Source organism: Winslowiella sp. 2C04 (genome assembly GCF_050037805.1).
Classification (GTDB): Bacteria; Pseudomonadota; Gammaproteobacteria; order Enterobacterales; family Enterobacteriaceae; genus Erwinia; species Erwinia toletana_A.
The window spans coordinates 1-115,343 of the sequence record NZ_CP188300.1; the positions used below are offsets into that span (position 1 = coordinate 1).

The following is a 115,343-nucleotide window of genomic DNA, read 5'->3' on the forward strand; positions in this document are numbered from 1 at the left end:
TCCCTATAATGCGCCTCCACTGACACGGAACAACGACTTAACGGTCGCCGCATCAGGAAGAGAAAAGTAAAAAAATACTTGACTCTTCAAGAGGAAAGCGTAATATACGTGACCTCGCAACAGCAACTTAAAATGCTGATTGCACTGCTCTTTAACAATTTATCAGACAATCTGTGTGGGCACTCGCAGGGTTGATATCGCAAACCATCTTCGGATGGAAAAAATTTGAAATATCAAGTCTCAAGAGTGACTACTATATTCATTACGAATAACAGTTTTAATTCTTTGAGCATCAAGCTTTTTAATTGAAGAGTTTGATCATGGCTCAGATTGAACGCTGGCGGCAGGCCTAACACATGCAAGTCGAACGGTAGCACAGGGGAGCTTGCTCCCTGGGTGACGAGTGGCGGACGGGTGAGTAATGTCTGGGGATCTGCCCGATGGAGGGGGATAACTACTGGAAACGGTAGCTAATACCGCATAACGTCGCAAGACCAAAGTGGGGGACCTTCGGGCCTCACACCATCGGATGAACCCAGATGGGATTAGCTAGTAGGTGGGGTAACGGCTCACCTAGGCGACGATCCCTAGCTGGTCTGAGAGGATGACCAGCCACACTGGAACTGAGACACGGTCCAGACTCCTACGGGAGGCAGCAGTGGGGAATATTGCACAATGGGCGCAAGCCTGATGCAGCCATGCCGCGTGTATGAAGAAGGCCTTCGGGTTGTAAAGTACTTTCAGCGGGGAGGAAGGGATGAGGGTTAATAACCTTCGTCATTGACGTTACCCGCAGAAGAAGCACCGGCTAACTCCGTGCCAGCAGCCGCGGTAATACGGAGGGTGCAAGCGTTAATCGGAATTACTGGGCGTAAAGCGCACGCAGGCGGTTTGTTAAGTCAGATGTGAAATCCCCGGGCTCAACCTGGGAACTGCATTTGAAACTGGCAAGCTTGAGTCTCGTAGAGGGGGGTAGAATTCCAGGTGTAGCGGTGAAATGCGTAGAGATCTGGAGGAATACCGGTGGCGAAGGCGGCCCCCTGGACGAAGACTGACGCTCAGGTGCGAAAGCGTGGGGAGCAAACAGGATTAGATACCCTGGTAGTCCACGCCGTAAACGATGTCGACTTGGAGGTTGTGCCCTTGAGGCGTGGCTTCCGGAGCTAACGCGTTAAGTCGACCGCCTGGGGAGTACGGCCGCAAGGTTAAAACTCAAATGAATTGACGGGGGCCCGCACAAGCGGTGGAGCATGTGGTTTAATTCGATGCAACGCGAAGAACCTTACCTGGCCTTGACATCCACGGAATTCGGCAGAGATGCCTTAGTGCCTTCGGGAACCGTGAGACAGGTGCTGCATGGCTGTCGTCAGCTCGTGTTGTGAAATGTTGGGTTAAGTCCCGCAACGAGCGCAACCCTTATCCTTTGTTGCCAGCGAGTCATGTCGGGAACTCAAAGGAGACTGCCGGTGATAAACCGGAGGAAGGTGGGGATGACGTCAAGTCATCATGGCCCTTACGGCCAGGGCTACACACGTGCTACAATGGCGCATACAAAGAGAAGCGACCTCGCGAGAGCAAGCGGACCTCATAAAGTGCATCGTAGTCCGGATCGGAGTCTGCAACTCGACTCCGTGAAGTCGGAATCGCTAGTAATCGTAGATCAGAATGCTACGGTGAATACGTTCCCGGGCCTTGTACACACCGCCCGTCACACCATGGGAGTGGGTTGCAAAAGAAGTAGGTAGCTTAACCTTCGGGAGGGCGCTTACCACTTTGTGATTCATGACTGGGGTGAAGTCGTAACAAGGTAACCGTAGGGGAACCTGCGGTTGGATCACCTCCTTACCTATGTGAAGATACCCGCGTAGTGCCCACACAGATTGTCTGATGAAAAAGTAACGAGCAGAAAAAACCTCTACAGGCTTGTAGCTCAGGTGGTTAGAGCGCACCCCTGATAAGGGTGAGGTCGGTGGTTCAAGTCCACTCAGGCCTACCAAATTCCTTCTCATGCTGCGTTATGCAGTCGGTCGTTTACCGAAGTAAACTTCCCTCCCGCACGCCTTGCCTGAGAACGAATTAGCATTTCTTCAAAAGAGAGATGTGACTCCTGGTGAGTGGTAGTAGATGGTCTCTGCAGTAACTGTATGGGGCTATAGCTCAGCTGGGAGAGCGCCTGCCTTGCACGCAGGAGGTCAGCGGTTCGATCCCGCTTAGCTCCACCATACTGTTTACTCAAAAAATACTTCAGAGCAAACCGGCAACGGTGTGCTGCGAAGTATTATGCTCTTTAACAATCCGGAACAAGCTGAAAATTGAAACGACGCGTCGTCTCATTTCTCCGTAATAAGAAATGAATCGCGATGTGTTCGAGTCTCTCAAATGCTTGCAACCGCAGTGGAAACACTTGTGGGTTGTGAGGTTAAGCGACTAAGCGTACACGGTGGATGCCCTGGCAGTCAGAGGCGATGAAGGGCGTGCTAATCTGCGATAAGCGACGGTAAGCCGATATGAGGCGCTACAACCGTCGATACCCGAATGGGGAAACCCAATGCAATCCGTTGCATTATCATTAAGTGAATACATAGCTTAATGAGGCGAACCTGGGGAACTGAAACATCTAAGTACCCAGAGGAAAAGAAATCAACCGAGATTCCCCCAGTAGCGGCGAGCGAACGGGGAACAGCCCAGAACCTGAATCAGTTTGTGCAGCAGTGGAAGCCTCTGGAAAGTGGCGCGATACAGGGTGATAGCCCCGTACACGAAGCTGCACTTGTTGTGAGTTCGATGAGTAGGGCGGGACACGTGACATCCTGTCTGAATATGGGGGGACCATCCTCCAAGGCTAAATACTCCTGACTGACCGATAGTGAACCAGTACCGTGAGGGAAAGGCGAAAAGAACCCCGGCGAGGGGAGTGAAACAGAACCTGAAACCGTGTACGTACAAGCAGTGGGAGCCTTGATTTATCAGGGTGACTGCGTACCTTTTGTATAATGGGTCAGCGACTTATATTCTGTAGCAAGGTTAACCGTATAGGGGAGCCGCAGGGAAACCGAGTCTTAACTGGGCGTTAAGTTGCAGGGTATAGACCCGAAACCCGGTGATCTAGCCATGGGCAGGTTGAAGGTTGGGTAACACTAACTGGAGGACCGAACCGACTAATGTTGAAAAATTAGCGGATGACTTGTGGCTGGGGGTGAAAGGCCAATCAAACCGGGAGATAGCTGGTTCTCCCCGAAAGCTATTTAGGTAGCGCCTCGTGAACTCATCTCCGGGGGTAGAGCACTGTTTCGGCTAGGGGGCCATCCCGGCTTACCAACCCGATGCAAACTGCGAATACCGGAGAATGTTATCACGGGAGACACACGGCGGGTGCTAACGTCCGTCGTGAAGAGGGAAACAACCCAGACCGCCAGCTAAGGTCCCAAAGTCATGGTTAAGTGGGAAACGATGTGGGAAGGCACAGACAGCCAGGATGTTGGCTTAGAAGCAGCCATCATTTAAAGAAAGCGTAATAGCTCACTGGTCGAGTCGGCCTGCGCGGAAGATGTAACGGGGCTAAACCATGCACCGAAGCTGCGGCAGCGACACTATGTGTTGTTGGGTAGGGGAGCGTTCTGTAAGCCGTCGAAGGTGGACTGTGAGGTCTGCTGGAGGTATCAGAAGTGCGAATGCTGACATAAGTAACGATAAAGCGGGTGAAAAGCCCGCTCGCCGGAAGACCAAGGGTTCCTGTCCAACGTTAATCGGGGCAGGGTGAGTCGACCCCTAAGGCGAGGCTGAAAAGCGTAGTCGATGGGAAACAGGTTAATATTCCTGTACTTGGTGTTACTGCGAAGGGGGGACGGAGAAGGCTAGGTTATCCGGGCGACGGTTGTCCCGGTTTAAGCGTGTAGGCTTGCATTCCAGGCAAATCCGGAATGCTCTAAGGCTGAGGCGTGATGACGAGCCACCACGGTGGTGAAGTAACTGATGCCATGCTTCCAGGAAAAGCCTCTAAGCTCCAGGTAACACGAAATCGTACCCCAAACCGACACAGGTGGTCAGGTAGAGAATACCAAGGCGCTTGAGAGAACTCGGGTGAAGGAACTAGGCAAAATGGTGCCGTAACTTCGGGAGAAGGCACGCTGGCGCGTAGGTGAAGGGACTTGCTCCCGGAGCTGAAGCCAGTCGAAGATACCAGCTGGCTGCAACTGTTTATTAAAAACACAGCACTGTGCAAACACGAAAGTGGACGTATACGGTGTGACGCCTGCCCGGTGCCGGAAGGTTAATTGATGGGGTTATCCGCAAGGAGAAGCTCTTGATCGAAGCCCCGGTAAACGGCGGCCGTAACTATAACGGTCCTAAGGTAGCGAAATTCCTTGTCGGGTAAGTTCCGACCTGCACGAATGGCGTAATGATGGCCAGGCTGTCTCCACCCGAGACTCAGTGAAATTGAACTCGCTGTGAAGATGCAGTGTACCCGCGGCAAGACGGAAAGACCCCGTGAACCTTTACTACAGCTTGACACTGAACATTGAGCCTTGATGTGTAGGATAGGTGGGAGGCTTTGAAGCGTGGACGCCAGTCTGCGTGGAGCCAACCTTGAAATACCACCCTTTAATGTTTGATGTTCTAACCTGGCGCCGTAATCCGGCGTGGGGACAGTGTCTGGTGGGTAGTTTGACTGGGGCGGTCTCCTCCTAAAGAGTAACGGAGGAGCACGAAGGTCAGCTAATCACGGTCGGACATCGTGAGGTTAGTGCAATGGCATAAGCTGGCTTGACTGCGAGAGTGACGGCTCGAGCAGGTGCGAAAGCAGGTCATAGTGATCCGGTGGTTCTGAATGGAAGGGCCATCGCTCAACGGATAAAAGGTACTCCGGGGATAACAGGCTGATACCGCCCAAGAGTTCATATCGACGGCGGTGTTTGGCACCTCGATGTCGGCTCATCACATCCTGGGGCTGAAGTAGGTCCCAAGGGTACGGCTGTTCGCCGTTTAAAGTGGTACGCGAGCTGGGTTTAGAACGTCGTGAGACAGTTCGGTCCCTATCTGCCGTGGGCGCTGGAGAATTGAGAGGGGCTGCTCCTAGTACGAGAGGACCGGAGTGGACGCATCACTGGTGTTCGGGTTGTCATGCCAATGGCATTGCCCGGTAGCTAAATGCGGAAAAGATAAGCGCTGAAAGCATCTAAGCGCGAAACTTGCCTCGAGATGAATTCTCCCTGACTCCTTGAGGGTCCTGAAGGGACGTTGAAGACTACGACGTTGATAGGCCGGGTGTGTAAGCGCAGCGATGCGTTGAGCTAACCGGTACTAATGACCCGTGAGGCTTAACCTTACAACGCCAGAAGTGTTTTGGTGGTTGTGTGTGAGAGAACCATCAATTTCAGCTTGTTCATACGGATTAAAGAATTTGCAGAAACGAAAGATTTTGTGCTGGTTAAGCGCAAAAGATTCGTTTCACGCACAAAGAATTTGCCTGGCGGCTTTAGCGCGGTGGTCCCACCTGACCCCATGCCGAACTCAGAAGTGAAACGCCGTAGCGCCGATGGTAGTGTGGGGTCTCCCCATGCGAGAGTAGGGAACTGCCAGGCATCAAATTAGTACCATTTCCCGTAACGCGGAAGTGAGAGAAACACCTGAAGTCAGACGATAAGTCTGGAATCAGTACAGAATCGGTGGAGCGGTAGTTCAGTTGGTTAGAATACCTGCCTGTCACGCAGGGGGTCGCGGGTTCGAGCCCCGTCCGTTCCGCCACCCTTTTAGGGGCGTAGTTCAATTGGTAGAGCACCGGTCTCCAAAACCGGGTGTTGGGAGTTCGAGTCTCTCCGCCCCTGCCATAAAAAATAATCCTTTGCTTCGGCAAAGGATTTTTTTTGTCTGCAATTTGCCATGCAAGCTCACCTCTTACTCACCTCTTACTTCTTTTCGCTGCAAATAACAGCAATCAACTGGGCCAGCCATGGCCAACCCTGATTTTCTCTGCTCGCTTTTTAAACTTATGGCTTATTTAATGACCGGAAATTTTAACAGCTGACGGATATGAGACTGTTGATCGCTGTTCTGCAACCAGACTCCATACAAAGGGCGTACCACAACTGGTGTGTCTGGAATGACCAGCAGATCGGGATAAAAACTGTGCCAAACGTCTGGCAAAAATGCGCAGGCTCCGGTTGTATGCAGCAATTGTCGGGTTAAATGTGCTGAGGTGGTAGTGAGAACCGGCACGTCATCGGCCCCAGCCAGATAGCTCCCATGCTGATGAAAATCCGCACCCCATTCCAGCTTAATGTAATCATACTTTTCTCGTTTTTCGCTCTGTCGTGAGCGGAATAGCGTCAAAGAAATATGACCAATTTGCTGGCTGGTCAGCTCATCCATTTTCGGTGCTTCAGTGGTGATAAGCAGATCAAGCTGACGCTCATGTAGTTGCTTCACCAACAGATGACGCTGAGCGATTCGCGCTTCAAGATGCAGGTTCTGTTGATTCTCATACAGCGATTGTAGCCACGGTGTCAGATAGGCTTCCCACAATGAAGCGCTGGCACCTATCGACAGCTCGTGATGCTGCTGAGTGTGCGATACCTCCTTTTTTGCCATCATCCAGGTACTCATCAGACTCTCGGCGTAGGGCAGTAAACGCTCTCCGGCTGAGGTCAGACGAATATTATTGCGATGGCGGGTAAAGAGATTCACCCCTAACTGATTTTCCAACTGTCTGATACGGAAACTGACCGCAGACTGCGTGAGATAAAGTGCTTCAGCCGCACGCCCAAAGTGGCGAGTTCTGCTCACCTCAAGAAAGGTTTTAAGTAATTCCGTATCCACAGTTATCTCCCAAAAATCATTTGTCGTAATGATTTAAATGTTTTGTTTTACACTCTGTCAAGCCTATCTAATACTCCGCGCCATAAATAGCACGGCCATATAAAGAGTTAGGAGCGTGTAAAATGGCGGAAAGCTTCGCAACAACTAATCGTTTTTTTGATAACAAACATTATCCACGAGGATTCTCTCGTCACGGTGATTTCACCATCAAGGAAGCGCAACTTCTTGAACGTCACGGTTATGCGTTCAATGAGCTGGATCTGGCAAAGCGCGAACCGGTTACGGAAGAAGAGCGTCTGTTTATCGAAGTGTGTCGTGGTGTTCGTGAACCGCAAACGGAAGCGGAACGCGTCTGGTCAAAGTATATGACACGCATCAAGCGTCCGAAACGCTTTCATACCCTTTCAGGCGGTAAACCGCAGATGGAAGGTGTTGAAGACTACTCTGACAGCGACGATTAAAATAAATGGGGCCAAAAGCCCCATTTTTCATTCCAGACTTTTATGTAAATGGATCAGTAAGCGGTCGATAGCGCGATAGCTAAGAGCTTCATGCAGATGCGCACGCTGTATCTCTTCCTCACCCGCCAGGTCAGCAATAGTGCGTGCAACTTTAACAATACGTTGCCATGCTCTGACTGAAAGCCCCAGTTTTATCAGTACCGACTCCAGCCATTCAGCGTCCTGCTGAGAAATTACACACCATTGCTGTATCTCACTATTGCTTAGCATGGCATTGCTTTTCCCTGCGCGAGACAGCTGTCGCTCCCGGACTGTTAACACTCGCTGTCTGACCGTCTCTGTAGACTCACTACAACACCGTTCGCGGCTGCTTAACATTCCCGAAGGCAGTAATGGTACTTCCAGCGACAGATCAAATCGGTCAAGAAATGGACCTGACAAGCGACTGAGATAGCGCAAAGTTTGCTGCGGTGAACTGCGGCTGTGCATGCCCTGATAATGGCCGGAAGGGCTGGGATTCATGGCGGCAACCAGCTGAAAACGTGCCGGGTAGGTCACTTTAGCGCGTGCGCGTGAAATCGAAATCTCCCCGGACTCGATAGGTTCTCTTAATGCATCCAACGCCCGTCGCTCAAACTCCGGCAGCTCATCAAGAAACAATACGCCATTGTGGGCAAGAGAAATTTCTCCCGGACGCGGCAGCGAACCGCCACCGACCAGCGCATACATTGAGGAGCTGTGATGAGGCGCCCGGAACGGCCGCTGACGCCATTGTTTATGCATCGTGCCGCTACCAACCAGGCTGGCAATTGCCGCACACTCCAGCGCTTCGTGGTCGCTTAATGGCGGCATCAATCCAACCAGTCGGGTCGCCAGCATAGTTTTGCCAGTGCCGGGCGGGCCAATAAGCAGCAGATTGTGGCCTCCTGCCGCCGTAATTTCTAAAGCGCGCCTGGCCTGATGCTGACCGATGATTTCATTGAGATCGTGCGGATTTTCAGCTTCAGCCAACGCATCGGCAACGGCCACCGCCAGGCTGCTCTGACCATGCAAAAAACTACACACCTCCAGCAGATGGCTGGCAACTAAACTTTCGCCATGCTGGATTAAACCGACATCCTGTTGATTATCCCGCGACAGAATCAGCTGGCGACCACTATGCAGCGCAGCGATCGACGCAGGAATAGCGCCCTGTACGCCTCGTAGTGCGCCGCTAAGTGCTAACTCTCCCAGGAATTCATAGTCAGGCAACTTATCGTCAGGGATTTGCTCTGAGGCGGCAAGAATAGCGATGGCTATCGGCAGGTCATAGCGGCCACCCTCTTTTGGCAGGTCGGCGGGTGCCAGGTTGACGGTGATGCGTTTAGCTGGAAAGGTAAATCCACTGTTAATAATCGCACTTCTGACGCGATCGCGTGCTTCTTTTACCGTGGTTTCGGGTAAACCGACCAAAGATAGCGCGGGCAGACCGTTACTTAGATGTACTTCGACAGAAACCAGCGGTGCTTCAACACCCAGCGCCGCACGCGTTGAGACAATCGCAATCGCCATAATCACTCCTTGTGAGCGAACAGTGTGTCCGGAGAATCTCGCAGTGGCGAGGGCTAAAACAGAATGATGTGTGGTGTGTCGAAAATGATCGTCGACGGTTACAGATGGCTGAATAAATTCTGGCGACGCTTCGCAAAGCTGGCTGAAGTTTTTATCACGCCAGCGGTGTGATGAACTTTTTTCAGGGTTCAGTTTATTTACGTTATAACAATCGCTTAACTCAGTTATCTAACACTCGGCGCAAAAATTTCCGCCGAAAAAAGTTGTCATTCACTGGGTAACTGTGATAACTCTGTAGGCATTACTTCGAACAAGCGAAAAATAGAAACTAAAATGAAAGCCCTTCTACGAGTGATTAGCCTAGTCGTGATTAGCGTGGTGGTGATTATTATCACACCTTGCGGGGCTTCGCTTGGAGAAAGAAAGGCTTAAAAATCAAGTCTGAATTCACAAAAAACCCCCGCACCGAAAGGTCCGGGGGTTTTTTTTCGACCAGACGCAATGTCAGAGAATGCGAGAGGAATAAAGAATGAACAGTAGCATAAAATGCTGTTGTTCCCAGCGAGAGGCGGGGGAATAACTATGAATGGTGCTCAGTGGGTGGTTCAGGCGTTGCGTGCGCAAGGTGTAGAAACAGTATTCGGCTATCCGGGTGGCGCGATCATGCCGGTGTACGATGCACTCTATGATGGCGGCGTCGAGCACCTACTGTGTCGTCATGAGCAAGGTGCCGCGATGGCAGCAATTGGCTATGCACGCTCAACCGGTAAAGTGGGCGTCTGTATCGCCACTTCCGGTCCGGGCGCGACGAACCTGATTACCGGACTGGCAGATGCGATGATGGACTCCGTGCCGGTAGTTGCCATCACCGGCCAGGTATCGTCGGCTTTTATCGGTACCGATGCGTTTCAGGAGATCGATGTATTAGGCCTGTCACTGTCATGCACCAAACATAGTTTCCTGGTTGAGTCACTCGACGATCTGCCTTCAGTAATGGCAGAAGCTTTTGCCATTGCTCAGTCTGGCCGTCCTGGCCCGGTACTGGTCGATATTCCTAAAGATATTCAGCTGGCCAATGGCGAATTTACGCCATATCTGCTGCCAGTGGAGGAACCGCTGGCGCATCCGGTCAACGAGTTGCAGCAAGCGCGTGCAATGCTGGCTCAGGCGAAAAAGCCGGTGCTGTATGTGGGTGGCGGCGTGGGTATGGCGCAAGCGGTGCCGGCGCTGCGCGCCTTTGCTAAAGAGACCGGGATCCCGACCGTTGCCACGCTGAAGGGGCTTGGCGCACCGGATGCAAACGATGCCTGCTACCTGGGCATGCTGGGGATGCACGGTACCAAAGCGGCTAACTTCGCGGTTCAGGAGTGTGACTTACTGATTGCGATCGGCGCACGTTTTGACGACCGCGTTACCGGTAAGCTGGATACTTTCGCGCCACACGCCAGTGTGATCCATATGGATATCGACCCGGCAGAACTGAACAAGCTGCGTCGTGCGCATGTCGCATTGCAGGGTGATTTTAATCAGCTGCTGCCAGAGATGTACCAACCATTAGAGATAGCTGCCTGGCGCGAACATGTGATGGCGCTGAAGGCTGAGCACGGCTGGCGTTACGATCATCCGGGTGAGGCAATCTATGCGCCGCTTTTTTTACAGCAGCTGTCGGCCCGCAAGCCGGACAGTGCGGTGGTGACTACCGATGTTGGTCAGCACCAGATGTGGAGCGCTCAGCATATGAGTTTTAGCGCCCCGGAGAACTTCATTACTTCCAGTGGGTTGGGTACGATGGGTTTTGGCCTGCCTGCCGCGGTCGGTGCACAGGTGGCTCGCCCGGATGACACGGTTATCTGCGTATCCGGCGACGGTTCATTTATGATGAATGTGCAGGAGCTGGGCACCATCAAGCGTAAACAGCTGCCGGTAAAAATCGTCCTGCTGGATAATCAACGTTTAGGCATGGTTCGACAGTGGCAGCAGCTGTTCTTCTCTGAGCGCTACAGTGAAACCAATCTCTCTGACAACCCCGACTTCCTGATGCTGGCCCGTGCCTTTGATATTCCAGGCCAGCGCATTACCCGAAAAGACCAGGTCGACGCTGCATTAGATGCTCTGCTGAATAGCGAAGGGCCTTACATGCTGCATGTTTCAATCGATGAGCATGAAAACGTCTGGCCACTGGTACCGCCTGGTGCCAGCAACGCAAATATGATGGAGAAAATCTCATGAATCAGCATCAATTGTCTATCGAAGCGCGTTTCCGACCTGAAATATTGGAGCGTATTTTACGCGTTGTTCGCCATCGTGGATTCCAGGTTTGTTCTATGAACATGGCTTCGTCGAGCAATGTGAGCAATATTAATATTGAAATGACCGTTGCCAGCCAGCGCTCCATCGATTTACTGTCAGTGCAGCTGAGTAAATTAATGGACGTTGCCTGCGTTCAGATTCAACAACAGACAACACAACAAATCCGCGCGTAGTCGCGAAAGGAAATAAGAATGACGACGAAGAAAGCAGACTTTATCTGGTTCAATGGCGAGATGGTTAAATGGGAAGACGCTAAGGTCAGCGTAATGTCCCACGCACTGCACTACGGCACCTCAGTATTCGAAGGCGTCCGTTGCTACGACTCGCACAAAGGCCCGGTAGTTTTCCGCCATCGTGAACATATGCAGCGCCTGCATGATTCTGCCAAAATTTATCGTTTCCCGGTCAGCCAGAGCGTCGATGAGCTGATGGAAGCGTGCCGCGAAGTTCTGCGCAAAAACAACCTGAAAAGTGCTTACATTCGTCCGCTGGTATTTGTTGGTGATGTTGGTCTGGGCGTTAACCCGCCAGACGGTTATAACACTGATGTGATCATCGCTGCCTTCCCTTGGGGTGCCTACCTCGGTGCTGAAGCGCTGGAGCAGGGCATCGACGCCATGGTTTCTTCCTGGAATCGCGTCGCACCAAACACTCTGCCAACCGCAGCGAAAGCCGGTGGTAACTACCTCTCTTCACTGCTGGTTGGCAGCGAAGCGCGTCGTCACGGTTATCAGGAAGGTATTGCACTGGATACTCAGGGCTACATCTCTGAAGGTGCAGGCGAAAACCTGTTTGAAGTGAAAGATGGCATCCTGTTTACGCCGCCGTTTACCTCTTCAGCACTGCCAGGCATTACCCGTGATGCCATCATCAAATTAGCCAAAGATATGGGTATCGAAGTGCGTGAACAGGTCCTGTCGCGTGAATCCCTGTATCTGGCAGACGAAGTCTTTATGTCCGGTACCGCAGCGGAAATCACCCCGGTGCGCAGCGTTGACGGCATCAAGGTCGGCGAGGGCAAATGTGGTCCTGTCACCAAGCGTATTCAACAAGCATTCTTCGGCCTGTTTACCGGTGAAACGGAAGACAAATGGGGCTGGCTGGATCAGGTAAACCCATAAGTATAACGATTCGGCGAGCGGATTATTGTCCGCTCGCAACTTATTCAGACTGGAGTAAATAGAGCATGCCTAAGTACCGTTCCGCCACCACCACCCACGGCCGTAATATGGCGGGTGCCCGTGCCTTGTGGCGCGCTACCGGAATGACTGATGATGATTTTGGTAAGCCGATCATCGCGGTTGTTAACTCATTCACCCAATTCGTACCCGGCCATGTGCACCTGCGCGATCTGGGCAAGCTGGTCGCCGAGCAGATTGAAGCGTCTGGTGGTGTGGCAAAAGAGTTCAACACCATTGCAGTCGATGACGGAATCGCCATGGGTCATGGTGGCATGCTGTATTCACTGCCGTCTCGTGAGTTGATTGCTGACTCAGTGGAATATATGGTTAATGCCCACTGCGCCGATGCAATGGTGTGTATTTCCAACTGCGACAAAATCACCCCAGGAATGTTGATGGCCGCGCTGCGTCTGAACATTCCTGTCATCTTTGTCTCCGGCGGTCCGATGGAAGCCGGTAAGACCAAGCTGTCCGATAAAATCATCAAGCTGGATCTGGTTGACGCCATGATTCAGGGCGCAAACCCGAACGTCAGCGACGCTGACAGCGATCAGATTGAACGTTCTGCCTGTCCAACCTGTGGTTCCTGTTCCGGCATGTTTACCGCTAACTCAATGAACTGTCTGACCGAGGCGCTGGGTCTGTCGCAGCCGGGTAATGGTTCACTGCTGGCGACTCACGCCGACCGTAAACAGCTGTTCCTTAATGCCGGTAAACGTATCGTTGATCTGGCAAAACGCTACTACGAACAGGACGACGAAAGTGCCTTGCCACGTAGCATCGCCAGTAAAGCGGCATTCGAGAACGCGATGACGCTGGATATTGCCATGGGCGGTTCTACCAATACCGTACTGCATCTGCTGGCTGCTGCGCAGGAAGGCGAGATTGAGTTCGATATGAGTGATATCGATCGCCTGTCTCGCCTGGTGCCGCATCTGTGTAAAGTGGCGCCAAGCACGCCGAAATACCATATGGAAGATGTCCATCGCGCCGGTGGCGTGCTCGGTATTCTCGGTGAGTTGGATCGCGCCGGACTGATGAATAACGACGTGCGTAACGTGCTGGGTCTGAACCTGAAACAGACGCTGGAACAGTACGACATTATGCTGACTAAAGACGAAGCGGTGAAGAAGATGTTCCGCGCCGGTCCGGCAGGCATCCGCACCACGCAGGCATTCTCGCAGGATTGCCGTTGGGACACGCTGGATGACGATCGTCAGGAAGGCTGTATCCGTTCGCGTGAATTTGCTTTCAGTCAGGATGGCGGCTTAGCGGTGCTGTACGGCAACATCGCGCAGGACGGCTGCATCGTGAAAACCGCAGGCGTCGAGAAAGAGAGCCATGTTTTCCGCGGCCCGGCGAAAGTTTATGAGTCACAGGATGACGCGGTTGAAGCGATTCTCGGTGGCAAGGTGGTTGCAGGCGACGTGGTGGTGATTCGCTACGAAGGGCCAAAAGGCGGGCCGGGCATGCAGGAAATGCTCTATCCGACCACTTATCTGAAATCGATGGGCCTCGGCAAAAGCTGTGCGCTGATCACCGACGGCCGTTTCTCCGGCGGTACTTCCGGTCTCTCTATCGGTCATGCCTCACCGGAAGCCGCAGCGGGCGGTGTAATTGCGTTGGTGAAAGACGGTGACATCATCGATATCGATATCCCGAATCGCGGCATTAAGCTGGATGTGCCGGATAACGAACTGCACGCGCGTCGTGAAGAAGAAGAGGCACGCGGTGCCGAAGCTTACACGCCGCACGGTCGTGTACGTCAGGTCTCTCTTGCACTGCGTGCTTACGCGTTGCTGGCGACCAGTGCCGACAAAGGCGCGATCCGCGATAAGAGCAAGCTGGGAGGCTAAAAATGGCAGAGTCTCAACCGCTATCCGACGCACCCTGTGGTGCTGAGTATCTGCGCGCAGTGTTGCGCGCGCCGGTATACGAAGTGGCGCAGGTAACACCGCTGCAGAAAATGGAAAAAATTTCTTTGCGTCTGGGTAATACCATTTTGGTAAAACGCGAAGATCGTCAGCCGGTTCACAGCTTTAAGCTGCGCGGCGCTTACGCGATGATCGCCAGCCTGACGGAAGAGCAGAAAGCGCGCGGCGTAGTGACGGCGTCGGCAGGCAACCACGCGCAGGGCGTGGCGCTGTCGGCCACTAAGCTGGGCATTAAATCGCTGATCGTCATGCCAGTGGCGACGGCAGACATCAAGGTCGATGCGGTGCGGGCGTTTGGCGGTGAGGCTTTTCTGTTCGGCGCTAATTTCGATGAAGCGAAAGCCAAAGCGATTGAACTGTCGGAAGCTCAGGGTTACACCTTTGTTCCACCGTTCGATCATCCGGCGGTGATTGCGGGCCAGGGAACGCTGGCAATGGAGCTGTTGCAGCAGGATGCGCACCTTGATCGGATATTTGTTCCGGTTGGCGGAGGTGGCCTGGCGGCCGGTGTGGCAGTGCTGATTAAACAGCTGATGCCGCAAATCAAAGTGATTGCGGTGGAAGCGGAAGATTCAGCCTGCCTGAAAGCCGCGCTGGAGGCCGGTGAACCGGTCGACCTGCCGCGCGTCGGGCTGTTTGCTGAAGGCGTAGCAGTCAAACGTATTGGTAACGAAACCTTCCGCCTGTGTCAGGAGTATCTCGACGACATCATCACCGTTGACAGTGACGCGATCTGCGCGGCAATGAAAGACCTGTTTGAAGATGTGCGCGCGGTGGCGGAGCCTTCTGGCGCGCTGGCGCTGGCCGGGATGAAGAAATATATCCAGCAGCACGACATCAAAGGCGAACGGCTGGCGCATGTGCTGTCGGGGGCCAACGTGAACTTCCACGGGCTGCGCTATGTATCAGAGCGCTGCGAACTGGGGGAACAGCGTGAAGCGCTGTTGGCGGTCACGATTCCTGAACAGCAAGGCAGCTTCCTGAAGTTTTGCCAGCTGTTGGGTGGCAGAGCGGTCACCGAGTTCAACTATCGTTATGCTGATGCTGATAACGCCTGCATTTTTGTTGGCGTGCGCTTAACCCGAGGCATTGAAGAGCGCGGTGAAATCATCGCTCTGCTCAGCGACGGCGGCTACAAGGTGGTGGATCTGTCTGACGATGAAATGGCGAAGCTGCATGTGCGCTATATGGTCGGCGGACGCCCGTCAAAACCGCTTCGCGAAAGGCTGTTCAGCTTTGAGTTCCCGGAATCACCGGGCGCACTGCTGCGTTTTCTGCAGACGCTGGGTACCCACTGGAACATTTCGCTGTTCCATTACCGCAGTCACGGCACCGACTACGGTCGGGTACTGGCCGGTTTTGAGCTGGGAGAAAACGAACCGGAATTTGAACAGCATCTCACCGCGCTGGGCTATGACTGCCACGATGAGACGCGGAATCCGGCGTTCAGCTTCTTCCTGGCCGGAAAATAACGCGGGAGTTGTGAACGGCTCTCCTAAAGCAGACTCCAGAATGCATCGATAAGCGGCTCATTGAGCCGCTTTTTTTGTACGCAAACGCCCAGTTCGAACGGTGCAACTGATTCGATATTCTCCAGCACCAGCACGCGATTACGTACCGGTTCAGGGCTGTTCTCCAGCACCACGTCCGGCAGCAACGCAATACCGCAGCCCAGTGCCACCATCGACACAATCGCCTCATGCCCGGATACCGTGGCGTAAATCAGCGGATTGGCAATGCGTTGGCGGCGGAACCATAAGTCGATACGCCGACGCGCCGGGCCTTGTTCCGGCAGGATAAATGGAATCTGCGACCAGTCAGGCTCCTCCTGAGTCGCCTGACTGCGCACCGGACAAGACAGCGCCGGCGCGATTAATACCAGCGGAATATAGCCGAGCGGCGTAAAGTCGATACTCCCCGGTAAGGTTTCCGGGCGTCCGGCAATGGCCAGATCCGCTTCGGCAGACTGGACCTTCTCCACTGCATCGGCGGCGTCACCGGTTGTCAGCTTAATTTCAACCAGTGGATGTTCAGCACGGAAGCGGTCAAGAATCGGTGGCAAATGGCTGTAGGCGGCGGTAACCGAGCAAAACAGCCGCATTTCACCGCTAAGCGACGGGCCGTTCTGACCGATAGCGTGGCGCAGTTGCTGATATTGCAACAAAGTATGCTGGGCGAACTGGCGCAGGCGTTCACCGGCATCGGTCAGCGTAACAGTACGGTTATCACGTAAAAACAGCGCCTGGCCAAGATCCTCTTCCAGACGCTGAATCTGGCGCGACAGCGTTGAAGGGCTGACGTGCATGGCGCGCGCCGAGCGGCCAAAATGGCGACTTTCCGCCAGATGCAGGAAGAGTTTCAGGTCACGTAAATCCATGCGATGTGGGCCTCGTTTTTGCGTTGCAGTTCTTGCAATGTCACGTTGTTAATATATCAATTTAAGCAATGCATTTCCTGTCATATGATGGGGACAATTAACGGTGAGGCAAATAACCGCCACGCCACCAGAATAAATGATAAACACAACCTCATACGGAGTACCCATGGCTAACTATTTCAATACTTTGAACCTGCGCAACCAGTTAGCGCAATTAGGTAAATGTCGCTTTATGACGCGTGATGAATTTGCTGATGAAGCAAGCTACCTGAAAGGTAAAAAAGTCGTCATCGTTGGTTGTGGTGCTCAGGGCCTGAACCAGGGTCTGAACATGCGCGATTCTGGTCTGGATGTGGCTTACGCACTGCGCGCAGAAGCGATTGCAGAGAAACGCGCATCATGGCGGAAAGCGACCGAAAACGGTTTCAAAGTAGGAACTTACGAAGATCTGATCCCACAGGCCGACCTGGTGGTTAACCTGACTCCGGACAAGCAGCACTCGGCGGTGGTTCAGGCGGTTCAGCCACTGATGAAAGATGGCGCAGCACTAGGCTATTCTCACGGCTTTAACATCGTTGAAGTGGGTGAGCAGGTTCGCAAAGACATCACCGTAGTGATGGTTGCGCCAAAATGTCCGGGCACCGAAGTGCGTGAAGAGTACAAACGTGGTTTCGGCGTCCCTACGCTGATCGCGGTTCACCCGGAAAACGATCCTAAAGGCGAAGGCATGGCGATTGCTAAAGCTTGGGCTGCGGCCACCGGCGGCCACCGTGCCGGCGTTCTGGAGTCTTCTTTCGTTGCTGAAGTGAAATCTGACCTGATGGGCGAGCAGACCATCCTGTGCGGCATGCTGCAGGCCGGTTCACTGCTGTGCTTCGACAAGCTGGTAGCAGAGGGCACAGACCCGGCTTACGCAGAAAAACTGATTCAGTTTGGCTGGGAAACCGTGACCGAAGCGCTGAAGCAGGGCGGTATCACCCTGATGATGGATCGCCTGTCTAACCCGGCGAAACTGCGTGCTTTCGCACTGTCTGAGCAGCTGAAAGAGATTATGGCGCCGCTGTTCCAGAAACATATGGATGACATCATTTCCGGTGAATTCTCCTCCGGCATGATGGCAGACTGGGCCAACGACGATAAGAAACTGCTGGGCTGGCGTGAAGAGACCGGTAAAACGGCATTTGAAACCGCTCCACAGTTCGACGGTAAGATTGCTGAGCAGGACTACTTCGATCAGGGCGTGCTGATGATTGCGATGGTCAAAGCGGGTGTTGAACTGGCATTCGAAACCATGGTTGATGCGGGCATCATTGAAGAGTCTGCTTACTATGAATCACTGCATGAACTGCCGCTGATTGCCAACACCATTGCACGTAAGCGTCTGTATGAAATGAACGTGGTTATCTCTGATACCGCAGAATATGGTAACTACCTGTTCTCTTATGCAGCAGTGCCACTGCTGAAAGAGTTTATGACCACATTGCAGGCTGGCGATCTGGGCAAAGCAGTGGCTACCACGACAGTGGATAACGCACAGCTGCGTGATGTTAACGAAGCGATTCGCAATCATCCAATCGAATCAGTTGGCCGCAAACTGCGTGGCTATATGACCGATATGAAACGTATTGCGGTAGCGGGCTAAATCAGGGCGGCGTAAACGCCGCCTTTACAAGGCGCCCTCGGGCGCCTTTTTTAATTGCGGTACAACACTTTAATGATGTGGTAACCGAACTGCGTGTGCAGGGGACCGTAAGGTTCCAGCAGCGGGCAGGAGAACACCACTTTATCAAAAGCAGGAACCATCGCCCCTTGCTTGAACTCACCTAAATGTCCGCCTTTTTTGCCTGACGGGCAGGTGGAGTGCTTCTTCGCCAGCTTCTCGAAGTCGCCGCCATTTTTCAGTTGCTCCAGAATATCCAGAGCCTGTTTCTCTTCCTTAACAAGGATATGCAATGCTGCCGCGGTTTTTGCCATTATCGTACCTTGAGTCTTAGGGTTTCCGCTCGCTATACTACCACGCTATTATTTCTTCCCTCCGCAATTTCATTGAGTGACTTCCCCTATGCGTCTGAATCCTGGCCAACAACAAGCGGTAGAATTTGTCACCGGACCTTGTCTGGTGCTGGCGGGAGCGGGTTCCGGCAAGACGCGGGTGATAACCAATAAGATTGCCCATCTGATCCGTGAATGCGGTTACCAGGCGCGCCATATTGCGGCGGTGACTTTTACCAATAAAGCCTCGCGCGAAATGAAAGAGCGTGTGGCGCAAACCCTTGGCCGCAAAGAAGCGCGCGGGCTGATGATTTCCACATTCCATACGCTGGGGCTGGAAATTATTAAACGCGAGTATGCGGCGCTGGGAATGAAATCCAACTTCTCGCTGTTTGACGATCAGGATCAGCTGGCGCTGTTAAAAGATCTGACGGAAGAGTGGCTGGAGAATGATAAAAATCTGCTGCAACAGCTGATTTCGACCATCTCCAACTGGAAAAACGATCTGATCGATCCTCCACGCGCTGCGGCGCAGGTCAGCGGTGAGCGAGATAAAATCTTTGCGCATTGTTATGCGTTATACGATCGTCACCTGAAGTCCTGCAACGTGCTGGATTTTGACGATCTGATTTTGCTGCCGACCTTGCTGCTGCAACGTAATGAAGAGGTGCGTGAGCGCTGGCAACAGCGTATTCGCTACCTGCTGGTGGATGAATATCAGGATACCAACACCAGCCAGTACGAACTGGTCAAGCTGCTGGTGGGATCGCGCGCGCGTTTTACCGTCGTGGGCGACGACGACCAGTCGATTTACTCCTGGCGCGGTGCGCGGCCGCAAAATCTGGTATTGCTGAAAGAAGATTTCCCGGCATTGCAGGTGATCAAGCTGGAGCAGAACTATCGTTCCTCCGAGCGTATTCTGAAAGCGGCTAATATCCTGATTGCTAACAATCCGCACGTGTTTGAAAAGCGACTGTTTTCCGAACTGGGCTACGGTGCAGAGTTGAAAGTGGTGACGGCCAACCATGAAGAGCATGAGGCGGAGCGTGTCACCGGCGAGCTGATCGCCCATCACTTTATTAATAAAACGCAGTATAAAGATTACGCCATTCTTTATCGCGGCAATCACCAGTCGCGGGTATTTGAAAAAATGCTGATGCAGAACCGGATCCCTTATCGTATCTCGGGCGGCACCTCATTTTTCTCGCGTCCGGAAATTAAGGACCTGCTGGCCTATCTGCGCATTCTTACTAATGCTGATGACGACAGTGCTTTTCTGCGCATTGTGAACACGCCACGGCGCGAAATTGGCCCGGCGACGCTGCAGAAGCTGGGAGAGTGGGCGATGCAGCGCAACAAGAGCCTGTTTACCGCCAGCTTTGATATGGGGCTTAGCCAGACGTTAACCGGGCGGGGTCTTGAATCCTTGCAGCGTTTCACCGGCTGGTTACAGGAAATTGCCCGTCTGGCAGAGCGTGAGCCGATTGAGGCGGTGCGGGATTTGATTCGCGGTATCGACTATGAAAGCTGGCTATTTGAAACCTCGGCCAGTCCTAAAGCGGCTGAAATGCGCATGAAAAACGTCAATACCCTGTTCCAGTGGATGTCGGAAATGCTGGAAGGCAGCGATATAGACGAGCCGATGAGTTTAACTCAGGTGGTGACGCGCTTTACGCTGCGCGACATGATGGAGCGTGGCGAAAGCGATGAAGAGCTTGATCAGGTTCAGCTGATGACATTGCACGCCTCTAAAGGCCTGGAGTTCCCGTACGTTTATCTGGTTGGTATGGAAGAGGGGCTGCTGCCGCATCAGAGCAGTATTGATGAAGATAACGTCGAGGAAGAGCGCCGTCTGGCCTATGTTGGTATCACCCGCGCGCAGAAAGAGCTGACCTTTACTTTGTGCCGCGAGCGCCGTCAGTATGGCGAAATGGTGCGGCCAGAGCCGAGCCGTTTTCTGCTGGAACTGCCGCAGGACGATCTGAAATGGGAAAGCGAACGTAAAGTGGTCAGCGCGCAAGAACGCATGCAAACTGGCCAGAGTCGGGTAGCCAATTTACGTGCGATGATAGATAAGGCGAAAGGCGGCTAGTCTCAGGAAATCGTTAGCGGCCAGTGAACATAACTCTGCCAGTGACTTTCCTGCTCGAGCAATTCAGCGCGTAAGGGATGCGCCTCCAGCCAGCCAGCGGGTAAAGTCAGATGCAAAGTGTCATCATCAGCCTGCAATCGTACCGCTGGCAGGGCATCATCACGACGTCGGCTGGCAAAAATAATCGCCAGTCGCAACAATCGGCACATACGCTCTGCCATACGCGGCGGTACGGCATTTTGTTGGCTTAATAGCGCCAGATCGATGCTGTTTCCCTGATTTTGTAGCAAAGTTGCCAGCAGTTTTTTCTGAGCGGGAGTATAGCCGGGCAGGTCAAGATGACGAACTAAATAGGCAGCATGTTGCGGTGCCTGTTTGAAATCGACGCTGAGGCCAATTTCGTGGATCAGGCTGGCACTTTCCAGCAGTTCCCGACATCGATCATCCAGCTTCCACTGCTGGTTCACCTGGCGGGAAAAAGTTTGCGCCAGCTGACGCACGCGCTCTGCCTGCTCGGCATCAATGGCAAAACGGCGCTGAACATTTTGCAGCGTGCGGCTGCGGATATCGCGGTCAACAGGCAGATGCAGCATGCCATACACCAGGCCTTCGCGCAGTGCGCCGCCTGCCAGCAACATGCTTTCAATATTCAGCTCCTGAAAAATGGCGATCAGAATCGATAAGCCACTCGGAAAAACCAGCGCACGTTCCAGCGTAAGCCCTTCAATTTCAAGCTCTTCCAGTTTACCGCACTGAATAGCGCGCTGTTTTAGCTGCTGCAGTTTACTGAGAGTGATGCGCTCGTCCATTCCCTGCGCCACCATAATCTCCTGCAATGCCTGAACGGTGCCGGAAGCACCGACACAGACTTGCCAGCCGTGGCTTCGCAAGGTATCGGTTATGGGTTGAATCATGGCACGTGCTGCTTGTTCGGCCTGCTCAAAGTTCGCCTTGCCCAAATGGCGATCGGTGAAGTAGCGTTCCAGCCAGGTGACACAACCCATCGATAAACTGAACAGCGAGGTCGCTTGTGAACCACTGCCGGTGACCAGTTCGGTACTACCACCGCCAATATCCACCACTAAACGCCGATCGGAACCACCGGTAGTGTGAGCAACACCCTGATAAATCAGGCGCGCCTCTTCTTCGCCGGTGATAACGTTAATCGGGCAACCGAGAATTTCCCCGGCGGTATGCAGAAAGGCATCCGCGTTGGCTGCCAGACGCAGCGTGGCGGTTGCCACCACGCGAATCTGCTCTGGCGGAATGTCCTGCAACTGCTCGGAGAACAGTTTCAGACACTGCCAGCCGCGCGCCATCGCTTCATCCGACAGATGATTTTTCGGGTCGAGGCCCGCAGCGAGACGCACTTTACGCTTTATACGCGCAACGGTCTGGATATTGCCCGCCACCTCGCGCACCACTAACATATGAAAGCTGTTCGACCCGAGGTCTATTGCAGCATAGAGTGACGAGGTGCTTAGCATGGCTGACTTAACTCGAACGTTTACGGTTATTGTTGCGCGGCGCACTACCACGACGATTGTTGTTGTTACCACCCCGGCGCGGACCATTGCCTGAGCGATTACGCGTTAAGCGCTTCGGCGGTGGCAAATCGGTCATCAGCGCATCGCTGTTGTATTTACTGACCGGAATGCTGTGGCCGATATACTCTTCGATTGCCGGCAGGTTGAGTGCGTACTCTTCACAAGCGAGGCTAATCGAGTGACCGCTGGCGCCAGCACGACCGGTACGGCCGATGCGGTGCACGTAGTCTTCGCGATCGTCGGGCAAGTCGTAGTTAAACACGTGAGTCACGGCAGGGATATGCAAACCACGCGCGGCAACGTCGGTTGCGACCAGAATGTCTACATCACCTTTGGTGAAATCTTCAAGAATACGCAGGCGTTTTTTCTGCGCCACATCGCCGGTCAGCAAACCAACGCGATGCCCGTCAGCAGCCAGGTGGCCCCAGACGTCTTCACAGCGGTGTTTGGTGTTGGCAAACACGATCGCGCGATCTGGCCACTCTTCTTCCAGCAGCGTCTGTAATAAACGCATCTTCTCTTCGTTAGAAGGGTAGAACAGCTCTTCCTGAATGCGGTGGCCGGTTTTCTGCTCTGGCTCGACTTCAATGTACTCTGCGTTGTTCATATGTTCGAAAGCAAGCTCACGAACGCGCCAGGAGAGCGTGGCGGAGAACAGCATATTAAGACGCTGATTGGTGGCCGGCATACGGCGGAATAACCAGCGGATGTCTTTAATAAAACCAAGATCGAACATGCGATCGGCTTCATCGAGTACCACGACCTGAATGGCGCCGAGGTTGATATGGTTCTGCTTGGCATAGTCGATCAGACGACCAGTGGTGCCAATCAGCACGTCCACACCGCTTTCCAGCACTTTAAGCTGTTTATCGTAACCATCACCGCCGTAAGCCAGTCCTAATTTCAGGCCGGTAGACTTAGTCAGAGGTTCTGCATCAGCATGGATTTGCACGGCCAGTTCACGCGTTGGAGCCATGATTAGCGCGCGCGGTTGATTCACCTGGCGACCTTCAGCAGCCGGGTGAGAAAGAAGATGATGGAACGTTGACGTCAGAAACGCCATCGTTTTGCCGGTACCGGTTTGCGCCTGACCTGCTACATCACGCCCTTCGAGCGTGAAAGGTAATGCGAGCGCCTGGATAGGCGTGCAGTTATGAAACCCTTTACTTTCAAGGGCTTCAATCACCTGAGGGTGCAGGGCGAAGTCGGAAAACTTCTGTTCGGTTAAGTGTGTTTTGCTCATAGTGTGGTAGAATATCAGCTTACTATTGCTTTACGAAAGCGTATCCGGTGAAATAAAGTCAACCTAAGTTGGCAGATTTTACGCCAACCAGCCAGGCATAATCTTGTGGAGTAAGACATGAGCAGCGATAAAATTGTTCACCTGACCGATGACAGCTTCGAAACCGACGTCCTGAAAGCCGAAGGTTTAACGCTGGTTGATTTCTGGGCAGAGTGGTGTGGCCCATGCAAAATGATTGCACCGATTCTGGATGAAGTCGCTGACGAGTACGAAGGTAAGCTGACTATCGCGAAGCTGAATATCGATGAAAACCCAGGCACTGCGCCTAAGTACGGTATTCGCGGCATCCCGACACTGTTGTTGTTCAAAAACGGTGAAGTGGCAGCAACTAAAGTTGGCGCACTGTCTAAAGGCCAACTGAAAGAGTTCCTGAACGCAAATCTGGGCTAAACCCTGGTCGGCTCTGGCGGTCTTCTTAATTTTACGCAGACCGCTAGACGCCCGGCTTTAAGCGTGCTAACTTACTTTTACTGCATTGCAAACTTACTTACCTGTAGTTTGAATCTTAGATTTTCCCTTGTTGAATACTGTATTTCGCACCGAAATTTTCAGGCATTCAGCAATCTGACGGCTAGCATCAATAATTTCCGGCATCGCGTTCCAACCGTCTCCTCGTTTTCAGATCAGCATTTTCCTGCAAATGATCGCCGAGCGGACAACGGAAACAGTGCCATATAACAGGCATGGACGATATTGCCATACCATTCACGACAATCATTTCGAGATTTACCCCGAGTTTAAGAACCCACCATTATGAATCTTACCGAATTAAAAAATACGCCGGTTTCTGATCTGATAACTCTCGGCGAAAATATGGGGCTGGAAAACCTGGCCCGCATGCGCAAACAGGACATCATTTTCGCCATCCTTAAGCAGCATGCAAAAAGCGGCGAAGATATCTTCGGCGATGGCGTATTGGAGATATTGCAGGACGGATTTGGTTTCCTCCGTTCTGGAGACAGCTCCTACCTCGCCGGTCCCGATGATATCTACGTTTCTCCCAGCCAAATCCGCCGTTTTAACCTCCGCACTGGTGATACCATTTCAGGCAAAATTCGTCCGCCAAAAGAGGGCGAGCGTTACTTTGCACTGCTGAAAGTTAATGAGGTTAACTACGACAAACCAGAAAACGCGCGTAGCAAAATTCTGTTTGAGAACTTAACGCCGCTGCACGCTAACTCTCGTCTGCGTATGGAGCGTGGTAATGGTTCTACCGAAGATTTAACCGCACGTGTACTCGACCTGGCTTCGCCAATCGGTCGTGGCCAGCGTGGTTTGATCGTCGCACCGCCTAAAGCGGGTAAAACCATGCTGCTGCAGAACATCGCGCAGAGCATTGCCTACAATCACCCTGATTGTGTGCTGATGGTATTGCTGATCGACGAACGTCCGGAAGAAGTGACCGAAATGCAGCGTCTGGTTAAGGGTGAAGTGATTGCTTCCACCTTTGATGAGCCGGCTTCACGTCACGTGCAGGTTGCCGAGATGGTTATCGAGAAAGCCAAGCGTCTGGTTGAACACAAGAAAGATGTGATCATCCTGCTTGACTCCATTACCCGTCTGGCGCGTGCTTATAACACCGTTGTACCGGCTTCCGGTAAAGTGTTAACCGGTGGTGTGGATGCTAACGCCCTGCATCGTCCGAAGCGTTTCTTCGGTGCTGCGCGTAACGTGGAAGAGGGCGGAAGCCTGACCATCATCGCGACCGCACTGGTTGATACCGGTTCGAAGATGGATGAAGTGATTTACGAAGAGTTTAAAGGCACCGGTAACATGGAGCTGCATCTCGCCCGTAAAATTGCTGAAAAACGCGTCTTCCCGGCTATCGACTATAATCGCTCCGGTACCCGTAAAGAAGAGCTGCTGACTTCCCAGGAAGAGCTGCAGAAAATGTGGATCCTGCGTAAGATTATTCACCCGATGGGTGAGATCGATGCGATGGAGTTCCTCATCAATAAGTTGGCGATGACGAAAACCAACGACGAATTCTTCGATATGATGAAGCGCTCCTGAAAAACAGAAAAATCCCGCAAATCGCCACGCTCAGACGTGGCGTTTTTCGTTTATGGGCTATACGATATGTGTGCCAGTCTGATTAGTCAGGCAGCAGCGTATTAGATTCAATCGTAATTTGAATGACTATTAGCCCTTATTCTTTTGCGCTTTCTTTCAGTATTCGCTGATGGATTGTTCACGGGAATAGCGGTTAACTATTCAAATGGGCACCGGGCCCGCATATAAAATGATGGTAAGGATGGCGTTAAAGTATTTGCCCTTCGCCATTGCAGGATTTCAGAATCGGGTATGATTTTTGCATACATAATGCAGGTCGACCTGAGATTCTTTGCTGAGAGCTGTTAATGTGAATTTACTCACGATGAGTACTGAGCTTGCTTCAATATTTTTGTTTTCACTGGTATTTCTGTTTTTTGCGCGAAAAGTAGCTAAAAAAATTGGACTGGTGGACAAGCCAAACTACCGCAAGCGCCATCAGGGTGTGATCCCACTTGTTGGTGGTATCTCAGTCTACGCAGGGATTTGCTTTACCTTTTCAATCACCAATTATTACGTTCCGCATGCCTGGCTCTATCTGAGCTGCGCTGGCGTGTTGGTGCTGATCGGTGCGCTGGACGATCGCTATGATATTAGCGTGAAGCTGCGCGCCTCGGTACAGGCGCTGATTGCGGTTGTGATGATGTATTACGGTAATCTTTACCTGCTAAGCCTTGGCCATATCTTTGGCTCCTGGGAGCTGGTCGTCGGGCCATTTGGTTATGTGCTGACGCTGTTTGCCGTATGGGCGGCGATTAACGCCTTTAACATGGTAGACGGCATTGACGGTCTGCTTGGCGGCCTGTCGTGCGTCACCTTTGCCGCTATCGGCATCATCCTGTTTATCGACGGGCAGCTCAGTCTGGCAATGTGGTGCTTCGCGATGATTGCTGCCATCGTACCCTATATCATGCTTAATCTCGGCACCTTCGGCAGACGCTATAAAGTGTTTATGGGTGACGCAGGCAGTACGCTGATTGGTTTCACCATTATCTGGATTTTACTGGAAACAACTCAGGGCGAGACACACCCGATTACTCCGGTGACCGCACTGTGGCTGATCGCCATTCCCTTGATGGACATGATTGCCATCATGTACCGCCGGCTGCGTAAGGGGATGAGTCCATTCTCTGCCGATCGCCAGCATATTCATCATCTGATCATGCGTGCGGGTTTTACCTCTCGTCAGGCTTTTGTTCTGATCACGCTGGCAGCCGCGCTGTTGGCCGGCATTGGCGTGATGGGCGAGTATCTCAAATTTATTCCTGAATGGGTGATGTTGGCACTCTTCTTGCTTGCATTTGCGTTGTATGGCTACTGCATTAAGCGCGCCTGGAGAGTGGCTCGTTTTATCAAACGTATGAAGCGCAGAATGCGCAACTCGAGTGCCAATAAGAAAATTTCCTGAATAAACCAGGTAAAGGACGCCATGAAAACAGAACCTGAAAATATGTCACGCTCGGCCACTGTGGATAATGAGTTAGATATTCGCGGTCTTTGCTGCACGTTATGGCGAGGAAAACCATGGATTATCGGTCTGGCGTTACTGTTTATCGCTGTCGCCTTTATCTATTCACTGTTAGTGAAGCAAGAGTGGAGCACTACCGCGATTACTGACCGCCCGACGGTCAATATGCTGGGTGGTTACTACTCCCAGCAACAGTTTCTGCGTAATCTTGATGCGCGTACCAGTTCGATGGCGGTTGCGCCGCAACCGACGGTGATGGATGACGCCTATCAGGAATTCGTGATGCAGTTGTCAGCTTATGACACGCGCCGCGACTTCTGGCTGCAGACCGATTATTACCAGCATCGTAAAAGTGGTAACAACAAAAATGATGCGGCTTTGCTGGATGAAATGGTCAACAATATTCAGTTTACTGCCGCCGATGCGACGAAAAATATTAGTGATAGCGTCAAGCTGGTGGCTGAAACTGCGGCAGATGCCAACAACCTGCTGCGTCAGTATGTCGCCTTCGCCAGCCAGCGTTCAGCGCGCCATCTTAATGAAGAGCTGAGTGGGGCCTGGGCGGCGCGAACTATTCAGTTAAAAGCGCAGGTGAAACGTCAGGAAGCGGTGGCAAAGGCGATTTACGATCGCCAGGTTAATGCGGTGCAGCAGGGGCTGAAAATTGCCCAGCAGCAAGGAATTAATCAGACCAAAACCGATACCCCTTCTGAGCAACTACCCGATTCCGAACTGTTCCTGCTGGGACGTCCAATGTTGCAGGCGCGTTTAGAAAATCTTGAGGCCAGCGGCCCAAGCTACGATCTGGATTACGATCAAAACCGGGCGATGCTGTCGACGCTGGATGTGGGCCCAACGCTGGATGCCAAATTCCAGACGTATCGCTATCTGCGGACGCCTGAAGAGCCTGTTAAGCGCGACAGTCCGCGTCGCCTGTTCTTAATGATTATGTGGGGTGCAGTGGGTGCGCTAATTGGCGCAGGCGTTGCGCTGGTACGTCGACCACGCGCTTAATTGCGCGCTTACCTGATTCCGTACTAACGGCAGACGAATTAAGAGAGCTACAGTGAAAGTATTGACTGTTTTCGGCACGCGCCCGGAAGCCATTAAAATGGCGCCGCTGGTCCATGCTTTATCTCAGGATCCGCAAATTGACTCGCGTCTCTGCGTCACCGCCCAGCATCGGGAGATGCTGGACCAGGTGTTGCGCTTGTTTTCGCTGACGCCGGATTACGATCTGAATATTATGCGTCCCGAGCAGGGGCTGACCGAAATTACCTGCCGTATTCTGGAAGGATTAAAGTCAGTTTTTGCTGATTTTAAACCTGATGTGGTGCTGGTACATGGTGATACCACTACCACCATGGCGGCCAGCCTCGCCGCTTTCTATCACCGTATTCCTGTCGGTCATGTCGAAGCCGGTCTGCGTACTGGCGATCTCTGGTCACCCTGGCCAGAAGAGGGCAACCGCAAACTTACCGGACATTTAGCCAGCTTACATTTCACACCAACTGAGAACTCCCGGCAGAACTTGCTGCGCGAAAACGTGCCCGGAGAACGTGTTTTTGTTACCGGCAATACGGTAATCGACGCGCTGTTCTGGGTGCGTGACCAGGTGCTGAAAGATAACTCGTTCCGTGAAAAGCTGGCCAGCCGCTATCCGTTTTTATCGGCCGACAAGAAGATGATTCTGGTTACTGGCCATCGCCGCGAGAGCTTCGGTGAGGGTTTTGAGCGTATCTGCCACGCGCTGGCGGAAATCGCCCGTTTGCATCCGGACGTGCAGATTGTCTATCCGGTTCATCTTAATCCCAACGTCAGTGAACCGGTCAATCGTATCCTGAAGGATATCGACAATATCGCGCTTATAGAGCCGCAGGAGTATCTGCCCTTTGTCTGGCTGATGCACCGTTCATGGCTGATTCTTACCGACTCCGGTGGCATTCAGGAAGAAGCGCCATCGCTGGGCAAGCCGGTGCTGGTAATGCGTGAAACGACGGAGCGACCTGAAGCGGTTGAGGCCGGAACGGTTCGCCTGGTCGGCACCGATGTGGAGCGGATTGTGTCAGAAGTAAACCGCCTGCTGACCGATGAAGATGAATATCATGCAATGAGTCGCGCACACAATCCCTACGGTGATGGTCATGCCTGCGAGCGCATCGTGCAGGCTCTGAAAAATAATCGAGTAACCCTATGAGTTTTGACACCATTTCAGTTATTGGTCTGGGCTATATTGGCCTGCCAACCGCCGCAGCCTTTGCCTCCCACCAGAAAAAAGTTATCGGCATTGATATTAATCAGCGTGCAGTGGATACCATAAATCGCGGCGAAATCCATATTGTCGAGCCAGATCTTGACCGCGTGGTGAAAAGTGCAGTGGAAGGGGGTTATTTGCAGGCGGCAGTTGAGCCGAGAGCCGCCGATGCCTTTTTGATCGCGGTGCCTACGCCATTTAAGGGCGATCATCAGCCGGATATGCGTTACGTGCAGGCTGCGGCGCTGTCGCTGGCGGAGGTGCTGAAAAAGGGCGACCTGGTGATTCTCGAATCCACCTCGCCGGTCGGTGCCACCGAGCAAATGGCTGAGTGGCTGGCGGAAGCCCGCCCCGATCTGACCTTTCCGCAGCAGGCTGGCGAGCAGGCCGATATCAACATCGCTTACTGTCCGGAGCGCGTATTGCCGGGTCAGGTGATGGTAGAACTGATCAAAAACGATCGGGTAATCGGTGGCATGTCGCCGGTCTGCTCGGCGCGTGCCAGCGAACTGTATAACATCTTTCTTGAAGGGGAGTGCGTCATCACCAATGCGCGCACCGCCGAGATGTGTAAGCTGACAGAAAATAGCTTCCGCGACGTTAACATTGCTTTTGCCAATGAATTATCACTGATTTGTGCCGATCAGGGGATTAACGTCTGGGAACTGATTGCGCTGGCGAACCGCCATCCGCGCGTCAATATTTTACAGCCTGGGCCGGGCGTCGGGGGTCACTGCATCGCGGTTGATCCGTGGTTTATCGTGGCACAAAACCCGACGCAGGCGCGGCTGATTCGTACCGCTCGTGAAGTCAACGATGCGAAACCGCATTGGGTGCTGGATCAGGTGAAGCGCACGGTGGCTGATTGCCTGGCACACTGCGACAAGCGTGCCAGTGAGCTGAAAGTGGCCTGTTTTGGTCTGGCCTTCAAACCGAATATCGACGATCTGCGTGAAAGCCCGGCGATGACCGTCGCCCATCTGATAGCCGGCTGGAATGCCGGTGAAACCTGGGTGGTGGAGCCGAATGTAGAAAGTATTCCGGACAACCTGGCAAATGAAGCAACGCTGGTATCGGTAGAGACCGCGTTGCAGCAGGCTGATGTACTGGTGATGCTGGTCGACCATCAACAATTTAAAGCGATTGATAGCGCGCAGATTAGCCAGCAGTGGATTGTTGATACTAAAGGGGTCTGGCGTTGAAACGCATCCTTGTTACCGGCGGTGCCGGATTTATCGGTTCAGCCGTGGTGAGGCATATTCTCACTGCAACCGATGATAGCGTGGTGGTCGTCGATAAACTCAGCTATGCCGGTAACCTGGCTTCACTGGCTCCGGTTGCTGATGATCCGCGTTTTGCCTTCGAACAGCTTGATATATGCGACCGCGCGGCGCTGGATCGGGTTATGGCTCAGTATCAGCCGGATGCGATTATGCACCTGGCTGCTGAAAGCCATGTAGACCGTTCAATTGATGGCCCGGTGGCCTTTATTGAAACCAATATTATCGGTACCTACCAACTGTTAGAAGCGGCGCGCCACTACTGGTCGGCCCTGGACGCGGAAAAAAAAGACGCGTTTGTCTTCCATCATATCTCGACCGATGAAGTGTTTGGCGATCTGCACGATGGCGACGCGCTGTTTACTGAAAGCACACCTTACGCGCCAAGCAGTCCCTATTCCGCCAGCAAAGCCAGCAGCGACCATTTGGTTCGTGCCTGGCTGCGCACTTACGGTTTGCCGGTGGTGATCACCAACTGCTCGAATAATTACGGGCCGTATCACTTCCCGGAAAAATTGATTCCACTGATGATCATCAACGCGCTGGCGGGTAAAGCGCTGCCGGTGTATGGCAACGGCGGACAAATTCGTGACTGGCTGTATGTTGAAGATCATGCGCGGGCGCTCTATCTGGTCGTCACGCAGGGCCGGGTTGGCGAGACCTACAATATCGGTGGGCATAATGAACGCCGTAATATTGAAGTGGTTGAAACACTGTGCGCGCTGCTGGAAGAGCTGGCACCGGAAAAACCGGCGGGCATCAGTCATTACCGTGATTTGATCACCTTTGTTACCGACCGTCCGGGCCATGATTTACGCTATGCGATTGACGCCAGCAAAATCGATCGCGAACTGGGCTGGCGACCTCAGGAAACATTCGAAAGCGGGATGCGTAAAACCGTCAGCTGGTTTTTAACTAACGAAAGCTGGTGGCAAAACATTTTGAATGGCAGTTACAAGCTCGAACGGCTTGGCTTGTCCCGGTAGACGCAACAGTGAGGAGCTGGCGATGAAAGGTATCATTCTGGCAGGCGGTTCGGGTACGCGTCTGCATCCCATCACCCGGGGAATCTCGAAGCAGCTGTTGCCGGTCTATGATAAGCCGATGATTTATTACCCGCTGTCCGTGCTGATGCTGGCGGGGATTCGCGAAATCATGATTATCACCACGCCGCAGGATAAGGCGCAGTATCAGAATCTGCTGGGTAACGGCGACGAGTTTGGTATTCATCTGCACTATGCCGAACAGCCGAATCCTGATGGTCTGGCACAGGCATTTATTATTGGTGAAGAGTTTATCGGCGACGACGCTTGCTGTCTGGTGCTCGGCGATAATATCTATTTCGGGCAGGGGTTTAGTCCGAAACTGCGCAATGTTGCAGCGCGTACCCAGGGCGCGACGGTATTTGGTTATCAGGTGATGGATCCGGAACGATTTGGCGTGGTTGAATTCGATGACAACTTCCGCGCGTTGTCGCTGGAAGAGAAGCCGAAACAGCCGAAATCCAACTGGGCCGTGACCGGGCTCTATTTCTATGACAATCAGGTCGTGGAGTTTGCCAAACAGGTCAAACCATCCGAACGTGGCGAGCTGGAAATCACCTCAATCAATCAGATGTACCTTGAGCGTGGTGAGCTGACGGTTGAGCTGCTGGGACGGGGCTTTGCCTGGCTGGATACCGGCACCCACGACAGCCTGATTGAAGCCAGCACCTTTGTGCAGACGGTGGAAAAACGTCAGGGCTTTAAAATTGCCTGTCTGGAAGAAATTGGCTGGCGTAATGGCTGGCTGGATGATGAGGGCGTGCGGCGTGCCGCACAGGCGCTGGTGAAAACCGGTTATGGCAAATATCTGTTGGATCTGCTTCATGCCCGTCCTCGCCAGTATTAAACCCCTTGAGTGGGAAAACAACTTTTTCGCCCTGAACAGTGGCCTGCTGGATCTGAGCGGCACGCAGCTGCTCGGCCCTGAACAGCTGTCCGCTTTTGATGTAGTGCAGGCCAAACTTTATAGCCATCAGACGGCAGAAATTGATGCCCTGAGCGCGCTGGGCTTTCAGTTAGTCGAAGGCGAAGTCGATTTAGCGCTGACCATTAGCGGTGCTCAACGACAAGCTGGCATTCGTATTGCACGCCCCGAACATATTGCTCAGCTGCGTGATGTTGCCAGCGAGGCATTCTCACAGAGCCGTTTTCGTGCGCCCTGGTATCAACCGGGTGACAGCGGGCGCTTTTATGCGCAGTGGATTGAGAATGCGGTACGCGGTAGCTTTGACCACCAGTGTCTGCTGGCAGTTGATGAGGCGGGGTCAATCGAAGGGTTTGTTTCACTGCGTGAGCTTGGCGACGCTGAAGCGCGTATCGGCCTGCTGGCCAGCCTGCCACCAGCGCGTGGTAAAGGTGTTGGCAAGCGGCTGGTACAGGCGGCAGCGGACTGGTGTCAGGCTCGTCGACTGACGCGTTTGCGCGTGGCGACTCAACTCAGCAATCTCGCCGCACTGCGGCTCTATCTTGCCAGCGGTGCCAGCGTTGAGAGCACCGCTTACTGGCTATACAGGTAACCCCATGATTCCATTTAATGCGCCACCGATAGTCGGAACCGAAATCGAATATATGCAGTCAGCCATGACCAGCGGCAAACTGTGCGGCGATGGCGGCTTTACCCGCCGCTGTCAGCAGTGGATGGAGCAGCATTTCGGCAGCAAAAAAGTGTTGCTGACGCCCTCCTGTACCGCTTCGCTGGAGATGGCCGCGATATTAATTAATATCCAGCCCGGCGATGAAGTGATTATGCCGAGCTACACCTTTGTTTCGACTGCCAATGCCTTTGTGCTGCGCGGTGCCACCATCGTGTTTGTCGATGTGCGCCCGGACACCATGAATATCGATGAGACGCTGATTGAAGCAGCTATCACCGAAAAAACACGGGCTATCGTTCCGGTGCATTACGCTGGCGTGGCCTGTGAAATGGACGCGATTATGGCGCTGGCGGAACGCTATAAGCTGTTTGTGATTGAGGATGCCGCGCAGGGCGTGATGTCGACTTACAAAGGTAAAGCGCTTGGCAGCATCGGCCATATTGGTTGCTTTAGCTTCCATGAGACCAAAAATTACACTGCTGGCGGTGAAGGTGGCGCGACGCTGATTAATGATGCCGCGTTGGTTGAGCGCGCTGAAATTATTCGTGAAAAAGGTACGAACCGCAGCCAGTTCTTCCGCGGTCAGGTGGATAAGTACACCTGGCGCGATATCGGTTCGAGCTATCTGATGTCGGACTTACAGGCCGCCTGGCTGTGGGCGCAACTGGAAGCGGCGACGCAGATTAACCAACAGCGCCTCAGCCTGTGGCAGCGCTACTACGATGCGCTGCAGCCGCTGGCTGACAGCGGACGCATTACGCTACCTGCCGTTCCGGCTGACTGCCAGCAAAACGCCCATATGTTTTACATTAAACTGCGCGACCAGCAGCAGCGTCAGGCGTTAATTGACTGGCTGAAAGAAGCGGAAATCCTGGCGGTGTTTCACTATATTCCGCTGCATTCGTCACCGGCGGGCAAGCGCTTTGGTCGTTTTGCTGGCGAAGATCGTTTTACGACGGTGGAAAGTGAGCGCCTGTTGCGCCTGCCGCTGTTTTACAATTTGTCTGACAATAACCAGCATACGGTTATTAACTCGCTGCTGAGCTTCTTTTCCTGATATGTCACTGGCCAAAGCCTCAGTGTGGACCGCAGCGTCGACACTGGTAAAAATCGCTGCCGGATTGCTGGTGATAAAACTGCTGGCGGTATCGTACGGGCCGAGCGGCGTCGGGCAGGCGGGTAACTTCCGTCAGCTGATCACGGTACTGGGGGTGCTGGCGGGTGCTGGCATCTTTAACGGCATTACCAAATACGTTGCCGAATATCAGCAGCAACCTGAGCAGCTGCGGGCGGTAACCGGTACTGCATCGACCATGGTGCTGGGCTTCTCGACGCTGCTGGCGGTTGTTTTTCTGCTGGCGGCAAAACCGATCAGTATCGGTCTGTTTGGCCATGCGGATTATCAGCAGGTGATTCGGATTGTGGCGTTCCTGCAAATGGGCATTGCCTGGGCCAACCTGTCGCTGGCGATCATGAAAGGTTTTCGCGATGCGCGCGGCAACGCGCTGGCGTTGATTCTTGGCAGTCTGATTGGTGTGGTGGCCTATTACGCCTGCTACAGGGTTGGCGGCTATAGCGGTGCGCTGGTCGGGCTGGCACTGGTTCCGGCGCTGGTGGTGGTGCCTGCGGCGCTGCTGCTGGCAAAACGCGATCATCTGCCGATGCGCTATCTGCTACCACAATGGCACGGTGAACTGGCGCGTAATCTCGGTAAATTCACCCTGATGGCGCTTATCACCTCGGTAACCTTACCGGTGGCCTGGGTGATGATGCGTAACCTGCTGGCGGCGCACTACAGCTGGGAAGAGGTGGGGTTATGGCAGGGGGTGACCAGCATTTCTGATGCCTATCTGCAATTTATTACCGCTACTTTTAGCGTCTGGCTGTTGCCAACGCTGTCACGGCTGACAAATAAAGCGGAAATTTCAGCGGAAATTATTCGTGCGCTGCGCTTTGTTATTCCGGCGGTGGCGGCGGTCAGTTTCTGCGTCTGGCTGTTGCGTGATTTTGCCATCTGGCTGCTGTTTTCCAGTGAGTTTAGCGGCATGCGCGATCTGTTTGCCTGGCAGTTGCCTGGTGATGTGCTGAAAGTCGCTTCTTATGTCTTCGGCTATCTGGTTATCGCCAAAGCGTCACTGCGTTTCTACATTTTAACTGAAATCAGCCAGTTTATTTTACTCACGGCATTTTCACGTTTATTGATTCCGCTACAGGGTGCAACCGGGGCGGCGCAAGCCTATCTGGCAACCTATGTGGTTTATTTTGCGCTGTGTTGCAGTGCTTTCATCATTTATCGTCGACGAGTATGACTAAACTGATTCACGTATTGGGATCGGATATTCCCCATCACAACCTTACAGTGCTGCGCTTCTTTAATGATGTTTTAAGCGTCAGGCAGCCGAGCGCCGATGCTCGTCACTTTATGGTGGTTGCCCGTGACAGCAGTGCGTTCGCTGAGTTTAGCGCACTGAATATCGAGCTGTTTGCCAGTAAAAAAATGCTGGCTCAGGCGGTTATCCAGCGGGCGCAGCAGCGGCAGACGCGCTTTTTCCTGCACGGTCAGTTTAATCCGCAGCTGTGGCTGGCGATATTGCGTGGGAAAATAACCTCGTCGCAGGTGTACTGGCATGTCTGGGGCGCTGACCTGTATGAAGAGTCATCCAGCCTGAAGTTCCGGCTGTTTTATCTGATGCGCCGCTGGGCGCAGGGCAGGGTCGGTCATCTGTTTGCCACCCGCGGCGACATTAACCATTATCATCAGCGCCATCCCGATACGCCTTCATCGTTGCTCTACTTCCCGACGCGTATGCAGGCTCAGGCACCGCAAAACGATGAAACCGGGCGGCCTTTTACCGTGCTGGTAGGCAACTCGGGCGATGCCAGTAATCGCCATATTGAGGCGTTACAGGCACTGCATCAGCAGTTTGGTGACAGAATAAAAGTGGTGGTGCCGCTGGGCTATCCAGCGAATAATCAGCAGTACATCGACCGCGTGCGTCAGGCGGCAGAGGCGCTGTTCAGCGCTGATAACTTGCAACTGTTAACCGATAAGCTGGAGTTTAACGACTATTTACAGCTGATTGCCCGCTGCGATCTCGGTTACTTTATATTCCGCCGACAGCAGGGAATTGGGACGTTGTGTTTATTGATTCAGGCCAACGTGCCTTTTGTGCTGAGCCGTGAAAATCCGTTCTGGCAGGACTTAACCGAGCAGCAAGTACCGGTGTTGTTCAGCGGAGATCTGCTGGATGAGAGAATGGTAAAAGAAGCGCGCCGACAGTTAAGCCTGCTGGATAAGCCCCGTATCGCCTTTTTCGATCCGGAGTTTATTGCCGGCTGGCAACAGGCGTTAACCCTGGCTGAAGGGGAAGCCGTATGAACCTGATGCAGTTTAGTGGTTTGCTGGTGGTGTATTTGCTGTCGGTCGGATTTATTCTCACGCTGACTTTTCGTGAGTTTCGCCGCGTACGCTTCAACTTTAACGTCTTCTTCTCGCTGCTATTTTTACTGACCTTTTACTTTGGTTTTCCGCTGACCTGCATTCTGGTGTTCCAGTTTGACGTCAACGTGGTGCCGGCAGAAAACTTGCTGCAGGCGATGCTGGCGGCCAGCTGCTTCTATGGCATCTATTACGTCAGCTATAAAACCCGTTTGCGCGCGGCAGATCGTCCACCACGGCGGCCGGTGTTCAGCATGAATCGTGTTGAAACCCATCTCACCTGGATGCTGCTGGCGCTGGTCGCACTGGGCACCGTTGCGGTGTTCTTTATGCACAACGGTTTCCTGCTGTTCAGGCTGCATGCTTACAGTCAGATCTTCTCCAGTGACGTTTCCGGTGTGGCGCTGAAGCGCTTTTTCTACTTCTTTATCCCGGCGATGCTGGTGGTCTACTTCCTGCGGCAAGACTCGCGCGCCTGGCTGTTTTTCCTCGTCAGCACCGTGGCATTTGGCTTGCTGACCTATGTGATAGTTGGTGGCACGCGTGCCAATATCATCATCGCCTTTGCTCTGTTCCTGTTTATCGGCATTATTCGCGGCTGGATTACGCTGTGGATGCTGGTGGTCGCCGGGATGATGGGAATTGTCGGTATGTTCTGGCTGGCGCTGCGTCGCTATAACCTCGACGTCAGCGGCGCTGAAGCGTTTTATACCTTCCTCTATCTGACTCGCGATACATTTTCGCCGTGGGAAAATCTTGGCCTGCTGCTGCAAAACTACGACAAGATTGATTTCCAGGGGCTGGCGCCGATTGTGCGCGACTTTTACGTGTTTATACCCAGCTGGCTATGGCCCGATCGTCCGGGCATTGTGCTGAACAGTGCCAATTACTTTACCTGGGAAGTGCTGAACAACCATTCCGGGCTGGCGATTTCACCCACGCTGCTTGGCTCGTTGGTGGTGATGGGCGGCGCGGCATTTATCCCGCTCGGCGCGGTGGCGGTCGGTATGATTATCAAATGGTTCGACTGGTTGTACGAACTGGGCAAGGCGGACAGTAATCGCTACAAGGCGGCTATCCTGCAAAGCTTCTGTTTTGGCGCAGTGTTTAACATGATCGTACTGGCCCGTGAAGGTGTTGATGCCTTTGCCTCACGCGTGGTGTTTTTCTGCATTATTTTCGGTGCCTGCGTGGTATTAGCGAAACTGCTTTACTGGTTATTTGATCGTGCAGGATTGATTCGTCAGCGCTTTATGCGTGCTGCGGCTCATCCGGTAATACAACAATAAATTCTCTTCCGGCGCAGTCGCCGGTTTGAAGTAAGGGAAATGTAATGGACGTCACCTCTGCTGCGCCGCAGTATCAAATTCGCGGTTTGTCGCTGTATGGTTTTCGCGATATGACGCAATGCCTGGATTTTCTCTATGGCGATGATCGGCTTAAAACCGGTACGCTGGTTGCTATCAATGCAGAGAAGGTGCTGACTGCGGAAAGCGATGCCGACATGCACAAGCTGATTGATGACGCAGAATATAAATACGCCGATGGCATCAGTATTGTTCGTTCTATCCGCAAAAAGTATCCCCAGGCGCAGGTCACGCGCGTTCCCGGCGCAAATCTATGGGAAGCGCTGATGGAACGCGCCGGACGTGAAGCAACACCGGTATTTCTGATTGGCGGCAAGCCGGAAATTTTGGCGCAAACTGAAGAGAAGTTACGTCGCCAGTGGAACGTCAATATTGTTGGCAGTCAGGATGGATACTTTGCCCCGTCCGACCGCGAGGCGCTGTTTCAGCGTATTCGCGACAGTGGCGCAAAAATTGTCACCGTCGCCATGGGGTCGCCAAAGCAGGAAATACTGATGCGCGATTGCAAAGCGTTTTGGCCTGAGGCGTTGTATATGGGGGTGGGGGGCACCTACGACGTGTTTACCGGTCACGTGAAGCGTGCGCCGCAGGTTTGGCAGAATCTGGGCTTAGAGTGGCTGTATCGCCTGATTCTGCAGCCGAGCAGATTACGTCGTCAGCTCAGACTGCTGAAATATCTCAACTATCATTATCGTGGTCAGCTGTGATTTTTTCATCTGCCTGGCTGAATCACGCTTAATTAACCGGCAAAAAGCGTTAAAAACGGCTGTTGTTTCGACGGAATGCACAAAGCGTAAGCAAACGCGTTTTTTTTGTGAAAAAGCACTGGACAGTATCGGCTCACATCCGTAGTATGCACATCCGCAACGGCGCTACGCGCCCGTAGCTCAGCTGGATAGAGCGCTGCCCTCCGGAGGCAGAGGTCTCAGGTTCGAATCCTGTCGGGCGCGCCATTTACTTTGTGCGCAAGAGCTGCGGTGGTATTATTATCGCGTTTCCGGTAGTTAAGTAGTACAGGCAGTAAGATGTGGTGGCTATAGCTCAGTTGGTAGAGCCCTGGATTGTGATTCCAGTTGTCGTGGGTTCGAGTCCCATTAGCCACCCCAGATTTTGTAAGGTATGCGAAGGTGGCGGAATTGGTAGACGCGCTAGCTTCAGGTGTTAGTGTCTTAACGGACGTGAGGGTTCAAGTCCCTCTCTTCGCACCACACAAAATCTTTGAGTTGTGAGCAGTACATTTCGGCGAGTAGCGCAGCTTGGTAGCGCAACTGGTTTGGGACCAGTGGGTCGGAGGTTCGAATCCTCTCTCGCCGACCATATTTCGAAACCCCGCTTTTAGCGGGGTTTTTTGCGTCTGGCGTTCGTCCGGCGCTTCCCACCGGGAATATTCCTGGCCCTGCGATAAAAAACCTTTTTTGTCTCAATTCGGAGACGTTTAACTTACTGTTTATTCATGTTTTTTTTACTTTTCACTCTCGATGTCGTTATTTGGCGACAGGAATCCGCTCTGTTGTAGCGATTTAGCAACAGCTGCAGAGGATGTTTTGGCAGCATAAAAATTATTTATACGATTAAAATTAGTCAGTTATTAAGTAATTTTCAATTCTGGCACGGAATGTGCAATACTGACGATGTAGATGCTCATTCCACCTCTTATGTTTGCTTATGCTTCATAAACCTGGGAATGACGCGGAGCCATTTTACGGTGCCAGTTGTCCAGCCAGCCAATATCGTGTTTCACCTTATTGGATTCACAGGACATCACGTTGAGTCTGGTACCAATCGGTTGTCTTACCGATCTGATATTTACACCTGCCATTTTGGCAGGTGTTTTTTTTTGCCTGAAACCGGGGTAGTGGGATAAAAAAAGGGGCGGCGAAAAACGCCGCCCCTCAGGGTCTGCTATCGAAACGGCGGTATTAACGCCGTTTACGCGCTTAAGGATTATTCTTCAACGTCAGCAGTAGCCCGTCACGTCGCATCTCTGCCGCTTCTTCCGGCTTGTGCTGGCGATCAAGGCTGTCAGCCAGCCATGCATAATCAAAAGCATCAGGACGCTGTTTCAGCGCTTCACGGAACGCTTCACTGGCCTGTTGCCACTCACCATGCTTCATTAGTAGCTGTCCCAGCGTGCTGTGCAGCAAAGGCGTTGCACCGTGTTGTTTGATCTGCTGGCGCAGCGCTTTTTCCAGCTGCTCCGGATTGCCGGTTTTCAGACGCGGCATCAACAGCACCAGACGCTCGTCATACTGGCGTTTCAGTCCTTCCAGTACAATGGCCTGCGCAGTGTCATGATCGTCGCACTCGATCAGATGATCTGCCATTGCCACCTGCAATGCCGTTTCATGGCGGGTTTTACGGCTCTGGTTTTGCCACCAGCTCTTCAGGCCTTCACTGCCCTGATCGGCCATCGCCTGATTCATCAAACCTAACCACGCCTGCTGTTGCAGCGCGCTGCGGTGCGCTTCATCATTGACCTGCGCTTTCTCCATCGGATGAAGAATATCCAGCAAAGAGCCCCATGCGCCGGTGCGCAGATAAGCCTGTTCCGCCAGGCGCAGCACTTCCGGATGGCGTGGAGCCACTTCCAGCAGACGATCGATGCCGTGACGCGCCGCATGATCTTCATTTCGTGCCAGCTGAATACGCACACGGGTGATCTCAACCGGCAGCTGATCGCCTGCCGCCAGTTCCGATGCGCGCTCCAGATGCTGATTGGCTCGCATTTCATCACCGCGTTGCTGGGCCGCTTCCGCCGCCAGCAGATAGTTCACCACCGGTTGCTCGGCATGGTCAGCATTACGTGACAGCAGTTTTTCAACCTGTTTGTAATCGCCTTCCGCCAGCTTCAGCAGCGCAGCCTGTGTCTGTTTGTGCGCCCGGTTGCGTTTGCGACCGAGGAACCAGCCACGCGTTTTGGCACCGGTGCGGAAGATGCGGCGCAACAGCCATTCCACCGCGAGGATCACCAGCAGCGCGAGGATCAGGATGATCGCCAGCCCGGTCACGCTGGTTTCAATATTCCAGTTATCGGTCTGAATCAGTACGTATCCCTGATGACCTGCGATCATCGGGCCAATTACCACACCGGCAATCAGCAGAAGAAAAAGCAAAAGTACTTTAAGCATGCTTATTCTCCCTGCTGCTGCTGCTGCTGCTGATCGCCTGACGGCTGCGCCAGCAGATTGCGCACTCGCGTTTGCATCAGTTTATCCAGCATCGGTTGGCTCTCCAGCGTGTCCGGCACGTCCATTGCAATCGTCTGCTGGCTTAATTCGTCCAGCTGGTTCAGGAAGGCTTTGGTACTGGCATCGTTGGTGTCATACCAGGCGCGAACCCAGGCTGAGACGGTATCAATCGACTGTTTGTAGATCTCATTCTGATGGCGCGGCACGGCCTGTGCGGCAATCAGCAGGCGCGAGCGAATATTTTCACGCAGATAGACCTCCTGATTTGGTGCCAGCAGCGGCTCCGCCGTATTATCCCGGCGGCGGACGGTAATAAAATCATCCATAAATTTGTGCCAGCTTTTCACCAGATTCTGACGCCACTCACGCAGCGACGACGATAGCTCGCCGCCATCGGCATCCATAGGTGAGTCGTCGTTATCGTTATCCGCCAGACGTAAATCATCCACGCTGTTCGACAGCTGGTTAAGCTTCAGAATGATACCGTCGTAATCCACCTGGCTGACCGCCGACAGGTTGCTGATATCCTGAGTCAGCGCGCGACGCACTTCGATCAGGCTCGGATCATTCATATCGGCCAGGCTGGCGTCGGCACTTTTCAGCAGCGCAGCGGCGGTGGTGACATCCTGATCGCTCCACAGTTTGCGGCCTGCCAGTTTCACCAGGTAGTCCGCCTGCGCCAGCAGCCAGGTACGCGCATCGTTGCCGGAAATCGTGGTGACTTTTTCCTGTAGCTCATCCAGCTGCTTATCGCTGGTGGCTTGCCGATCGCGTGCGGCCTGCAATTCGCCAGTTTGCATCTTGAGCTGCTCGCTCAGCTGCTGCTTGTCATTATTCGCCTGCTGTTGCAGTGCGGCCAGTTGATCGGCCAGTGCCTGATTGGCCTCCGTCTGGGCCTGAGCCTGGTGTTTAGCATTAATATAAAGCCCAGTGCCCAGGGCAAGCGCGATAACAATCGCCACGGCACCCAACGCCGTACCGCTGTTTTTTGGCTTGCGCGGCGGTTTTGCTTCCGGTGACGTGGTTGCTTCTACCGCTGGGGTGGTCTCTTCAACCATGGCGGAGGAATCTTTTTGTTCCGTCATTGTGGCACATCCCATTTTAAAGTTTATTGTAACGAGCGCAGCAGCGCGTCGTTATCGGCCCCATCGGCTACCGTAATATCCTGCCAGCCAAACTCCCTGGCCAGGGTAGCCAAACGTTCACTGACGACCACCAGTCGACAGCGTAATAACCATTCCTGACGATCGATATCGGGGAACAGTGAATAGAGTTGTTGCAGCATTTCGCCACTGGTCACAACCAGCGTATCAATGCCGCGATCGCGCCAGCGTCGGCCTTCATTCAGGCCATCGTAAACTTTGGCACAGCGCTGATAGCATTCGCAGAACGTCACTTCTGCACCGCGCTCTGTTAGCGTTTCAGCTAACAGCTCACGCCCGCCATTGCCGCGTAAAATTAACGCCCGCTTGCCAGCAACCTGCATTAAAGCCGGCAGCTGAATCAGCACTTCACTGGTTTCACGCTGATGGGGATACTCCACCGGCAAGCCGCTGACGGTATGCATCAGCAGTGCAGTAGTGCGACCTATAGCATAATAGTCCAGGCTGGCAGGCCATGTTAATTCGTGCTGACTGATTATTGGCTGAGCATAGTGAATCGCATGCTGAGACAAAATAAACAGCAGGTCACCAGCTGACAGTTGGCTCAGCAGCTGTGGCAGCCGGTCGAGATCGCGGCCAGGCGTAAATTCAATCAGTGGCAGGCTCCAGGCAACCTGTCCCAGCGCGCGCAGGCGGCTGACCAGCTCTTCGGCAGCAGGTGATGGACGGGTTACCAGAATCGTCATACCGGCGGATTTCCCTGATAAACTTCAGCTAAAATATCGCGTGCGCCGTTATCCAGCAGCTCTTCAGCCAGTGAGATACCCATTTTTTCGGCATCCGCTCGCGGGCCACGACGCTCACCGCGAATCATCTGTTTGCCATCCGGCGAACCGACCAGCCCACGCAGCCACAGATCGTCGCCTTCCAGTACCGCGTAGCTGCCAATTGGCACCTGACAGCCACCTTCCAGTCGGGTATTCATGGCGCGTTCAGCTTTGACGCGTACCGAGGTATCGTCATCATTCAGCGCTGCCAGCAGGGTGATGGTCTGCCGATCGTCAAGACGGCACTCAATTCCGACCGCGCCCTGACCGACGGCTGGCAGTGACTCTTCTGCCGGCATGGCATGGCGAATCCGATCGGTTAATGCCAGGCGCTTAAGTCCGGCCACCGCGAGAATAATCGCGTCATAGTCGCCCGCATCCAGTTTAGACAGGCGGGTACCGACGTTGCCGCGCAGCGAGCGGATCACCAGATCCGGGCGACGCGCGCTAAGCTGACACTGACGACGCAGGCTGGAAGTGCCGACAATCGCGCCCTGCGGCAGCGCATCAACCGAGTCATAATGATTTGAGACAAAAGCATCCAGCGGATCGTCACGCTCACAAATGCTGACCAGCCCCAGCCCTTCCGGGAAGTCGACCGGCACATCTTTCATCGAGTGCACCGCAATATCGGCACGGCCTTCCAGCATCGCCAGCTCAAGTTCTTTTACGAATAATCCTTTACCACCTACTTTAGCAAGTGGCGTATCCAGTATCACATCGCCGCGGGTGACCATGGGGACCAGCTCAACGCTAAGCCCCGGATGGCAAGCCATCAGGCGCTGCTGAACATAATGTGCCTGCCATAAAGCGAGCGGACTTTGCCTGGTGGCAATTCTTAAAATTTTGTCTAACATGCTTCTTACCGTTTTGATCGTTCATTGATTATCCTATCATTGATACGGGAATGCTGTCAGTTTCAACGGTTTTTAACCGTGGGGCAGGGATGAGCTAAAGATGAGTAAGGTTGATTGACTGTAAAACGTGCTAAACTGTGTGTAGCGCAACTTTCTTTACGGTCAATCTGCCAGGTGTTAGATTGATCACGTTTCCAGCAATTATTCGCCCGAATACTTCTAAATCAAGCGGCGGATGCCGGAAACTGGGTTTGTTTAAAACACTGGGACAATCAGGCGAGACGTCTTGTACCTCTACATTGAGACACTGAAACAGAGACTGGATGCCATCAATCAGCTGCGCGTCGATCGTGCACTGGCTGCCATGGGCCCTGCTTTCCAGCAGGTATACAGTCTGCTGCCAACCTTATTACATTATCATCACCCGTTGATGCCGGGTTACCTTGAAGGTAACGTTCCACATGGCATCAGCTTTTTCACGCCTGATGAAAGCCAGTTAAGCTATCTTAATGATTTAGAAGGTAAATCTGGCACTGCTGCCGCATTACCCGTGAAAGGTGAACGACCAATAACCGGTGTTTACTCAATGGGCAGCACCTCGTCGGTGGGCCAGAACTTCACTTCCGATCTTGATATCTGGGTGTGTCACCAGTCGTGGCTCGATAATGAAGAGCGCCTGCGCCTGCAAAAAAAATGCACTCTGCTGCAAAAGTGGTGTGCATCGATGGGTGTCGAAGTCAGCTTCTTCCTGATTGATGAAAACCGTTTTCGCCATAACGAAAGTGGCAATCTTGGCGGTGAGGATTGCGGCTCGACTCAGCATATCTTATTGCTGGATGAATTTTATCGTACTGCGGTACGCATGGCCGGTAAGCGTATTCTGTGGAATATGGTGCCGGGCGAAGAAGAAGAGCATTACGATGACTATGTCATGTCGCTCTATTCGAAGGGCGTACTGACGCCAAATGAATGGCTGGATCTTGGTGGTCTCGGCACGCTGTCGGCGGAAGAGTACTTTGGTGCCAGCCTGTGGCAGTTATACAAAAGTATCGATTCGCCCTACAAAGCGGTATTAAAAACCCTGCTGCTGGAAGCCTATTCCTGGGAATACCCGGACACCAAACTGCTGGCGATGGACATTAAGCAGCGCTTGCACGATGGCGAAATCGTCTCGTTTGGCCTCGATCCTTATTGCATGATGCTGGAACGCGTCACCCACTACCTCACCAGTATTGACGACCATGCGCGTCTCGATCTGGTGCGACGCTGTTTCTATCTGAAGGTGTGTGAAAAGCTGTCGCAAGAGGGCGCTAATGTAGGCTGGCGTCGTGAAATTCTCAGCCAGCTGGTAAAAGAGTGGGGTTGGGACAATGCGCGTCTGGCAGTGCTCGACAGCCGTGCCGACTGGAAAATCGAGCGGGTACGTGAGGCCCATAACGAACTGCTGGATGCGATGATGCAGAGCTATCGCAATCTGATTCGTTTCGCCCGCCGTAACAACTTAAGCGTCAGCGCCAGCCCGCAGGATATCGGCGTGCTGACCCGTAAGCTGTATGCCGCTTTCGAAGCATTGCCGGGTAAAGTGACGCTGGTTAACCCGCAGATCTCGCCGGATCTCTCCGAGTCGCATCTGACCTTTATCCATGTGCCGAATGGCCGCGCCAATCGCGCTGGCTGGTATCTGTATAATCAGTCGCCGGATATGGGATCGATTATCAGCCATCAACCGCTGGAATATAACCGCTATCTGAATAAGCTGGTGGCCTGGGCGTGGTTTAATGGTTTGCTGACCGAGAAAACGCGTCTGCATATTAAAGGCAATGAGACCTGCGATTTGGCGCGTTTGCAGGAGCTGGTGGCCGATGTGTCACACCACTTCCCGCTGCGTTTGCCGTCACCAACGCCAAAAGCACTCTACAGCCCGTGTGAAATCCGTCATCTGGCGATTATCGTTAACCTGGAGTACGACCCGACTGCGGCCTTCCGCAATCAGGTTGTGCACTTCGATTTCCGTAAGCTGGATGTATTCAGCTTTGGTCAACAGCAGCAGTGTTTAGTCGGCAGTATCGATTTGCTGTACCGCAACTCGTGGAATGAAGTGCGTACCCTGCACTTTAATGGCGAGCAGGCGATGATTGAAGCGCTGAAAACCATTCTCGGTAAAATGCATCAGGACGCGGCACCGCCGGATGCAGTAGAAGTGTTCTGCTACAGCCAGCATCTGCGTGGTTTAATCCGCACCCGCGTGCAGCAGCTGGTTTCGGAATGCATTGAACTGCGCCTGTCCAGTACCCGTCAGGAACCGGGGCGTTTTAAAGCGCTGCGTGTTGCCGGCCAAACCTGGGGCCTGTTCTTTGAGCGTCTTGGCGTATCGGTGCAGAAACTGGAAAATGCCGTCGAGTTTTACGGCGCGATTTCCAACAACAAACTGCATGGCTTGTCGATCAAGGTAGAAACCGATCAGACACGTCTGCCAGCGGTAGTGAATGGCTATGCCAGCGAAGGGATTATTCAGTTCTTCTTTGAAGACACCCACGACGACCACGGCTTCAATATCTACATTCTTGATGAAAGTAATCGCATTGAGATCTATCACCACTGTGAAGGCAGCAAAGAGGAGCTGGTGCGCGATGTCAGCCGCTTCTACTCGTCGTCACACGACCGCTTTACCTACGGCTCAAGTTTTATCAACTTTAACCTGCCGCAGTTCTATACCATCATTAAAGCTGACGATCGTCTGCAGGTGATTCCATTCAGAAGCCAGACCCTGACGCAGTTATGCGCTACCGCCCCGGACAATGACCACACCGATTACGCTGAGCGTATGCAGATGCATTGATCGGCTATCGCCCATCGTGCTTTCCTGTTTTTGTTAACTGGCTGAACCACACGGCAGGCTGGTATCTGCTAATCTTCTGACGAAATTGCGACCGCGACGGCAACATCGAATCGCCAATTCCTATTGCTTTTCGGAGTTCACCTGCGATGATAAGCAACCAGTAAGCATCAATCATGAGCAGAATGATAATGAACAAAACGATATGCCAGCTGGCGATGGCGCTGGCGTTAGCGAGCCTGGTTGGCTGTGGCTTAAAAGGCCCGCTGTACTTCCCACCGAAGGAGCAGCCAAAGCAGGATCAGCAAGCAACGCAGCAGCCTGCGCAGCAGAGCACGCAGAATTCAGCGGTTACTCCGCCGGATGGTCGCGATCAGAATCCAACCACTACTCAGCCGAGTATGTAACTGACTCTATAACCTATGGCGCATCCGGCGGAGCAGAAAATGCAGTTCTCCAAAATGCACGGTCTTGGCAATGACTTTATGGTCGTTGATGCCGTCACGCAAAACGTCTATTTCTCACCAGAGCTGATTCGCCGTCTGGCGGATCGTCATCTGGGGATCGGCTTCGATCAGCTATTGATCGTTGAACCGCCGTACGATCCCGATCTGGATTTTCATTACCGCATTTTCAATGCTGACGGCAGCGAAGTGGCCCAGTGTGGCAACGGTGCGCGCTGCTTCGCGCGCTTTGTGCGCCTGAAAGGGTTAACCAATAAAAACGATATCAATGTCAGCACCCAAACCGGGCGTATGGTACTGAGCGTCAACAGCGACGAGCTGGTGCGGGTTAATATGGGCGAGCCGAACTTCGAGCCGCAGCAGGTGCCATTCCGCGCCAATAAAGCTGAAAGCATCTATCTGATGCGCGCCGCCGAACAGACGGTAATGTGTGGTGTGGTATCGATGGGTAACCCGCACTGCGTGATTCAGGTCGACAGTGTGAAAACCGCTGCGGTAGAAACGCTCGGGCCGGTGCTGGAAAGCCATGAGCGCTTCCCGGAGCGAGTTAACGTCGGATTTATGGAGCTGGCCAGTCGTGAGCATATCCGGCTGCGCGTTTATGAGCGCGGTGCCGGTGAGACACAGGCCTGCGGTAGCGGTGCTTGTGCGGCGGTGGCGGTGGGTATTCAACAAGGATTACTGGCGGAAAAAGTCCGCGTTGATTTGCCGGGCGGCAGCTTGCATATCGCCTGGAAAGGGCCGGGTCACCCGCTGTTTATGACCGGACCGGCCACTCACGTTTACGACGGATTTATTCATCTATGAAAAATGTCGGGGAACAGACCGCCAGCGATGTGATGCTGGACGATCAGGCGGTAAGTGATTACCTGCTGCAAAATCCGGATTTCTTTATTCGTAACGCGCGCCAGGTCGAGCAGATGGCAGTTCCTCATCCGGTGCGCGGGAGCGTTTCGCTGGTCGAATGGCATATGGCGCGTCAGCGCAATCATATCGCCCAGCTGGAAGAAGAGATTACGTTACTGATGGAGCAGGCCACCGCTAACCATCAACTGTTTGATCGGCTGTTAGCGTTGCAGGGGCATCTGGCGACGGCTCCCAGCCTGCAAGAGATGCTGAACCGTTTGCATCGCTGGGCGCGTGAGCTTGGGCTGGCGGGTGCCAATGTGCGCCTGTTCAGTGACAAATGGCGTGTTGGTGCCCCTTCTGATTTTACCCAGCTGGCGCTTGCGCCGCAGGCGTTTGAAGCGGTACGTATTCAGCGATTGGGTAAAGAGCAGCACTATCTCGGCGGCCTGAATGGCCCGGAGTTACTGCTGCTGTTGCCGCAGGCGAAAGCCATTGGCTCAGTGGCGATGTCGCTGATGGGCGAGCGCGGCGATCTCGGGGTACTGATTTTCAGCAGCCGCGACAGTCAGCATTATCAGTCAGGCATGGGCACCTTGCTGTTACAACATCTGGCGCTGATGCTGCCGGAACTGTTGTCGCGCTGGATTGAGCGCGCATGAACAGCGCGTCGCCTCTACAATCCGCCGTAGAGGGCTTTCTGCGTTACCTGAAAGTCGAGCGGCAACTTAGCCCGCTGACGCAAAAAAGCTACGCTCATCAGCTTACGGTGCTGGTGACGCTGGCGGATGAAATGAAGATTACGGACTGGGCAAAACTGGATGCTGCCCATGTGCGTTCACTGGCGGCCCGCAGCCGCCGCGCCGGTCTGCAACCGGCCAGCCTTGCACTTCGACTGTCAGCGCTGCGCAGTTTTCTCGACTGGCTGGTCAGTCAGGGGCTGCTGAAGGCGAATCCGGCGAAAGGAATTGCCACGCCGCGTACGCCGCGGCATTTGCCGAAAAATATTGATGTCGATGAAGTGAATCAGCTGCTGGATATCGATCTTAACGATCCGCTGGCGGTACGCGATCGCGCGATGCTGGAAATTATGTACGGTGCCGGTTTACGTCTTGCTGAATTAGTCGGCATTGACTGCCGACACCTGGATCTGGCTTCCGGTGAAGTCTGGGTGGTGGGGAAAGGCAGCAAAGAGCGCCGCCTGCCAATTGGCGGCACGGCGGTCAGCTGGATTGAACACTGGCTCGCTCTGCGCGAGCTGTTTGCGCCAGACGATGACGCGCTGTTTTTATCCAACCAGGGCAAGCGAATTTCGGCGCGTAACGTGCAGAAACGTTTTGCTGAATGGGGCGTGAAGCAGGGCGTTAACAGTCATATTCATCCGCATAAGTTGCGCCACTCCTTTGCGACCCATATGCTGGAATCCAGCGGCGACCTGCGTGCGGTGCAGGAGCTGCTGGGGCATGCCAATCTGTCGACCACGCAAATTTATACCCACCTCGACTTTCAACATCTTGCATCGGTTTACGATGCTGCACATCCCCGTGCTAAACGAGGAAAATCCTGATGCATTTTTATCGCACGCTGCGGCCGATTAAAGCCATTACCTTCGATCTTGACGACACTTTGTACGACAATCACGACGTGATTCGCCGTACCCAGAAGGAGTCGCACGCTTTCTTGCAGGCTTACCATCCCGGCCTGAATGATTTCACTCAGCAGGCTTACCAGGCGCTGCGCGATGAACTGCGCCAGCAGGAGCCGGAAATTTATCACGATGTGTCGGAGTGGCGACGTCGGGCGGTCGAGCGGGCGATGCTGAATGTCGGACTGAGCACCGCAGAAGCGAATAAAGGCTCGCGTGAAGTGATGGCCAATTTTGCCCACTGGCGTAGCCAGATCAGCGTACCGGAAGAGACGCACCGGACGCTGACAGCGCTGGCCGAACGTTTTCCGCTGGCGGCGGTGACCAACGGTAACGCCGAGCCGCATCTGTTCGGCCTTGAGGGTTATTTCAAATTTATCCTGCGCGCCGGGCCACACGGCCGCGCCAAGCCATATCACGATATGTATCATCTGGCGGCGGAAAAGCTGGATATCCCACTGGAAAATATTCTGCATGTGGGTGACGATCTGACCACCGATGTCGCCGGTTCCGTGCGCTGCGGTATGCAAGCCTGCTGGATTAACCTGCGGCAAGGCAACCTGATGAAAATCGCCGACAGCCGCCTGCTGCCGCATCTCGAAATTTCGCAGTTGGCATCGCTGACCGCGCTGATATAATACCTGTTAATATATCCAGTTAAACGCTGCGGCGTTTTCCCTGCCTGAATGGTGCTTATGGACGTTTCTGAACTGCTGGACAGTTTGAATGACAAACAACGCGAAGCCGTCGCGGCGCCACGCAGCAATTTGCTGGTGCTGGCGGGCGCGGGTAGCGGTAAAACGCGCGTACTGGTGCACCGCATTGCCTGGTTGCTGACGGTAGAGAACTGTTCGCCATACTCAATTATGGCGGTCACCTTTACCAATAAGGCGGCGGCAGAGATGCGCCACCGTATCGAACAGCTGATCGGCACCAGCCAGGGTGGGATGTGGATCGGTACTTTCCATGGCCTCGCTCATCGCCTGCTACGCGCGCATCATCTTGATGCCAATCTGCCGCAGGATTTTCAGATCCTCGACAGTGAAGATCAGCTGCGGTTATTGAAACGCCTGATTAAAGCGATGAATCTTGATGAGAAGCAGTGGCCGGCGCGTCAGGCGATGTGGTACATCAACGGCAAAAAAGATGAAGGTCTGCGGCCTAAGCATATTGAAAGCTACGGTAATCCAATTGAACAGACCTGGCTGCGCGTTTATCAGGCGTATCAGGAAGCCTGCGACCGCGCCGGACTGGTCGACTTTGCCGAACTGCTGCTGCGTGCCCATGAGCTGTGGCTGAATAAGCCGCATATTCTCAATCACTATCGCGAACGCTTTACCAATATCCTCGTCGATGAGTTTCAGGATACCAACAATATTCAGTACGCGTGGATTCGCATGCTGGCCGGTGAAACCGGGCGAGTGATTATCGTCGGTGATGACGATCAGTCGATTTACGGCTGGCGTGGCGCGCAGGTGGAAAACATTCAGCGCTTTCTCAACGACTTTAACGGCGCAGAAACCGTCCGTCTTGAGCAGAACTATCGCTCGACGAACAATATTCTGAAAGCGGCTAATGCCCTGATCGCCAATAACAGTGGTCGTCTTGGTAAACAGCTGTGGACTGACGGCAGCGACGGCGAGCCCATTTCCCTCTACTGCGCGTTTAACGAGCTGGATGAAGCGCGTTTTGTGGTGAACCGCATCAAAGTGTGGATGGAGAATGGTGGAGCGTTAAATGACTGCGCGATTCTCTATCGCAGTAACGCCCAGTCACGCGTACTGGAAGAGGCGCTACTGCAAACCAGTATGCCGTACCGCATTTACGGCGGCATGCGCTTCTTCGAACGTCAGGAAATCAAAGATGCGCTGGCCTACCTGCGCCTGATTGCCAACCGCAACGATGATGCTGCCTTTGAGCGAGTGATCAATACGCCAACGCGTGGTATTGGCGATCGCACACTGGACGTGGTGCGCCAGACCTCGCGCGAGCGTCAGCTGACGCTGTGGCAGGCGACGCGCGTATTATTGCAGGAAAAAGTGCTGGCCGGTCGTGCCGCGTCGGCGCTGCAACGGTTCTGCGAGCTGGTGGATTCGCTGGCGCAGGAAACCGCCGAAATGCCGCTGCATGTACAGACTGACCGGGTGATTAAAGACTCAGGCCTGTGGATTATGTACGAGCAGGAAAAAGGTGAGAAAGGCCAGGCGCGCATCGAAAACTTAGAGGAGCTGGTTAACGCCACGCGGCAGTACAGCTACCAGGATGAAGATGAAGATCTGATGCCACTGCAGGCGTTCCTTTCCCATGCCGCGCTGGAAGCGGGTGAAGGGCAGGCGGATAAATGGCAGGATGCGGTGCAACTGATGACCATGCATGCGGCGAAAGGCCTCGAGTTTAGCCAGGTGTTTATCGTCGGTATGGAAGAGGGGATGTTCCCGAGCCAGATGTCGCTGGATGAAGGTGGCAGGCTGGAAGAGGAGCGTCGTCTGGCCTATGTCGGTGTTACGCGCGCAATGCAAAAGCTGACCCTGACCTATGCTGAAACCCGTCGGCTTTATGGTAAAGAAGTCTACCATCGCCCCTCGCGCTTTATTGGCGAACTGCCGGTGGAGTGCGTGGATGAAGTGCGTCTGCGCGCCAGCGTCAGTCGTCCAGTTAATCACCAGCGTCTTGGCACGCCGGTGACGGAAAACGACAGCGGATTTTCCCTTGGTCAGCGGGTGCGCCACGCCAAGTTTGGCGAAGGCACCATCATCAATCTGGAAGGTAGCGGCGAGCACAGTCGGCTGCAGGTCGCCTTCCAGGGACAGGGTATCAAATGGCTGGTGGCGGCGTATGCCCGGCTGGAAACCGTCTGATACCCCAGCGGTAAAGTGGGTCGCTTGACGCCTTTTTCGACTCAGCGTAACATGCGCCCACGATTACCCTAAGAGGACATTCGCCTTGGACACACCCAGTCGATACTGGCTCATTAACCTGTTTATCAGGTGCAACGCCTAAGGCTACCCTCTTAAATGCTGGTAGCCTTCGTGGTTGTCAGCGACTTCCTCTTTTTTCCCGTCGCATGAGTCAGCTTTGAAAACTGACTGAAACGTTAACGTTTCCCGTGTTCTGGCGCTATGTCCCATATGTTACTGCAATTGGGAGTACTGCTATGCTGAGCGCATTTAAACTGGATAACAGCCGTTTATCTCGTCTGGAGCTTGAAGATACCGCTGACCAGCTGACGTCGTCAGTATGGGTTGATCTGATCGAGCCAGAAGAAGATGAACGCGATCGTGTTCAGTGTGAACTAGGCCAGAGCCTCGCCACCCGCCCGGAGCTGGAAGATATCGAAGCCTCGGCGCGTTTTTTTGAGGACGAAGATGGTCTGCATATTCACTCCTTCTTCTTCTATGAAGATGCCGAAGATCATGCCGGTAACTCCACCGTCGCTTTCACCATTCGTGAAGGACGGCTTTACACGCTGCGTGAGCGTGAACTGCCGGCTTTTCGCCTCTATCGCATGCGCGCGCGTAATCAGACGCTGGTCGATGGCAATGCCTTTGAGCTACTGCTGGACCTGTTTGAAACCAAAATCGAACAGCTGGCGGATGAGATTGAGAACGTCTACAGCGACCTGGAAAAACTCAGCCGGGTAATTATGGAAGGGCAGCAGGGCGACGAGTTTGACCGCGCGCTGTCGACGCTGGCAGAACTGGAAGATATCGGCTGGAAAGTGCGTTTGTGCCTGATGGATACCCAGCGTGCGCTGAATTTCCTGGTGCGTAAAGCGCGTTTGCCGGGAACTCAGCTGGAGCAGGCGCGTGAAATTCTGCGCGATATCGAGTCGCTGTTACCGCATAACGAATCGTTGTTCCAGAAGGTGAACTTCCTGATGCAGGCGGCGATGGGCTTTATCAATATCGAGCAGAACCGTATTATCAAAATCTTCTCGGTGGTATCGGTGGTCTTCCTGCCGCCAACGCTGGTGGCATCAAGCTACGGCATGAACTTTGAATTTATGCCGGAGCTGAAATGGAGCTTTGGTTATCCCGCCGCAATCAGCCTGATGATTCTGGCCGGTCTGGCACCCTACGCCTATTTTAAGCGTAAAAACTGGCTGTAAACCGGCCGCCACGGCAGTGCAATTCTCCGCCAGGGATGGGCGAGGGGAGATCGGTACTGGCAGATCCTTTCACATCCGCGTAACGTATACCCCTGCTTTTCTTAACGCAAGTTTTCTCAATATGGAACGGCTGTCACACAGGCTGCAATGGCTTATTCTGCTCAGCGCTTCGCTGCTGCTGGGTTTTGCGCTGCAATACTTCCATGTTCCTGCCGCGCTGCTGCTGGGACCGATGATTATCGGCGTGCTGATGGGGTTATCCGGCGCGACGCTGCGCATCGATAAACGCCTGTTTATCCTGGCGCAGGCGATACTGGGCTGCATGATTGCACAAAGTTTATCCCCCTCAATTCTGCAACCGCTGATTGACGACTGGCCGGTGGTGATCGTCGTACTGTTACTGACGCTTGCCGCCAGTGGTTTATCCGGCTTCCTGCTGGTGCGCTTCAGTAGTTTACCCGGTGCGACCGGAGCCTGGGGATCGTCGCCGGGCGGCGCATCGGCAATGGTGGCGATGGCCGGCGAATATGGAGCCGATGCCCGGCTGGTGGCATTTATGCAGTATCTGCGGGTGCTGTTTGTTGCGACGGCAGCAGCGGTAGTGGCACGAATCGGACTGGGCGACAGTGCACAAAGCGCCACGCCGCTGGAGTGGTTTCCTGCGCTGGACCTGCGCTTTGTCGGCACTATTGCTGTAGCGTTGGGCGGGGCCTGGATCGGCCAACGATTTCGCATTCCTTCTGGCGCGCTGTTATTACCGGCGCTGTTTGGTGCCGCGCTGCATGCCAGCGGCACTATGGCATTACAGGTACCGGAATGGCTGCTGGCGCTGGCTTATGCGCTGATTGGCTGGAGTGTCGGGCTGCGCTTTACCCGGCCGATCTTTCTGCTGGCGCTGCGCACCCTGCCGCAGATGATACTGTCGATAATCGGCCTGATGCTACTTTGTGGCGGAATGGCATGGATGCTGACGCGATTGCTGCACGTCGATCTGCTGACCGCTTATCTGGCGACCAGCCCTGGCGGGCTGGATACCGTCGCGATAATCGCCGCGGGTAGCCGGGTCGATATTGCGTTTGTGATGGCGATGCAGACGTTACGCCTGTTCACCATTCTGCTTACCGGCCCGGCAATGGCGCGTTTTATTTCACGCTATGCGCATTCGTGAACCGCGCAGGGTATAAACCGCATCGAGGATGAACAGCGCCAGTGCTGCCCAGATAAAGGCAAAGGTCAGCACTTTATCGTCCGTTAACTGCTCGCCATAAAATACTACTGCCAGCAGAAACATCAGCGTCGGGCCGAGATACTGAAAAAAGCCGACGGTCGACAAACGCAGGCGAGTGGCGGCGGCGGTAAACAGCATCAGCGGGATGGTAGTAATCACTCCGGCGGCAATCAGCAGCAGATTAAGTGACAGCGAATTGTCGGTTAACCGGCTGGTGCTACTGTCGGCGATGCCAAACAGATAGATGGCAGCCAGCGGGAACAGCCACAGCGTCTCAATCAGCATCCCGCTTTGCGCGTCTACCGCGATCTTTTTGCGCAGCAGGCCATAAAACGAAAAGCTGAAGGCCAGCCCAAGCGCAATAATCGGCAGCGAGCCGAATTTCCACAGTTGCACCACCACTCCGCAGGCAGCTAAGCCGACCGCCAGCCACTGCATTCGACGAAAGCGCTCACCCAGAAACAGCATGCCGACAATCACATTTAGCAGCGGATTGATAAAGTAACCGAGGCTGGCTTCCAGCATATGATGATTGTTCACGGCCCAGATGAACAGCAGCCAGTTGCCGCCGATTAGCATGGCAGAGGCCGCCAGCAGCAGGACTTTCTTGCGGTTATACAACGTCTTTCTGACCTGCTGCCAGTTGCGGCTAAGGCTGATTAATACAATCATAAATAGCGCGGACCAGATCACCCGGTGAGTCATAATCTCTCCTGGCGCTACTTGCTGAATCAGTTTGAAATAGGCCGGGGCTATGCCCCAGATCAGATAGGCACCCAGCGCGTAAAGCACGCCCTGGCGCGTTTGTTGAGCATCCATTAACGAAGTTTTTCCCTTTATATAAATAAGTTATGTGGAAATTGTTGAAGGGGAACGCGAGAACGCGACCCCGATAAAGTTATCAGCCGATCAGGTAGGTCGCCGTGGCACTGGCAATATATACGCCGGCATCGTTATGCAGCTCTACGCGTGCCACTGCCACTTTATTCCCGCCGCGCAGCAGGCTGCTGCTGGCGATAAAGCGCTCGCCGCGTCCGGGACGCAGATAGTCGACCCGCAGATCAATCGTACCCATACGCGACAGCCGCTGACGCAATTCCTCTTCGTTAATGTTCTCCTGACGCGTCAAAGTACTGCTGACGCATACCAGCCCGGCGGCGACATCGAGCACCGAAGCAATCACCCCACCGTGCAGAATTTTTTGCGCAGCATTGCCGACCAGCATCTGCTGATTATTAAAACTAAGCTCGGCGTAGTCCGGCTCCAGGCGCTCCAGCTCAAGGCCCAGTGCGCGATTAAACGGCATATCATAGACAAAAATTTCACCAATCAGACGACGCGCTGCGTCCTGAGTCAACAGAGTAACCGACATATTGTGCTTTCCCGAATGCAGTTATGGAGAGGTTAAATGTTAATAATTTGTGTATTTTATGCTTCTGTCGGCAGGCTTTCCAGTTTCAGAAATCAGCGCTGATGTTGGGCGGTATTTCTGTGTAGAATGGCGTGCTTTTTACACGTCTATTTGCAGCGCTCGCTTTATTGGAGAACACTATGCGTATGCTTCGAGGATTGCCGGCAGCGGTCACATTACTGCCAGCACTGGCACTGGCGCAGGAAGCGACCATAAAAGAGGTTCATGATACTCCAGCCGTTCGTGGCAGCATCATTGCTAACCTGCTGGAGCACCATGATAACCCGTTCGTGCTGTATCCTTATGAGGGTAACTATTTACTCTATACCGTAACCAGCGATCTGAATAAAGAAGCTATTCAGTCTTATGACTGGGCCGATAAAGCAAAGAAAGACGAAGTAAAATTCCAGCTCAGCCTGGCTTTCCCGCTGTGGAGCGGAATCCTTGGTGATAACTCGGTACTGGCGGCCTCTTATACCCAGCGCTCCTGGTGGCAGCTTTCCAATCGTGGTGCGTCGTCACCTTTCCGCGAAACCAACTATGAGCCGCAGATTTTTCTCGGCTGGGCGACCGATTATCGCTTTGCTGGCTGGACGTTACGCGATGTTGAACTGGGGCTGAATCATCAGTCTAATGGTCGTTCCGATCCGACCTCACGCAGCTGGAACCGCGTATACGCTCGTCTGATGGCGCAAAACGGTAACTTTATGGCGGAAGTAAAGCCGTGGTACCGTTTACCGGAAAGCTCAAGCAATGATGATAACCCGGATATTACCAAGTACATGGGCTATTACCGCCTGAAGCTCGGCTATATGATGGGCGACAGCATATTTAGTGTACAGGGTAACTATAACTGGAACAGCGGCTACGGCGGCGCGGAACTCGGCTGGAGCTATCCAATCAGCCAGCACGTACGCTTCTACACGCAGGTGTTCAGCGGCTACGGCGAGTCATTAATCGACTACAACCATCGCCAGACGCGCGTCGGTGTCGGTGTGACCCTGAACGACCTGTTCTGATGCGCCGGGTCGGCGAAAACCGATCCGCCACATACCATAAATCATGTCATAACGAGATAAACGGGGAAGATGTGTCAACGGCTGCAGTAATCAACGAGCATGATGAAGCGCTGGCGGCAAAGGTATTACAGGATACCTTTGGTTATCAGCAGTTTCGTCCTGGCCAGCAAACCATCATTCAGGCATCGCTGAACGGGCGTGACTGTCTGGTGGTTATGCCCACTGGCGGCGGTAAATCGCTTTGCTATCAAATCCCTGCGCTGGTGCGCGAGGGTCTGACGCTGGTGGTTTCGCCGCTGATCTCTTTGATGAAAGATCAGGTCGACCAACTGCTGGCTAACGGCGTTGCGGCGGCCTGCCTGAATTCGACGCAAAATCGTGAAGAGCAGCAGGAAGTGATGGCCGGTTGTCGTACCGGCCGCATTCGTCTGCTGTATATCGCGCCTGAGCGTCTGATGATGGACAACTTCCTCGATAATCTGAGCCACTGGAATCCGGCGATGCTGGCGGTAGACGAAGCACACTGTATCTCACAGTGGGGCCACGATTTCCGTCCGGAGTATGGTGCGCTGGGCCAGTTGCGCCAGCGATTCCCGACGCTGCCGGTTATGGCGCTGACCGCCACTGCCGATGAAACCACCCGCAATGATATTGCGCGTCTGTTGCAGCTAAACGATCCGCTGATTCAAATCAGCAGTTTTGACCGACCGAATATTCGTTACACGCTGGTGGAGAAGTTCAAGCCAACCGATCAGCTAATGCGCTACGTGCAGGATCAGCGTGGCAAATGCGGCATTATTTACTGCAACAGCCGGGCGAAAGTGGAAGATACCGCTGCGCGGCTGCAAAGCCGTGGTCTGAGCGTCGGTGCCTATCATGCCGGAATGGACAATGTGCATCGGGCGCAGGTTCAAGAAGCTTTTCAGCGTGACGATCTGCAAATTGTGGTCGCGACCGTGGCATTTGGCATGGGTATTAATAAGCCGAACGTGCGCTTTGTGGTGCACTTTGATATCCCCCGCAATATCGAATCCTATTATCAGGAGACCGGACGCGCCGGACGCGACGGGCTACCTGCGGAAGCGCTGTTGTTTTACGATCCGGCCGATATGGCGTGGCTGCGCCGCTGCCTGGAAGAGAAAGCGCCAGGTCCGCTGAAAGATATTGAACGTCACAAATTAAATGCGATGGGAGCGTTTGCCGAGGCGCAAACCTGTCGTCGCCTGGTGTTGCTAAACTATTTTGGTGAGGGGCGTCAGCAAGCCTGCGGTAACTGCGATATCTGTCTCGACCCGCCACGGCGCTATGATGGCTTGGTCGAAGCGCAAAAAGCGTTATCGAGCATTTATCGTGTCGGTCAGCGTTTTGGCATGGGGTATATTGTTGAAGTACTGCGCGGTTCCAATAACCAGCGTATTCGCGAGTTACAACACGATAAATTACCGGTCTACGGTATTGGCCGCGAGCAGACCACCGAACACTGGGTCAGCGTGTTGCGCCAGCTGATACACCTCGGACTGGTAACGCAAAATATCGCCATGCATTCAGCATTACAGCTTACCGAAGCGGCGCGCCCGATTCTGCGCGGTGAAGAGCCGCTAATGCTGGCGGTTCCGCGTCTGGTCACCATTAAAAGTAAAAACAGCAGCCAGAAATCCTATGGCGGCAATTACGATCGCAAGCTGTTCGCTAAACTGCGCAAGCTGCGTAAAGCAATTGCGGATGAAGAGAATATCCCGCCTTATGTGGTATTCAATGATGCCACGCTAATCGAAATGGCTGAACAGATGCCGCTGACGGCTTCTGAAATGCTCAGCGTTAACGGCATCGGGCAGCGTAAGCTGGAGCGTTTTGGTAAGCCGTTTATGGTGATGATCAGAGAACACGTCGATGGTGACGACGAATAAGCTCGCTTACTGGCGATTTTTCATCCGGGCAGTGCTCGCATTTCTTTAAACAGGTAAAACATCATGATAATGCTATTTCTTACTGTGGCGCTGGTGCATTTAATCGCCTTAATGAGTCCGGGTCCGGACTTCTTTTTTGTCTCGCAAACCGCGGTCAGTCGCTCCCGGAAAGAGGCGATGCTCGGTGTGCTGGGGATTACCCTCGGTATTGTGGTATGGGCGGGCGTTGCGCTGATGGGGTTACACCTGATTCTGCAGAAAATGGCGTGGCTGCATGAGATTATTATGGTGGGCGGCGGGCTTTACCTGCTGTGGATGGGTTGGCAGCTACTTTGCTCGGCGCGTAAACAGCATAAACACCCGGTACAGAATGAAGTGAAGGTGGCGCTGCCGCAGAAAGGACGCAGCTTCCTGAAAGGTTTTCTGACCAACCTCTCCAATCCGAAAGCGGTGATCTACTTTGGCAGCGTGTTCTCACTGTTTGTCGGTGATGACGTTGGCGCGGGTGAGCGCTGGGGGCTGTTTATGCTGATTATTATTGAGACGCTGTGCTGGTTTAGTCTGGTGGCCTGTATTTTTGCCTTACCGGCGATGCGCCGTGGCTATCAGCGATTGGCGAAGTGGATTGATGGTGTCGCAGGGGTGCTGTTTGCTGGCTTTGGTATCCACCTGATTATATCGCGCTAACCCCGGATTATGCTGTAGAGGCGGCATGTTTTGCCGCCCACAGAGCTAAGCAATCTTACGAGCCGAAGCCAGTAACGCTCCTACTGCCATAAACAACCCACCAAAAATGCGGTTCAGCAATTTCATCTGCTGCGGCCCTTTAATCCAGCCGGCAATCCGTGTCGCTAATGTCGCATAGCCAATCATCACAATAATATCGACCACCACGGTAGTCACCCCCAGCACCAGGTACTGCATTGCCTGGGGCTGATGCGGGATAATAAATTGTGGGAACAGCGCGGCAAGAAACACGATGCTTTTCGGGTTCGTCAGGTTAACCAACACCGCGCGTTTAAACAGCCGTCGACGCGGCATCGCTTTGGCCACGGCATCTAAATCTATCGCCCCGGCGGAGCGCCACTGCTGGATACCGAGCCAGATCAGATAGGCTGCACCGGCCCATTTGAGAATTTCGAATGCCAGTAACGACTGAGAAAACAGCGCACCCAGGCCAATACCGACCAGCATAATATGCACGGCAAGCCCCACTTGCAGGCCGGAGATCGACGCCACCGCGCCGCGATAGCCGTGGCTGATACCGGTACTCATGGTATTAATCGCACCGGAACCTGGCGACAGGCTGAGGATGCTGGTAGTCAATAGGTAAGTCAGCCACCATTCGATGGTCATGGGTAAAACTCCCGGAGTGCGCAGATTTATGACACAATACGGCATTGTGGAATGATCTGCTATGGCCTGCGAAGCTTGTCATAGTGTCGATGATTTTTTGCGGAATTCTTGCCGATGACGAAGCATAAAAATGACTGGCCGACTCGTGAGAAGGCCTTTGCCGCTTTCGCCACCGGACCGCTGCTCGATTTCTGGCACCGCCGGGAAGAGCGCGAGTTTGAGGGCGTTGATAACTTACTGATTCGCTATGTTCGTTTCACCTCACCGCAGCACGATAAAGTGATTTTGCTGGTGCCGGGACGCATTGAAAGCTACGTTAAATACCCTGAACTGGCCTACGATCTGTTTCACTGTGGTTATGATGTGATCATTATCGATCATCGCGGGCAGGGCCGATCCGGACGTCTGTTACAGGACTCGCATCGCGGCCACGTGGCGGAGTTTGGTCACTACGTTGACGATCTGGAAGCGCTCTGGCAGCGGGAAATTGCCAACAGTGACTATCGCCATCGCTATGCGCTGGCCCACTCGATGGGGGGCGCAGTTCTGACGCTGCTGCTGGCGCGGCAACCGCAGGCGTTTGATGCCGCAGTATTATCCTCACCGATGTTTGGCATCTATCTGCCGATGCCCTCCTGGATGGCCAGCCGCATTCTTGACTGGACGGAAAAACGACCGGAGCTGCGGGATGGCTACGCGCTGGGAACCGGCAAGTGGCGTGCGCGTCCTTTTGGCATTAATGAGCTGACCCACAGCCGCGAGCGCTATCGACGCAATCTGCGTTTTTATGCTGACGATCCGGGAATTCGCGTGGGTGGCCCCACCTATCACTGGGTGCGGGAAGGGCTGCTGGCCGGACAAAATATTTTAAGCAAGGCCGCTGATATCACCACTCCACTGCTGTTGTTGCAGGCCGGGGCCGAAAAAATTGTCGATAACCGCTCGCAGGATCTGTTTTGTCAGGCAATGACCGCAGCGGGTCATCCCTGCGAGGGGGGTAAGCCTCGCGTAATTGCAGGCGCGCGTCATGAGATCTTATTTGAACGAGACGATATGCGCGCTGAAGCCTTAGATGCCATCGTGGAGTTTTTCGCGCGGCATGTTTAGCCACATGACTCAGATTTAACGTCAGGCGTGCCTGATTTACTCATTTAACCAGAGGTTTGAAAGAATTATGTATCACGTAGTCGCATCCGATCTCGACGGCACTCTGTTGTCACCCGATCACAGACTGACGCCTTACACCAAAGAAACGCTGAAGTTACTCACCGAACGCGGTGTCCACTTTGTCTTTGCCACTGGTCGTCACCATGTGGACGTTTCCCAGATGCGCGATAATCTCGAAATCGACGCTTATATGATCACCTCTAACGGTGCAAGGGTGCATAACAGCGCCGGTGAGCTGGTATTCAGCCATAATCTTGACGCAGATATCGCTAACGATCTGTTCGCTATCCAATATAACGAGCCGGATATCCTGACCAACGTCTATCGTGATGATGAGTGGTTTATCAACCGCCATCGTCCGGAAGAGCAGCGTTTCTTCTGCGAGTCGGTATTTAATTATCGCCTGTTCGAACCTGGCATGCTGGAAACCGATGGTATCAGTAAAGTGTTTTTCACCTGTGATGATGCCGATAAACTCGTGCCGCTGGAGCAGGCGATTCTGGCACGCTGGGGCGATCGGGTTAATGTCAGCTTCTCCTTCCCAACCTGCCTCGAAGTGATGGCCGGTGGCGTGTCGAAAGGGCATGCGCTGGAAGCGGTGTCGAAAACCCTGGGCTACTCGCTGAAAGAGTGCATCTCGTTTGGTGACGGGCTGAACGATAAAGAGATGCTGTCGATGGCCGGGAAGGGCTGCATTATGAGTAACGCTCATCAGCGCCTGAAAGATCTGCTGCCGGAGCTGGAAGTGATTGGCAGCAATGCTGATGATGCAGTGCCGCATTATTTACGTAAACTGCTGCTGGACTAAGTGGCAAATGGCCAGCACCAGGCTGGCCATCCGTTCTGACGTTACTGCCGCTCTAAAAACCGTACGGCTTTATTCAGAAAGTCGGTAAACAATCCTTCCACCCCAGCCTGGCTATACAGCATGTCATAGAACTGATTTCCGTCGCTATCGTCATTCGGCAAGCACACGCGAGTTAATTTGCAGCTTATTCAGATGCGGCGGCGGCAGGAACACTCCCGGAACCACAAATCAATACACCGTACTTATTGTCTGCTGAAGTTGAATTTTCGTCACAAAGGTAAGCAGCGTCAGCCAGTACGTAACCTATTATCTTTGGCTACACCGTAAGCATTAATTGATTTCATGCATGATGCTCTGACTTGGGATTATCGTTTTAAAACATTCAACGTCGTGGAGCACTTTGATCGTGAAGCGTTGTCGATACAGAATAGATATTAATATGCCAGCCCGGGGTGTTGTTCGTGAACTCGACAGGCCCGCGGCGAATTGGGGCTATCCTGTGATGCTCTACACGGATAATGGCCCAGAGTATATTTCTCCGACTCTGGCAGAGTGGGCAGAAATGCATGCTGTAAAACTGGATTTTATCAGGCCAGGCAAACCCACGCAGAATGCTTTCATGGAAAGGTTTGAACGCAATTACCGGACAGAACTATCTGATTTTTATCTATTTAAAACACTGAATGGCGCGGGTATCTACTGATAAAGAGTTACTGGAATACAACTGTGAACGACCGCATAAATAATCTTCCGCCGGAGGAGTACCGACTATAACGTCATACTATCGTAATTTAAAAAAACGCACAGAGTCAAATAGGGTCTGTTTGAAATCCACTCTTCTACTAATTTTGTTCTTTATAAAAATATATATCTCAAAAAATTTTGATTAAAAGAATTAATTTATGCTCATTCCTAATGTTGAGAATGATATTTCTAATTGATTAATTGAAGAAGACAAGCCACAAGATATTGTTTAAAACTTCTAAGCAACTGAAAAATATGAAGTAACTATCCTTATCTATGTCACGCCAGGTAGTTGAAATTCTATCCTTAGCCCAGGGATTAACTACTTTAAGCAACTTTAAACTATCTTCTTTGATGATGACATGAGCCTGGAAAAGAAAACAGACTTATATGAAAAAAGTATAATAATTAACATTCATCCAACAATAAATCAGGTACTGTCGCCAGATAACGCTATTGGCAATGCTTCATCAAATACAATAATCTAATAAAGCATTGATTTATCCTAAGCTACTCATGGTATCTATGAATTTCGCCTCTGAGGTTACAGGTATAATCTTATCTGACTCAAATTTATAGTTCATGTTAAAATTTATACATCAGAAATTAATCAACATTGGACATAAGCATGATGTCGATAAAGTATTCTTTTATAAATTATTAATAAAATGATAACTTACAGTTTGTAATATTATTCAAAAACTGGAAACTAATCATAGACTATGTAGCCGATTTATGTGACGCGGTAAGGCCGGATCATCATTTCAAGTATATTGCGATAAATATTGGCCATATCCTTGTTATTTTCAGTCTTGATTTTTCGATGTAATCCTCTAAAAATTTCTTTATATGTTAATGCCTTATGTTCTGACGTAAGCTCGGCAATGAGTTTAAGAAATGCTTCTTTTTCCAGCGGCGATCCCTCATTCATAATCATATGAAATTCATCAATCTGAAAGACAGAACTACTTTTAGACTCCACGTATTTACTCCTAAACGTTCTTATGCTTCTAAATAAACGATAAAGCAATCAACTAAACTGGCCACAGAATTAAAGTTTAAAGCCTTGTTCTGATACTTAAATGATAACGCGAAACTGTGTAAATTCTTACTGAGTGAGATTTAATACAAACGATATTTTATGTCAAGATTTAAATATAGCTACCCCTCTGATCAAGAGCACCCATTTTTTACAATCCCTCAGAACCTAACCATCTGTTTTTATGTTGATAAATTTCGCGGCGACTCTTGTCTTAATCTGAACCAATGTGGAAGGTCAATTATTGATACTATACGAGAGAAATCAATTATATATCGTCGCTAAATCAAGTTGGTATCCCTCAGGAATGGAGAAAATGTCACAACAAAATTGATAGCTTGTACACCTGGAATTTCTCAGCTAATTGACATCATAATCAGTAAGCACTTTTTGATATCTCTCCTGTCAAATTCGTCTTTTCTGCGTCGATACTTACAGGAAAAACTAAGTGATAAAAATTCCTTAAAGGTAAAAAAGAATCTTAACTGATGAAGTCTATTCTTCCGATAATCAATCCGTTGAGTAAAGCCCCGACTGCCTTCACTGACTTAGATTATTTATATATTCTTATGACATTATCGTTTACACATTGATAACACAAGACCAACGGTAAAAATGTCGATTAAGGATAATGATTATCATTAACTTAAATGAGATAACTGACTTAGAAATCCAGGAGGCCGAAAATGATATCTCTAAGCGATCAAGTTGAGAGACCAACTACGATAACATCATGTTTATTTATATGTAAGCTTTCATTATGTTTTTGTAGTGTATTTGTATCAAAATTGAAATAGAAATTGTTAAGAGATAAGTAGCTAAACATCATATAAACAGCATCGCTTCGATAAGTTGAACATTCAATTATCCTGTTAAAATGCGCGAAACTTCCGATTAGTAAGATTATTCCAATCATTTCTTCCTAGAGTGATAGGGGGAAGCTATCTTATGTGCTTGATTGATCGTCAGCACCGATCATAAAGCTTGATTCAACCGAAATCATCCCTTAGAATCGATTCCAGTTAACAATTATGAGTAAGCAAATTGAATTAACCAGGCACGGTTGAAAGTGTCGTTAGGATCGTAAAGTTAAGGATTAACTAATGAAAATTGTCTCTATAATCAATAACCTCCAGTATCTCTATGTGCTGTTACTTATTCAGTTAAGCCCTGCATCAAGACCCGTCAGTTACATGTCTCGAATGGTAAATACCATTGGTGAGAATGATTCGTCCCGAAAAAATTATTTTTTAGGGACGGGCACAAACTCTTATCGATCCTCTTCAATACTTTAAGCGGACGTAGAATATTCTTCTACGTTCAAAAGATAATTTCCCAACCTCTATCCAGATAAGGTAAAGAGTAGGGTGAAAGATTAAATGAAGTATTGTCATTATATTTTCAGTAAATAAAAGGAAAGTTGGACTGATAAATAAAATGAGGTATGAAAATTTTAAGGAAGATTGTTAAGAATCATACGTGGGACTTACCAATCTCTCTGGAGATTAGTAGAAAAAACAATGTTTAAATTTTTATAAAATAAGGATATGTATGAAAAATTATAAAAAGATCGCAATTTTGTCTATTGTTACTTCATCATTATTATGCGGTACCGCATTTGCAGAAGATGAAGCACCTGTTACACCAACAACACCACTTACTGTTAATGGCGGTAAAGTTACCTTTAATGGGGAAGTAACAGCTGGAGCGTGTGCTGTATCAGGAGATGAAACTGATAAAATCGTAACTTTAGACACCGTCAGAGCGGCATCTTTCACTGCTGCAAATCAATTAGGTAATGCAAAGAAGGCATTTGATATTAGCCTGATGGATTGCGACACTTCTGTTCGTGAGTCTGTTCAAATTTCATTTAATGGGCAAACAGTCGAAGGTAGCCCAAATCTACTTGGAAATACTGCTGGTGCAGGATCTGCACAAAATGTTGGATTACAGCTATTTGGTCCTGACGGCTCCGCTTTGGACATCGGTGCGTTGAGTTCTAAAGTTAATTTAACTGAAACGACAACTATTCCATTGTCTGTAGATTATATATCAACAGCTGCTGTAGTTACTGCAGGTAAAGTTCAATCTGTTGCTAATTTTAACTTGACGTATAACTAATATTTTTATCATTTTCAATGATTGGTCTTGATAGACCAATCATTTTTAGGATGACTTTTTATTATGTGCAAGAGAGTTTTGTATTTTGTATTTTGTATTTTATATTGTCAGCAGGTATATGCTGGCGGTGTTGCACTTGGAGCAACACGGTTGATTTATCCTACAGAAAAGGATCAGGCAACTCTTAAAATTTATAATAGTGATGATAAAAGTAACTACCTCGTACAATCATGGATTTCAGATCAGAACGACATTAAGGTTAGTGATTTCATCATTACACCACCTCTTTTTGTTATTAAAGCAAAAAGCGAAAATGTATTAAGGGTCGTTTACACTGGAGATAAAAAGGATTTACCAAAAGATAGAGAAAAATTATTTTTTCTAAATTCAAAAGTTATCCCATCGCTAACCGAGGGAGAGCAAAAAATAGACAACGCACTCTTGATATCTACAACGACAAAAATTAAGTTATTCATAAGGCCAGAATCCATAAAAGAAAACTCTTTATTGTCATATGAAAAATTGAGTTGCAGTTACTCAAATGGTCAAATAAAAATTGATAATCCAACACCATTCTATATGAACTTAGTTTCCTTAAAAGTAAATGGAAGGGAGATCTCTAATGCTGAGACAATATCACCCAAATCATCAGTTAATTTAAACACTAAGTTTAAAGGGCCCAGTTTGTCATATAGTTTTATTAATGACTATGGTGTCCAGATGAAAGATGGATTTTGTAAACTATAGATTGTAGATGGGGTTGTAATGCGGATAATAAAAAAAATTTTTTTCGTTATGCTTTGCAGTAATGTGAATGCTTCATATTCGCAGGATTATTTCAACCCTATGTTTTTAGGTAAAGATGTTGCATCACTTGATAATTTATCTTATTTGGGACAAGGAAACGCCTTACCTCCTGGCGATTATATTCTTTATCTTTATATTGATGATGATTTCATCAAAAATGTAAGAATTACTTTTAAAAAAAGCAGCGATACAAATAAAGTTGAAGCATGTTTTACAAAGGATATCATTGAGTCTATTCCATTGAATGCGTCAGCTAAAAAGAAGTTTGATTTCGCATCGGATCAAACGGATAAATGTATTGACGTCAAGAAATATATCAATGATTTTGATTACGAAGTTGATGTGTCTAAATTAATTCTAAAATTATCAATCCCGCAAATTTATTTGGATTCTGTAAGATCGACTCTAGCTAGTGAAGATGACTGGGATGATGGTATTCCATTTTTTCTTATGAATTATAATATGAATGGTTCATCCTCTACAAATAAAGGGTATGGGGACTACTCATCATTTTATACTAATCTCAATAATAGAGCTAACTTTGGCCCATGGAGATTTAATTCCAATGTTTATCTTAGTGAAAGTAAATCTGGTGGAAAAGTCAATCATGAGTTGACTACAAATAATATTTACTTAACAAGAAACATCAATGCTATCAAAAGTAACCTGGTGATTGGTCAAAACACGCTGGGATCTAATTTATTTGATTCAAATCAGTATGTTGGTGTCACATTAGGGACTTCTGATGAAATGTTGCCTGATAGTGAAAGGGGATACAGTCCTGCAATCAGAGGAATTGCCGACTCAAGATCGAAACTTACGATAAGACAAAATAATAATATTATTTATCAAACATATGTCAATCCGGGCCCTTTTGATATTAATAATTTAAATTCGGTAGGAACCAGTGGTGACTATGAAGTAGAGTTGACTTCTTCGGATGGTGTAGTTAAGAAGTACACAGTACCTTATTCTTCACTTCCTAATTTACTTCGCAGTGGTAACTTTAATTACTCTGCAACATTAGGTCAACTTGATTCAAGTGCAACAAAGAATAATAATTTTTTTCAAAGTACAGTTGCTGTAGGCATTCCCCTTGAAGCGACGGTTTTTCTTGGGACACAAATATCTAATAAATACATGTCTACTGGTTTAGGTATTGGTAAAGATTTCGGCTACTTAGGTGCAGTTTCAATTGATGCTCTTCATGCTAAGTCCGAAATTGATAATAATAAATTATCTGGTCAATCTTACAGGATTTTATATTCTAAATCATTTCCTGATATGGGTACTAACATTCAGTTAACTGGTTATCGATATTCGACATCAGACTATTATAGTCTGAGCGAGGCGAGCAATAAAAGTAGTTTACAGAATAATGGAATATATTCAAATTATAATGGAAAAAGAAAAGATAGTTTTCAGTTAAACTTATCACAAAACATTAATGATTTTGGTCAATTGTATGTTTGGGGAAGCATAATTTCCTATTGGGGCACTGAAACAAAATCTAAAAATATGCAATTTGGCTGGAATAAGAGCTTTAGAAATAATGTAACAGTATCAGCAAGTTACAATAAAAATACATTCAGTGGAACTACAGATGATGCATTTTATCTATCTCTAAGTATGCCATTGACGAACGGAACAAATAGCAGCCCAATGTACTTGTCGAATAGTACAAGTTATAATGATTCGGGTTATAACAACATTACGAGTGTTTATGGAAACGTGCTGGATAACAAGCTGGATTATAATGTTTACCAATCAGTAAATAAGGATTCAGATAATAACACTACTAATGTAAATGCAAACTACAGAGCTAGCTCGATTAATCTTCATGCAGGCACTTCGTATACTGCAAAAACTAAAGAGTTTGATTACGGTGCTAGCGGAGGCATTTTATTTCATAAGGATGGTGTTGTTTTTACACGAGAGGCAAACGACACTGCTATTTTGATAGAAGCTCTTGGTGCAGCGGGTGCCAGGATCAACAGATCTGGCGAAAACATCGTTATCAATAATAGTGGTTATGCATTAATACCTTATGCAACTCCTTATCACTATAATGATGTTGAGCTTGATCCGACGACATTTGGTAATGGGTATGATATTGATAATAAGGTACTTAAGATATCACCTACCAGAGGAGCGATCAGCAAAGTGATTTTCGACGTCAGAAAAGGCTATAACTTTTTAGTCGCTGTTAAATACAAAGACAAACCTATCAGGTTTGGATCTTTAGTTAATAATAATGCTGACAATTCTGTTTCAATTGCGAATGATGATGGTACAGTATATTTAACCGGCGTTAAAAATAATTCAAATTATACAGTTAATTGGGATTACAATACAAGTTGCCAATTTTCAATAAATTACGATGATAATCTTAAACTCGATGTCGTTAATAAAATAAATGTCAACTGCTCGTAATTTCTGGAGTGAAAATGAAAATCAACTACTTACTTCTGATTATTAGCGGATTTTATTCATCAGCTTATGCAGTAGATGTGCAGGTTCAAATAAATGGCGCTCTTTTAGCACAAAGTTGTAATGTAAAAAGTAGTGATCTTACAAAGAACGTTATTTTTGATGATATCAACCCGTCAAGTTTTACCACTGTGGGTGCGACGGGAGATCCTAAGGAAGTGAGTATCGCATTAGAAAATTGTACCGGAAATGTAAATCAAATGTCATACATGTTTTCTGGTAATGCTGATGAATCTAACCCAAACTTACTCAAAATTACAGGAACTTCAGAAGGTTCATCAGGGAATTTAGCAAGTGGACTTGCAATTGAGATTCTTGATATGAATAAAAAGGCTTTGCCACTGAATGAAAAGCAATCATTTAATCAAGTTATAACATCATCAACTTATGACTTTAAATTTTTCTTAAGATATAAATCTACAAGTGCAAAAATCAGTCCTGGTGACGCTTCATCATTACTCTATCTGGACATGTATTATGAATAAATTTATTTTATTTATTGCTTTACACATTTTTTCTTTAAATTTACACGCAGAGCAAGTAAAAATAAATATAACTGCAAAGGTATTGGACAGTACCTGTACAATTTCAAGCAATTCAACCGACTTCGTTGTTAATATGAATTCTGGAAATCTACGGGGGCAAGACATTGGCGTGCCCTTTGGTGACACTCCTTTTTCTATTAGTCTTGATAATTGTCCAGAGAGTATTAAAACCGCACATGTAAAATTCTCAGCTGAAAGTGATCCTCTTATACCAAATCTTTTAAAAATAACAAGTGGTTCAGATATGGATGCTAAAGGTATTGCTATAGGGTTATACGATAGCAAAAAAAACAACCTCAATATCACAAGTAACAATGGTGACTATCCGATCGATAAAGTGAATAATAATAATGTTTTCAATTTTTCAGCCGCATATGTAAAGACAAGTAATGATTTTACTCCCGGAAAAGTTGTCGCTATTGCTTACTTCGATATCACTTATGATTAAATATATATTATGTACGTTGGCTATTCTGTTGCTGCCTGATATCTGCGTGGCTGGTCCGTCAGTTGTTGGGACACGTTTTATATTCAATAATGATACAAAAGCATTAAATGTTAAGATTATTAATGATGGTGAAAGCGATTACCTAATAAAGACATCAATAAATAGTGATGCTTTCATTATATCACCCCCATTATTTTTACTTCCGACTAATGAAAGCAATTTAATAACTATTATTCCTAATGAAATAAACAAACAGGATATCGATCAACTGTTTGATTTGGTAATCACTGCCATACCAAGGTCGGAGAAAAATGTTAATGATAATACAGTGTCTTTAGCTGTGAGATCACATTTTAAACTTATATACAGACATGGAAAATATCAAGATGAAGATTTTAAAAAAATAGAATTAACTTCTGACGAGAAGGGAAATTATTGGTTGAAAAATCGTTCTGGAACTATTTTCGATTTGTCATTTTCAACGGATGAATATTTTAATAAATCTCGCAGAAAAATATTGAGCTATAACGAAGTATTACCAGTCAAAGACTGCAATCCAAAATTAGTTTGTAAGCTATGGATTAATGTACATGATGGTGACGACTCAGTTATAAAAACATTTAAATTGTTTAAAAATAAATAGGCTAATCATGATTGGCATGAAGAAAAATATATTGATTTCTAGTCTGGTCATTTCTTTACAAATGTCACAGGCATTTGCTGTGGTCGAAAATACCTTTAGAGTTAGTCCATCTTCTGGTAACCAGATTGATGTTACAGGCCCGGCGGATAGAATGAGTTTTGCTAACTTAATTTCTTCGAGCGGAAGTTCTGCTTATTCTATGTGTAATAGTTGGACAGTCGGCTATGATTTAGCAAGAGTTGATTATGTTCCTCGATTACCGTATACAGGTACCAAACGTGTTTGGGCTGCTGGCACATATACTAATTATCTATTTGAAACTGGTAGTCCGGGAATAACAGTTACACCTTACGGAGGTTCAAGATCAGCGAATGCTGATATCCCCGCTGAGTTTTCAGGTATGCCTCCAACGGCAGCTGTTGTTTGGAGAGGTAACATGCCTGATGCTACTAGAAAACAAAATAACGGAATTCGGTTGATATATGGAGTCTATGTGTATAAGGGTGCCGAAAGATTAACAGGTGCAATGACAGTCCCAGAGCAAACTATGTATCAGTATAACTGTGTTGATACAAAAAATGTCGTACAAGAAATAAATTATATTAACTTAGCCACTTTACAAATCCTTGGTACTGTTACTGGTTGCACCCCCAATTCAAAATCAGCCATAATAAACATGGACGGTGTTCCCATTTCTACGGCTGAGCAAGCTACTGAGTCAACTCTTATCAATACAAAACAGCAGACCTTTTCGTTACAATGTGACCCAAATATTAATCTTTCATATTCAGTTGTTGACTTAAATGATCCAACTAATAATTCTACGATATCGACACTGACATCTGATTCGAGTGCAACGGGTATCGGTTATGCACTTACTACACAAGCGGGTACACGAATTCAATTCGGTCCTGAAGGCTCCGCTCCAGGTATTCCAGGGCAGCAGAAATATTTTATTGGTGTCGCTGGAACTCAGGGTATGAATTCAATGTCTCATACTCTGGGATTTAGTTACGTTCGGAAGTCATCGGAACCATTAAAAACTGGCTCAGTTAAATCACTGATAGGAATAACCTATTCTTATCAATGATTTCATTAAACACCTATTCTTAATGGTCTTTAATACTTAGCGCAAATTATTATTTGCGCTAAGTTCTCGTATTAAATTGTGTGAAAACCACTAAATGTGTCTGTAATGCACATTAATTTTTTTTATTACTAAATCATCATCCCTTTTTAAATAAACCGCCGCGCTCGCGTGAAATACCGGGTTTATCGTCAATAAGTCTTGCCAGTAGTGTTTTAGTCTGTTTCATACAATCGCCTGATTACCTTTCTTATACCTGACTGCACGCCTGGAGCCTCTGTGGGCATCTTTTCGTAAATACTGCGGAAGCATTTGTGTTTTAGCCGCTGCAGCAGGTATTTTGGGGCTTAGCGATACAGATTGTCTGCCTCGCTATCTGCAACCATTTTTAGCTGGCCTGGTTCATCTGCTGTTTATGCTTATTTTCACTTAACATGGTCAGCAGCAGCAGAATCACCGCCAGCACGCATCCGCCGACCATAATAATAAAGCCACCGTTCCAGCCGAAATAGTCAACGGTATAACCGACGATGGCGCTGGCCGCGACCGATCCGCCGAGATAACCGAACAGCCCGGTAAAGCCTGCGGCGGTGCCGGCGGCCTTTTTCGGTGCCAGTTCCAGCGCATGCAGACCAATTAGCATCACCGGACCATAAATCAGGAAGCCGATAACAATCATGCAGGCCATATCCACACCGGGATTTCCCGCCGGATTCATCCAGTAAATGATGGTGGCGATGGTCACCAGCGTCATAAAGAACACCCCGGTAGCGCCGCGATTGCCTTTAAACACTTTATCCGACATCCAGCCGCACAGCAGCGTTCCCGGAATACCGGCATATTCGTACAGGAAGTAGGCCCATGAGGACTTATCCAACGAGAAGTGTTTCACCTCTTTCAGATAGGTCGGGGACCAGTCGAGAATGCCGTAGCGCAGCAGATAAACGAAGACGTTAGCCAGCGCGATATACCACAGCAGTTTGTTCGGCAAAATGTACTGCATAAAGATCTGTTTGGCAGTCAGCTCTTCTTCATGCTTGTCAGTGTAATCCGGTGGATAGTCGTTTTTATACTCTTCAATCGGCGGTAATCCGCAGGATTGCGGAGTATCACGCATCAGTGCAAAAGCGATAATCGCAATCAAGATCGCGCCAAATGCAGGCATATACAGCGCCGCTTTCCAGTCGTTAAACCACGCCATACCCAGCAGGAACAGCAGAGGTGGGATCCCGCCACCGACGTTATGCGCGCAGTTCCATACTGAGACGATGCCGCCGCGTTCTTTCTGCGACCACCAGTGAACCATAGTGCGGCCGCATGGCGGCCAGCCCATACCCTGGAACCAGCCGCAGATAAACAGCAGCACAAACATGATCATAATGCTGGAGGTTGCCCAAGGGACAAAGCCCATAATCAGCATGACGCAGGCCGCCAGAATCAGACCGGCAGGCAGGAACACGCGTGGGTTGGAACGATCCGAAACCGAGCCCATGATAAATTTTGAGAAGCCATAGGCGATGGAAATACCGGACAGGGCAAAACCTAAATCACCGCGTGAGAAGCCCTGTTCAATCAAATAAGGCATGGCCAGTGCGAAGTTTTTGCGCACCAGATAGTAGGCGGCATAACCGAAGAAGATGCCGAAGAAAATCTGCCAACGCAGGCGGCGATAGAGTGGATCTACATGATGGTCTGCGACGCGGGTCTGGTGTGGCGCAGGTTTAAAAATACTTAACATAAAAGCTCCGATGGCGCATTTTTAGTGATTGTTAACGGAAGCGCTGCGCGGATACGCAGATGGAAATGTTCCATTTCGCGCATAGCATAGTGGCTGATATGGTTAATGACTGTGAGTAAGCACACAAATGTTGCAGTTTTATTACAGTCGCGGCTTGTTGTGTCACAAATTAGCCAACTTTCTGACGCTTTTAGGCATGATCAATCACCTTTCTGGTCAACTGCGTCTCAGACTTTTCGGTTTCGTTTGATGAGCGTTTGCTTTCCTGATGCAACATTATGACTGGTGTTTATTTGTTCACTCGTCAACCAGAAACTTGATTCGCCCTGACAGCAATTCGTTACAATAACGCCTCTTTTTTCTGATGAGTGATTACTGTGGCATTACTGATTATCACCACCATTCTTTGGGCATTTTCTTTCAGTCTGATCGGTGAGTATCTCGCGGGGCAGGTTGATAGCTGGTTTTCGGTGCTGATGCGGCTGGTATTGGCGGCGGTGGTATTTCTGCCATTTCTGCGCTGGCGTGGTTATCAGCTGTCGACGCTGCTGCTGTATATGGCGGTGGGTATGTTGCAGCTGGGCATCATGTATCTGATTAGCTTCCAGGCCTATCTCTATCTCAGCGTTTCAGAATTCCTGCTGTTTACCGTGATGACGCCGCTGTATGTCACGCTGATTTACGATTTAATCAGCGGGCGTGGCGTGCGCCCTGGCTATGCGCTGAGTGCGCTGCTGGCAGTGGCGGGAGCCGCGATTATTCGTTACGACAAAGTCAGTGACCATTTCTGGTTTGGATTGCTGTTGGTGCAGCTGGCGAATCTCTGTTTTGCCATCGGTATGGTTGGCTACAAGCGCCTGCAAGAGACGCGTCCGATGCCGCAGCATACGGCGTTCTCGTGGTTCTATATTGGGGCCGTCAGCGTGGCGATTGTCGCCTGGTTCCTGTGGGGTAATCCGAATAAACTGCCGACCACTTCGCTACAGTGGGGCATTCTGGTATGGCTGGGCATTGCGGCATCAGGACTGGGCTACTTTATGTGGAATTACGGCGCAACCCAGGTAGATGCGGGCACGCTGGGCATTATGAACAATATGCATGTCCCGGCCGGATTACTGGTTAACCTCGCCATCTGGCAGCAGCAGCCGCACTGGCCGAGCTTCCTGATTGGCGCGACGGTGATCTGCGCTTCACTGTGGGTACATAAACGCTGGATAGTGGGTAAAGGCGTGAAGGGATAAGCGGAACCGGAGCGGGTAAACCGCTCCGGCACTCTGCTCGCGGTCAGGCTTTCGCGGCAGGCGTTGCAGGACGGATTTTTTTAGTCAGTCCTTTCAAAAAGTTTCTTAAAATCTGGTCGCCGCATTCGCGGTAGTTTTTATGCCCTGGTTTACGGAAGATCGCGCCGATTTCTGCCTGAGATACGGCAAAGTCAGCCAGCTGCAGAATTTCGGTGATGTCGGTGGTTTTCAGATTAAACGCCACGCGCAGCTTTTTCAGGATAATGTTGTTCGTCATTTTGCGTTCGATGGAGGGCACCGGCGCTTCTTCGCTCTTGCCGCGCAGAGAGAAAATCAATCCGTTCAGGAAATAGCCCATCAGCACGTCCGGAACCGGACGAAAGCCCGCTTCATCATCCTTTTTCAGGAAAGCCTGCATCTCTTCGACAGAGACTTCACTCTCCGCCAGTGCCAGCGTACTGACCATTTTAGCGTCACTCATTTCCAGCATGTAGCGCACGCTGCGTAACACATCGTTATTGGTCATATTGAAATCTCTTCAGGTTAAGGAATGCATTGCGCCGCATTATACACTTCGCCCCTGAAGTTGCATCAGGACTGGCTGACCGTCAGCGGTAATGCCGTGCCGGGACGCGATGCGTCACGAACAAACGGCAGATGATCGCAGGCGTGCTGGCGTGCGGAGCGGATAAATGCTTCCACTACTGGCTGACGCTGTTCTCCATCGCGCACGGCGGCATAAAGGCGGCTCCACAAGCCGTCACCCAGAGGTTTAGTGACAACCAGCCCCTGATGTTCAAAGCTTTCCACCACCCAGTGTGGCAGCGCAGCAATGCCCATCCGTGCAGCAACCATCTGAATCAACAGCAAAGTATTATCGACGTTTTTCAGTGCCGGGCTGACCCCCGCTGGTTGCAGGAAGTGACGCCAGATATCCAGACGCTGACGCTGTACCGGGTAGATCATCAGCACTTCGCTGGCGAGATCTTCAGGTGAAATTGTCTCATTCTGCGCCAGCGGATGGTCGGGAGCCAGTATCAGCCTGACTTCGAAATCAAACATCGGTGAATAGTGCAGGCCACTGCGCGGCAAAATATCTGAGGTCAGCACCACGTCCAGTTCGCCTTGCTGCAGCGCCGGTTGCGGATCAAATGTTACGCCCGATTTAAAGTCCATCGCCACTTGCGGCCAGCTCTGACGGAAATTGTCCAGTGCCGGAGTCAGCCACTGAATGCAGCTGTGACACTCAATTGCGATACGCAGCGTGGTCTGACGCGGCTCATGGCATGCCTGCAACGCCTGCTGAATTTGTGGCAATACCTGTTCTGCCAGCTGCAAAAGAATCTCACCCTGCGGGGTAAAGCGCAGTGGCTGGCTTTTACGTACGAACAGGCGAAAGCCGAGGCGCTGCTCCAGATCGCTGAACTGGTGTGATAACGCCGATTGCGTTTGATGCAACTGTGCAGCGGCGGCGGCCAGTGAGCCAGTATTCCTTAAGGCCTGCAGCGTCCGTAGGTGTTTGAGTTCGATCATGAGAGTCCTTCACATCGATAATGAACAATTTGCGCTTGTGATGAATACAGTACCTGCACATTATAGCGGTGTAAACATCTGGACGGCTAAACTTCTCTGGCGACGACGCCGGAACGCATTTAAACGAGGGGCAAAGACATGACTATTCTGAATCACACACTCGGATTTCCACGCGTCGGTCTGCGTCGCGAACTGAAAAAAGCGCAGGAAAGCTACTGGGCAGGCAACAGCACCCAGCAAGAATTACTGGCTGTGGGTAGCGAGCTGCGCGCTCGTCACTGGCAGCAACAGAAAGATGCCGGTGTAGACCTGCTGCCGGTTGGCGATTTTGCCTGGTACGATCACGTACTGACCACCAGCCTGCTGCTGGGTAACGTACCGGCTCGCCATCAGAACAAAGACGGCTCTGTCGATCTCGACACTCTGTTTCGCCTGGGTCGTGGACGTGCGCCAGGCGGTGAGCCGGCTGCTGCGGCTGAAATGACGAAGTGGTTTAACACCAACTATCACTACATGGTGCCTGAGTTTGTTAAAGGGCAGCAGTTCAAACTGACCTGGACTCAGTTGCTGGATGAAGTCGATGAAGCGCTGGCGCTGGGGCATAAAGTCAAACCAGTACTGCTTGGCCCGGTCACTTACCTGTGGCTGGGAAAAGTGAAAGGCGAGCAGTTTGACCGCCTGAGCCTGCTGAAAGACATTCTGCCGGTGTACCAGCAGGTACTGGCTGAACTGGCAAAACGTGATATTGAATGGGTGCAGATAGACGAGCCGGCGCTGGTGCTCGAACTGCCGGACGAGTGGCTCAATGCCTTTAAACCGGCCTACGATGCGCTGCACGGCCAGACTAAACTGCTGCTGACCACCTATTTCGACAGCATCAGCCAGAACCTGACAACTATTCGCCAACTGCCGGTAAACGGGCTGCATGTCGATCTGGTTCACGGTAAAGACGATGTGGCGCTACTGAACAGCAAATTGCCGGTTGACTGGCTGCTTTCTGTTGGCGTCATTAACGGCCGTAACGTCTGGCGTGCCGATCTGAGCAGTTGGTTTGAGCGGTTGCAGCCGCTGGTGGGCCAGCGTAAACAGCTGTGGATCGGCTCTTCCTGCTCTCTGCTGCATAGTCCTATCGACCTGAGTGTTGAAACTCGCCTTGATGAAGAAGTGAAAAGTTGGTTCTCCTTCGCACTACAAAAGTGTAGCGAGCTGTCACTGTTGACCCGTGCGCTGAATAACAACGATGCCGCTTCACTGGAAGCATGGAGCGCACCGATTCGTGCCCGTCGTCATTCAACCCGCGTGCACAATGACGCTGTTGGTCAGCGTCTGGTGGCCATCACCGCAAAAGATAGCCAGCGCGACAGCAGCTATCCGGCGCGTGCCGAAGCACAGCGTCATCGCTTTAACCTGCCAGCATGGCCGACCACCACCATCGGCTCATTTCCGCAAACCACCGAGATTCGCGGCCTGCGTCTCGACTTTAAGCAGGGCCGACTGGACAGTAAAAACTATCGCACCGGTATCTCTGAACATATAAAGCAGGCGATTGTTGAGCAGGAACGTCTGGGGCTGGACGTGCTGGTACACGGTGAAGCCGAGCGCAATGACATGGTGGAATACTTTGGTGAACATCTTGATGGCTTCGTGTTTACGCAGAATGGCTGGGTACAGAGCTACGGTTCACGCTGCGTAAAGCCACCGGTAATTATTGGTGACGTCAGCCGTCCGGCAGCAATTACCGTTGAGTGGGCGAAATATGCTCAGTCGCTGACCGACAAGCCAGTAAAAGGCATGCTGACCGGCCCGGTGACGATTCTTTGCTGGTCATTCCCGCGTGAAGATGTGTCACGTGAAACCATCGCTAAGCAGATTGCGCTGGCGCTGCGCGATGAAGTGGAAGATCTGGAAAAAGCCGGCATCGGCATTATCCAGATTGATGAACCTGCCCTGCGTGAAGGTTTGCCGCTGCATCAGTCTGACTGGGCAGCTTACCTGGAGTGGGCAGTGGATGCCTTCCGCCTGAATGCTGCGGTGGCACAGGACGATACCCAGATTCACACCCATATGTGTTACTGCGAATTCAACGACATTATGGACTCCATCGCGGCGCTCGATGCTGACGTGATTACCATTGAAACCTCGCGTTCAGATATGGAGTTGCTGGAGTCGTTTGAGCAGTTCGAGTATCCGAACGAAATCGGCCCGGGCGTGTATGACATTCACTCGCCAAACGTACCCAGCGTTGAGTGGATGGAAGCGCTGCTGCTGAAAGCGGCGAAGCGTGTTCCGGTTGAGCGCCTGTGGGTAAACCCTGACTGCGGCCTGAAAACGCGCGGCTGGGCTGAAACACGTCAGGCGCTGGCGAACATGGTAAAGGCGGCGCAGAACCTGCGTAACGCTACCATCTGAGTTTACTGTGTTGTTGTGTTGAAGTGGTTGGGGCGCACGGCGCCCCCTTTTTATGCTTACGCAGCAGGTGCAACGCCATAGCGTTTAAACCAGGCGAGCATGCGTTGCCAGCCATCCTGCGCCGACTCCTGGTGATAACTGTCGCGGTAATCGGCATTAAACGCGTGTCCGGCATCGGGATATACCACGATCTCGGCATCGGCGTTCGCGGCGCGCAGTGCCTGACGCATCACCTCGATGCTCTCCTGCGGAATGCTGTCATCCAGGCCACCGTATAAACCCAGCACCGGCGCGTTAAGATCAACCGCAATATCGACAGGATATTTCGGCTGTTTTATCGATTTGTCACCGACCAGCTTGCCATACCAGGCTACCGCCGCTTTGAGCTGTGGATTATGCGCGGCATAAAGCCAGCTGATGCGGCCACCCCAGCAGAATCCGGTTATGGCAGTATTGCGCATATCACCGCCGTGACGTGATGCCCAGTTGGCAACGTGATCGAGATCGGCCAGCACCTGCGCATCCGGGACTTTACTGACCAGCTCGGTAATTAAAGTGGGGATATCGTCATAGTCGGCAGCATCGCCCTGGCGGAAATAGAGTTCAGGCGCGACAGCCAGGTAACCTTCTGCTGCCAGCCGGCGACAGACATCACGAATATGCTCATGCACGCCAAAAATTTCCTGCACCACCATAATCACCGGCAGAGCGGCGGTGGCATTTTTTGGCCTGGCGTGAAAGGCGGGCATATTTTCGCCCTGCGTCGGTATTGAGGTTTCACCAGACAGAATATCAGTAGAGTCGGTAATAATGGTGGTCGATGCGGTAGGCGAAACCGCAGGAGCGAAGCCACTATTGCCTGGCTTTTGAGCCATGTTATCTTCGGTTTTCATCGTCCTCTCCATGCAAGCATTAGCGCAATCAGGTAACTATAGCCAGGATTACACCGTGGCTATTTACACTCATCTTTAACACTCAGCAGGCATCAAGCGCAGGGTCGGATGTGACTAAATAGCCTCACAGAGTGAATTTATGTGAGGTTAATCACGATGCTCATGTATTTAAATGTAATTTTCATTTTCATCGGTGAGTTAAATCACATAATTTTGCCGGGCAGTGGATTACAGTAGCGCATTAGCGTACCCAACTTTTTTATTCAGGAGTCTGTTATGGCCCAGTCTGACGTTTTTCACCTTGGTATCACTAAAGCCGACCTGCAAGGCGCGACGCTGGCGATTGTGCCTGGCGACCCTGAGCGGGTGAAAAAAATTGCGGCACTGATGGATAATCCTGTCCATCTGGCCTCACACCGTGAATTTACCAGCTACCGCGCCGAGCTGGATGGCAAGCCGGTGGTGGTCTGCTCAACGGGTATTGGTGGACCGTCAACGTCTATTGCGGTTGAAGAGCTGGCGCAGCTGGGCGTGCGCACTTTCCTGCGTGTCGGCACCACCGGAGCGATTCAGCCTGGCATCAATGTTGGTGATGTGCTGGTGACGACCGGTTCAGTGCGTCTTGACGGTGCCAGTCTGCATTTCGCGCCAATGGAGTTTCCGGCGGTGGCCGATTTCACCTGTACTACTGCACTGGTTGAAGCGGCGAAAGCGGCAGGTGCCACTACTCATATCGGTATTACTGCGTCATCTGACACCTTCTATCCGGGCCAGGAGCGTTACGATACTTTCTCTGGTCGCGTTGTCAGCCGCTACCAGGGTTCGATGGAAGAGTGGCAGCAAATGGGCGTACTTAACTATGAGATGGAATCCGCCACTCTGCTGACCATGTGTGCCAGTCAGGGCCTGCGTGCCGGTATGGTTGCCGGCGTGATTGTTAACCGCACGCAGAAAGAGATTCCGGATGCGGTTACCATGAAGCAAACTGAAAGCGATGCGGTAAAAATCGTCGTTGAAGCGGCGCGTCGTCTGCTGTAATTGATCCCCCGAACGTCGGGTGGCATTCCCGCCGCCCGAATTGCCTGTCAGCACCGCACTTCATCTCCCCCTGCTTTTTATCTGGACATTCATACAGTGCGCCTCTACCTTTTCACTGTTCGACGCGGTGTGCAGGAGGAGCAGTGGACAATCAATATCTTTTTGGCGTGTGTCTGGGGCTGGCAGGTTTGCTGGTGGGCTGGATTATTGCCTGGTTTCGTTATAGTCAGCAGCAGGCCAGTCAGGAAACCGAGCGCCGGTTATTAGCGCAGTCGTTACAACAGTCGCAGCATGAGCAGCAACGCCTGCAACAGCAAATACAGTCGCAGCAGCAGGAACAGCAGCTGATTGAAAAAGAGCTGCGGCAGCTGCATGGCGCGCTGGCCGCCGCGCAGGAAAAACAGCATCACTTTGATCACTGGCGTAGCGAAAGCGAGCAGTTGAGTCGTGAGCTGCGTAACCAGCTGGAAATCAACAGCGCTCAGGAAGCAGAACTGCGCGAAGTGACTATCCGTCTGGAAGAGACGCGCATGGCGGCCGAAGAAAAACAGCGGTTGCTGACCAACAGCGAGCAGCGGCTGACCGCACAGTTTGAAAATCTGGCCAATCGCATCTTTGAAAACAGCGGCCGCCGGGTCGACGAGCAAAACCGTCAGAGTCTCAACGGGCTGATTACGCCGTTGCGCGAGCAGCTTGATGGTTTTCGTCGTCAGGTACAGGAAAGTTTTGGCCAGGAGGCCCGCGAACGTCACACGCTTTCCCATGAGATCCGCAACCTGCAACAACTGAATGCGCAAATGGCGCAGGAAGCAATCAACCTGACCAAAGCATTAAAAGGCGACAATAAAACGCAGGGCAACTGGGGGGAGGTGGTGCTGAGCCGGGTGCTGGAAGCTTCCGGGCTGCGCGAAGGCTATGAATACCAGACCCAGGTCAATGTGCAGGTCGATCAGAACAGCCGGATGCAGCCTGACGTCATCGTGCGTTTACCGCAGGGTAAAGATGTGGTGATTGATGCCAAAATGACGCTGGTGGCTTACGAACGTTACTTTAACGGCGAAGATGAAGTGACGCGTGAACAGGCGATTGGCGAGCATATCGCCGCGATTCGTTCGCACCTGCGCTTGTTAAGCCGAAAAGATTATCAACAATTGCCTGGTTTACGCTCGCTGGATTATGTGTTGATGTTTATCCCGATAGAGCCCGCCTTTCTGCTGGCGATTGACCGTCAGCCAGAGCTGATTAGCGAGGCGCTGAAGCAAAATATTATGCTGGTCAGCCCGACCACGCTGCTGGTGGCGCTGCGCACCATCAATAATCTCTGGCGGTACGAACATCAGAGCCGCAATGCGCAGCGTATCGCCGACCGCGCCGCGCGGCTGTATGACAAAATGCGGCTGTTTGTCGATGATATGACCAGCATCGGGCAGAACCTGGATAAGGCGCAGGATAGCTATCGTTCGGCGATGAAAAAGCTGGCGGAAGGGCGCGGTAATCTGATTGCCCAGAGTGAAAGCTTTCGTCAGTTGGGAGTAGAAGTAAAACGGCCAATAAATCCGCGACTGGCCGAGCAGGCTTTACCGGAATCGGCGGAAAATGATGCCGATGAACCGGACGACGAACAGCAGGAATCCTCCGCGCCACCGATGAGTGAGATGCTGCGCCGTATCAATGAATAAACGCCGGGGCAGCGTGCCTGGCTACCCTTACTCTGGTACACTTCGAGGATATTTGATTGTGGAGCAGGCAAAACAAATGGCAGATGAATCACAGGAAACCACACATTTTGGTTTTCGTACGGTCGCGAAAACTGAAAAAGCTGACATGGTTGCAGATGTATTCCATTCCGTCGCGGCGAAGTATGACCTGATGAACGATTTGATGTCCTTTGGCATCCATCGCATCTGGAAGCGTTTTACCATTGATTGCAGCGGCGTGCGCCGTGGGCAACGCGTATTAGACCTGGCGGGTGGTACCGGCGATCTGACGGCGAAATTTTCCCGTCTGGTGGGTGAAACCGGTCAGGTAGTGCTGGCGGATATCAACAGCTCAATGCTGAAGATGGGTCGCGAAAAGCTGCGTAACAGCGGTGTGGTGGGCAATGTCAGCTATGTGCAGGCCAATGCCGAAGCGCTGCCGTTCCCGGATAACTATTTTGACTGCATTACCATCTCCTTTGGTCTACGCAACGTTACCGAGAAAGAAAAAGCGCTGGCCTCAATGTTTCGCGTGCTGAAGCCAGGTGGTCGTTTGCTGGTGCTGGAGTTCTCCAAACCGCTGCTGGAGCCACTGAATAAAGCCTACGATGCTTACTCTTTCCATATTCTGCCGCGTATTGGCGAACTGGTGGCGCAGGATGCCGAGAGCTATCGCTATCTGGCGGAGTCCATTCGGATGCATCCTGACCAGGAGACGCTGAAAGCGATGATGATGGACGTGGGTTTTGAAAACACCACTTACCATAATCTGACGGGTGGCATTGTCGCGCTGCACCGTGGATTCAAGTTCTGATCGGGAAAGCGAATGACTTTAACGCCGCTGTTAACCGCTGGTCTGGAGACCGCGCTTAATCAAATTCTGTATCGCGATCGTGGCCTGAAAGCGGCGCGTCAACGACTGACTGGCAAGACTCTCGCCTTCGATCTGCAGGAGCTGTCTCAGCCGTTGACGCTGGTGTTTAGCGAAAACCAGGTCGATGTGCTGGGCGACTGGCAGGATGCGACCGACTGCACCGTTAAAACCCGTTTTTCTGTGCTGCGTAAATTACGCGATCGTCAGCAGCTTACCGCATTGATTCGCAGCGGTGAGCTGGAAGTGGACGGCGATCTGCAAGTGGTGCAGCAGTTCTCCGCGCTTTTTGATATGGCTGAGCTGGATCCAGCAGAGTATCTGGCTCCGTGGGTTGGCGATATCGCCGCGCAAGGTATCAGCCAGTTTGCCCGCCGTGGTTTCAATTTCCTGCGCAACGATATTCAGCGCAAACAAAGCTATGCGGCTCAGGTGTTAACCGAAGAGTGGCGCGTGGCGCCCGGTGCTTTAGAACTGGCCTGGTTTGCTGAAGAAGTTGATGCCGTAAACCGTTCACTGGACGCATTAAGCGCCCGGTTAGACTCGCTGGAGGCGAAATGACGCTGGGAGAAATTCGCCGGCTGTATTACATCATCAAGGTGTTTCTCAGTTACGGTCTTGATGAACTGATCCCACGTACTCGCATTACTCTGCCAATTCGGCTGTGGCGACGTTGTGTGTTCTGGATCCCCAATACGCACAAGGAAAAGCCGCTGGGCGCGCGTCTGCGTATGGCGCTGGAGCAGCTGGGGCCGGTGTGGATTAAGTTCGGTCAGATGATGTCAACGCGACGCGACCTGTTTCCGCCGCAGATTGCCGATCAGTTGGCGATGTTGCAGGACCGGGTAGCGCCTTTTGATGGTGAGCTGGCGCGTCGTCAGATTGAGCTGTCGCTGGGCTCGACGATTGAAACCTGGTTTGACGATTTCGAGATCAAACCGCTGGCGTCCGCTTCTATCGCTCAGGTGCATACCGCCACGCTGAAAGAAAATGGCAAACAGGTTGTCATCAAGGTGATTCGCCCGGATATCCTGCCGGTAATCAAAGCGGATATGAAGCTGATTTATCGTCTGGCACACTGGGTTCCGCGTCTGTTACCCGATGGCCGCCGTCTGCGCCCGGTAGAAGTGGTCGCTGACTATGAAAAAACCTTGATCGATGAGCTGAATTTACTGCGCGAAGCGGCAAATGCCATTCAGCTGCGCCGTAATTTCGACAACAGCAAAATGCTGTATGTGCCTGAAGTCTGTTCCGATTATTGCAGTGAATCGATGCTGGTGATGGAGCGCATTTACGGTATTCCGATTTCAGATGTGGTGTCGCTGGAGCAGCATGGCGTCAACATGAAGCTGTTAGCCGAGCGTGGCGTGCAGGTGTTCTTTACCCAGGTATTCCGCGACAGTTTCTTCCATGCAGATATGCATCCCGGCAATATTTTCGTCAGCTATGAGCACCCGGAAGATCCGCAATATATCGGTATCGACTGCGGAATTGTCGGCTCACTGAACAAAGAAGATAAGCGCTATCTGGCTGAAAACTTTATTGCTTTCTTCAATCGTGATTATCGTAAAGTGGCGGAGTTGCATGTTGATTCCGGCTGGGTACCGCTGGATACCAATGTCGAAGATTTTGAGTTTGCCATCCGCACCGTCTGTGAGCCGATTTTTGAGAAACCGCTGGCTGAGATCTCCTTTGGTCATGTGCTGCTGAACCTGTTTAATACCGCCCGACGTTTCAATATGGAAGTGCAGCCGCAGTTGGTGCTGTTGCAGAAAACCCTGTTGTATGTCGAAGGCGTCGGGCGTCAGCTCTATCCGCAGCTTGACCTGTGGAAAACCGCCAAGCCGTTCCTCGAAGACTGGATTAAAGACCAGGTTGGCATTCCGGCGATTGTGCGCGCGCTGAAAGAAAAAGCGCCGTTCTGGGCGGAAAAGTTGCCTGAGTTACCGGAACTTTTTTACGACAGTCTGCGTCAACATAAACGTTTGCAACATAGTGTTGATAGGCTGGTTACCGACATGAATGTTCAACGCACGCGCCAGCATCAGTCACGTTTCCTGTTTGGTATCGGTGTCACGCTGCTGGTAAGCGGCACGGCAATCCTGTTAACCCATCCGGAATGGGATGTACTGCCGGCAGTGATGATGGCGGGTGGTCTGGTGTCATGGCTGATTGGCTGGCGCAAGACCCAATGATTGTCATAAACGGTAAAAAGACGCGTTAAGCTAAGCGTCTTCGTCGCGACCCTGCGGGTAGTTGTTATATACTGCCAGCATCAGCGTTTAATTAATTTAATCCAGAGGCAAATAACATGGGCGGTATCAGTATTTGGCAGTTGTTAATTATTGCCGTGATCGTCGTACTTCTGTTTGGTACCAATAAGTTACGTACGCTTGGTTCCGATTTAGGTTCATCCATCAAGGGCTTTAAGAAAGCCATGAGCGATGATGAACAAAAAGAGAAAGACTCCCAGGATGCCGATTTCAATGCCAAAACTCTGGCAGATAAACCGCATACTGACGCGAAAAGCGAAGAAGTTAAGAACGACAAAGACAAGGTGTAAGCCGTGTTCGACATAGGTTTTAGTGAACTGGTATTGGTGTTCGTTATCGGGCTGGTAGTACTGGGCCCGCAGCGATTACCGGTTGCGGTCAGAACCGTGGTCGGCTGGATTCGTGCGCTGCGTTCGCTGGCATCAAGTGTGCAAAATGAACTGGCGCAAGAGTTGAAGTTGCAGGAGCTGCAAGACAGTCTGAGAAAAGTCGAGCAGGCCAGTAAAGACTCATTGTCACCTGAGCTGAAAGAGTCGATGGAAGAGCTGAAAAAAACAGCGGAGTCGATGAAGCGGACTTATCTTGGCGACAACGAAAAAGCGGATGACGAAGCCCATACCATCCACAATCCTTTGGTGAAAGATCCGAAGGAGTCTCATGAAGGCGTGACGCCTGCTGCTGCGGATGGTCAGGCCACCGCTCCCGCACAGGCTCCTGCAGCGGTGATCCCGGATGCTATGCCAGAAACGGCAGGCCAAGCGGAACCGGTCGTCAAGACTGAAACCACTGCACCCGCGCGCACTCCAGCCTCAACCACTCCTACAAGCGGTGAACGTTAAACATGGCAGTTGAAGATACCCAACCGCTGATCAGTCATCTGATAGAGCTGCGTAAGCGCCTGCTAAACTGCATTATCGCAGTGTTAGTCATCTTTCTGGCACTGGTTTATTTCTCCAATGATATCTATCAAATCGTTTCCGCACCGCTAATCAAACAGCTGCCTGCCGGTGCCAGTATGATCGCCACTGACGTTGCATCACCGTTTTTTACGCCTATCAAGCTGACGATGATTGTTTCGGTATTTATTGCAATACCGGTCATTCTGCATCAGGTGTGGGCGTTTGTTGCGCCGGCGCTTTACCGCCACGAGCGCAGGCTGGTGATGCCGTTGCTGTTTTCCAGCTCGGCGCTGTTCTATCTCGGCATGGCGTTTGCCTATTTCGTCGTCTTCCCGCTGGCGTTTGGCTTTTTTGCTAAAACTGCACCGGAAGGCGTGCTGATAGCCACTGATATTAATAACTACCTTGATTTCGTCATGGCGCTGTTTATGGCGTTTGGCGTCTCATTCGAGGTGCCTATTGCCATTGTATTGTTGTGCTGGACGGGCGTGACTACCCCGGAAGATCTGAAGGCAAAACGTCCTTATGTGCTGGTTGGTGCGTTTGTGGTCGGTATGTTACTGACGCCGCCGGACGTTCTTTCGCAAACTTTGCTCGCTATTCCGATGTACTGCCTGTTTGAAGTCGGCGTATTCTTTGGTCGGTTCTATGTAGGAAAAGGTCGTCAGGATAAGGAACAGGAATCCGAATCCTGATTATCAGGAGAACCAGGAGATTCCGGCCTTGCCGCGAGGAATTTAAAGTCATAGCCAACCGCCCGTAAGGGCGGTTACTGTTTGGAAAGAAATATGTTTGATATCGGTGTAAACCTGACCAGTACGCAGTTCTCTAAAGACCGCGAGAAGGTGGTAAAACGTGCGCGTGAGGCGGGCGTAACCGGCATCCTGATTACCGGCACCAATGCGCTGGAAAGTCAGCAGGCGCAGAGCCTGGCGCAGCTGCATCCGAATTACTGTTGGTCTACCGCCGGCGTTCATCCCCACCATGCCAGCGAATGGTCGGGCGAAACCGCCGCGACCTTACGTCGCCTGACGGAAAGTGAGCAAGTGGTGGCAATAGGTGAATGCGGACTGGATTTTAACCGCAACTTTTCTGCCCACGATCAGCAGGAGTATGCGTTTGACGCGCAGCTGGCGTTAGCCGCAGAACTGGCGATGCCGGTTTTTCTGCACTGTCGTGATGCCCATACGCGTTTCGTCGAGATTTTAAAACCGTGGATAGCGAAGCTGCCCGGTGCGGTGGTGCACTGCTTTACCGGCACCCAGCCAGAACTGGAAGAGTGCCTGGCGCTGGGTTTATCCGTCGGTATTACCGGTTGGGTATGCGATGAACGTCGCGGCCTGCAACTGCGGGAACTGTTACCGCTGATTCCGGCAGAGCGACTGCTACTGGAAACCGATGCGCCTTATCTGTTGCCCCGGGATATGAGACCACGGCCGCCATCCCGCCGCAATGAACCTTGTTTTCTGCCGCATATCGTTCAGCAGGTCGCCGCCTGGCGTGGTGAAGATGCTGAATGGTTAGCACAGCAGACCACTAAAAATTCGCGGAATCTGTTTAATATCACTTAGAACAGGTCCCACCCATACTGGCGTTCAGGCGTTATCATTGCCGCCTGTAGCGCCTTTCACAGGAGTTTTATCTGATGAGTTTTGCTTTCCCAGGAGCCTTTCCAGGCCGCCGTCTGCGTCGCGTTCGTCGTCATGATTTCAGCCGTCGTCTGGTCGCCGAAAACCAACTGACGGTAAATGACCTGATCTATCCGGTATTTGTGATGGAAGGCCATAACAAGCAGCAGGAAGTGCCTTCGATGCCGGGTGTCTTCCGCATGACCATTGATGTGCTGGTTAAAGAAGCGGAAGTTATCGCCAAACTGGGTATCCCGGTACTGTCCCTGTTCCCGGTGATTGAAGCCGACAAGAAATCCCTGCATGCGGAAGAAGCTTATAATCCGGACGGGTTGGTGCAGCGTGCAGTGCGTGCGCTGAAAGCCGCGGTGCCAGAGCTGGGCCTGCTGACTGATGTGGCGCTCGATCCGTACACTACCCACGGTCAGGATGGCATTATCGACCAGCATGGCTACGTGATTAACGATATCAGCAAAGAGATTCTGGTACGCCAGGCTTATTCTCACGCCGAAGCTGGTGCTGAGATTCTGGCACCGAGCGACATGATGGATGGCCGTATTGGCGCGATTCGCGACCGGCTGGAGCTGGACGGTCTGGTGAATACGCAAATCATGGCTTACTCAGCGAAATATGCTTCCTGCTACTACGGTCCATTCCGCGATGCAATCGGTTCATCCGGCAATCTGAAAGGTGGCAACAAGCTGACTTATCAGATGGACCCGGCCAACAGCGACGAAGCGCTGCAGGAAATTGCTCAGGATCTGCAAGAAGGCGCAGATATGGTGATGGTGAAGCCGGGTATGCCGTATCTGGATGTGATACGCCGCGTTAAAGATAGCTTTGGCGTACCAACCTTTGCTTATCAGGTTTCTGGCGAGTATGCGATGCATATGGCGGCGATTCAGAATGGCTGGCTGGCAGAGAAACCGGCGGTGATGGAGTCACTGCTGTGCTTTAAACGCGCAGGCGCGAACGGCATTCTGACTTACTTCTCAAAACGTGTAGCCCAGTGGTTACACGATGAGCAGATGCAGCGCTAGAAAGCGGATTCAGAACGGGCGGCGATAACTGTCGCCCTGTAAATCTCGGCAGAGGTATGCTGTTGCACGACTGTTCACAGCTTATTAAATAGCTTGTTATCCACGCTGCGAACAATCTGTTTGTTCAGCAGATTAAGCAGTAACATCGAGCGCGCTTCACCATCCGGTTCGGTGAAGATGGCCTTCAGTCCTTCAAAAGTCCCGTCAATAATCAGTACTTCATCGCCCGGTTGTGGCGTCTCAGGGTCGACCATATTTTGCGGTGTTTCAGTTTGCAGCACGCTAATCACATCCTGCGGCACTGTTGCTGGCAGGGCACCAAATCGTACGAAGTGGCTAACGCCACGGGTGGCGCTAATCGTCGTGGTGTGAATGGCTTCGGGATCAAACTCAATAAAAAGATAGTTGGGGAACAGTGGCTCACTGACGGTGGTACGTTTGCCGCGCACGATCTTTTCCATGGCGATCATTGGACTAATACAGTGCACAGATTGACGCTCAAGATGCTCTTTAGCGCGCAAGAGTTGACCACGTTTGCAGTACAGTAAATACCAGGATTCCATAAGTTCACTTTCTCATAACCGGAGGCTAAGAATAACAAAACCGCTGTGTAAGTTGTAGCAGCATCGCGCGTTTTGACTGGATGGGTTATGTTACGTGATCTACGAAATATCCGAAGTTATGGCGTTAAGCCTGCGGGTGTTTAGTGGGGCGTTTGTTACGTTACGCACAATTGGAAATTGACGCGCCCGCTTCACCTGTATCAGACTCGGGGGAACAAAAACAAGCATGCCCGATGATTCAGCCTTATAATGGCCGATTCACCGGCCGTAATGATGGAAAGGCATGAAATACCACGACTTACGCGACTTCATTTCTCTGCTGGAAAAACGCGGGGAATTAAAACGAATCAGTCTTGAGATCGATCCCGAACTGGAAATGACCGAGATCGCCGATCGCACCCTGCGTGCTGGCGGCCCGGCGCTGCTGTTCGAAAATCCCAAGGGTTATGATATGCCTGTGCTTTGCAATCTGTTCGGCACGCCAAAACGCGTGGCGATGGGTATGGGCCAGGAGGATGTTGGCGCATTGCGCGAAGTCGGTAAGTTACTGGCATTTCTGAAAGAGCCTGAGCCACCAAAAGGCTTCCGCGATCTGTTTGATAAAATGCCGCAGTTCAAACAAGTGCTGAATATGCCGACCAAACGGCTGCGCAATGCGCCATGCCAGGAAGAGATCTGGCAGGGTGATGACGTGGATTTATCGCGTATTCCGGTGATGAAGTGCTGGCCGGAAGATGCCGCACCGCTGATTACCTGGGGTCTGACCGTTACGCGCGGTCCGGAAAAAGAGCGTCAAAACCTCGGTATTTATCGCCAGCAGGTCATTGGTAAAAACAAGGTGATTATGCGCTGGCTGTCTCATCGTGGCGGCGCACTTGATTTTCAGGAGTGGTGCCAGGCTCATCCCGGCGAGCGTTTCCCGGTATCGGTGGCGCTGGGTGCCGATCCTGCCACTATTTTAGGCGCGGTGACGCCGGTTCCTGATTCGCTTTCTGAATATGCCTTTGCTGGCCTGCTGCGTGGCACTAAAACCGAAGTGGTTAAGTGTATCTCCAACGATCTTGAAGTCCCTGCCAGTGCTGAGATTGTACTTGAAGGCTATATCGAAGCCGGTGAAATGGCGCCGGAAGGGCCGTATGGCGACCATACCGGTTACTATAATGAAATCGATAACTTTCCTGTTTTCACCGTAACGCACATAACGCAACGCCGTAATGCCATCTATCATTCAACCTATACTGGTCGTCCACCGGATGAACCTGCGGTGTTGGGTGTGGCATTAAACGAAGTGTTCGTGCCGATTCTGCAAAAGCAGTTTCCCGAAATTGTCGATTTCTACCTGCCGCCAGAAGGATGCTCTTATCGCCTGGCAGTAGTGACGATGAAAAAGCAGTATGCCGGACATGCCAAGCGCGTGATGATGGGCGTCTGGTCATTCCTGCGGCAGTTTATGTACACCAAGTTTGTGATTGTCTGTGATGATGATGTGAATGCGCGCGACTGGAATGATGTGATTTGGGCGATCACCACGCGTATGGACCCGGCGCGCGATACCGTGCTGGTTGAGAATACGCCTATCGATTATCTCGACTTTGCTTCACCGGTTTCCGGTCTGGGTTCAAAAATGGGTTTAGATGCCACCAATAAATGGCCTGGCGAAACGCAGCGTGAATGGGGTAGGCCGATCGTTAAAGATCCGGCGGTTACCGCACGCGTTGATGCTATTTGGGATGAGTTAGCTATTTTTAATCAATCGCCACAGCGTTAATACGCCGTAGCGAACTCATGATAATGACGACCCGACAGAGGGAACGCATGACAATATTGAGCTGTAAAGTGACCTCGGTTGAGGCTATTACCGATACTGTGTACCGAGTCCGCCTGGTGCCGGAAGCTGATTTCAGTTTCCGTGCTGGTCAGTACCTGATGGTAGTGATGGATGAGCGTGATAAGCGCCCATTCTCACTGGCTTCAACCCCGATGGAAAAAGATATTATTGAGCTGCATATCGGTGCTTCCGAGCTGAACCTGTATGCGATGGCGGTAATGGAGCGCATTCAGCAACAGCGTGAAATCACCGTTGATATTCCGCATGGCGATGCCTGGCTGCGTGAAGAGGGCGAGCGCCCACTGATCCTGATTGCCGGTGGCACCGGCTTCTCTTACGCCCGTTCAATCCTGTTGACCGCGCTGGCCGAGCAGCCGCAACGCGATATCGCCATTTATTGGGGTGGACGTGAACTGAAGCACCTGTACGATCTGGAAGAGCTGAACGCGCTGGCGGTTAAGCATCCTAATCTGAAGGTCATTCCGGTCGTTGAGCAGCCTGAAGCGGGTTGGGAAGGGCGCAACGGTACGGTATTAACTGCGGTGATGCAGGATTACGCTACGCTGAGCGAGCACGATATTTATATTGCTGGCCGTTTTGAAATGGCGAAAATTGCCCGCGATCGTTTCTGCGCCGAACGCGGTGCGCTGGAAGCGCATATGTATGGCGATGCCTTCGCGTTTATTTAAGCCCGCCGGGCAAGCCGCTGGTTTGCCCGTCAAAAACGAAAAAACCCGCCCCTGACAGGCGGGAAAAGAAACAAGTACGACAATTTCAACGTATCAGATGCGTTCGAATACCGTGGCAATACCCTGGCCGAGACCAATGCACATGGTCGCCAGACCAAATTGCGCATCACGACGCTCCATCAGATTCAGCAGTGTCGTGCTGATGCGCGCGCCGGAACAACCGAGCGGATGACCGAGCGCAATCGCGCCACCGTTCAGATTCACCTTTTCATCTATCTTATCCAGCAGGCCCAGATCCTTAATACACGGCAGCGTCTGCGCGGCAAAGGCTTCATTCAGTTCGAACAGATCGATATCGCTGACGCTCAGCCCTGCGCGTTTTAGTGCCAGTTTCGATGCCGGAACCGGGCCATAGCCCATAATGGAAGGATCGCAGCCGACGACCGCCATTGATTTAATCCGTGCGCGAGGCGTCAGGCCTAAATCTCTGGCGCGGGATTCGCTCATCACCAGCATCGCGGCAGCGCCATCAGAGAGTGCCGACGAGCTGCCGGCGGTGACAGTGCCATTTGCCGGATCAAACGCCGGGCGCAGAGCGGCCAGCCCGGCCACGTTAGTCTCCGGGCGAATAACCTCATCAAAATCATAACGCTTCAGTACGCCGTCAGCATCATGGCCGGAAGTGGCGACGATTTCATTGCGGAAATGTCCGGCCTGAGTCGCGGCCCATGCGCGCTGATGAGAGCGGGCGGCAAACTGATCCTGCATCTCACGGCTTATCTGGTGCATGCGCGCCAGCATCTCGGCGGTAAGACCCATCATGCCTGCGGCTTTGGCAACGGTGCGGCTCAGCCCGGGATGAAAATCAACACCGTGGCTCATCGGGACATGGCCCATATGTTCGACGCCGCCAATTAAGCAGGCTTGCGCATCGCCGACCATAATGGCGCGCGCCGCATCGTGCAGGGCCTGCATCGATGAACCGCACAGGCGATTAACGGTAGTGGCCGGAACATTATGTGGGATCTCAGCCAGCAGCGCCGCGTTACGCGCTATATTAAAACCTTGTTCAAGCGTCTGCTGCACACAGCCCCAATAGATATCGTCGAGTGAAGCCGCTTCCAGTGCCGGGTTGCGGCTTAACAGCGCACGCATCAAATGGGCGGAAAGATCTTCAGCGCGCACGTGGCGGAAGGCTCCACCTTTTGACCGGCCCATTGGCGTGCGGATTGCATCAACAATGACAACGTTTTCCATTATTATTTCCTCACGCGATTTTCAGGTCGGCATCGGCCATTGGTTCTGCTGGCGGATACCAGCACTCATTGCGCTGCGCTTTTGCTTCCAGGCCTGCCGGCAGCTGATACAGCGCACCGAGGCTGGCAAACTGCCGTGCCTGGTCAGCAAATTGCGCATTACCTTGCGTATCGAGATAACGGAATACGCCACCGTGGAATGGCGGAAAACCGAGACCATACACCAGCGCCATATCGGCTTCCGCCGGGCTGGCAATAATGCCTTCTTCCAGGCAACGTACTACTTCGTTAATCATCGGAATCATCATGCGCGCGATGATCTCTTCATCGCTGAATTCACGCGTTGGCTGACTGACGTTTTGCAGCAAGCTACCAACGTCGGCGTCGTCGACTTTCTTCGTTTTCCCTTTGGCATCTGTCTGCCAGCGATAAAATCCCAGCTGATTTTTCTGGCCGTAACGACCTTCATCAAACAGCACGTCGATGGCATCGCGATAATCTTTCTTCATGCGTTCAGGGAAACCGTCGGCCATCACGCTCTGCGCGTGGTGAGCGGTATCAATGCCCACGACATCCAGTAACCACGCCGGGCCCATTGGCCAGCCAAACTTTTTCTCCATCACTTTATCGATTTGACGGAAGTCGGCACCGTCGCGCAGCAACAGGCTGAAACCGGCAAAATAGGGGAACAGCACGCGGTTGACGAAGAAACCGGGGCAATCATTCACCACAATCGGTGTTTTACCCATTTTGCTGGCCCAGGCCACGACTTTAGCCAACGTGGCTTCTGAGGTTTTCTCGCCGCGAATCACTTCAACCAGCGGCATACGATGTACCGGATTAAAGAAGTGCATACCGCAGAAGTTTTCCGGACGTTGCAGGGATTTCGCCAGATAGCTGATGGGAATGGTTGAGGTATTAGAGGCGAGGATGGTGTCGTCGCGTACCTTACTTTCAGTTTCGGCCAGCACCGCGGCTTTTACTTTCGGATTCTCGACGACCGCTTCCACTACCACGTCAACCCGCTCGAAACCGTTATAGTCGAGAGTCGGCTGAATAGTGGCAATCACGCTGGCGAGTTTCATGCCGTCGATTTTTCCGCGCTCCAGCTGCTTGTTCAGCAATTTAGCCGCTTCATTTACGCCGAGATTCAGTGATTTCTGGTTAATATCTTTCATGATCACCGGCACGCCTTTTGATGCCGACTGATAGGCAATGCCGCCCCCCATAATACCAGCGCCGAGCACGGCTGCCTGCTGCGGTGTGGCAATATCGCGCGTCAGTTTTTTCGCTTTGCTTTTCAGATATTGATCGTTGAGGAAAATACCGACCAGCGCACGGGCTTCATTTGAACGAGCCAGAGGAACAAAGGCCTGGGTTTCCAGCTTCAGCGCGGCATCGCGTGTCAGACCGGCGGCGGCTTCAATGGTTTTCACAGCGCGAATCGGTGCCGGATAGTGTTTGCCTGCGGTCTGAATAACCATGCCTTTGGCGATGGTGAAACTCATTGCGGCTTCAATTGCGCTGAGCTTCAGCGGCTCCAGCTTCGGCTGACGGCGTGCGCGCCAGCTTTGCGGCTCAGCAATGGCTTCTTTCAGCATCGCAATCGCGCCATCACGCAGCTTTTCCGTAGCCACGACGGCATCGACCAGTCCGATAGCTAATGCGCGACTGGCATCAACATCTTTGCCTGCGGCAATAATCTCCAGCGCGCTGTCCGCACCCAGCAGACGTGGCAGTCGCACCGATCCGCCAAAGCCCGGCATAATACCCAGTCTGGTTTCCGGCAGGCCGATGCGGGTATCTGGCGTGGCGATACGCAAATCGGTTGCCAGCACACATTCGCAGCCGCCGCCCAGCGCATAGCCGCTGATGGCAGCAAGGGTTGGTACCGGCAGATCTTCCAGACGGTTGAAAATAGAGTTGGCAAAATTCAGCCACTGTTCAAGCTTCTCCGCCGGAGCGGCAAACAGTGATAAGAATTCGGTAATATCGGCACCGACAATAAACGCCGGTTTGGCTGAAGTTAACAACAGACCTTTCAGGTCAGTTTGTTTTTCCAGCACGCTAATCGCTTCGCCCAGACTGGCGACAGTTTTGGTATCCAGCTTGTTGACCGAGCCAGGTGCATCAAATACCAGCTCGGCAATGCCATCATCGAGCCAGCGCAGAGAAAGGGTTTCGCCTTGGTAGAGCATGTCAGTCTCCTGAAACAGCGATAAAGGGATCTGGTCATACCAGATGATCGTGAGTGTGGGTTTGATGTTAACTATTTGCAAATGGAAGTTTGCTGATTTGCTAACAAGATCACAGCTGCGGCATAACGGCATCGTCTGCCTGGCTGTGATAAGATGCGGGCACTTTTTAGTGCGACGGAGAGAAGTAAATGGACTCACTGGTTACGCTGTATAAAGATCATATTTCTGTGCTGCAACAGCGCGCGCAGCAGGTGTTAGCGCGTTTTAAACTGGATGCGATGCTGATCCATTCCGGGGAGTTACTGACGGTTTTCCTCGACGACCATAGCTATCCCTTCAAGGTTAATCCGCAGTTCAAAGCCTGGGTGCCGGTGACACAGGTGCCTAACTGCTGGTTATGGGTAGACGGTGTCAATAAGCCGAAACTGTGGTTCTGGTCGCCGGTCGATTACTGGCATAACGTCGAGCCGTTGCCACAAAGTTTCTGGACGGATGAAATCGAAATTGTTCAGCTGAAAAATGCTGATGAGATCGCACAGCTGCTGCCCGCAGCGCGCCAGAATGTCGCCTATATTGGCCCGGTGCCACAGCGTGCAACTCAGCTGGATATTCAGGCCGATCGTGTTAATCCGCAAGGCGTGCTGGATTACCTGCACTATCATCGCTCATATAAAACCGATTATGAGCTGGCCTGTATGCGCCAGGCGCAGAAGGTAGCCGTGCTCGGCCATCGCGCAGCGAAAGAAGCGTTTCTGTCCGGCATGAGTGAGTTCGATATTAACGTTGCCTACTTGTCCGCTACCGGTCATCGTGACACCGATGTACCTTATGGCAATATCGTGGCACTCAACGAACACGCTGCAGTGCTGCATTATACTCAGCTGCAACAGCAGCCACCTGAGCAGCTGCGTAGTTTCCTGCTCGATGCCGGTGCGGAATATAACGGTTACGCTGCTGACCTGACGCGTACCTATGCCGCGCAGAGCGACAGTCTGTTTGCTGAGCTGGTTAATGACCTGAACAGTGAAGAGCTGGCGCTGATCGATACGCTGAAAGCGGGCGTGCGCTATACCGAATATCATGAGCAAATGCATCAGCGCATTGCCAGACTGCTGCTTAAACATCAGTTGGTGAAAGGGCTGAGTGAAGAAGCGATGGTGAAAGAGAATCTGACCGGCCCGTTCCTGCCACACGGTTTAGGCCATCCGCTGGGATTACAGGTGCATGATGTTGCCGGGTTTATGCAGGACGACCGTGGTACTCATCTGGCTGCGCCGCAGCAGTATCCTTATCTGCGCTGCACGCGGGTGCTGGAGCCGCGGATGGTGTTAACTATCGAGCCAGGCCTTTATTTTATTGATTCGTTGCTGGCTCCGTGGCGTGAAGGTAAATACAGCCAATATTTTGACTGGGAACGTATCGATAGCCTGAAACCTTATGGCGGCATTCGTATCGAAGATAATGTGGTGATTTACGATAACCGTGTGGAAAATATGACGCGCGACCTGAACCTTGCCTGATGAATGCGTATGACATTCCCGCTGAGCCGTTGAGCGTCAGTGAAGAAATCATTAAGAAAAGCCGCTTTATTACGCTGTTGGCCCATACCGACGGCGTTGAAGCGGCGCGCGCTTTCGTTCAGCAAGTTAAAAGCGAACATCCTGCGGCCCGGCATCACTGCTGGGCCTGGGTTGCCGGTGCGCCGGAAGATTCACAGCAATTGGGTTTCTCTGATGATGGTGAACCTTCTGGTACGGCAGGTAAGCCAATGCTGGCCCAGTTGATGGGAAGTCATATTGGAGAAATTACCGCAGTGGTCGTGCGCTACTACGGCGGTATTCAGCTCGGTACTGGCGGATTAGTTAAAGCGTATGGCGGCGGCGTTCAGCAAGGCTTAAAGCAGCTGTCGCGCCAGCTAAAAGTACCGATGCAGCCGTTCAGGTTAAGCTGCGACTATGCCCAACTGGCTGATATCGAAAGAATGATTAAGCGCTTTGATGGCAAACTGCTGGACAGCGAGTTTCTCGATGTGGTTTCGATCAGTCTGGCGCTACCCTATGCGCAGATTGCCGGATTTACGCAGAATCTGTCAGACTTTAGTCGGGGCGCATTGCAGCTCATCCCGATAAAACAATAATTTCCCTCTATTTGTCAGGTTAAGGAAACGGCTGAATGCATATTCGCGCCATTACCCGCATCGTCGGTTTGTTGGTCATATTGTTCTCCGGAACCATGATCGTCCCTGGTCTGGTGGCATTGATCTATCGGGACGGCGCTGGTCGTGCATTCAGTCAAACCTTCTTTATGGCATTGATTATCGGTGCGCTGCTGTGGTGGCCTAATCGCAAAGAGAAAAGTGAATTAAAGCCGCGTGAAGGCTTTTTGATTGTGGTGCTGTTCTGGACGGTACTGGGAAGCGTCGGGGCGATGCCATTTATCTTCTCCGAGCAGCCTAACCTCAGTGTGACGGATGCCTTTTTTGAATCCTTTTCCGGCCTGACCACTACAGGAGCTACCACACTGGTGGGGCTTGACTCGTTACCGAAAGCCATCCTGTTTTACCGGCAAATGTTGCAATGGCTTGGTGGTATGGGAATCATTGTGCTGGCGGTAGCCATTCTGCCGATTCTCGGCGTCGGTGGGATGCAGCTCTATCGCGCCGAAATGCCCGGGCCACTGAAAGACAATAAGATGCGCCCACGTATTGCCGAAACGGCTAAAACGCTGTGGCTGATTTACGTATTGCTGACCGTAGCCTGTGCGGTGGCATTGTGGGCGGCTGGCATGTCGCTGTTCGATGCAATTGGCCATAGCTTCTCGACTATCGCTATTGGTGGTTTTTCTACCCATGATGCCAGCATTGGCTATTTTAACAGCCCGACCATCAACACTATTATTGCCATTTTTCTGTTGATTTCGGGTTGTAACTACGGTCTGCACTTCTCTTTACTCAGTGGCCGTAACCTTCGGGTCTACTGGCGTGATCCTGAGTTCCGTATGTTTATCGGCGTGCAGTTGACGCTGGTGGTAGTCTGTACTCTGGTGCTGTGGTTCCATGACGTTTATCAGACCGGTTTGCAGACGCTGAACCAGGCATTTTTCCAGGTGGTATCAATGGCGACCACCGCCGGTTTCACTACTGACAGCATTGCGCGCTGGCCACTGTTTTTACCGGTGCTGTTGCTGTGTTCTGCTTTTATTGGTGGCTGTGCCGGTTCAACTGGTGGTGGCCTGAAGGTCATTCGTATCCTGCTGCTGTTTAAGCAAGGCTCGCGCGAACTGAAAAGACTGGTGCACCCTAATGCGGTTTACACCATTAAACTGGGTAACCGTGCCTTGCCCGAGCGTATCCTGGAAGCGGTATGGGGATTCTTCTCAGCCTATGCGCTGGTATTTATCCTTAGTATGCTGGCAATCATTGCCACTGGCGTTGACGATTTCTCCGCATTTGCGGCGGTAGCGGCTACGCTTAATAACCTTGGCCCAGGGCTGGGTGTGGTGGCCGATAACTTCACGTCGATGAATGACGTGGCGAAATGGATTTTGATTGTAACGATGCTGTTTGGGCGTCTTGAAGTATTCACGTTACTGGTGCTGTTTACCCCGACCTTCTGGCGTGAATAATAACAACGAGTAAAACCTATGAAAGCGCTAATTCTTTTTTCCAGCCGTGAAGGCCAGACGCGTGAAATTGCCTCTTATATCGCTAACAGTATAAAAGAGGAGATGGAGTGTGACATTTTCAATATTCTGCGTGTCGAAGAGATCAACTGGTCGCAGTACGATCGGGTGCTAATCGGCGCATCAATCCGCTACGGTCATTTCCATCCGATGGTAGCGAAATTCGTTAAGCGTCACTTGCCGGAATTACAGCAACGCGTCAGCGGTTTCTTCTCGGTCAATCTGACCGCGCGGAAAGCCGAGAAGCGCACTCCACAAACTAATGCCTACACCCGCAAGTTTCTGCTGCATTCTCCGTGGCAGCCAGATTGCTGTGCGGTATTCGCTGGTGCGCTGCGTTACCCGCGATATCGTTGGTTCGATCGGACGATGATTCAGCTTATTATGCGCATGACCGGCGGCGAAACTGACACAACTAAAGAAGTGGAATATACCGACTGGGCACAAGTGGGCCGTTTTGCTCACGAATTCGCTCATTTACCCGGCAAAGTGCAGTAAAAAAACGCGCTTTGTTGAAAATTAAATCGGTCAGAATGTTTTTTCTAATAAACACTTGTCACCCGTCGGAAACTGCCTATAATGCGCCTCCATCGACACGGAACAACGGCTTACAGGCCACGGTGTTGAGAGGTTCAGGAAGTTCTGAACCGCCGGAGAAAAACTTCTGAAAAAGAGGTTGACTCTGAAGGAGGAAAGCGTAATATACGCCACCTCGCAACAGCAAGCCAAATCGCTGATTGCACTGCTCTTTAACAATTTATCAGACAATCTGTGTGGGCACTCGCAGGGTTGATATCGCAAACCATCTTCGGATGGAAAAAATTTGAAATATCAAGTCTCAAGAGTGACTACTATATTCATTACGAATAACAGTTTTAATTCTTTGAGCATCAAGCTTTTTAATTGAAGAGTTTGATCATGGCTCAGATTGAACGCTGGCGGCAGGCCTAACACATGCAAGTCGAACGGTAGCACAGGGGAGCTTGCTCCCTGGGTGACGAGTGGCGGACGGGTGAGTAATGTCTGGGGATCTGCCCGATGGAGGGGGATAACTACTGGAAACGGTAGCTAATACCGCATAACGTCGCAAGACCAAAGTGGGGGACCTTCGGGCCTCACACCATCGGATGAACCCAGATGGGATTAGCTAGTAGGTGGGGTAACGGCTCACCTAGGCGACGATCCCTAGCTGGTCTGAGAGGATGACCAGCCACACTGGAACTGAGACACGGTCCAGACTCCTACGGGAGGCAGCAGTGGGGAATATTGCACAATGGGCGCAAGCCTGATGCAGCCATGCCGCGTGTATGAAGAAGGCCTTCGGGTTGTAAAGTACTTTCAGCGGGGAGGAAGGGATGAGGGTTAATAACCTTCGTCATTGACGTTACCCGCAGAAGAAGCACCGGCTAACTCCGTGCCAGCAGCCGCGGTAATACGGAGGGTGCAAGCGTTAATCGGAATTACTGGGCGTAAAGCGCACGCAGGCGGTTTGTTAAGTCAGATGTGAAATCCCCGGGCTCAACCTGGGAACTGCATTTGAAACTGGCAAGCTTGAGTCTCGTAGAGGGGGGTAGAATTCCAGGTGTAGCGGTGAAATGCGTAGAGATCTGGAGGAATACCGGTGGCGAAGGCGGCCCCCTGGACGAAGACTGACGCTCAGGTGCGAAAGCGTGGGGAGCAAACAGGATTAGATACCCTGGTAGTCCACGCCGTAAACGATGTCGACTTGGAGGTTGTGCCCTTGAGGCGTGGCTTCCGGAGCTAACGCGTTAAGTCGACCGCCTGGGGAGTACGGCCGCAAGGTTAAAACTCAAATGAATTGACGGGGGCCCGCACAAGCGGTGGAGCATGTGGTTTAATTCGATGCAACGCGAAGAACCTTACCTGGCCTTGACATCCACGGAATTCGGCAGAGATGCCTTAGTGCCTTCGGGAACCGTGAGACAGGTGCTGCATGGCTGTCGTCAGCTCGTGTTGTGAAATGTTGGGTTAAGTCCCGCAACGAGCGCAACCCTTATCCTTTGTTGCCAGCGAGTAATGTCGGGAACTCAAAGGAGACTGCCGGTGATAAACCGGAGGAAGGTGGGGATGACGTCAAGTCATCATGGCCCTTACGGCCAGGGCTACACACGTGCTACAATGGCGCATACAAAGAGAAGCGACCTCGCGAGAGCAAGCGGACCTCATAAAGTGCGTCGTAGTCCGGATCGGAGTCTGCAACTCGACTCCGTGAAGTCGGAATCGCTAGTAATCGTAGATCAGAATGCTACGGTGAATACGTTCCCGGGCCTTGTACACACCGCCCGTCACACCATGGGAGTGGGTTGCAAAAGAAGTAGGTAGCTTAACCTTCGGGAGGGCGCTTACCACTTTGTGATTCATGACTGGGGTGAAGTCGTAACAAGGTAACCGTAGGGGAACCTGCGGTTGGATCACCTCCTTACCTATGTGAAGATACCCGCGCAGTGCCCACACAGATTGTCTGATAGAAATTAACGAGCAAAAGAACCACAGAGTCCCCATCGTCTAGAGGCCCAGGACACTGCCCTTTCACGGCTGTAACAGGGGTTCGAATCCCCTTGGGGACGCCATACTCTGATAACGAAGTGAAAGACGTTATCAAAAAATATCTTAAAGCTGACTTTCGAGTCAGGTTTTAAGATATTGCTCTTTAACAATCCGGAACAAGCTGAAAATTGAAACGACGCGTCGTCTCATTTCTCCGTAATAAGAAATGAATCGCGATGTGTTCGAGTCTCTCAAATGCTTGCAACCGCAGTGGAAACACTTGTGGGTTGTGAGGTTAAGCGACTAAGCGTACACGGTGGATGCCCTGGCAGTCAGAGGCGATGAAGGGCGTGCTAATCTGCGATAAGCGACGGTAAGCCGATATGAGGCGCTACAACCGTCGATACCCGAATGGGGAAACCCAATGCAATTCGTTGCATTATCATTAAGTGAATACATAGCTTAATGAGGCGAACCTGGGGAACTGAAACATCTAAGTACCCAGAGGAAAAGAAATCAACCGAGATTCCCCCAGTAGCGGCGAGCGAACGGGGAACAGCCCAGAACCTGAATCAGTTTGTGCAGCAGTGGAAGCCTCTGGAAAGTGGCGCGATACAGGGTGATAGCCCCGTACACGAAGCTGCACTTATTGTGAGTTCGATGAGTAGGGCGGGACACGTGACATCCTGTCTGAATATGGGGGGACCATCCTCCAAGGCTAAATACTCCTGACTGACCGATAGTGAACCAGTACCGTGAGGGAAAGGCGAAAAGAACCCCGGCGAGGGGAGTGAAACAGAACCTGAAACCGTGTACGTACAAGCAGTGGGAGCCTTGATTTATCAGGGTGACTGCGTACCTTTTGTATAATGGGTCAGCGACTTATATTCTGTAGCAAGGTTAACCGTATAGGGGAGCCGCAGGGAAACCGAGTCTTAACTGGGCGTTAAGTTGCAGGGTATAGACCCGAAACCCGGTGATCTAGCCATGGGCAGGTTGAAGGTTGGGTAACACTAACTGGAGGACCGAACCGACTAATGTTGAAAAATTAGCGGATGACTTGTGGCTGGGGGTGAAAGGCCAATCAAACCGGGAGATAGCTGGTTCTCCCCGAAAGCTATTTAGGTAGCGCCTCGTGAACTCATCTCCGGGGGTAGAGCACTGTTTCGGCTAGGGGGCCATCCCGGCTTACCAACCCGATGCAAACTGCGAATACCGGAGAATGTTATCACGGGAGACACACGGCGGGTGCTAACGTCCGTCGTGAAGAGGGAAACAACCCAGACCGCCAGCTAAGGTCCCAAAGTCATGGTTAAGTGGGAAACGATGTGGGAAGGCACAGACAGCCAGGATGTTGGCTTAGAAGCAGCCATCATTTAAAGAAAGCGTAATAGCTCACTGGTCGAGTCGGCCTGCGCGGAAGATGTAACGGGGCTAAACCATGCACCGAAGCTGCGGCAGCGACACTATGTGTTGTTGGGTAGGGGAGCGTTCTGTAAGCCGTCGAAGGTGGACTGTGAGGTCTGCTGGAGGTATCAGAAGTGCGAATGCTGACATAAGTAACGATAAAGCGGGTGAAAAGCCCGCTCGCCGGAAGACCAAGGGTTCCTGTCCAACGTTAATCGGGGCAGGGTGAGTCGACCCCTAAGGCGAGGCTGAAAAGCGTAGTCGATGGGAAACAGGTTAATATTCCTGTACTTGGTGTTACTGCGAAGGGGGGACGGAGAAGGCTAGGTTATCCGGGCGACGGTTGTCCCGGTTTAAGCGTGTAGGCTTGCATTCCAGGCAAATCCGGAATGCTTTAAGGCTGAGGCGTGATGACGAGCCACCACGGTGGTGAAGTAACTGATGCCATGCTTCCAGGAAAAGCCTCTAAGCTCCAGGTAACACGAAATCGTACCCCAAACCGACACAGGTGGTCAGGTAGAGAATACCAAGGCGCTTGAGAGAACTCGGGTGAAGGAACTAGGCAAAATGGTGCCGTAACTTCGGGAGAAGGCACGCTGGCGCGTAGGTGAAGGGACTTGCTCCCGGAGCTGAAGCCAGTCGAAGATACCAGCTGGCTGCAACTGTTTATTAAAAACACAGCACTGTGCAAACACGAAAGTGGACGTATACGGTGTGACGCCTGCCCGGTGCCGGAAGGTTAATTGATGGGGTTATCCGCAAGGAGAAGCTCTTGATCGAAGCCCCGGTAAACGGCGGCCGTAACTATAACGGTCCTAAGGTAGCGAAATTCCTTGTCGGGTAAGTTCCGACCTGCACGAATGGCGTAATGATGGCCAGGCTGTCTCCACCCGAGACTCAGTGAAATTGAACTCGCTGTGAAGATGCAGTGTACCCGCGGCAAGACGGAAAGACCCCGTGAACCTTTACTACAGCTTGACACTGAACATTGAGCCTTGATGTGTAGGATAGGTGGGAGGCTTCGAAGCGTGGACGCCAGTCTGCGTGGAGCCAACCTTGAAATACCACCCTTTAATGTTTGATGTTCTAACCTGGCGCCGTAATCCGGCGTGGGGACAGTGTCTGGTGGGTAGTTTGACTGGGGCGGTCTCCTCCTAAAGAGTAACGGAGGAGCACGAAGGTCAGCTAATCACGGTCGGACATCGTGAGGTTAGTGCAATGGCATAAGCTGGCTTGACTGCGAGAGTGACGGCTCGAGCAGGTGCGAAAGCAGGTCATAGTGATCCGGTGGTTCTGAATGGAAGGGCCATCGCTCAACGGATAAAAGGTACTCCGGGGATAACAGGCTGATACCGCCCAAGAGTTCATATCGACGGCGGTGTTTGGCACCTCGATGTCGGCTCATCACATCCTGGGGCTGAAGTAGGTCCCAAGGGTACGGCTGTTCGCCGTTTAAAGTGGTACGCGAGCTGGGTTTAGAACGTCGTGAGACAGTTCGGTCCCTATCTGCCGTGGGCGCTGGAGAATTGAGAGGGGCTGCTCCTAGTACGAGAGGACCGGAGTGGACGCATCACTGGTGTTCGGGTTGTCATGCCAATGGCATTGCCCGGTAGCTAAATGCGGAAAAGATAAGCGCTGAAAGCATCTAAGCGCGAAACTTGCCTCGAGATGAATTCTCCCTGACTCCTTGAGGGTCCTGAAGGGACGTTGAAGACTACGACGTTGATAGGCCGGGTGTGTAAGCGCAGCGATGCGTTGAGCTAACCGGTACTAATGACCCGTGAGGCTTAACCTTACAACGCCAGAAGTGTTTTTGGTGGTTGTGATGTGAGAGAACCATCAATATTCAGCTTGTTCGAAACGGATTGATTCGCGTGGCCCGCAGGGCGGCGCGGATAACAGAATTTGCCTGGCGGCTTTAGCGCGGTGGTCCCACCTGACCCCATGCCGAACTCAGAAGTGAAACGCCGTAGCGCCGATGGTAGTGTGGGGTCTCCCCATGCGAGAGTAGGGAACTGCCAGGCATCAAATTGCGAAAACCCCCAGCGTAAGCTGGGGGTTTTTTGCGTTTAAAGCCCCTGAAAATCCTCTTCTATGCTGTGATAACAGCATCTCATTCATCATTTTTTCCATTAAAAAGCCTGACAATCGGGTAAACTGTGCGCAGATAAATCAGTAAAGGCTCAGTCATGTCCCGCGATATCAATTCACTAAAGCCCTTTAATACCTTCGGAATCGACGCAAATGCCAGGAAAATCATCCTTGCTGAAACCGCGGAGCAGCTCTCTGAAGCATGGCACGAGAGTCGAAGTGCTGCCGTCCCTTTTTTGTTACTTGGAGAGGGCAGCAATGTGCTTTTTCTGGAGTGCTTTGCGGGAATAGTTGCGGTTAACCGATTGAAAGGTATCAAAGTTACTGAGGATGATGATGCCTGGTTATTGCATGTGGCTGCCGGCGAGAACTGGCATGCTCTGGTCGAATACAGCCTGAAGAATGGTTTCTCTGGTCTGGAGAATCTGGCGCTGATCCCGGGTTGTGTAGGTTCTGCTCCAATCCAGAATATCGGTGCTTATGGCGTCGAATTGAATCAAATCTGCGATTACGTTGATGTGCTGAATCTCAATAGTGGAGAAATTGAGCACATCCCTGCCGAAGCGTGTCAGTTTGGTTATCGCGATAGTGTATTTAAACATCACTATCGCGAGGGCTATGCCATCGTCGCAGTTGGTTTACGTTTGAAAAAGGCCTGGAAGCCTGTCATGACCTATGGTGATTTAACCCGGTTGGATCCATCGACGGTTACTCCACAGGAAATTTTTGACAGCGTATGCAACATGCGTCGCAGTAAGCTTCCCGATCCGCAGGTTACGGGTAATGCGGGAAGCTTTTTTAAAAATCCGGTAATAAGCCCTGAACAAGCTGCTGGGATTGCCAGTGAATTTCCACAGGTCCCTCAGTATTTGCAGGCCGATGGTCAGGTGAAACTGGCGGCTGGCTGGCTGATCGATCAATGCGATCTTAAAGGATATTGCAAAGGTGGGGCGGCGGTACATCGTCAGCAGGCACTGGTAATTATCAATCAGCAGCAGGCAACGGCTGAGGATATCGTCGCCTTAGCCCATGATATTCGTCAGCGTGTCGGTGATAAATTTGATGTCTGGCTCGAACCTGAAGTGCGTTTTATTGGAGCCACCGGCGAGAAAAATGCTGTCGAGGTGATCGCATGAGAGATAATACCGTACCCTTAGCACTGGTCAGCATCTTAGCTGATGGTGAATTCCATTCTGGCGAACAACTCGGTGAAACGCTGGGAATGAGTCGTGCGGCGATCAATAAACATATCCAGACCCTAAAAGACTGGGGACTGGATGTTTTTACTGTGACCGGAAAAGGCTACAGTCTTGCTGCGCCGATCCAGTTACTTAATGAAGAAAGCATTGCTCTACAACTGGATAAACACCGTGTTTCAGTGATCCCGGTAATTGATTCAACTAATCAGTATCTGCTGGATCGTATGGACTCATTGCAGTCTGGTGATGCTTGTGTGGCGGAATATCAACAAGCTGGTCGTGGCCGTCGCGGTCGTCAGTGGTTTTCCCCTTTTGGTTCTAATCTCTACTTATCAATGTTCTGGCGCCTGGAGCAGGGCCCTGCTGCCGCTATGGGGCTGAGCCTGGTTATCGGTATTGTCATGGCGGAAGTGCTTCAGGAGCTGGGTGCCAAAGATGTCAGAGTAAAATGGCCTAACGATCTTTATTTACAGGATCGTAAACTGGCTGGCATTCTGGTGGAACTGACGGGAAAAACGGGTGATGCAGCTAATCTGGTGATTGGTGCCGGTATAAATCTGGCAATGCGTTTACCTGATGCATCAGTGGTAAATCAGGGCTGGATCAATCTGCAAGAAGCCGGTATCAATATTGATCGCAATGCGTTGACGGCAATGCTGGTGAATAAACTGCGCCGTACACTGCTGGACTTTGAACGTGACGGACTGGCTCCGTTTCTTCAACGCTGGGCAGCACTGGATAACTTCATCAATCGACCGGTTAAATTACTGATAGGCGATCGTGAGGTGTTGGGAATTGCGCGCGGTATTGATCAGCAGGGTGGATTATTACTGGAGCAGGACGGCGTGACTAAATCCTGGGTAGGAGGGGAGATCTCGCTCCGACCACAACTGTAGGACCGACCCAACTGGAGGCTCTTCAGCCTCCAGTGAATGAACGTCGCAACAGGTAGTTTTGCCGCCAAAAGTAATAAAAGATTACTTTCCCGCTGACTCTGTCGAACCGTCCTTAATTAGCGCATACCATCTCAATGAGTTAGCTATTGGCGCTGGGGTAACAATCACACGCTGTTGCTCTACCAGTTTTAACAGAATACTGCGCGTTTGATATATACCCATCTCACAATCTTCAGCCAGTACCCGTGTGCTAATCCACTCCTCGTAAGCAGGTGGCGGCAACTTCTGACAGCGCTTGAGCAGAGCATTATAAAGCTCCTCAAGCAGAATATTGCGCTTTTTACCTCGGCTGATTGTTTCTGTTGCCGGTTTTTTTTTCGAACCCTGCCAGGTAATGACATCTTCCGCATGCGGCAAAAGTCCTGAGACAAAATGCTGTAAATGTAAATTTCCATTTCTCATAAATAGTGAACTCCTTGTCATGTGAATTAGCACAAAAACTTATTAAGATAGTTCTTAAAATCCCTTTCCAAACAGTTATTTATGAAAATATCTGACGGATTTTTTATCCTTTAAATGGTCAGCTATGCCGGATATTGTAGACTGTAAATGATTTTAAGGAACTAATATTTTACTAAAAATTAAATGTATAGTGTTTTGTGCTGGCTAGTATATCTTCGCGACCTGTTATGTCGCAATGAATTATCTATATTAATCTGTTAAGTGAAAAATTTCGTATTTAACTGCTGAGAAAATATTACTTTTAAATCCTATTTCTTCTTTGTAAGGTTTTAATGACAATCTGAATTAAGACTATGGGCGGAGAAGGATTCTTCGTTTAAGTAGTCTTATCGCTGAATACCGGATAATCGTTCACGATGCCATCATTCTGTCATCAGATTGTTTCTTTATAATCACTTGTATGGCAGTTGTTAAGACGTTCACTCGTGCTTGCCATTTAAAAATACACACATATCAAAATCTATATGTTCATTTTTTAAAGTGAAAGTAAATCTTGTGATTGAATTTAAAAAGGATAAGAAGTGATGGAATTTAATAAGATCATGATGACCGCAGTGATGATATTTGGTTCTGTTTCTGTCGCCGATGCCGCCGATGCCGGTCATGGTAAAGTGACGTTTAATGGAGCGATTATTGACTCACCCTGTTCAATTAGCCCTGATACAGTCGATCAGACCGTTGATCTCGGGCAGGTGTCGAATGTTGCACTGGCCGCTAACGGCAAGAATGGCACCTCCGTACCACGCCCATTCCAAATCAAACTTGAAAACTGCGATATCAGCACGCTGAAAACCGTACAAACCACCTTCTCTGGCTCAGTATCTGCATATGACCCGGATAGTCTGGGAATTAGCGGGACTGCCAGCGGTGCCAGCATCGTGATGAATGATGGCAGTAATAACAAAATAAAGTTAGGCGTTCCGACGACGCCGCAAACACTGCTGAATGGTTATAACACGCTGGTTTATAGCGCGTTTCTTCAGGGTGGCGGTGCTTCCGCTACAATTATTCCTGGAGAATTCCAAAGTATTGCTGGTTTCACACTCGCCTATCCATAAACAGGAATGGGCATGTGAAGCGCAATGTCACATGCCCATTATCACGTAAAAGTAATCGTTAATAACTCGATGTCAGCCCGGAATTTGATTCTTCACTCTTCTTGCGGTGAAAACAATGGCAGTAAGGGATTACTGAAGTGGATAACGAATAAGAAATTATCCAATGAGTAATAAAAAAAATGGCCGTTTTGCTGCTGTTGGTTGCCTGCCGAAGGCGATATTAATTGGTTTTTTACTCGATAGCTTACCCGCAGAGGCAAATGAAATTCGTTTCAACACGGATGTGATGGATGTAAAGGACAGGGGGAATATCGATTTTGCGCAGTTTTCTCGCCGTGGATTTATTTTACCCGGGAGCTATCAAATGTCCATTATGATCAATCGCCATGAATTACCCGAGCAGAACATTGATTTCTATCCTCTTGATGATAACCCAGAGGATAGCCAGGCTTGTCTGACCCACAACGATGTAGTGGCGTTTGCCATTAAACCCAATCTGTTGGACCGGCTGACCTGGTGGCACCGGGGTGAGTGCCTGGATATTTCGAGTATTGCCGGGATGGAGGTGCGGGGCGATTTGGGGCAGGGCGTACTGACCGTGAAAATTCCGCAAAACTGGCTGGAATTTCAGACTGCTGACTGGGATCCGCCTTCGCGCTGGGACGACGGCATTGCGGGTGTACTGCTGGATTATAATCTGAATATGCAGGCCGCTGAACAGCATCGTTACGCCACGCAGAATTACGCTATCAGTGGCAATGGCGTCACCGGCGCTAACCTTGATGCATGGCGCCTGCGTGCTGAGTGGCAAGGCCGCTATGATGAGAAAAAACCGGGCGGGGAAGGCCGTCAGTATGAGGTCGACTGGAGTCGCTACTATGCCTGGCGCGCACTACCCAGCCTGCGTGCGCGTCTGACGCTGGGAGAAGATAACCTCGATTCAGCTATTTTTGATAGTTTCCGCTTCATTGGCGCAAGTTTGAATTCAGACGACAGTATGTTACCGCCGGGTTTACGAGGCTATGCCGCTGAAGTTACCGGAGTAGCGCGAACTAATGCTCTGGTGGTGATTAGCCAGCAAAATCGTATTTTGTACGAAACTCAGGTACCTGCTGGCCCTTTTCGTATTCAGGAAATCAGTGATGCGGTGGCGGGTAAGCTGGATGTGCGTGTTGAAGAGCAGGATGGCAGTATTCAGCACTTTCAAACTGATACCGCGGCGATACCGTTCCTGACTCGTCCGGGCATGGTGCGTTACAAACTGGCTACCGGAAGGCCTTCGCTATTTACACATCATCTCACCGATCCACTGTTTACCAGTGCAGAAATATCATGGGGTATTGCTAATGGCTGGTCAGCTTATGGTGGCAGTATTCTTGGAGGAGAGTATCAGGCAGTGTCGGCGGGTATTGGACGTGATTTGTCTGTCCTCGGCGCATTATCTGTTGATAGCACCCTGTCGCGCGCATACGTCTCTGATGATTACAGCCTGAGCGGGGAATCCCTGCGTCTTAATTATTCCAAACGTTTTGAATCATCAGCCAGCCAGTTAAGCTTTGCCGGCTATCGTTTTTCCGATCGCGATTTTATGACGATGTCGGATTATCTGTTGGCGAAGCATGAGAATTTACTCAATCCTCACGGCAAGCAGCTTTATACACTCACCTTTAAGCAGCAGCTGATGCGCTGGAAACTGGATGCCTACCTGAATTACAGCCATCAGAGTTACTGGAATCGTCCTCACAGCGAACGATATGATCTGACCTTAGCCCGCGTTTTCGATCTGACCGGCTGGAAAAATATCAGCGTATCGCTGGCCGTTTATCGCAATAAGTTCAGTGATCGCGCCGATGATGGTGGCTGGATCTCATTCGCGCTTCCCTGGGGCGCGAAATCGACACTCAGTTCTAACCTTTCTCGCAATAATCAACAGTTCGAGCAAAGCGTTGGTTATTTCAGCAATATCGACGAGCAGCGTAACTATCAGCTGAGTGTTGGCAACACGCCTCAAGGCGGGGCTATCGGTGGCTTCTATAACCATGTGGGGAATAGTGCGCAACTGAGCGCCAGTGCTGGCTATCAACCAGGGCAGTATCGTTCTGTAGGATTATCGGCGCAGGGGGGCGCAACCCTGACGGCAGAGGGAGGGGCGTGGCATCGCGTTTCGGCATCGGGTGGTACCCGGCTGCTGGTTGATGTGGATGGAATTGCTGATGTACCGATAAGAGGATATGGCAGCCCGGTCAGGAGCAATACTTTTGGAAAGGCGGTGTTGACGGATATGCACAGCTATTACCGAAACCGCGTCCGCATTGATGTTGAAGCGCTGCCTGATGATATTGAAGCAACCCGATCGGTGGTACAGGCCACTCTGACGGAAGGTGCTATCGGTTATCGCAAATTCAATGTCATTGCCGGTCAGAAAGCGATGGTCAATATCCGCCTCGATAAGGGGGATTTTCCGCCATTTGGGGCATTGCTACGCAATGAGAAATTGCAGCAGACCGGTATGGTCAGCGATGAGGGCAATGCCTGGCTGAGTGGAGTCCGGCCCGGAGCACGAATGTCGGTCGAGTGGGCCAATAGCGTGCAGTGCTATATACAAATACCGCATTCGTTATCAGATCAGCCGTTATCAGCGTTGAGTCTGCCCTGCCGTCGATGGCAGGGTGGTGCTGGATAGCTTTTTTAGACCGTCATTCGATAATCGTCACAGGGATGGACAGCGTGATATGAAACTCAATTTGCCCGGCTGCACCATGGTCGTCGCCTTGCTGGTGAACCTGAATATACCCACTGCAGTGGCTGCTATTGCGCTCGACCGCACCAGAGTTATCTATAACGCCGGCGACAGGGCGATCAGCCTCAGTATCAGTAACGAAAATAAGCAATTGCCCTTTTTAGCTCAGGGCTGGCTGACCGACGAGCAGGGAGAAAAAAATAGCTTGCCCTTAGTGGTGCTGCCTCCGGTTCAACGCGTTGAGCCAGGTGAAAGAAGCCAGATAAAAATACAGGCGCTAGCGGCCGCCGAACGGCTGCCGCAGGATCGCGAGAGCCTTTTCTATTTTAATCTGCGTGAAATTCCGCCGCGTAGCGACAAGCCGAATACTTTACAAATTGCGCTGCAAACCAGCATTAAGCTGTTTTATCGGCCAACCGCGATTGTGCCCGGTGACGCGGAGCGGCTGACGCCGTGGCAGCAGCAGCTGATGCTGACCCGGCTCGACGATCGCTATCAGATCGATAATCCGACGCCTTACTTCATTACGCTGGTAGATGCGAGGAGCAATCATAACAACACTACGGCGACGGGATTTGCACCACTAATGATTGCACCACGAGATAAATCATGGCTGGGAGGTTCGCTATCCAGCCTGGGCTCAGCGCCGGTGCTGACTTACGTTAATGACTACGGTGGGCGCGTTGAGCTGAAATTTCGCTGTGAGGCAGACCGATGCCGGGTGGCGAAGCAGAGCCAATGATGATCGATCCCCCCGGAGTTAAGCACAGGCAGCCATGCAAAAAAAACGGCAGCTGGCTGGAAAGAATCCTGTTGCTCTGCAGTGCATCGGTTGTCGCGGTCATTTTTACCGTGTGGAGTGTTGCACATGCGCTCCCGCAGCAAAATTTAACGCTGCGTGTGGTACTGATTACTCCTGCCTGCATCATTAATCAGGGCCAGCAGATAGCGGTCGATTTTGGCGATAACCTTAACGCGGAAAACGTCGACGGGCAGCATTATCGGCAAAATATCGATTTTCAGCTGGACTGCCCCGGTGCCCCCTTAGCCTCAATGGTGACATTGACGCTGACTGGGGCAGTCAGCCCTTTTGATATCACCGCACTGGATACCAACATGCCGGATTTGGCAATAAGAGTATTGCTGGATGGGGCGCCACTGGAGATTAACAAACCGGTATCGATAGATATTGGCCAGCCACCGCTGCTGCAAGCGGTGCCGGTTAAGCGTCAAGGGACGGTGCTGGCGCGCGGTCAGATCAGGGCCACCGCCACTCTGCGTGCAGCTTACCTTTAGGCTGCCACGCTATGTGAGTAAAGATGGCCGGAGGAGTAATGGAATGTTAATCAAATTAATCGGGACGATGATTATCCTGCTGAATCTATTTATGCAGCAGGTGAGGGCGGGGGCTTATGTCTTTCCTCTCTCGTTCGACAATCTCCAGGTCGTTCATCGTTTGGCAGGTTGGGAGGAAAACGAAACTGATCTAAATCCCTGCTATAAGTGGCCAAGTTGTTATGTCGGCCTGGACGTTATGTATCGTTCGCACGCACCGAGTATGTATTCATCCTGCGCACTGAATAATAACTGTCTTCGTATTGAAAAACTGCGTACCCGCAGAGAGGTGATGGAAGCGTGGCGACATGCAAAAGGTATCCCATATACCGGTGTGTTTAACGTCGAAAGTCGACAAGCCACTTGTGTCGGGATGTTCTACATCGATCAACCTCAGCACCCCACACCAGAGACCCGCAGCGCCGTAAAGTTTCCGGGATCGGTATGCGGTGAGCTGCCGCCGGAGAATCAGTCATGTCACGTTATTCTGCCGCTGGAAATTAATTTTGGCGTGCTGAGTAGCGTGCAGATTAATGATACTGCTCAGGAAATTACCGGGCAGTTATACTGCTCATTGGCCGGAACGGTCAGCGTGTTTGCTGAATCGCTGTTGGGAGAGCGCCAAATCTATTTTGATGGTGCCAGGCGAAATTTTTACAGCACCCTGGCTATTGATAATCAGGATGCGTGGGATGGCGTAACATTTACGCTGCAGGGCAACAACGTGCGACAAAGTTTTACTTTGAAAGCCACTCTCGGAGCCAAAAGCCTGCCGCAGGCGGGAAATTATACCGCCAGCGGCATTATTTATATCTCTTACCTGTAATGCGTCAGCACCGCAGAGCGAAATCTGCGGTACCTGAAGGGAACGGCTATTTACGCAATCGTACGCATTCCACGGCATGATCGGCGCTTTTGGTCATAATCAGGCTGGCGCGTTCACGAGTGGGCAAGATATTTTGCTTAAGGTTCAGCCAGTTAATCTCTTTCCATAACTGCATCGCGATATTAACTGCTTCCTGCTCAGAGAGCTGAGCATAGTGATGAAAATAGGAGTCAGGATCGGTAAATGCGCCCTGGCGGAATTTCAGGAAGCGATTGATATACCATCTTTCCAGCAACTCTTCTGGCGCATCAACATAGATTGAGAAATCGACAAAGTCAGAGACGAAGACATGATGCGGATCGTGCGGATAATCCATTCCGGTCTGTAATACGTTCAGGCCCTCGAGAATCAGGATATCGGGTTGCTGTACCACTTTATCCCCATCGGGGATCACATCATAAATCAGATGCGAATAGACCGGCGCGGTAACCTGTGAGGAGCCTGATTTCAGGTCAGAAACAAAATTGACC

92 protein-coding genes, 9 tRNA genes, 6 rRNA genes and 3 pseudogenes (1 of these 110 running past the window's edge) are annotated in these 115,343 nt (G+C 51.4%); 86 read left to right on the plus strand and 24 right to left on the minus strand.

Annotation, left to right across the window (positions count from 1 at the left end; all coding sequences use genetic code 11):
• Positions 1-302 precede the first annotated feature (302 nt).
• The 7 genes from ACP3TC_RS00005 (at position 303) to ACP3TC_RS00035 (ending at position 5,828) form a co-directional block, all read left to right on the plus strand.
• Positions 303-1,845, plus strand: a 16S ribosomal RNA gene (locus ACP3TC_RS00005).
• Positions 1,846-1,919: 74 nt separating this feature from the next.
• A tRNA-Ile gene (locus ACP3TC_RS00010) sits at positions 1,920-1,996 on the plus strand.
• A 150-nt stretch (positions 1,997-2,146) separates the two neighbouring features.
• A tRNA-Ala gene (locus tag ACP3TC_RS00015) sits at positions 2,147-2,222 on the plus strand.
• Between the two features lie 195 nt (positions 2,223-2,417).
• Positions 2,418-5,326, plus strand: a 23S ribosomal RNA gene (locus ACP3TC_RS00020).
• 140 nt (positions 5,327-5,466) lie between these two features.
• Positions 5,467-5,582: ribosomal RNA gene (gene rrf, locus ACP3TC_RS00025) — 5S ribosomal RNA — on the plus strand.
• Together the 16S, 23S and 5S rRNA genes with 4 tRNA genes alongside form the textbook arrangement of a ribosomal RNA operon.
• A gap of 86 nt (positions 5,583-5,668) precedes the next feature.
• Positions 5,669-5,745, plus strand: a tRNA-Asp gene (locus ACP3TC_RS00030).
• Positions 5,746-5,752: 7 nt separating this feature from the next.
• Positions 5,753-5,828 (plus strand) — tRNA-Trp (locus ACP3TC_RS00035).
• A gap of 166 nt (positions 5,829-5,994) precedes the next feature.
• Here ACP3TC_RS00035 and hdfR read toward each other — a convergent pair.
• Positions 5,995-6,816: an HTH-type transcriptional regulator HdfR gene (gene hdfR / locus ACP3TC_RS00040; RefSeq protein WP_313854460.1), complete on the minus strand. Its 822-nt coding sequence runs from the start codon at positions 6,814-6,816 to the stop codon at positions 5,995-5,997.
• A gap of 122 nt (positions 6,817-6,938) precedes the next feature.
• On the opposite strand from hdfR, the gene ACP3TC_RS00045 reads away from it, so the two are divergent.
• Positions 6,939-7,277, plus strand: a complete 339-nt coding sequence (locus tag ACP3TC_RS00045; protein ID WP_052900516.1) for a DUF413 domain-containing protein — start codon at positions 6,939-6,941, stop codon at positions 7,275-7,277.
• Positions 7,278-7,304: 27 nt separating this feature from the next.
• Here ACP3TC_RS00045 and ACP3TC_RS00050 read toward each other — a convergent pair whose 3' ends face one another.
• Positions 7,305-8,828, minus strand: a complete 1,524-nt coding sequence (locus tag ACP3TC_RS00050) for a YifB family Mg chelatase-like AAA ATPase (RefSeq protein ID WP_426817282.1) — start codon at positions 8,826-8,828, stop codon at positions 7,305-7,307.
• Between the two features lie 333 nt (positions 8,829-9,161).
• Between ACP3TC_RS00050 and ilvL the strand changes: the two genes are divergently transcribed.
• The 6 genes from ilvL (at position 9,162) to ilvA (ending at position 15,725) form a co-directional block, all read left to right on the plus strand.
• Positions 9,162-9,260, plus strand: a complete 99-nt coding sequence (ilvL, locus tag ACP3TC_RS00055; protein ID WP_072133251.1) for an ilv operon leader peptide — start codon at positions 9,162-9,164, stop codon at positions 9,258-9,260.
• Between the two features lie 150 nt (positions 9,261-9,410).
• Complete coding sequence (gene ilvG / locus ACP3TC_RS00060; protein ID WP_313854455.1) at positions 9,411-11,057, plus strand: acetolactate synthase 2 catalytic subunit; 1,647 nt, start codon at positions 9,411-9,413, stop codon at positions 11,055-11,057.
• Complete coding sequence (gene ilvM / locus ACP3TC_RS00065) at positions 11,054-11,311, plus strand: acetolactate synthase 2 small subunit (RefSeq protein ID WP_313854453.1); 258 nt, start codon at positions 11,054-11,056, stop codon at positions 11,309-11,311. Before ilvG ends, ilvM begins: the two co-directional genes overlap by 4 nt.
• 18 nt (positions 11,312-11,329) lie before the next feature.
• Positions 11,330-12,259, plus strand: a complete 930-nt coding sequence (gene ilvE / locus ACP3TC_RS00070) for a branched-chain-amino-acid transaminase (protein ID WP_313854451.1) — start codon at positions 11,330-11,332, stop codon at positions 12,257-12,259.
• Positions 12,260-12,324: 65 nt separating this feature from the next.
• A complete protein-coding gene (gene ilvD / locus ACP3TC_RS00075) occupies positions 12,325-14,175 on the plus strand; it encodes a dihydroxy-acid dehydratase (RefSeq protein ID WP_313854449.1) in 1,851 nt (616 codons plus the stop codon).
• 2 nt (positions 14,176-14,177) lie between these two features.
• Positions 14,178-15,725, plus strand: coding sequence for a threonine ammonia-lyase, biosynthetic (gene ilvA / locus ACP3TC_RS00080; protein ID WP_313854447.1), 1,548 nt, complete (start codon positions 14,178-14,180; stop codon positions 15,723-15,725).
• 23 nt (positions 15,726-15,748) lie between these two features.
• Here the strand turns inward: ilvA and ilvY are convergent, their stop codons facing one another.
• Entirely contained in the window at positions 15,749-16,630 is an 882-nt protein-coding gene (gene ilvY, locus ACP3TC_RS00085; RefSeq protein ID WP_313854445.1) for an HTH-type transcriptional activator IlvY, read from the minus strand.
• A 166-nt stretch (positions 16,631-16,796) separates the two neighbouring features.
• Between ilvY and ilvC the strand changes: the two genes are divergently transcribed.
• Positions 16,797-18,272, plus strand: coding sequence for a ketol-acid reductoisomerase (ilvC, locus tag ACP3TC_RS00090; RefSeq protein WP_426817283.1), 1,476 nt, complete (start codon positions 16,797-16,799; stop codon positions 18,270-18,272).
• Positions 18,273-18,322: 50 nt separating this feature from the next.
• Here the strand turns inward: ilvC and ppiC are convergent, their stop codons facing one another.
• The gene (gene ppiC, locus ACP3TC_RS00095; protein WP_052900528.1) at positions 18,323-18,604 is read right to left on the minus strand and encodes a peptidylprolyl isomerase PpiC; all 282 of its coding nucleotides are present in this window, start codon (positions 18,602-18,604) and stop codon (positions 18,323-18,325) included.
• A gap of 88 nt (positions 18,605-18,692) precedes the next feature.
• Here ppiC and rep point away from each other — a divergent pair, with 88 nt between their 5' ends.
• Positions 18,693-20,714 (plus strand): DNA helicase Rep, encoded by a 2,022-nt coding sequence (rep, locus tag ACP3TC_RS00100; RefSeq protein ID WP_426817284.1) that lies wholly within the window; start codon positions 18,693-18,695, stop codon positions 20,712-20,714.
• 2 nt (positions 20,715-20,716) lie between these two features.
• On the opposite strand, the gene gppA is transcribed toward rep, so the two are convergent.
• Together gppA and rhlB are read right to left on the minus strand one after the other, a co-directional pair.
• Complete coding sequence (gene gppA / locus ACP3TC_RS00105) at positions 20,717-22,201, minus strand: guanosine-5'-triphosphate,3'-diphosphate diphosphatase (RefSeq protein ID WP_313854439.1); 1,485 nt, start codon at positions 22,199-22,201, stop codon at positions 20,717-20,719.
• Between the two features lie 7 nt (positions 22,202-22,208).
• Entirely contained in the window at positions 22,209-23,504 is a 1,296-nt protein-coding gene (rhlB, locus tag ACP3TC_RS00110; protein WP_313854438.1) for an ATP-dependent RNA helicase RhlB, read from the minus strand.
• A 117-nt stretch (positions 23,505-23,621) separates the two neighbouring features.
• Here rhlB and trxA point away from each other — a divergent pair, with 117 nt between their 5' ends.
• The 18 genes from trxA (at position 23,622) to ACP3TC_RS00200 (ending at position 39,379) form a co-directional block, all read left to right on the plus strand.
• The gene (trxA, locus tag ACP3TC_RS00115) at positions 23,622-23,954 is read left to right on the plus strand and encodes a thioredoxin TrxA (protein WP_313854435.1); all 333 of its coding nucleotides are present in this window, start codon (positions 23,622-23,624) and stop codon (positions 23,952-23,954) included.
• Between the two features lie 363 nt (positions 23,955-24,317).
• On the plus strand, positions 24,318-25,577 hold the full coding sequence (gene rho, locus ACP3TC_RS00120) for a transcription termination factor Rho (RefSeq protein WP_052900533.1): 1,260 nt from the start codon (positions 24,318-24,320) through the stop codon (positions 25,575-25,577).
• A gap of 349 nt (positions 25,578-25,926) precedes the next feature.
• Positions 25,927-27,024, plus strand: a complete 1,098-nt coding sequence (wecA, locus tag ACP3TC_RS00125) for a UDP-N-acetylglucosamine--undecaprenyl-phosphate N-acetylglucosaminephosphotransferase (RefSeq protein ID WP_313854428.1) — start codon at positions 25,927-25,929, stop codon at positions 27,022-27,024.
• A gap of 21 nt (positions 27,025-27,045) precedes the next feature.
• Complete coding sequence (gene wzzE / locus ACP3TC_RS00130) at positions 27,046-28,098, plus strand: ECA polysaccharide chain length modulation protein (protein WP_313854426.1); 1,053 nt, start codon at positions 27,046-27,048, stop codon at positions 28,096-28,098.
• A 52-nt stretch (positions 28,099-28,150) separates the two neighbouring features.
• Positions 28,151-29,281 carry a non-hydrolyzing UDP-N-acetylglucosamine 2-epimerase gene (gene wecB, locus ACP3TC_RS00135; protein ID WP_313854424.1) on the plus strand — a complete coding sequence of 377 codons (1,131 nt, stop codon included), beginning with the start codon at positions 28,151-28,153 and terminating at the stop codon, positions 29,279-29,281.
• Complete coding sequence (wecC, locus tag ACP3TC_RS00140; protein ID WP_426817285.1) at positions 29,278-30,540, plus strand: UDP-N-acetyl-D-mannosamine dehydrogenase; 1,263 nt, start codon at positions 29,278-29,280, stop codon at positions 30,538-30,540. Before wecB ends, wecC begins: the two co-directional genes overlap by 4 nt.
• Positions 30,537-31,604 carry a dTDP-glucose 4,6-dehydratase gene (gene rffG / locus ACP3TC_RS00145; RefSeq protein WP_426817286.1) on the plus strand — a complete coding sequence of 356 codons (1,068 nt, stop codon included), beginning with the start codon at positions 30,537-30,539 and terminating at the stop codon, positions 31,602-31,604. Before wecC ends, rffG begins: the two co-directional genes overlap by 4 nt.
• Before the next feature lie 22 nt (positions 31,605-31,626).
• The gene (gene rfbA / locus ACP3TC_RS00150; RefSeq protein ID WP_313854417.1) at positions 31,627-32,508 is read left to right on the plus strand and encodes a glucose-1-phosphate thymidylyltransferase RfbA; all 882 of its coding nucleotides are present in this window, start codon (positions 31,627-31,629) and stop codon (positions 32,506-32,508) included.
• On the plus strand, positions 32,486-33,178 hold the full coding sequence (rffC, locus tag ACP3TC_RS00155) for a dTDP-4-amino-4,6-dideoxy-D-galactose acyltransferase (protein ID WP_426817287.1): 693 nt from the start codon (positions 32,486-32,488) through the stop codon (positions 33,176-33,178). Before rfbA ends, rffC begins: the two co-directional genes overlap by 23 nt.
• Before the next feature lie 4 nt (positions 33,179-33,182).
• Positions 33,183-34,313, plus strand: coding sequence for a dTDP-4-amino-4,6-dideoxygalactose transaminase (rffA, locus tag ACP3TC_RS00160; RefSeq protein ID WP_313854413.1), 1,131 nt, complete (start codon positions 33,183-33,185; stop codon positions 34,311-34,313).
• Position 34,314: 1 nt separating this feature from the next.
• Positions 34,315-35,565, plus strand: a complete 1,251-nt coding sequence (gene wzxE / locus ACP3TC_RS00165) for a lipid III flippase WzxE (RefSeq protein ID WP_426817288.1) — start codon at positions 34,315-34,317, stop codon at positions 35,563-35,565.
• A complete protein-coding gene (locus ACP3TC_RS00170; protein WP_426817289.1) occupies positions 35,562-36,635 on the plus strand; it encodes a TDP-N-acetylfucosamine:lipid II N-acetylfucosaminyltransferase in 1,074 nt (357 codons plus the stop codon). Before wzxE ends, ACP3TC_RS00170 begins: the two co-directional genes overlap by 4 nt.
• Positions 36,632-37,984, plus strand: coding sequence for an ECA oligosaccharide polymerase (gene wzyE / locus ACP3TC_RS00175; protein WP_313854408.1), 1,353 nt, complete (start codon positions 36,632-36,634; stop codon positions 37,982-37,984). Before ACP3TC_RS00170 ends, wzyE begins: the two co-directional genes overlap by 4 nt.
• 44 nt (positions 37,985-38,028) lie before the next feature.
• Positions 38,029-38,769, plus strand: a complete 741-nt coding sequence (gene wecG / locus ACP3TC_RS00180) for a lipopolysaccharide N-acetylmannosaminouronosyltransferase (RefSeq protein ID WP_426817290.1) — start codon at positions 38,029-38,031, stop codon at positions 38,767-38,769.
• A 169-nt stretch (positions 38,770-38,938) separates the two neighbouring features.
• Positions 38,939-39,015 (plus strand) — tRNA-Arg (locus ACP3TC_RS00185).
• A 77-nt stretch (positions 39,016-39,092) separates the two neighbouring features.
• Positions 39,093-39,168: transfer RNA gene (locus ACP3TC_RS00190), tRNA-His, on the plus strand.
• Positions 39,169-39,183: 15 nt separating this feature from the next.
• Positions 39,184-39,270: transfer RNA gene (locus ACP3TC_RS00195), tRNA-Leu, on the plus strand.
• Positions 39,271-39,302: 32 nt separating this feature from the next.
• Positions 39,303-39,379, plus strand: a tRNA-Pro gene (locus tag ACP3TC_RS00200).
• 620 nt (positions 39,380-39,999) lie between these two features.
• On the opposite strand, the gene hemY is transcribed toward ACP3TC_RS00200, so the two are convergent.
• The 4 genes from hemY to hemC are packed head-to-tail and all read right to left on the minus strand — an operon-like array spanning position 40,000 to position 44,037.
• Positions 40,000-41,190, minus strand: coding sequence for a protoheme IX biogenesis protein HemY (hemY, locus tag ACP3TC_RS00205; protein ID WP_313854404.1), 1,191 nt, complete (start codon positions 41,188-41,190; stop codon positions 40,000-40,002).
• 2 nt (positions 41,191-41,192) lie between these two features.
• Positions 41,193-42,335 (minus strand): uroporphyrinogen-III C-methyltransferase, encoded by a 1,143-nt coding sequence (gene hemX / locus ACP3TC_RS00210; protein ID WP_426817291.1) that lies wholly within the window; start codon positions 42,333-42,335, stop codon positions 41,193-41,195.
• Positions 42,336-42,358: 23 nt separating this feature from the next.
• A complete protein-coding gene (gene hemD, locus ACP3TC_RS00215) occupies positions 42,359-43,099 on the minus strand; it encodes a uroporphyrinogen-III synthase (RefSeq protein WP_313854402.1) in 741 nt (246 codons plus the stop codon).
• The gene (gene hemC / locus ACP3TC_RS00220; RefSeq protein WP_313854401.1) at positions 43,096-44,037 is read right to left on the minus strand and encodes a hydroxymethylbilane synthase; all 942 of its coding nucleotides are present in this window, start codon (positions 44,035-44,037) and stop codon (positions 43,096-43,098) included. Before hemC ends, hemD begins: the two co-directional genes overlap by 4 nt.
• 286 nt (positions 44,038-44,323) lie before the next feature.
• Between hemC and ACP3TC_RS00225 the strand changes: the two genes are divergently transcribed.
• The 9 genes from ACP3TC_RS00225 (at position 44,324) to ACP3TC_RS00265 (ending at position 55,104) form a co-directional block, all read left to right on the plus strand.
• Positions 44,324-46,876, plus strand: coding sequence for a class I adenylate cyclase (locus ACP3TC_RS00225; RefSeq protein WP_313854400.1), 2,553 nt, complete (start codon positions 44,324-44,326; stop codon positions 46,874-46,876).
• Between the two features lie 188 nt (positions 46,877-47,064).
• Positions 47,065-47,280, plus strand: coding sequence for an LPS translocon maturation chaperone LptM (gene lptM / locus ACP3TC_RS00230; RefSeq protein WP_313854399.1), 216 nt, complete (start codon positions 47,065-47,067; stop codon positions 47,278-47,280).
• A 39-nt stretch (positions 47,281-47,319) separates the two neighbouring features.
• Positions 47,320-48,144 (plus strand): diaminopimelate epimerase, encoded by an 825-nt coding sequence (dapF, locus tag ACP3TC_RS00235; RefSeq protein WP_313854397.1) that lies wholly within the window; start codon positions 47,320-47,322, stop codon positions 48,142-48,144.
• A complete protein-coding gene (locus ACP3TC_RS00240; RefSeq protein WP_313854395.1) occupies positions 48,141-48,845 on the plus strand; it encodes a DUF484 domain-containing protein in 705 nt (234 codons plus the stop codon). The genes dapF and ACP3TC_RS00240 overlap by 4 nt, the downstream gene beginning before the upstream one ends.
• Positions 48,842-49,750: a tyrosine recombinase XerC gene (gene xerC, locus ACP3TC_RS00245; protein ID WP_313854394.1), complete on the plus strand. Its 909-nt coding sequence runs from the start codon at positions 48,842-48,844 to the stop codon at positions 49,748-49,750. Before ACP3TC_RS00240 ends, xerC begins: the two co-directional genes overlap by 4 nt.
• A complete protein-coding gene (yigB, locus tag ACP3TC_RS00250) occupies positions 49,750-50,466 on the plus strand; it encodes a 5-amino-6-(5-phospho-D-ribitylamino)uracil phosphatase YigB (RefSeq protein WP_426817292.1) in 717 nt (238 codons plus the stop codon). Before xerC ends, yigB begins: the two co-directional genes overlap by 1 nt.
• A gap of 57 nt (positions 50,467-50,523) precedes the next feature.
• Positions 50,524-52,686 carry a DNA helicase II gene (gene uvrD / locus ACP3TC_RS00255; protein ID WP_426817293.1) on the plus strand — a complete coding sequence of 721 codons (2,163 nt, stop codon included), beginning with the start codon at positions 50,524-50,526 and terminating at the stop codon, positions 52,684-52,686.
• A 296-nt stretch (positions 52,687-52,982) separates the two neighbouring features.
• Complete coding sequence (gene corA / locus ACP3TC_RS00260) at positions 52,983-53,936, plus strand: magnesium/cobalt transporter CorA (protein WP_313854390.1); 954 nt, start codon at positions 52,983-52,985, stop codon at positions 53,934-53,936.
• A 121-nt stretch (positions 53,937-54,057) separates the two neighbouring features.
• Positions 54,058-55,104 (plus strand): AbrB family transcriptional regulator, encoded by a 1,047-nt coding sequence (locus ACP3TC_RS00265; RefSeq protein ID WP_426817294.1) that lies wholly within the window; start codon positions 54,058-54,060, stop codon positions 55,102-55,104.
• On the opposite strand, the gene rarD is transcribed toward ACP3TC_RS00265, so the two are convergent.
• Both rarD and ACP3TC_RS00275 read right to left on the minus strand, forming a co-directional pair.
• Positions 55,084-55,983 (minus strand): EamA family transporter RarD, encoded by a 900-nt coding sequence (gene rarD, locus ACP3TC_RS00270; RefSeq protein WP_313854387.1) that lies wholly within the window; start codon positions 55,981-55,983, stop codon positions 55,084-55,086. The two genes, ACP3TC_RS00265 and rarD, sit on opposite strands and share 21 nt — an antisense overlap.
• Positions 55,984-56,065: 82 nt before the next feature.
• Positions 56,066-56,536, minus strand: coding sequence for a thioesterase family protein (locus tag ACP3TC_RS00275; RefSeq protein ID WP_426817295.1), 471 nt, complete (start codon positions 56,534-56,536; stop codon positions 56,066-56,068).
• Positions 56,537-56,715: 179 nt separating this feature from the next.
• Here ACP3TC_RS00275 and pldA point away from each other — a divergent pair, with 179 nt between their 5' ends.
• The 3 genes from pldA to rhtC all read left to right on the plus strand — a co-directional run bounded on the left by pldA (position 56,716) and on the right by rhtC (position 60,188).
• On the plus strand, positions 56,716-57,594 hold the full coding sequence (gene pldA, locus ACP3TC_RS00280) for a phospholipase A (protein WP_313854384.1): 879 nt from the start codon (positions 56,716-56,718) through the stop codon (positions 57,592-57,594).
• A 71-nt stretch (positions 57,595-57,665) separates the two neighbouring features.
• A complete protein-coding gene (recQ, locus tag ACP3TC_RS00285; RefSeq protein WP_313854382.1) occupies positions 57,666-59,501 on the plus strand; it encodes an ATP-dependent DNA helicase RecQ in 1,836 nt (611 codons plus the stop codon).
• 63 nt (positions 59,502-59,564) lie between these two features.
• Positions 59,565-60,188, plus strand: a complete 624-nt coding sequence (gene rhtC / locus ACP3TC_RS00290) for a threonine export protein RhtC (protein ID WP_313854380.1) — start codon at positions 59,565-59,567, stop codon at positions 60,186-60,188.
• Between the two features lie 45 nt (positions 60,189-60,233).
• On the opposite strand, the gene rhtB is transcribed toward rhtC, so the two are convergent.
• Positions 60,234-60,857, minus strand: coding sequence for a homoserine/homoserine lactone efflux protein (rhtB, locus tag ACP3TC_RS00295; protein ID WP_313854377.1), 624 nt, complete (start codon positions 60,855-60,857; stop codon positions 60,234-60,236).
• Positions 60,858-60,971: 114 nt separating this feature from the next.
• Here rhtB and pldB point away from each other — a divergent pair, with 114 nt between their 5' ends.
• Both pldB and yigL read left to right on the plus strand, forming a co-directional pair.
• On the plus strand, positions 60,972-61,964 hold the full coding sequence (gene pldB / locus ACP3TC_RS00300) for a lysophospholipase L2 (protein WP_313854375.1): 993 nt from the start codon (positions 60,972-60,974) through the stop codon (positions 61,962-61,964).
• A 67-nt stretch (positions 61,965-62,031) separates the two neighbouring features.
• A complete protein-coding gene (yigL, locus tag ACP3TC_RS00305; RefSeq protein ID WP_313854373.1) occupies positions 62,032-62,832 on the plus strand; it encodes a sugar/pyridoxal phosphate phosphatase YigL in 801 nt (266 codons plus the stop codon).
• A 41-nt stretch (positions 62,833-62,873) separates the two neighbouring features.
• On the opposite strand, the pseudogene glpQ reads toward yigL, so the two are convergent.
• Positions 62,874-62,993 (minus strand): annotated as a pseudogene (gene glpQ, locus ACP3TC_RS00310) (glycerophosphodiester phosphodiesterase); the annotation flags it as partial.
• A 19-nt stretch (positions 62,994-63,012) separates the two neighbouring features.
• Between glpQ and ACP3TC_RS00315 the strand changes: the two are divergent.
• Positions 63,013-63,606, plus strand: a pseudogene (locus tag ACP3TC_RS00315) (integrase core domain-containing protein); the annotation flags it as partial.
• Between the two features lie 703 nt (positions 63,607-64,309).
• On the opposite strand, the gene ACP3TC_RS00320 reads toward ACP3TC_RS00315, so the two are convergent.
• Positions 64,310-64,558: a biofilm development regulator YmgB/AriR family protein gene (locus tag ACP3TC_RS00320; RefSeq protein WP_426817296.1), complete on the minus strand. Its 249-nt coding sequence runs from the start codon at positions 64,556-64,558 to the stop codon at positions 64,310-64,312.
• 1,608 nt (positions 64,559-66,166) lie between these two features.
• Between ACP3TC_RS00320 and ACP3TC_RS00325 the strand changes: the two genes are divergently transcribed.
• The 8 genes and pseudogenes from ACP3TC_RS00325 to ACP3TC_RS00360 all read left to right on the plus strand — a co-directional run.
• Positions 66,167-66,736: a fimbrial protein gene (locus ACP3TC_RS00325; protein WP_426817297.1), complete on the plus strand. Its 570-nt coding sequence runs from the start codon at positions 66,167-66,169 to the stop codon at positions 66,734-66,736.
• A 63-nt stretch (positions 66,737-66,799) separates the two neighbouring features.
• Positions 66,800-67,483: a fimbrial biogenesis chaperone gene (locus tag ACP3TC_RS00330; RefSeq protein WP_426817298.1), complete on the plus strand. Its 684-nt coding sequence runs from the start codon at positions 66,800-66,802 to the stop codon at positions 67,481-67,483.
• A 99-nt stretch (positions 67,484-67,582) separates the two neighbouring features.
• Positions 67,583-69,976: a fimbria/pilus outer membrane usher protein gene (locus ACP3TC_RS00335; protein ID WP_426817299.1), complete on the plus strand. Its 2,394-nt coding sequence runs from the start codon at positions 67,583-67,585 to the stop codon at positions 69,974-69,976.
• A gap of 14 nt (positions 69,977-69,990) precedes the next feature.
• Complete coding sequence (locus ACP3TC_RS00340; protein WP_426817300.1) at positions 69,991-70,518, plus strand: fimbrial protein; 528 nt, start codon at positions 69,991-69,993, stop codon at positions 70,516-70,518.
• Positions 70,511-71,026 carry a fimbrial protein gene (locus ACP3TC_RS00345; protein WP_426817301.1) on the plus strand — a complete coding sequence of 172 codons (516 nt, stop codon included), beginning with the start codon at positions 70,511-70,513 and terminating at the stop codon, positions 71,024-71,026. The genes ACP3TC_RS00340 and ACP3TC_RS00345 overlap by 8 nt, the downstream gene beginning before the upstream one ends.
• Positions 71,027-71,072: 46 nt before the next feature.
• A complete protein-coding gene (locus tag ACP3TC_RS00350; protein ID WP_426817302.1) occupies positions 71,073-71,669 on the plus strand; it encodes a fimbrial biogenesis chaperone in 597 nt (198 codons plus the stop codon).
• 16 nt (positions 71,670-71,685) lie between these two features.
• Positions 71,686-72,759 carry a fimbrial protein gene (locus ACP3TC_RS00355; RefSeq protein WP_426817303.1) on the plus strand — a complete coding sequence of 358 codons (1,074 nt, stop codon included), beginning with the start codon at positions 71,686-71,688 and terminating at the stop codon, positions 72,757-72,759.
• A gap of 253 nt (positions 72,760-73,012) precedes the next feature.
• Positions 73,013-73,189, plus strand: a pseudogene (locus ACP3TC_RS00360) (dihydrodipicolinate synthase family protein); the annotation flags it as partial.
• Here the strand turns inward: ACP3TC_RS00360 and glpT are convergent.
• Positions 73,145-74,494, minus strand: a complete 1,350-nt coding sequence (gene glpT / locus ACP3TC_RS00365; protein ID WP_313854371.1) for a glycerol-3-phosphate transporter — start codon at positions 74,492-74,494, stop codon at positions 73,145-73,147. The pseudogene ACP3TC_RS00360 and the gene glpT overlap by 45 nt on opposite strands.
• A 377-nt stretch (positions 74,495-74,871) precedes the next feature.
• On the opposite strand from glpT, the gene ACP3TC_RS00370 reads away from it, so the two are divergent.
• Entirely contained in the window at positions 74,872-75,735 is an 864-nt protein-coding gene (locus ACP3TC_RS00370) for a carboxylate/amino acid/amine transporter (RefSeq protein WP_426817304.1), read from the plus strand.
• Positions 75,736-75,778: 43 nt separating this feature from the next.
• Here the strand turns inward: ACP3TC_RS00370 and ACP3TC_RS00375 are convergent, their stop codons facing one another.
• Both ACP3TC_RS00375 and metR read right to left on the minus strand, forming a co-directional pair.
• Complete coding sequence (locus ACP3TC_RS00375; protein WP_313854368.1) at positions 75,779-76,261, minus strand: DUF1456 family protein; 483 nt, start codon at positions 76,259-76,261, stop codon at positions 75,779-75,781.
• A gap of 65 nt (positions 76,262-76,326) precedes the next feature.
• A complete protein-coding gene (metR, locus tag ACP3TC_RS00380) occupies positions 76,327-77,268 on the minus strand; it encodes an HTH-type transcriptional regulator MetR (RefSeq protein WP_313854367.1) in 942 nt (313 codons plus the stop codon).
• A gap of 138 nt (positions 77,269-77,406) precedes the next feature.
• Between metR and metE the strand changes: the two genes are divergently transcribed.
• Entirely contained in the window at positions 77,407-79,677 is a 2,271-nt protein-coding gene (gene metE, locus ACP3TC_RS00385; protein ID WP_426817305.1) for a 5-methyltetrahydropteroyltriglutamate--homocysteine S-methyltransferase, read from the plus strand.
• Between the two features lie 56 nt (positions 79,678-79,733).
• Here the strand turns inward: metE and ACP3TC_RS00390 are convergent, their stop codons facing one another.
• A complete protein-coding gene (locus ACP3TC_RS00390) occupies positions 79,734-80,570 on the minus strand; it encodes a dienelactone hydrolase family protein (RefSeq protein ID WP_313854365.1) in 837 nt (278 codons plus the stop codon).
• Between the two features lie 276 nt (positions 80,571-80,846).
• Between ACP3TC_RS00390 and udp the strand changes: the two genes are divergently transcribed.
• The 10 genes from udp (at position 80,847) to hemB (ending at position 90,016) form a co-directional block, all read left to right on the plus strand.
• Positions 80,847-81,608, plus strand: coding sequence for a uridine phosphorylase (gene udp / locus ACP3TC_RS00395; RefSeq protein ID WP_313854363.1), 762 nt, complete (start codon positions 80,847-80,849; stop codon positions 81,606-81,608).
• Positions 81,609-81,751: 143 nt separating this feature from the next.
• Positions 81,752-83,287 carry a DNA recombination protein RmuC gene (gene rmuC, locus ACP3TC_RS00400; protein ID WP_426817306.1) on the plus strand — a complete coding sequence of 512 codons (1,536 nt, stop codon included), beginning with the start codon at positions 81,752-81,754 and terminating at the stop codon, positions 83,285-83,287.
• A gap of 76 nt (positions 83,288-83,363) precedes the next feature.
• Positions 83,364-84,119 (plus strand): bifunctional demethylmenaquinone methyltransferase/2-methoxy-6-polyprenyl-1,4-benzoquinol methylase UbiE, encoded by a 756-nt coding sequence (gene ubiE, locus ACP3TC_RS00405; RefSeq protein WP_313854359.1) that lies wholly within the window; start codon positions 83,364-83,366, stop codon positions 84,117-84,119.
• Positions 84,120-84,131: 12 nt separating this feature from the next.
• Positions 84,132-84,737, plus strand: coding sequence for a ubiquinone biosynthesis protein UbiJ (ubiJ, locus tag ACP3TC_RS00410; RefSeq protein ID WP_313854358.1), 606 nt, complete (start codon positions 84,132-84,134; stop codon positions 84,735-84,737).
• Positions 84,734-86,371, plus strand: coding sequence for a ubiquinone biosynthesis regulatory protein kinase UbiB (ubiB, locus tag ACP3TC_RS00415; protein WP_426817307.1), 1,638 nt, complete (start codon positions 84,734-84,736; stop codon positions 86,369-86,371). Before ubiJ ends, ubiB begins: the two co-directional genes overlap by 4 nt.
• A gap of 116 nt (positions 86,372-86,487) precedes the next feature.
• Positions 86,488-86,739 carry a Sec-independent protein translocase subunit TatA gene (gene tatA, locus ACP3TC_RS00420; RefSeq protein ID WP_313854356.1) on the plus strand — a complete coding sequence of 84 codons (252 nt, stop codon included), beginning with the start codon at positions 86,488-86,490 and terminating at the stop codon, positions 86,737-86,739.
• A gap of 3 nt (positions 86,740-86,742) precedes the next feature.
• Entirely contained in the window at positions 86,743-87,288 is a 546-nt protein-coding gene (gene tatB / locus ACP3TC_RS00425) for a Sec-independent protein translocase protein TatB (RefSeq protein WP_313854355.1), read from the plus strand.
• Positions 87,289-87,290: 2 nt separating this feature from the next.
• Entirely contained in the window at positions 87,291-88,043 is a 753-nt protein-coding gene (gene tatC / locus ACP3TC_RS00430) for a Sec-independent protein translocase subunit TatC (RefSeq protein ID WP_313854353.1), read from the plus strand.
• A 93-nt stretch (positions 88,044-88,136) separates the two neighbouring features.
• A complete protein-coding gene (gene tatD, locus ACP3TC_RS00435) occupies positions 88,137-88,919 on the plus strand; it encodes a 3'-5' ssDNA/RNA exonuclease TatD (protein ID WP_313854351.1) in 783 nt (260 codons plus the stop codon).
• Positions 88,920-88,993: 74 nt separating this feature from the next.
• On the plus strand, positions 88,994-90,016 hold the full coding sequence (gene hemB / locus ACP3TC_RS00440; RefSeq protein ID WP_313854349.1) for a porphobilinogen synthase: 1,023 nt from the start codon (positions 88,994-88,996) through the stop codon (positions 90,014-90,016).
• A gap of 74 nt (positions 90,017-90,090) precedes the next feature.
• On the opposite strand, the gene rfaH is transcribed toward hemB, so the two are convergent.
• Positions 90,091-90,579, minus strand: a complete 489-nt coding sequence (gene rfaH, locus ACP3TC_RS00445) for a transcription/translation regulatory transformer protein RfaH (protein ID WP_313854348.1) — start codon at positions 90,577-90,579, stop codon at positions 90,091-90,093.
• A gap of 283 nt (positions 90,580-90,862) precedes the next feature.
• Between rfaH and ubiD the strand changes: the two genes are divergently transcribed.
• Both ubiD and fre read left to right on the plus strand, forming a co-directional pair.
• Positions 90,863-92,347 (plus strand): 4-hydroxy-3-polyprenylbenzoate decarboxylase, encoded by a 1,485-nt coding sequence (gene ubiD / locus ACP3TC_RS00450; protein WP_313854346.1) that lies wholly within the window; start codon positions 90,863-90,865, stop codon positions 92,345-92,347.
• A gap of 47 nt (positions 92,348-92,394) precedes the next feature.
• Positions 92,395-93,096 (plus strand): NAD(P)H-flavin reductase, encoded by a 702-nt coding sequence (fre, locus tag ACP3TC_RS00455; protein ID WP_313854344.1) that lies wholly within the window; start codon positions 92,395-92,397, stop codon positions 93,094-93,096.
• Positions 93,097-93,189: 93 nt separating this feature from the next.
• Here fre and fadA read toward each other — a convergent pair whose 3' ends face one another.
• Both fadA and fadB read right to left on the minus strand, forming a co-directional pair.
• Positions 93,190-94,353 carry an acetyl-CoA C-acyltransferase FadA gene (gene fadA, locus ACP3TC_RS00460; RefSeq protein WP_426817308.1) on the minus strand — a complete coding sequence of 388 codons (1,164 nt, stop codon included), beginning with the start codon at positions 94,351-94,353 and terminating at the stop codon, positions 93,190-93,192.
• Positions 94,354-94,363: 10 nt separating this feature from the next.
• Positions 94,364-96,550 (minus strand): fatty acid oxidation complex subunit alpha FadB, encoded by a 2,187-nt coding sequence (gene fadB, locus ACP3TC_RS00465; protein ID WP_313854342.1) that lies wholly within the window; start codon positions 96,548-96,550, stop codon positions 94,364-94,366.
• Between the two features lie 188 nt (positions 96,551-96,738).
• Between fadB and pepQ the strand changes: the two genes are divergently transcribed.
• From pepQ to birA, 10 genes are all read left to right on the plus strand, one after another.
• Positions 96,739-98,070 carry a Xaa-Pro dipeptidase gene (gene pepQ, locus ACP3TC_RS00470; RefSeq protein ID WP_426817309.1) on the plus strand — a complete coding sequence of 444 codons (1,332 nt, stop codon included), beginning with the start codon at positions 96,739-96,741 and terminating at the stop codon, positions 98,068-98,070.
• The gene (locus tag ACP3TC_RS00475; protein ID WP_426817310.1) at positions 98,070-98,687 is read left to right on the plus strand and encodes an IMPACT family protein; all 618 of its coding nucleotides are present in this window, start codon (positions 98,070-98,072) and stop codon (positions 98,685-98,687) included. The genes pepQ and ACP3TC_RS00475 overlap by 1 nt, the downstream gene beginning before the upstream one ends.
• A gap of 35 nt (positions 98,688-98,722) precedes the next feature.
• Positions 98,723-100,174, plus strand: a complete 1,452-nt coding sequence (trkH, locus tag ACP3TC_RS00480) for a Trk system potassium transporter TrkH (RefSeq protein ID WP_313854339.1) — start codon at positions 98,723-98,725, stop codon at positions 100,172-100,174.
• Positions 100,175-100,192: 18 nt separating this feature from the next.
• On the plus strand, positions 100,193-100,729 hold the full coding sequence (hemG, locus tag ACP3TC_RS00485) for a menaquinone-dependent protoporphyrinogen IX dehydrogenase (protein ID WP_313854338.1): 537 nt from the start codon (positions 100,193-100,195) through the stop codon (positions 100,727-100,729).
• 402 nt (positions 100,730-101,131) lie between these two features.
• A 16S ribosomal RNA gene (locus ACP3TC_RS00490) occupies positions 101,132-102,674 on the plus strand.
• Positions 102,675-102,746: 72 nt separating this feature from the next.
• A tRNA-Glu gene (locus tag ACP3TC_RS00495) sits at positions 102,747-102,822 on the plus strand.
• A gap of 210 nt (positions 102,823-103,032) precedes the next feature.
• Positions 103,033-105,941 (plus strand): 23S ribosomal RNA (locus ACP3TC_RS00500).
• A 113-nt stretch (positions 105,942-106,054) separates the two neighbouring features.
• Positions 106,055-106,170: ribosomal RNA gene (gene rrf, locus ACP3TC_RS00505) — 5S ribosomal RNA — on the plus strand.
• Between the two features lie 165 nt (positions 106,171-106,335).
• The gene (gene murB, locus ACP3TC_RS00510; RefSeq protein WP_426817311.1) at positions 106,336-107,373 is read left to right on the plus strand and encodes a UDP-N-acetylmuramate dehydrogenase; all 1,038 of its coding nucleotides are present in this window, start codon (positions 106,336-106,338) and stop codon (positions 107,371-107,373) included.
• Positions 107,370-108,332 carry a bifunctional biotin--[acetyl-CoA-carboxylase] ligase/biotin operon repressor BirA gene (gene birA, locus ACP3TC_RS00515; protein ID WP_426817312.1) on the plus strand — a complete coding sequence of 321 codons (963 nt, stop codon included), beginning with the start codon at positions 107,370-107,372 and terminating at the stop codon, positions 108,330-108,332. Before murB ends, birA begins: the two co-directional genes overlap by 4 nt.
• 81 nt (positions 108,333-108,413) lie before the next feature.
• Here birA and ACP3TC_RS00520 read toward each other — a convergent pair whose 3' ends face one another.
• Positions 108,414-108,794, minus strand: a complete 381-nt coding sequence (locus tag ACP3TC_RS00520; protein WP_426817313.1) for a hypothetical protein — start codon at positions 108,792-108,794, stop codon at positions 108,414-108,416.
• Positions 108,795-109,378: 584 nt separating this feature from the next.
• On the opposite strand from ACP3TC_RS00520, the gene ACP3TC_RS00525 reads away from it, so the two are divergent.
• The 5 genes from ACP3TC_RS00525 (at position 109,379) to ACP3TC_RS00545 (ending at position 114,813) form a co-directional block, all read left to right on the plus strand.
• Entirely contained in the window at positions 109,379-109,912 is a 534-nt protein-coding gene (locus ACP3TC_RS00525) for a fimbrial protein (protein WP_313854335.1), read from the plus strand.
• Between the two features lie 163 nt (positions 109,913-110,075).
• Positions 110,076-112,595, plus strand: coding sequence for an outer membrane usher protein (locus tag ACP3TC_RS00530; RefSeq protein ID WP_426817314.1), 2,520 nt, complete (start codon positions 110,076-110,078; stop codon positions 112,593-112,595).
• A 49-nt stretch (positions 112,596-112,644) separates the two neighbouring features.
• Positions 112,645-113,394: a fimbria/pilus periplasmic chaperone gene (locus ACP3TC_RS00535; protein ID WP_390902467.1), complete on the plus strand. Its 750-nt coding sequence runs from the start codon at positions 112,645-112,647 to the stop codon at positions 113,392-113,394.
• On the plus strand, positions 113,391-113,948 hold the full coding sequence (locus ACP3TC_RS00540) for a fimbrial protein (protein ID WP_426817315.1): 558 nt from the start codon (positions 113,391-113,393) through the stop codon (positions 113,946-113,948). The genes ACP3TC_RS00535 and ACP3TC_RS00540 overlap by 4 nt, the downstream gene beginning before the upstream one ends.
• A 91-nt stretch (positions 113,949-114,039) precedes the next feature.
• Entirely contained in the window at positions 114,040-114,813 is a 774-nt protein-coding gene (locus ACP3TC_RS00545; protein WP_426818226.1) for a hypothetical protein, read from the plus strand.
• A 46-nt stretch (positions 114,814-114,859) separates the two neighbouring features.
• Here ACP3TC_RS00545 and coaA read toward each other — a convergent pair whose 3' ends face one another.
• On the minus strand, positions 114,860-115,343 hold the 3' portion of the coding sequence (gene coaA / locus ACP3TC_RS00550) for a type I pantothenate kinase (protein WP_313854328.1). Its footprint extends 467 nt past the window's final position; 484 of the gene's 951 nt are visible here — the last part of the coding sequence; its start codon lies off the right edge, out of view — the gene reads right to left on this strand; its stop codon occupies positions 114,860-114,862.

What these genes read in the sequence shown, in the direction of transcription:
- ACP3TC_RS00045 (WP_052900516.1), top strand. Translation starts at nt 6,939, where the DNA reads ATGGCGGAAAGCTTCGCAACAACTAATCGTTTTTTTGATAACAAACAT.
- ACP3TC_RS00050 (WP_426817282.1), bottom strand. Translation starts at nt 8,828, where the DNA reads ATGGCGATTGCGATTGTCTCAACGCGTGCGGCGCTGGGTGTTGAAGCA.
- ilvL (WP_072133251.1), top strand. Translation starts at nt 9,162, where the DNA reads ATGAAAGCCCTTCTACGAGTGATTAGCCTAGTCGTGATTAGCGTGGTG.
- ilvG (WP_313854455.1), top strand. Translation starts at nt 9,411, where the DNA reads ATGAATGGTGCTCAGTGGGTGGTTCAGGCGTTGCGTGCGCAAGGTGTA.
- ilvM (WP_313854453.1), top strand. Translation starts at nt 11,054, where the DNA reads ATGAATCAGCATCAATTGTCTATCGAAGCGCGTTTCCGACCTGAAATA.
- ilvE (WP_313854451.1), top strand. Translation starts at nt 11,330, where the DNA reads ATGACGACGAAGAAAGCAGACTTTATCTGGTTCAATGGCGAGATGGTT.
- ilvD (WP_313854449.1), top strand. Translation starts at nt 12,325, where the DNA reads ATGCCTAAGTACCGTTCCGCCACCACCACCCACGGCCGTAATATGGCG.
- ilvA (WP_313854447.1), top strand. Translation starts at nt 14,178, where the DNA reads ATGGCAGAGTCTCAACCGCTATCCGACGCACCCTGTGGTGCTGAGTAT.
- ilvY (WP_313854445.1), bottom strand. Translation starts at nt 16,630, where the DNA reads ATGGATTTACGTGACCTGAAACTCTTCCTGCATCTGGCGGAAAGTCGC.
- ilvC (WP_426817283.1), top strand. Translation starts at nt 16,797, where the DNA reads ATGGCTAACTATTTCAATACTTTGAACCTGCGCAACCAGTTAGCGCAA.
- ppiC (WP_052900528.1), bottom strand. Translation starts at nt 18,604, where the DNA reads ATGGCAAAAACCGCGGCAGCATTGCATATCCTTGTTAAGGAAGAGAAA.
- rep (WP_426817284.1), top strand. Translation starts at nt 18,693, where the DNA reads ATGCGTCTGAATCCTGGCCAACAACAAGCGGTAGAATTTGTCACCGGA.
- gppA (WP_313854439.1), bottom strand. Translation starts at nt 22,201, where the DNA reads ATGCTAAGCACCTCGTCACTCTATGCTGCAATAGACCTCGGGTCGAAC.
- rhlB (WP_313854438.1), bottom strand. Translation starts at nt 23,504, where the DNA reads ATGAGCAAAACACACTTAACCGAACAGAAGTTTTCCGACTTCGCCCTG.
- trxA (WP_313854435.1), top strand. Translation starts at nt 23,622, where the DNA reads ATGAGCAGCGATAAAATTGTTCACCTGACCGATGACAGCTTCGAAACC.
- rho (WP_052900533.1), top strand. Translation starts at nt 24,318, where the DNA reads ATGAATCTTACCGAATTAAAAAATACGCCGGTTTCTGATCTGATAACT.
- wzzE (WP_313854426.1), top strand. Translation starts at nt 27,046, where the DNA reads ATGAAAACAGAACCTGAAAATATGTCACGCTCGGCCACTGTGGATAAT.
- wecC (WP_426817285.1), top strand. Translation starts at nt 29,278, where the DNA reads ATGAGTTTTGACACCATTTCAGTTATTGGTCTGGGCTATATTGGCCTG.
- rfbA (WP_313854417.1), top strand. Translation starts at nt 31,627, where the DNA reads ATGAAAGGTATCATTCTGGCAGGCGGTTCGGGTACGCGTCTGCATCCC.
- rffC (WP_426817287.1), top strand. Translation starts at nt 32,486, where the DNA reads ATGCCCGTCCTCGCCAGTATTAAACCCCTTGAGTGGGAAAACAACTTT.
- rffA (WP_313854413.1), top strand. Translation starts at nt 33,183, where the DNA reads ATGATTCCATTTAATGCGCCACCGATAGTCGGAACCGAAATCGAATAT.
- wzxE (WP_426817288.1), top strand. Translation starts at nt 34,315, where the DNA reads ATGTCACTGGCCAAAGCCTCAGTGTGGACCGCAGCGTCGACACTGGTA.
- ACP3TC_RS00170 (WP_426817289.1), top strand. Translation starts at nt 35,562, where the DNA reads ATGACTAAACTGATTCACGTATTGGGATCGGATATTCCCCATCACAAC.
- wzyE (WP_313854408.1), top strand. Translation starts at nt 36,632, where the DNA reads ATGAACCTGATGCAGTTTAGTGGTTTGCTGGTGGTGTATTTGCTGTCG.
- wecG (WP_426817290.1), top strand. Translation starts at nt 38,029, where the DNA reads ATGGACGTCACCTCTGCTGCGCCGCAGTATCAAATTCGCGGTTTGTCG.
- hemY (WP_313854404.1), bottom strand. Translation starts at nt 41,190, where the DNA reads ATGCTTAAAGTACTTTTGCTTTTTCTTCTGCTGATTGCCGGTGTGGTA.
- hemX (WP_426817291.1), bottom strand. Translation starts at nt 42,335, where the DNA reads ATGACGGAACAAAAAGATTCCTCCGCCATGGTTGAAGAGACCACCCCA.
- hemD (WP_313854402.1), bottom strand. Translation starts at nt 43,099, where the DNA reads ATGACGATTCTGGTAACCCGTCCATCACCTGCTGCCGAAGAGCTGGTC.
- hemC (WP_313854401.1), bottom strand. Translation starts at nt 44,037, where the DNA reads ATGTTAGACAAAATTTTAAGAATTGCCACCAGGCAAAGTCCGCTCGCT.
- lptM (WP_313854399.1), top strand. Translation starts at nt 47,065, where the DNA reads ATGAACAAAACGATATGCCAGCTGGCGATGGCGCTGGCGTTAGCGAGC.
- dapF (WP_313854397.1), top strand. Translation starts at nt 47,320, where the DNA reads ATGCAGTTCTCCAAAATGCACGGTCTTGGCAATGACTTTATGGTCGTT.
- ACP3TC_RS00240 (WP_313854395.1), top strand. Translation starts at nt 48,141, where the DNA reads ATGAAAAATGTCGGGGAACAGACCGCCAGCGATGTGATGCTGGACGAT.
- xerC (WP_313854394.1), top strand. Translation starts at nt 48,842, where the DNA reads ATGAACAGCGCGTCGCCTCTACAATCCGCCGTAGAGGGCTTTCTGCGT.
- yigB (WP_426817292.1), top strand. Translation starts at nt 49,750, where the DNA reads ATGCATTTTTATCGCACGCTGCGGCCGATTAAAGCCATTACCTTCGAT.
- uvrD (WP_426817293.1), top strand. Translation starts at nt 50,524, where the DNA reads ATGGACGTTTCTGAACTGCTGGACAGTTTGAATGACAAACAACGCGAA.
- corA (WP_313854390.1), top strand. Translation starts at nt 52,983, where the DNA reads ATGCTGAGCGCATTTAAACTGGATAACAGCCGTTTATCTCGTCTGGAG.
- ACP3TC_RS00265 (WP_426817294.1), top strand. Translation starts at nt 54,058, where the DNA reads ATGGAACGGCTGTCACACAGGCTGCAATGGCTTATTCTGCTCAGCGCT.
- rarD (WP_313854387.1), bottom strand. Translation starts at nt 55,983, where the DNA reads ATGGATGCTCAACAAACGCGCCAGGGCGTGCTTTACGCGCTGGGTGCC.
- ACP3TC_RS00275 (WP_426817295.1), bottom strand. Translation starts at nt 56,536, where the DNA reads ATGTCGGTTACTCTGTTGACTCAGGACGCAGCGCGTCGTCTGATTGGT.
- pldA (WP_313854384.1), top strand. Translation starts at nt 56,716, where the DNA reads ATGCGTATGCTTCGAGGATTGCCGGCAGCGGTCACATTACTGCCAGCA.
- rhtC (WP_313854380.1), top strand. Translation starts at nt 59,565, where the DNA reads ATGATAATGCTATTTCTTACTGTGGCGCTGGTGCATTTAATCGCCTTA.
- rhtB (WP_313854377.1), bottom strand. Translation starts at nt 60,857, where the DNA reads ATGACCATCGAATGGTGGCTGACTTACCTATTGACTACCAGCATCCTC.
- pldB (WP_313854375.1), top strand. Translation starts at nt 60,972, where the DNA reads ATGACGAAGCATAAAAATGACTGGCCGACTCGTGAGAAGGCCTTTGCC.
- yigL (WP_313854373.1), top strand. Translation starts at nt 62,032, where the DNA reads ATGTATCACGTAGTCGCATCCGATCTCGACGGCACTCTGTTGTCACCC.
- ACP3TC_RS00325 (WP_426817297.1), top strand. Translation starts at nt 66,167, where the DNA reads ATGAAAAATTATAAAAAGATCGCAATTTTGTCTATTGTTACTTCATCA.
- ACP3TC_RS00330 (WP_426817298.1), top strand. Translation starts at nt 66,800, where the DNA reads ATGTGCAAGAGAGTTTTGTATTTTGTATTTTGTATTTTATATTGTCAG.
- ACP3TC_RS00335 (WP_426817299.1), top strand. Translation starts at nt 67,583, where the DNA reads ATGTTTTTAGGTAAAGATGTTGCATCACTTGATAATTTATCTTATTTG.
- ACP3TC_RS00340 (WP_426817300.1), top strand. Translation starts at nt 69,991, where the DNA reads ATGAAAATCAACTACTTACTTCTGATTATTAGCGGATTTTATTCATCA.
- ACP3TC_RS00345 (WP_426817301.1), top strand. Translation starts at nt 70,511, where the DNA reads ATGAATAAATTTATTTTATTTATTGCTTTACACATTTTTTCTTTAAAT.
- ACP3TC_RS00355 (WP_426817303.1), top strand. Translation starts at nt 71,686, where the DNA reads ATGAAGAAAAATATATTGATTTCTAGTCTGGTCATTTCTTTACAAATG.
- glpT (WP_313854371.1), bottom strand. Translation starts at nt 74,494, where the DNA reads ATGTTAAGTATTTTTAAACCTGCGCCACACCAGACCCGCGTCGCAGAC.
- ACP3TC_RS00375 (WP_313854368.1), bottom strand. Translation starts at nt 76,261, where the DNA reads ATGACCAATAACGATGTGTTACGCAGCGTGCGCTACATGCTGGAAATG.
- metR (WP_313854367.1), bottom strand. Translation starts at nt 77,268, where the DNA reads ATGATCGAACTCAAACACCTACGGACGCTGCAGGCCTTAAGGAATACT.
- metE (WP_426817305.1), top strand. Translation starts at nt 77,407, where the DNA reads ATGACTATTCTGAATCACACACTCGGATTTCCACGCGTCGGTCTGCGT.
- ACP3TC_RS00390 (WP_313854365.1), bottom strand. Translation starts at nt 80,570, where the DNA reads ATGAAAACCGAAGATAACATGGCTCAAAAGCCAGGCAATAGTGGCTTC.
- udp (WP_313854363.1), top strand. Translation starts at nt 80,847, where the DNA reads ATGGCCCAGTCTGACGTTTTTCACCTTGGTATCACTAAAGCCGACCTG.
- ubiE (WP_313854359.1), top strand. Translation starts at nt 83,364, where the DNA reads ATGGCAGATGAATCACAGGAAACCACACATTTTGGTTTTCGTACGGTC.
- ubiJ (WP_313854358.1), top strand. Translation starts at nt 84,132, where the DNA reads ATGACTTTAACGCCGCTGTTAACCGCTGGTCTGGAGACCGCGCTTAAT.
- ubiB (WP_426817307.1), top strand. Translation starts at nt 84,734, where the DNA reads ATGACGCTGGGAGAAATTCGCCGGCTGTATTACATCATCAAGGTGTTT.
- tatA (WP_313854356.1), top strand. Translation starts at nt 86,488, where the DNA reads ATGGGCGGTATCAGTATTTGGCAGTTGTTAATTATTGCCGTGATCGTC.
- tatC (WP_313854353.1), top strand. Translation starts at nt 87,291, where the DNA reads ATGGCAGTTGAAGATACCCAACCGCTGATCAGTCATCTGATAGAGCTG.
- tatD (WP_313854351.1), top strand. Translation starts at nt 88,137, where the DNA reads ATGTTTGATATCGGTGTAAACCTGACCAGTACGCAGTTCTCTAAAGAC.
- hemB (WP_313854349.1), top strand. Translation starts at nt 88,994, where the DNA reads ATGAGTTTTGCTTTCCCAGGAGCCTTTCCAGGCCGCCGTCTGCGTCGC.
- rfaH (WP_313854348.1), bottom strand. Translation starts at nt 90,579, where the DNA reads ATGGAATCCTGGTATTTACTGTACTGCAAACGTGGTCAACTCTTGCGC.
- ubiD (WP_313854346.1), top strand. Translation starts at nt 90,863, where the DNA reads ATGAAATACCACGACTTACGCGACTTCATTTCTCTGCTGGAAAAACGC.
- fre (WP_313854344.1), top strand. Translation starts at nt 92,395, where the DNA reads ATGACAATATTGAGCTGTAAAGTGACCTCGGTTGAGGCTATTACCGAT.
- fadA (WP_426817308.1), bottom strand. Translation starts at nt 94,353, where the DNA reads ATGGAAAACGTTGTCATTGTTGATGCAATCCGCACGCCAATGGGCCGG.
- fadB (WP_313854342.1), bottom strand. Translation starts at nt 96,550, where the DNA reads ATGCTCTACCAAGGCGAAACCCTTTCTCTGCGCTGGCTCGATGATGGC.
- pepQ (WP_426817309.1), top strand. Translation starts at nt 96,739, where the DNA reads ATGGACTCACTGGTTACGCTGTATAAAGATCATATTTCTGTGCTGCAA.
- ACP3TC_RS00475 (WP_426817310.1), top strand. Translation starts at nt 98,070, where the DNA reads ATGAATGCGTATGACATTCCCGCTGAGCCGTTGAGCGTCAGTGAAGAA.
- trkH (WP_313854339.1), top strand. Translation starts at nt 98,723, where the DNA reads ATGCATATTCGCGCCATTACCCGCATCGTCGGTTTGTTGGTCATATTG.
- hemG (WP_313854338.1), top strand. Translation starts at nt 100,193, where the DNA reads ATGAAAGCGCTAATTCTTTTTTCCAGCCGTGAAGGCCAGACGCGTGAA.
- murB (WP_426817311.1), top strand. Translation starts at nt 106,336, where the DNA reads ATGTCCCGCGATATCAATTCACTAAAGCCCTTTAATACCTTCGGAATC.
- birA (WP_426817312.1), top strand. Translation starts at nt 107,370, where the DNA reads ATGAGAGATAATACCGTACCCTTAGCACTGGTCAGCATCTTAGCTGAT.
- ACP3TC_RS00520 (WP_426817313.1), bottom strand. Translation starts at nt 108,794, where the DNA reads ATGAGAAATGGAAATTTACATTTACAGCATTTTGTCTCAGGACTTTTG.
- ACP3TC_RS00525 (WP_313854335.1), top strand. Translation starts at nt 109,379, where the DNA reads ATGGAATTTAATAAGATCATGATGACCGCAGTGATGATATTTGGTTCT.
- ACP3TC_RS00530 (WP_426817314.1), top strand. Translation starts at nt 110,076, where the DNA reads ATGAGTAATAAAAAAAATGGCCGTTTTGCTGCTGTTGGTTGCCTGCCG.
- ACP3TC_RS00535 (WP_390902467.1), top strand. Translation starts at nt 112,645, where the DNA reads ATGAAACTCAATTTGCCCGGCTGCACCATGGTCGTCGCCTTGCTGGTG.
- ACP3TC_RS00540 (WP_426817315.1), top strand. Translation starts at nt 113,391, where the DNA reads ATGATGATCGATCCCCCCGGAGTTAAGCACAGGCAGCCATGCAAAAAA.
- ACP3TC_RS00545 (WP_426818226.1), top strand. Translation starts at nt 114,040, where the DNA reads ATGCAGCAGGTGAGGGCGGGGGCTTATGTCTTTCCTCTCTCGTTCGAC.